The following is a 115343-nucleotide window of genomic DNA, read 5'->3' on the forward strand; positions in this document are numbered from 1 at the left end:
ATGGAATGAAGATGTGGCAGGAGATGATCGATGATTTTTATCAGCCCTTTCATAAAAATGTAAAATCTACTATGGAAAATGCGCAACGGGTTACAGGCGAACGGGAATTAGGTACCGATCCGAAAAGCGGCCGTAAGGTAATTGTACGCATGGGCCGGTATGGACCCATGGTACAGATCGGAGCTACAAATGATGAAGAAAAGCCAAAGTATGCTAAGCTGCGAAGCGGGATGAGCCTGGAAAGCATTACCCTTCCCGAGGCACTCGATCTGTTTCAACTGCCAAGGACAATAGGTGAGCATGAAGGCACAGAGGTTGTAGCAAATGAAGGCCGATTCGGTCCGTACGTACTTCATAACAAAAAGTTTTACTCTTTAAAAAAGGACCAGGATCCGATGACTATAACCATAGAGGAAGCCATTCCTCTTATCCAGGCAAAGGCATCTAATTTAATTAAGGAATTTAAAGAGAGCGGCGTGCAGATTTTAGAGGGAAAATACGGGCCTTATATAAAGAGCGGAAAGTTAAATGCAAAGGCTCCTGCGGGCAAGGAACCAAAGAATTTAACACTGGATGAATGCATGGAAGCTCTGGAAAAAGCTAAGGATGCTCCGAAGAGAGGGTTTACGAAATTTAAAAAAAGGAGTTAGTCGTTTGAGAATACTGAGCATTTATTTTATTTGAAAACTTTTTTGGGAGAAATAAAATAATAAACTTGAAGGAAAAGGTACCAAAAAGTGAATTAAGTGCACTCATTACACTGCTTGACGATCCGGATGAGGAAATTTATCGCCACGTAACCGATCGCATCATTTCATTTGGCACCTACGTGATTCCAACCCTGGAGGATGCGTGGGAAAAAACATTCGACCCCAACCTCCATTACCGTCTTGAAGAATTGATTCATTTAATACAATTTGAGACGCTGCTGCGGGATATTACAAAATGGTCAAAAAAAAAGAAGCCCGATTTATTGCAGGGAGCCTTGCTTGTTTCCAAATACCAGTACCCGGATGTTAATGTTTCAAAAATCCAAAAGCAGATCGACCGGCTCATGCAGGATATCTGGCTGGAAATGAATTATCATCTCACCCCCCTGGAGCAGGTGAATGTCTTTAATCATGTAGTCTACACATTGAATCGTTTTGGCGGGAATACCAGCAACATTCACGATCCGCAAAACAACTATATAAACGTGCTGCTCGATTCCAAAAAAGGAAACCCGGTTTCACTTGGAATTTTATACCTGGTTCTTGCAGAAAAGATAAAGATGCCTGTATATGGTGTCAATCTACCGCAGCACTTTGTATTGTCGTTTCACAAAGACCTCATTGACCCCGATGATTCTGAGCAGAAAATAAAAAGCGGCATTCTATTTTATATCAATCCGTTTAACAAAGGGATTATTTTCTCTCGTGATGATATTACACTGTATTTAAAAAAGCTCATCGTTGCCGCAAAGGCTGCACATTATGTCCCTTGTTCTAATAAGGAAATTATTGTAACCCTTATTAATTCATTGATCCATTCCTACGAATTAGCAGGACTGGCGGAAAAAGTGAGGGAACTGGGAAGGCTGAAGGAAGTGCTTACATAACTAAAAAAGAAGTCTTTGCTGTTTTATTCCATCACAACTTTTTTTGTATCACCTGGTTATTGTTTTAATTAGCAGAAAATAAATCCGTAAGCCAATTTTGCTGTCACGAATTTGCGCAGCTACAGCATTGTCGAATTAAAAACATTACTTTTTATATCTCATTTTCTTAGAAGAAAGTAATCAAAGAATCGCGATTGCTGAATGGCTCCGCCCAGCAATCGCAGGCTCGCGCCCAACATTTTTCTGCCGTAGCTTCTTCCGTTGAGCCTGTAGCGTTGGCGATGAAGCTGCAGTATCAGAACTTCACGTTTAAAAAGTTTCTACAGCTAGGCCATGTCATAGAAATCAACGGCAAAAAAAATTAAGTTAGGATTTAATGAATTTTGTCGAATAATAGCGATAATAGTCAAAAAATTGAACAAGATAAATTCCTGGTGAGAATTCTGAAACATCAATTTCAGTTTTTTTATCACTTGTTAATAACGATTTGACCAACTTTCCCTTGGAGTTATAAATTTGACATCTTGCTATATACACAGGAAGGTCTATATGCAACGTTTCTGTAGTTGGATTTGGATACACATTAGGAGAATCATTTTTTTGAATTATCGAGATTCCCAGAGGAATATGCATCTCAGAAAAAATGAGTGAAAAATCTGTTCCTAAATAACTTTGAGGACCCTGCGTATCACCAACAAAAGTAAAGCTGTCAATAAAAAAACCATTTGGACAACAACCTATGGGATCTTCAGGAACAAAAACTAAGGGATAACTACTAGGGCAGTTATTATAATGGGGATCAAAATCACCGCAACGAACATCAATTTGAAACAAAGGATATGGCAACCTATCAGTGACCGGTATAGTCAATAATATAGAATCGTAAAAAAGATTTTTGTCCCATTTGATTGTCAATGGTAACCGAGCATAGATAGGCGAAATACCACCTGCTGGTAAACCACTTACCACTCTTACCTTTTGAGCTAAAGTGCGATTTTTATAAAAAAACATATTAAAAACTGATGTGTCGACAGGTTTTAGAACTTCACCATAAATAGTATCGCGGCCGTTTCCATAATCAAAATTATCGGCCCCTGGTTGATAACAATAATAGATGGTGTCCTTGAAGCCATCACCATCCTCAAACCAGAAAGGAAATACCCAAGCTGGTTGTATTTGAGCATCAGGTACCGCGTAAACCTGAGCTAATAAATTTTTCACAAGAAATATAAAAGAGAATAGGAAAATTGTGTTTTTCATATCTTAAATTTTGTTGAAAATACACATGCATTTTCTGCATATAGAAATCAACGGCAAAAAATACGAGTTAAAGAAATTTTTTCATAAGGTTAGGTTTATATTGATAAGATAAGGACTAGATGAGTAAGTGTATTTCACTGGTAAACCACCTTTCTGCTGTATTGCTGATTGCAGGTTTTCAGGCGGATGAAATAAATGCCTTTTGGAATAGCAACATCAAAGGTGATTAATGTGTTGAGCATTCCATCATTTATTACAGCTTGCTTGATTAATACCAGCTGACCGAGGCTGTTGAACACCTGTATGGTTGCCTGATCAGTGCTGGTGATGTAGGTGGTTAGAAGGTGGAGTTGAAAGGTGCCGGTGGTGATGGTGGGGGAAATAGTGAATTCAGCTGGTAAATCCTCTTCTTGATTTAAACGTCTTGTCAGGTTCTCATCAATTGAAAGATCATTCGGTTTTAATCTAACAATCCAGTAGTCCGGTAATCCCTGTGTGGTGGTATGGTAACCAGTAACATCACCATCGTTGGAACTGGTACTGCCTGCAACTATTAATCCTCCGTACTTATCCTGTTCAACATCATAAGCATATTCGTAAGCACCACCACCTAAACAACTTTGTGACTGCAATTGAAGAGATGAATCAAGGCTTACTATCCAAAAGTCAGTGGGATTGGTAATTTTTGACGTATGCAAACCGATGACGTCACCATCTTCAGAAAAAGAATACCCTCCCACTACAATTCCACCGTGACGGGTAGCGGTTGAGCAATAAGCCAAATCGTCTCCTGATCCACCTAATGAAACTTGTTGCAGCAAATTACCACTGCCATCTATTTTAATGACCCAGTAATCATATCCGCCATAATTGACTGAAACATCGCCATCGTTGGAGGTTGAATAGCCAGAAACTACAAATTCTCCGGTTTTAATTTGAGCTACAGAAGTAGGATAATCAATACCCTTTCCACCATAAGATTTTTCCCAAATAATATTTCCAGATATATCGAGTCGTACAACCCAATAGTCCAATTCTGGATCTTTTGTGGAACCATGATGCCCTGTAACCTGGCCATCACTAGAATTTGAATAAGCAACAAATATATATCCGCCTTTATCGAGTTCTTTAATAGATAAAGTACCGTCAGACTCACTTCCTCCATAAGATTTTTCCCATTGTATTTTTCCAGCAAAGTCTAACTTAACAATCCAACCATCCGAATTACCATGGTTTCCTGTAATGTCGCCATTTGAGGAAGCGGAACTGCCAACCGCAATATAACCTCCGTCTGAAGTTTGGTATACCTTATACAGAACCTCTTCCCCAGTTCCTCCAAAACAATGCTCCCATTCAAGTGTACCTAACGAATCGATTTTTACAATCCAGTAATCGTGTAAAATACTCGACTTATCTCCATGGTAACCGGTAACGTCTCCATTATTATGGGTGTTGGAATAGCCACTAATAATATAACCTCCATCGGCACACTGGCGAATCGACTGAGCATTATCATCACCTGTGCCTCCGTAGCTTTTTTCCCAATTAATGTGTCCATTACTGGTGAGCTTCACAATCCAGTAGTCATTTCCACCATGATTTCCTGTTACATCGCCATCGTTACTGCTTGCAAAGCCTGCAACAATATAACCACCGTCATTTGTACGGGTGGCAGATTTTGCTGCATCCTCAGTATAGCCACCTAAGGCATTCTGCCATTTAATGGCAAAGCTTTGAGCGTGTGACGTAAAAATCGATGCTGCAAAAAGAGTTAACGGGAGTAATAATAATTTTTTCATAAGGTGGATTTGTATTGGTAAGATACTGATTAACTGTTCAATGCACTTCACTGGTAAACCACCTTTCCGCTGTATTGCTGATTGCCTGTTTTCAGACGGATGAAATAAATTCCTTTTGGAACAGCAGCATCAAGGGTAATTGCCATGTTGAGCATTCCATCATTTACTACAACCTGCTTGCTTAGTACCAGCTGGCCGATGCTGTTGAACACCTGGATGGTTGCCTGATCGGTGTTGGTGTTTGTGGTTTGAAGATTGAGTTGAAAGGTACCCGTGGTGATGGTGGGGGAAATGGACAGAAAACTTTCTGTATTGCTTAAAGTTTTTCCTGCGCTAAAAATCATTTTATTTTCTACTAAAACATTAGAATCTATTACTGAAGGTTCCAGGCGAACCACCCAAAAATCATCCTGGCCACGATTTTTAGTTACATCGCCATCCGAAGAAGTTGTTCCGCCGCATACAACAAAACCGCCATCAAAGGTCTGCTGAATACAGGTAGCTTCTTCATAATCGCTACCTCCTAGTGTAATGCTTTGCTCAATAGTACCACGGTTATTAAGCTTTACCACCCAGATGTCATCCTTCCCATGTAAATCGTTTACCTGTCCGTCGTCACTATACGTAGATATTGCAACAATGTAACCCCCATCACGAACTTGCTTTACTGAATTTCCTTTATCATCTTTGGATCCACCTAAATTTTTTTGCCATTGTAGGTTACCTACACTATCGAGTTTCGTAATCCACGCATCCTTTTCACCTTTATTATTACCAATGTCCCCTCCTATGGAATTACTAAATCCTGCCACTATAAATCCCCCATCTAAAGTAGGCTCGGCATCATAAGCAACGTCCTCATTTGCTCCTCCTAAAGCGTTTTCCCACAATAATTTCCCGCTCGAATCAATCCTTAAAACCCATTCATCAGTGTAATTGTTTGAAGTATTATGATGATCGAGAACATCTCCATCTAAAGAAGCTGTAACTCCCGAAATAATATATCCATTACTAAATGCTGTTTGTATTGAATAACCAACTTCACTAAAGGTACCTCCATAGCATCTTTGCCATTGAATATTTCCACTTGAATCAACTTTAACGATCCAAATGTCATCTTCTCCATTATTTCCTGTTACATCACCGTCAACTGATGATGTTGAGCCTGCAAAAGTATATCCTCCATCATTCGTATTGACTATCCCATAGGCAATATCTATAGAAGAACCGCCATATGTCTTTGACCATATTATATTTCCTTCAAAATCTAATTTACAAAGCCACGCATCCCAAGATCCATGGTTTTCATGTATATCTCCATCATTTGAAATACTATAGCCGCATGCAATGTATCCACCGGTTGCAAGGGGTTTGATTGAAGTAATTTCATCATAATCTGATCCGCCTAGCGCTTTTTGCCATATTAACTTTCCTCTTTTAGTAGTTCTAATAACCCATGCATCATCGCCTCCATGATAACCAGAAACCTGTTTGTCTTTTGAAGCAGTATAGCCGCAGACGATAAAGCCGCTGTCAGAAGTTTGCTCGATACGATTTGCAACCTCGGTTTTTGAGCCACCATAAGTTTTCTGCCATTTTATTTTGAAATTTTGTTGTGCATTACAAAACGAGGCTTTAAAAAATAAGAGTATCAAAAGAAGGTAGATTGATTTCATAAGTAGGTTTTTAATAAAGATGATTGTAATGGTAAGATAAAGATTAGAACGTTGACGTAGCTTCTTCCTGTGGCTATGAATATACCGTTACCATTTCAGCCTTTATAATTGAATATCGCAACTCGCTATTTTCAATTACGGATTATCGCAACTCTCTAAATTGGTTAATGAATAATCAGATTCAATACTTCGGTTCTTAAGTTCTTCCCAATATTTTTATATTAGAGAAAAAATCCGTCATGGTTCGTCTATCCATTTTCTTTTCGGTGGTTATTTTGATTATATCAGCCTGTAAACAGGATAGGACTGCGGAATATAAGACTGCGGTTTCCAATCAAAACTGCTGCAACTATTTTGAGCTGCCCGATTCGCTTTCTAAGAATGCAAATGTCCGCATGATCACAATAGATGGAAAATATAAAGTATGGACAAAGCAGTTTGGCAATGGCCCTATTAAAGTATTGCTTTTACATGGAGGCCCGGCTATGACACATGAATATATGGAGTGCTTTGAAAGCTTTTTCCCGAAGGCTGGCATTGAATTTTTTGAATACGATCAATTGGGATCCTATTATTCCGATCAGCCGGATGACAGCAGCTTGTGGACCACTGAAAGGTTTGTAGAAGAGGTAGAACAGGTAAGAAAAGCACTTGGTCTTGACAACACTAATTTTTATCTGCTGGGAAATTCATGGGGAGGCATACTTGCAATGGAATATGCATTAAAATATCAGAATAATCTGAAAGGGTTGATCGTATCAAATATGACTGCAAGCATTCCGAGATACGAGCAATACAATACCACTCTCAGAAGCCAGATGAGAAAACCATTGCTCGATTCATTGGAATCTTTCGAAAGAAAGGGCGACGTTAATAACCCTGCTTATACCAGCCTGGTAGAAACCAATTATTACAATGAGCACATCTGCCGGATAGTACCGTGGCCGGATCCGGTGCAGCGCAGCTTTAAGCATGTGAACTCTGTGATCTATGTGATGATGCAGGGACCCAGCGAATTTAAAACCGGTGGCCGCTTATTGCACTGGGATCGCTGGAACGATCTGAAGAATATCCATGTGCCTACGCTGATGATCGGTGGAAAATACGATACCATGAATCCTGCTGATATGGAAGCGCAAAGTAAGCTGGTTCAGCATGGGAGATATTTATATTGTCCTAACGGAAGTCACCTTTCCATGTGGGATGACCAGGAGCATTACTATCCTGGCATTATTCAGTTTTTAAATGACGTGCAAAGCGGTAATTTTAAGTAGCAGATATTATCACAGTAAATGTGAATATGCCAATCAGGGGTTTGAGATTTGTCTCCTTTTCAGCACCTGGTAATCGAGGTAATAAATAAATTTAACAGAAACGCCATTGGTTTGCGGGGTGCTGAAGGTCTTAGTGAAATTGTTATAATAATTATCTGCTCCTTTATCATCTGATTGGAAAATATTGTTTTTCCAGATCACATTTAAAAAGCTTCCGGGTGCACATTCCCAGGCAAATACAGCATCGATATTGAATACATTAAAATTAATGTCGTAGTCACCTGTAAAATCGGTAGTCCCTAATGAGCCGTTTTCATTTAAATGATAAAACTTTGTCCAGTTTACACGGCTCCAGTAATAGCGTGCCCTGAATGTAAATATCATTTTAGGATTAAAGGCATAATCGGCAGAGAGGGTGTTGGAGACAGTTGATGTGTTCCGTGCACCAAAAATAATGTTGCTGTTGTCCATATCTACATAACTCTTGGTACCCAGATCCCGGCTTACATACAATGAATAAGAAAGCTGAACATGATCGTTAAGGGTCCATTTAGGATTCAATGAGAGATCCACAAAGGGGTTATCAGGCCCTGCGCCATCACCATATCCAAGATTTCCATTTAAGGACAATTTTTTCCTGTAATCGGTTCCTAAAAAGAAATTCAGATAAGCATATGGATTCGAATAATACCTTCTTCCGGCCACGCGCGGCTCGTAATAGTCATAATACCAGAATGGCTTGGTATAGATGGAAATTTGAGCCTGGTAAAAATTTTTAAACTGGCAAGAGAATCCGCTGTTTCCTTCCCATTCCTGGTACTGCAAAGGCACTACCTGTGTTTTGAAATTTATGCTCGTCCAGAAATTAATGCTGCTAAAATGCCCTTTTTTCAATTCCTGGTTATAGTAGTTGAAGCCTGCGCCATTAGTCATCTGGTTACTGTAGTATAGAATGCCCAGGTCGTTTTGATTATAGTTTGGAGTTATCACTTCATGCCATACCCATTCTGTAAACTTGCCTTTAATGTCATTCAGGTTTACATTATAATATCCTCCATTGGTATTTCCATTTGCACCATCGAAGCGGGCGCTGAAATTTGCAAACCCTGCTAACTTCCAGGCATTTTCTTTATCCCGAAAGTCGAAGTGGCTGGATGTAACATTGGCATCAGGTGCCGATCCGCTCCGCCATACATTGGTGTTTTCCAGGCTTATTTTTGAATTATGTTTTAAAGATTGATCCAAAACAAATACATTATAATTTGTTACTGTGGCGGTTTGAATTTTCCGGGTTGTACCTGTTTCATCATTCTTTATTTCAGCATAAGAGGGCCGGGAAACAGCATTTAGTATTCCAATGCCAAGGCCATCATCAGTTCTCCCCGAAAACTTGGTTGCATTATATAGTTTTGAATCAGATGGATTTTTTATTATTGTTTCATTGTCCTGTGCCAGGTTAAATACATCAAAACGGTATATAGGTTGTCCGCCAATTCTTCTCGAATAAAATACCTGGGGTGAATTATTATTACCGTTTACATTATCCTGGTTAAACAATTCGGTTCCTTCAGTAAAGAAAGGTCGCTTTTCATTGAATTTAGTTTCGAAGGGCGAAATATTGAGCACTATATTATCACTTTGCACCTGGCCGAAATCAGGTATTAAAGTGGCATCGAGTGTAAAGCTTTCGTTGATACCGTATTTAACATCGACACCTCCGCCAAATAATTTATCGGTTACGTATTCCGGGGGATCATAGCTTGTGGGTGAAACCTGGAATCCCGCCGTTAAATATGGAGAAAAGGATAGCCGTAAAGGCGGATGAATATTTTCGAGACCAATTAACTTTCCCCATTGATTTATGCGGCCTGCCACTTTAGGATCAATCGGGCTCCAGGTGCTTAGTTCCCCATTACGTATAATTTCCCGTCCAAATTGAATACCCCAGTTCTGTAAAGACTTTGATGGAAACCGAATTGCAGAATAAGGAATTTTTATTTCACAAACCCATCCGTCTTTTTTAATAGAAACTGCACTTTGCCATACTGCATCCCAACTATCGTCATGGTCATTGGAAGGGGATCCTTTTTCATCATACTGAACACCTGCAGCCGTCACTAAAAACCGATATCCGTTTATGCCATCGTCATAGGTATCAAAGCCCACTACAAAATGATCTGCCAATGCATCTGCATTATCGCGTTGAGATAATTGATGCTTAATTTTACCGGGTGTTGAATCGTACATATAAGAGCCAATATAAATGGCCACATCATCATATATTATTTTGGTCTCAGTTCGCTGACTTGCTGACTTGCCATACTCTGGTGTTGCTGTAATAAAATTGGAAGCTATAGGCACATTTTGCCAGCAGACTTCATCTAAAGCACCATCAATCTTAGGGGGAGAATTTACTCTGGTAGCTTCGATAGTAGGTTTTTGTCCAAAAACAGCTGTGATTTCAATAAAAAATAAAAGGATAATGGTAAAGGTAACTTTCATGGTTACTGAACGGCAAGATAGGAAATCAAGTATTGAATTATTTTAATAAAAGAAACTAAGTCGTCTGTAAAAAAATTGTATGGAAAGGTCAATTAAAAATTTTTTAGACCAAAAAGAACTGCATATAGACAAATAAATTTTATTTGAATCCTTTAAAAATTTTCGGGGATTATTAAGATACTAATAGAATAGTTGACAGAAATATTAAAAAGAAGTTTTTAGCTCCAATGTTTTTATTCTATAAGATAGTTTTTTTTCATCCTTAAATTATTGGATGCTATTTCCACTGCTACTATTACAATGAAAAGGAGCACAATGGAAAAAATCCACCCGGTTATCAATTGTTTAATAAGAGAACTCTCTCTTTCTTCCACAATACGAAGCGATCTTCCTGCAACAACAAATCCGTTGAATGCTCCCTGGACATGCAGGATTTCAAGAGCGCTTCTTACTTCCTTACGTGGTTGCCAGGTAATCCTGTCTTCAGCATTTTGTTTAGTGTAATCCAGGACACCATCAGGCATTGTTGGAATTTTTCCATCGAGCACACCATCTGATGCAATACTTTTTCCAGTCTCATCGAATAGGATCAGATATGGGTTTAAGCTTTGTGAAATTTCAGTCATTTTCGCCGAAACCAGAGTTTGCGGTTTAGCGCCATTTTTAAGTGCAAATGCTGCATCTTCTGCCATTTGTATTTGAGGGTCATTGGCATTGCTCCTGTAAGTCTGTTGAACGGTTACGTAGATAAGCAAACATACTGCTGAGATAATAGCTGCTGTCGGTATCCAAAACTTTAAAACAGGGATTATGGTTTTCATGATGAACGGGTTTAAGTTTATATTTTATTTTTCAAGATGAGTCTATAGTTTTCCATACAGAAATTAGCCTTAAATGCGTTCGACCGTTTCTGATCCGGTATTAGGAGTATTCAGGATGTTTATTAATGATCTCTTTTTTAAAAGCGGTAGTTGAATGGGTTTCTCATATTTCATAGTTATTTGTCATTGAGAGTACTTTGAAATACAAAGTAAGATAAAAATATTCAGAAAAAAAAACAATTATCATAAAAATCTATATTAGAGTGTTTAGAGTTTTAACGGTAAGCAGCTATTGATAGAAATGATGGCTGCAATTTATCAGATTATTTAAGCCTGATATCCGTTATAGGCTTTCCTGTGCAGCCACTTGGAAAAGCAATATTGAGCCAGTTGGAAACGGTAGGAGCAATATCTGAAATTACTACCGACGCGGCAGAGCTTCCATGCGGAACCTTCCAACCATAAAAAATTAATGGCACATGGTTGTCATAAGAATAGATGGTACCGTGAGAACTGCCTTTCATGGAAGTCCAGTCTACCCATCCCGGTGAAACCGAAAATAAAATATCACCCGAACGGCCATGCTGGTATCCATTCATGATCAGTTGCTCCACATAATCTGAGCAATCATTTAAGATCGGATATTCGGGAACTGTAACACACAGCACCTCTTTTTTATTTAGTAAATATTCCTTCACCTTAACAGCTATTTCTTCGCAGGATTTTTTACTTTCTGCGATAAAATCATAATCCAGATACACCTGCTGAACAGTTACATCTGAAACCCAACTTCCGCGGCCATAAAAATTCGATATATAATTATTGATAGAATCTTTCCACTGATCAGACTGGACCAGCCCGCCTTCCAACTTATTATCTTCTGCAAATTGAGGATTAATGGCTACGCCATGATCAGCTGTAAGAAAAATTAATACATTGTTCAAGCCAACATACGAATCAAGAAATTTAAAAAGATCCTGCAGGTCTCTGTCAAGACGCAGGTAGCAATCTTCCGTTTCCAGTGAATTAGGTCCGAATTTATGGCCTATCAAGTCAGTAGAAGAAAAGCTGATACACAAAAAATCAGTAGCATTTTGTTTTCCCAATTGCTCACTTTTAATGGCGTTTATAGCAATATCCTTTGTCATGGTATTAGCAAATGGAGTGAATGGCAAAATGCTGTAGTCATGCTTGCCTAAATGATGGGGAAAGATGGGCAGTGTTTCATTAGAGAGAGGATCTTCATATATAACAGAATCACCGGTACATTGTTTATATCTATCACGCTGCAACAATAAGCCCCAGGTTTGATTGAGATATTGGTTAGTTCCATCACGCCTGTTATAATCACTAAGCCAATCCGGTAAACTTTTTTTATACCAGGTGCTGGTAATCCATTTCCCTGTCTTTGCATCGTACCAGTAAGCACCATCTGCCATATGGCCTGCTGGCATTATAGCTGCACGATCTTTAAGCGCTATTCCAATTACCCGCGATTGTTTGCTGGCTAACTTCAATTCATCAGTCATGGTAGAAGATCTTAACAAATACGGAGACATAGATTGAGTTTGTATCTCTAAGCCAGTTGTAAATGTTCCCGAGTCCGAAGCGCAATAGATTTCTTTTTTGCTTAAGCGGTCGTACCAGATATTATCCACAATTCCATGTATGGATGGAGTAGCTCCGGTATAAATAGTGCTATGGCCAGGGCCTGTTGTTGTAAGGAAATAATTATACCGGGCATCCTGGCATAAAAAACCATCATTCACCAGCCTTTTAAAACCACCATCACTGTACAAATCCCAGAAACGGAATAAAAAATCATAGCGCATTTGATCCACCACAATACCCACCACTAATTTTGGTTTTGCAGGGATGGAAGAGGATGATTTTTGCGCGAAAGCAGGACTGCTGATAAGAAACATCCCAATAAACAGTAATAGCTTTTTCATTTGCGGGTATATTATTCTTTTTTTTCAGCTGATTCTTCAGATGCTATTTACTGAAAGAAGAACAAATATCAGAGAAGATTTTTTATATGAAAGAACTAAATGGCTTGAAACGAAATCAAAATCCGAACTTCTGATCAGTTTTAATTATAACCTTCGTGAATTCCGGCACAAAATTATCTTTACTTAATTATTCAAAATACCGGGCACTAACCGGTTGTAGCTATAGCAATTAACCATGTTTTTATGCTGAAAAATCTTTTCCTCTTTTTGCCTGCCATACTTATTCTGTGTTGTGAATCCTTTACGATTACAAATAGAAGCGTAAAAAAACCTGTTTTGCAGAAAGATTATTTAGTATTTCAAGATAGCGCTCTCCAGTCCGGGGCATTAGCAAATACCACAGCGAGTGGAATTACCATAACGGTAAATTCCTCGGCTTCAGGGTCGGTGAACAACTATATTTTTGGAATGATGACGGAGAATTACCTGGAGAAATGGAATACACATGAAGCGCAATTTGTAAAACTTGTCAATAATTTAGGCATTACCCATTTTCAATATCCGGGAGGGAGTATCAGTTACTGGTGGCATTATGATCCCAATGGAGCAGGCTATGGAATAAAAGAGAGTGAATACACAGGGTTTCGCCATGGTAAGAGTGGTGCGGCGAATGAAAATTTTCTGAATAAGTTTATTGATATGTGTAAAGCAACAAATGCAAACGCCATATTCGTAGCAAATTTTCTTACCGGAAATCCTGATGAGCTGGACGGAGCTATTGACCAGACTCAGCGCAGTGGAGTAAAAGTGGTTGAGGTAATTTTAGGTGTTGAATTGCATATTCCTGCTGTGCAGGATAAAATATCGCTGCAACAATATTTAGATCGGGCTCAAAAATATATTGCCATGCTGCGCAGTAAATATCCTTCGATAAAAATTTATGCGGACGGTGCACCTGTGCATAGAGCAGCGAATAATCAATATTTTCAGCAGTGGAATAGTGCTGTTTCAAAGTTGCAGGGAATTGATGGTATGGTTCAATATCAGTGGTGGTGGCCTTCTTACGGAGGTGTATCACAACAAGATCAGTTCAGCCATGGGCTGGATGATTTGAAGAGCTTTATGTCGCAGCTGGATAATGTGAACGCCGCCTTAGGAAGCTATTCCAACCACTGGGTAATTGATCAATGGGGTATTAAGGAAGAGGCAAAACCGGTATATGGCGGAACCATGTTACAGATGCTGCATTTGGTTTGGTATCCTTTGTATGTTACAGACTATAATTATCACCATCCGGGATTCTATCAAACCGTAGAGTACATGAAGCTTGGCAGCAATTACGTTCAGGACCTAATAAAGCTGAATAATAATAAAAATCAGGGAGCAGGATATCATCTGAATCCTGCCTATTATGCGGTGAAATTTGCATCAGTAATTAAAGATTCAAAATATGCTCCGGCAACAGTAAATGGCTCAAAAGATATAAAAGCATATTATTTTGAAAAAAATAACAGGAAGTACCTGTTCGTAATTAATCTAACTGCTGATGCTGCAAATTTACCAGGGGTAACGGTGAATGGGAATTTATTAAATGCAACACTGGTACAGGCTTATTGGTCAGACAAGTTATCAAGTGATGTTTCAGGCATTAATTCAAGTACCGGAGGAAGCCTGATTAATCCCTATTCAGTTTCTTACTATGAACTGAAATAAGAATATAGCAAAGTCTGTAATTGGCAGAGGTGCGCTATGTGAAAGGATGGAGGTTTTTACATCACGGCCAAATAGTTGCACCATAATTCCTGCTATTTCTCCAACACTTCATCAACCAAAATTCTGCCGCAATGCTCACAAACCAGAATTTTTTTATGCTGACGAATTTCCATTTGTGTCTGAGGAGGAATGGCATTGAAACATCCGCCACATGAATTACGCTGAACAGTAACTACCGCTAGTCCATTCTTATAAGAAGTGCGGATACGATTGTATGCATGAAACAACCGGTCTTCAATTTTTGACTGTTGCTCCTTTGATTTCTTCAATAAAGATTTTTCTTCAATGTCCGTATCTTCTACAATACGCTCCAGCTCATTCTTTTTGTTTTTTAATTCCTTCTCTTTATCCTTTATATTTTTTTCAGAAATTTCAAGCAGTTCCTTTTTCTGATCCATTTCATCCATTGCTTCACGAATCCTCTTTTCTGCTAACTGAATATCGAGCTTTTGCAATTCAATTTCCTTGCTCAGAGCATCGAATTCACGGTTATTCTTTACGTTATTTTGTTGTTTCTGATATTTTTTGATAAGAGTTTCAGATTCTTTAATGCTGTTCTTACGAGTAGCTATCGCATCATCCATTTGCTTTAATTCATCTTCTATTTTCCCAATGCGTGTTTTTAGACCGGTTAATTCATCCTCAAGATCCTTCACTTCCATAGGAAGTTCACCCTTAAGAATTTGAATATGATCAATTTTAGAATCTACTTTCTGAAGTTTATAAAGCGCTCTTAACTTTTCTTCAATGGTACTGTCAGTAGCTCTGGGAGCTTCTTTTACTTTGGTCATTAGTAATATTTTATGGGATTTGTGTTAACGGACGTTATACGAAACGCAAAATTAGGAAAATTTTGCCGTAAAACATCTGCAAATATCTCTTGTGTAAATTGCTCGCTCTCATAATGACCTATGTCAGCGATAATTATTTTGTTTTCCGCATCAAAAAACTGATGGTATTTAAAATCAGCAGTAATAAAAATATCAGCATTGTTTGCAATAGCGTGTTTTAGTAAAAAACTGCCGGCACCTCCACACACAGCAACCCGTGATATGGTGCCTTGAATATTAATCCGCTTAACCGGAGCAGTATGGCGGATTATTTTCAGGTCCATTTTTTCTTTAAGAAATGCTAAAAAATCCACGAATTCCATCTCCTTTTCTAATACTCCAACCATTCCTGCGCCTGCATGTTCCCATTCATTACCTAAAATCACCAGATCATAAGCCACCTCTTCGTAGGGATGCGATTGTTTTAGTGCAGCCACTACATTCTTTGTTAACCATTCTGGGAAAACCACTTCAATTTTTGTTTCCATTTCCCGGTGACGAATTCCTTTTTCACCTGCGAACGGATCGGTACGCTCATTTCCTCTAAAACTTCCATATCCTTCCATGTTAAAACTGCATTCATCATAGTTACCTATGCTACCCGCCCCAGCCTGGAATAAAGCGTCTCTAACCGCTGAAGCATAATTTTCGGGTACAAAAGTGAACAGCTTTACCAATTGATTTTTTAGAGGAAGAAGTATTTGTGTACTATGCAGGCCTAACCGTTCACAGATTCTAGCATTTACGCCATTCCTCATATTATCGAGGTTGGTATGCGCAGCATAAATGGCAATTTTATTTTCGATTGCCTTTATGATAACGCGCTCGATGTATGAGGTGCCGGTAATCTTCTTTAATCCCGAAAATATTATTGGATGGTGAGCAATTACCAGGTTACATTGTGCAGCGATTGCTTCATCCATAACCTCTTCGGTGCAATCAAGGCATAGTAAAGCTGAAGAAATTTCTGAATCCGGACTTCCTGCGATAAGGCCAGCATTATCGTAGCTTTCCTGCAATGCAGGCGGAGCAAACTTTTCCAGGCAAGTTATAATTTCCTTAAGTTTCACTGCTATCAATTTTAAAGTAAATTTTGCAGAACGGATTGAGTTTTTTTGGCATAAGAAGATACTATATTAAACACTAATTTCTCGTCATTCAACAAGATTATTTCACTTGTAAACCTTTATGAATTTATTAGCCCGCATACTGCTATCTCCCTTTGCTTTGTTGTATGGCACAGGAGTTTGGTGTTATAATAAATTATTTGACTGGAATATCCGGAAAAGTGTCTCATTTGATTTACCTGTTATTTCCGTCGGAAATCTTTCAGCAGGAGGCAGCGGAAAAACCCCGCATGTTGAATATTTAGTTGGGTTATTGCTTAACCACTATGAAGTCGGAGTTCTGAGCCGTGGATACAAAAGAAGAACGAAGGGATTTCTATTGGCAGAAAAAAATTCTTTACCGCAGGATGTGGGTGATGAACCATTACAAATTAAACTGAAGTATCCGGAAGCCATTGTAGCTGTTTGTGAAGAACGCGTAACCGGTATATCGAATATGCTTTCTGTTTTTCAGGATCTGCAGATTATTATTCTCGATGATGCTTTTCAGCACAGGCAGGTAAAGTCTTTTTTATCCATCTTATTGACGCCATATTCAAAACCGTATAATGAAGATCATTTACTTCCTTTAGGCAGATTGCGGGAATTTAAAAAAGGTGCGGACCGCGCAGACATTATCGTAGTCACAAAATGCCCTTTAAATCTGCCGCTGGAAAAAAAAGAAAATTGTAAAAAGGATTTACAAATTAAGGAACACCAAAAATTATTTTTCTCCACCTATAAATACGGCACACCATATAAACTTTTTAATCCAGCAGAAAAGCTTCAGCCGGAACAGATAGATTTGGTACTGTTGTTTTGCGGTATAGCAGGTACAGAATTTTTGGTAGCCGAGCTTCAAACGAAATTTAAGGAAGTAATATTAATTCGCTTTCCGGACCATCATCAGTATACGTACAGCGATTTGAAAAATATAGGAAAGCGATATCACTCTATTAGCTCTTTAAGCAAGATAATATTAACTACAGAGAAGGATTCCTCTCGTTTAATTAATTTTAAAGAGATGCTTTTAGATACTGGACTGTTAATATATTGCCAGCCAATAATGGTGCAACTGTCAGATGATGAAGAAAATGAATTCAATGACCTTATTTATTCCTCGGTAGCAAATTTTTTACCTGGACAGTATGAATAATTTGTTTACTCAATTACAGGAGGCGGTTGCTTATATACAGCAAAACACTGAAATAAAACCAGTATGCGGATTGGTCCTTGGTTCAGGTTTAGGAAATATTATTGATGAAATGGAAATTTCGGAAGCATTAAGCTACAGTGAAATTCCTCATTTTCCTGTCAGTACGGTAAAAGGGCATTCTGGAAAACTACTGTTTGGTGAATGGCATGGTCTGCCAATGGTGGTAATGCAGGGTAGGTTTCATTATTATGAGGGATATACCCTTGAGCAGGTAACCTTTCCCATCCGGGTGATTAAATTATTAGGTGCTGATATATTGCTTCTGACGAATGCTTCGGGAGGATTGAATCCGGAGATAAAAACGGGGGAATTAATGGTGGTAACAGATCATATTAATTTGAATTCAAATAATCCGCTAAGGGGAATCAACATAGACGAATTGGGTCCGCGTTTTCCTGATCAGCATGCTGTATACGATAAGGTATTACAGGATAAGGCAATTGAAATTGCCGTTTCCAACAAAATTATTTGCCATGCCGGAATTTACGTTGGCGTAACCGGACCAACCTTTGAATCACCTGCTGAATACAGGTATATGCGTATCATAGGAGGAGATGCGGTAGGAATGTCTACTGTTCCTGAAGCCATAGTTGCAAATCATGCGAACATGCGGGTTTTTTGTCTTTCAGTAATTTGTGATGAAGGCAATCCTGCAATGCCCACATCCGTTACTCATGATGAAGTAATAACAATTGCAAAAAGGGCAGAAGGGAAGATGGCAGTAATTCTTAAAAACCTCATTCAATCTATTTAAGTATTCTAATTGGGCTATCTCTTTTATATCAGCTTAAAATACTCAATTTGAATGGCGCACCAGATAAATTAATGTACGTTGGATATTGATAAGCGAATAAGAGAGAAAACCAGCAAATTTTTCAGGTTTTACCATTGTAAGCCTTTCCCGAATATTGCAGGCTCAGGAAAAGCAGTGTGCTATGTTCATGGTGCCTTCCTTTTTTTACTTACTTTTTTTAATACAAGCATCAGCTCAGCTCAGCATAAAAACACCGATACTACGGCTTACTATAATTCACAATGGACTAAATATAGTTTACTGAATAATCCGGATGAAGCAATTAATATCGATACCACGCTTACATACCTGTACAGATACAACCCGGCAGAGTTTCCCTTTGGCTTCATGCACCTTGGTAACTTGGGTGCTGCCGCAAGACAGTTATATTTTTTTACTCCGCTACATACTGATTTTGATATTGGTTTTCATCAATTTGATATTTATAGAAAAGAGGAAGGTGATATTAAATTTTTCGACACAAAGCGACCTTATACTTTAGTTAATTATCACCAGGGAAGTGCAAAAGAGATTAAGGGTCAGTTAATTCATGCTCAGAATATCATTCCGCAATGGAGTGCAGGATTAGAATTAAATGCATATAAATCGACCGGGCTTTACCATCATCAGCAAAATAATGGTGCAAATTTCAATTTCTCTACGCAGTATAGCTCTAAAAATAATTTCTATAAAATAATGGCAGCCTTCCTGCTTAATAACTTAAAATCACAGGAAAATGGAGGGGTAGCCACACCGGATGTTTTTAATGATTCTTTAATTATTGACAAGTCAATTGCAGATGTTTACCTGGATAGTGCCTATAATCGATGGAAAGACCTGTCAGTCGTGGTCCAGAATTCTTTTGGATTAGGTATATTAAACCATCAAATTAAAGATTCCACTATAGATAAAACTACAGAGAACCGCTTCCAGTTGTTTCATAAATTTTCATGGGAAAAACGAAGCTTTTTTTTTATTGATGACAAGATTGATAATGCGTTCTTTGAAAATATTTTCATCGATTCCATTAAAACAAGGGATACGCTTCGTTACAATCGCTCTCTGAATGAAATACGTTTTCGTATCCGTAATTCAGATTCAGTTTCGTGGCTAAAGAATTTTACGGGAGAGGTTTACTTTCAGCATGAGTTCTATTTTATCAATTCCAAATTACCTTCTGATCACTTTCAAAGTGGCATTTTAGGGGTAAGCTTAAATACAAGGCAGATCAATACTCTATCACGCAGCTTGCCTTTGACTTTTGCCGTTCAGGGAGAATATAATTTTATAGGCTACAATAAAGGAGATTATTTTGTAGATATCCAGGCGGGCTACCGTTTTAATAATAGTGCTGGTTTTGGATTTGAATTTTCTGATGGTCGAAATCATCCCTCGTATATACAGCAGCATTATTTATCCAACCATTTTCAATGGCTGAATGAGTTCGTTCCGGTAATTTCTTCATCTGCCTCCGTATATTTTACAGATATTAAATGGAACCTTGAGCTAGTGGCTAAAATTTACAGAACTCAGAATTATATTTCATGGAATAGTTGCGCTATACCTGTACAATTGAACAGCAGTTTTTCAGGTTATTCACTTTTTGTTCAAAAAAATATAAAGTGGGGTGTAATACATTTTGATAACGAATTGTTGTACCAGCAATTTAATAATGATACAATAATCTCGCTTCCTTGGTTTATTTCGCGGCACAGTCTTTATTATGAAGACAGGCTTTTTAAAGGTGCTTTATCTCTTAAAACCGGCCTTGATGTCCGGTATAATTCAAATTACTATGGTGCAGGTTATGAGCCTGCAACAGGTCAGTTTTATAATCAGCATATAAATTACTTAAGCTTTTACCCTGTTGCGGATTTATTTGCAGAAATAAAGATCAGATCAGTGCGTGCGTATTTGATGTTTCAGAATATTAATCAGGGTATATTAAGCAACGGATACTATTCTGCAATCCATTATCCAATGCCTGACCGTAGTTTTAAATTTGGAATCAGCTGGACATTCTGGAATTGATAAATATCCTCGCAGCGTATTAAAAATCTTCCATGTCAGATTCCCCTTCCAGCACACCCATATAAGTACATGTGGATGGTTGTTGCTTATTAATTACACGGAAGAGCAAGTAGTAAGATCCATCGAAATCAGCAGTAAAGAAAAAATTAATGATGTTTTTTTCGAGGCCGCTTACGTTGTATTCGTAATCTAGCTGGTCACCAAGTGCATCTTTAATTTCAATTGCAGTTGCATCCACATTGGGATCTGTAACGAGAAAAAATACATATTCAATACCACCGGTAAGCTCTAATTTTTTTCTGAATGTTTGTGTGGATGTTAAGCGGTCGCTCCATTCATGTTTTAATTCATACTCGCCGAAGCTGCGCGTGTCCTTCAACATTTCCAGCTGCTTTTCTGTTGCGGTGTTAATACATTTCATTTCTTTTTGCTGGGCATAAGCCGCATTGCAAAAACACAAAAATAAAAGCAAAGTAAAAAAGAAGTTAGTGTGTTTCACGGATTAAAAACTGATTGAAGATAAGCAGAGGCTTCAGGTTTTTTGTTTCTTTTTACGTGCAGCAGGAAAAAGTACGTTATTAAGAATAAGGCGATATCCCGGAGAATTGGGATGCAGGGCCAGGTCAGTAGGCGGATCCCCCACCTGGTGCTGGTAATCTTCCGGATCATGACCGCCATAAAATGTCCAGGTTCCATTACCGTATTCACCATGCACGTAGCGTGCTTCACCTGCAGCTTTATTTTCACCCATTATCAGATCAGTGGATTTCAAAACCTCGTTGCGAAAAGAAGTGGTTTGACCCATAAATCCTTTTACAATTTGCGTGTGGTCCTGGCACAGCATAGTAGGCACAGGATCCCATTTTGCTGAAAATTCAAATAGTGTAAAATAATCCTGATCCATAGGAACATGCCGGAAAGTAGTGGCATCAATATTAGAAAATTCATATTCCATAGAATTGGGAATCAGCGTAAAATTCTGAAAAGCAAAGCATTTTGAAAAGTCCAATTTCTGCTGAGCCTTGGGATCAGGAGGATCACCATCGTACATCCAATCACAGATATCTACCCCATCAGCCGCTAAAGCTATATCATATGAATCAGTTGCCGAACACATGGCAAACATAAATCCACCACCTGCAACATAGTCCCTGATTTTCTGAGCAACCATCAACTTCAATTGTGAAACCTTTTTAAAACCCCACCTTGCTGCTATTTCTTCATTGTCTTTTACATCGCGGATATACCATGCCGCATTTCCGTACTGGGCATAAAACTTTCCGTATTGGCCAGTAAAATCCTCATGATGCAAATGAAGCCAGTCGTAAAGCGGTAACTTTCCCTGCAGTACATCATCGTCATAAATGATATCATAAGGTATTTCTGCATAGGTAAGCACCAAGGTAACAGCATCATCCCAGGGTTCCTTATTTTTTGGAGAATACACCGCTATTTTTGGTGCTTTTTCCAGCTTTACGATATCTTCATTTACTTCAGGGCTTGCAATTTGGGATAAGATATTATTATATGTTGCATCGGGCATAACTTCATAAGTAATTCCGCGGACAACACATTCATTTTCTGCTTCTGCAAAATAAGGAAAAGCAAAGCTTCCACCCCTGTAATTTATCATCCAGTCCACCTTTAAATTTTTAGAAAGAATCCAATAAGCCATACCATAAGACTTCAGATGATTTGCCTGCTTTTGATCCATAGGAATAAACAGCATCGATGCAAAAACCGGTGAATACACAATGCAAAAAATGGAGATGGAAAGTATTTTTTTCATCACTAAAAATTATTGATACAGTTAACGGTTATTAATGGTTGGAATTATGCTTAAAAAATTGAAAATTACTGCGGAGTTTTAACTGGCTGCAAATTCGCTGTGATAATATGCAGAATATTTTCATACGGAATTATTTCCATCGTATCTGTTTCACCCTGAGGTCCAAAATCTGAGATTTTCAAATTTTGCAGATAACTATGAAACTTCTGGCGGTTTAATTCTACTTTTTGAAACTGATTTATTATTTGACGCAATCTTTTAATAAATAAGGTTGTTCGCGGTGCTGTTTTTACAGATAAATATCTTGATGAAAAGATGCGCAAAGATTCCATATTCTTATCCAGACGATCATCATCTTTCCGATTCATTAAATATAAAATCTGTGCAATTAAAATTGCCGGGTAAAATCCAGCCTTATCCTTACTGTAGATGGGCACTTCATTCAAAAATTTTAAGATTTTAAACTCTATTTTAGCATCCGGACTTACATAATTTAAATAAGCCTGGAAGATCTTCCACTTCTCCAGTTTTTCTGCAGACAAGTATTGATAGCGCGGATGCGCCGTTACAGCACCATAGATAGAGGTGGCCTGCTTAAATTCCATTCCATGCAGGGCCAGCAGAAAATAATTTTCCATCACTATAAACCAGTTGTTACTTCCCTGAGAGTAATACTTTAAAGCATCTTCAGCATACTGCAAACCATTTTTATACTCTCTTAAAAAAAGACAGCAAACCATCTTGAGCAAGGCAATTTCACCCTCACGCGAGTCAAGGTGAAAATTCGGATGTTTCTTCTGGAAAATTTCAAATCGATTGCATAGTGTAAGTGTTTTTCTGTAATCGCGGATGATCTGATAATACTGCAGGCCGATGCGGTAATGTATTAATTGCACGTGGAAAGTATGGTAATGCTTTGCAAATTCCTTGCTTTGATTATAATATTCCCTGGCCTTCGCAGCAAATTCGGGTTTAAACGTTTTGCTTCGTGCGAACTGAATCAGTAGCGACTCATACATGAATTCAGCTCTGCCTTCAGCTTTTAATACATTCTGCGCTTTTTTCATAATGAGATCAAATCGCTGAAAATCTTTTTTCAGTCCCATCATGCCCGAGTGATGGCGCAGCATTTTGGCGTTTAAAAAAACAAGCTCATTCAGATCAAATTTAATTGATTGAGTGAGGGTAGATTTAGCCATGCTTATTGCACTTGTTCGGGCGCCATGAGTAAGCAAAATTTTAGCGCTGAAATAATTCCGGTTACACGTATAGACTGCCTGTTGATAAGGTGATACTGTTGTTTTTCGATAGTTCAGAAAAAAAAGAGAATTAATGAGGCGCTCTTTAAGCCTGCTTTTGAGCATCAGGTATTTTTTGTCTCCCGGGGAAGTTTGATATATAGAACGGGCCGCTTCCTCATCTGATGAAAACGTGCCATCATAGATGCCCTGAAAAAGTTTATGGTACAGATTATTGTTATCTTCTGTTATTTTTTCATCTATTAGGTCAACTTTTCCTAAACGTTGTTTTGTTACCAACGTTACCATTTCTTTAAAAACTTTCATCTTTTTAAGGTTGATTTAATGTTCTTTACGGGCTAATTAACAAAATATTCTAACAAAGTATTGATTAAAGATACTGGAAGCTGTGTTACTTTCGGCATTAAATTGTACGTCTTATCTGAAAGCGAGAGAAATATCTTTGCATCAGATTCAAATTGGTACTGGAAGTATGCACACATATTTTATTTAAATAAACAGCCCTATTAAGGGACATTACTATTTGTTATAAAGGAAAATCCAAAACGATTTAACAAATTTTTATTTTTTGTTACTAAATGAGTATTTTATCTTGAAAAATTAGTAGGAGAAATAACATAACGTTGAAACACAAGCTGAAAGCGGGTTTCATATTTATAAAAAAAATAATAATAAAATAATTTGTAGGATGATTTTACCCCTTTTCATACATTAAAGATGCTGGAAACACTACAATTAAGATGGGGTGCTACTTTTGACACTATACAAAATACGTACAGAACATCTAATAAATGATATTTATAAATTTGTAGATTCTGGTAAATTAATGATAATTGTTTGAAATTCATAGGAAAAATTAAGTAAGCTGGTATTGTGATTATGACATGATTAATATTAATGGAATGTTACCAATAGTTGGTTTTTGTACATAAGGAAGGGTAGTCAGGGGTTTATTTTTGGTTTAGTAAGAAATTAATAAACTAAAAAAATAACGTCATGGCAAGTATTATATACCAAATCGTTCTCGCTTTTCAATTACTCTATGGACCTGGTAACTATACCCAGCAAGCAACCATAACTTATACTGACCACGGTTACCATTGCGATAATGGAATAGTTATAATTGACACTGACGAATTATAAATTATAGGAGTCATGCAGTGGCATAATGGTGATAAATTTTCACTGGTATTCAAACTGTTTAAATTAATGACAATGAATCTTCAAAGGAATCTCCAGGATTTGGTTTGGGAAAAGGCAGCAAGAATACCAGGTATGGATCCAGGGCTATTCAGAGCTGATGAAGAGGGAAGCATGATCCGTAAGACTGATTTTAATAGCGAGATTTCAATTTATGGGTGGTGCTATTTTCATCTGAAACCCGTATGGGAAGGTGGTAATGATGATCTTTGGAATATAAAGCCCCTGAATTACGTAAATAAATTATTAAATATAGCAGGCTGTTTCAATTCCCTTAACGAAGAAAATTTTATCTGGGATTAAGTACTGCGATTTATGCAATGGGTTTGAAAGGGTGATGTTTTTCCCAATCCTTGCCTGTGTTTTTGTTAAAAAAATCTGTTAATATACGAACCAGATATTTTGTAAACCGGGTTCGTATTTTATAGTAACTTTCAAAATAAATTGGCCTTCCTCCAATAATCGCTTTTGCTTCACGAGCGGTTCTTCCTAATTCAAGTTCTTTTTTTCCTTCCGATATTGCATCTGCTATGGCATCAAACATTATATTAAAATAGAGCCAGTGTTCTGCGTTTTGGCCATAATCGAATCCTATATAATGCAATTCCCAACTACTTTCATAAAGAATATTTGAACTAAAAGCTATTAAAGCGTCTTCCTTAAAATACCCAAAGACCTTGAATTGGTTTTGATAGGCGAGTTTCATTTCAATAAAATAATTTTTGCTGGCAATAACCATCCGGATTGGTTGTTTCTGCACTACCTGCAGATAAAGTTTTTCTATACGTGCACTGTAATGAATAATTTCATCCAATGATAATTCTGTCCTTTTTACATCCCGTAATTTCGCGCGGGAACGCCGCGCACGTTGTGCGTATTTATGCCGCAATGAGGATATATAATCTTCAAAACTTTTCCAATGCAGATTTATATCCATTTTCATAGTTAAATCATTGTTCCAGTGCTGAAAGCCATATTTATATAACTCATTACCCAGTTCACCTACTGTATCCTTAATAAGAATGATGTGTGCCTTAGGCTTGAAAGACTTAAGGTATTTATTGCAAATCATTGCGATTTCTTTGGTTGATACTGATGGGTTCCAGTAAGCTCCCGGAAAGTCAACACGGAACAGGTTGCCAAGTGTAAGTATAATACGCTCCCTACCAATAATAACCTTCTCCAACTGGTGAAGAATGGGTTGATTACTGAAGGGTGATAAATAATGCTTTGAATTAAAATGCACTATCTGCAAATAGAATACAGCAATTAGCGGCACATCACCACCAGATATATTCTCATAAATAAAAGCATACCGGAATTCAAGATCGCGTGGCACTGATTTTTCCAAGAAAAGTAAATGGCTGGATTGCAGAGGATGATCTTTAGGAAGAAATTGATCCCACTCCTTGTACCGGTCAGTTAAGGATCCATATTCCTGACAGTAAAAACACGAAGAACCATTGCTCCCGGATTCTATATTAGGAAATAACCTTTTAACTTGAGAATTTGTAGCAATGTTCATTCAGATATCCGGAACATTATTGATAGACTTAAATATGGACGTTCTTTTCACAAGGTTATTTTCAGAATCATCTGTTTTCTTCAAATACAGCTGCACCTTCGAGTTGCTGGTACCAGTCAATTCCATATTTTCTGATCAATGCTTCCTTTACAAATTTATAAATCGGGATACCTAACTCCCTTCCGTTTTCACATGCCGGAGAGCAGATATCCCATCTGTCATAATTCACTGCCTCATAATTTTCATATTTTTTTATGCGAACAGGATAAAGATGACATGAAACAGGTTTTTTAAATGCAATTTTTCCCTCATAATATGCCCTTTCAATTGCACATTTCGCGATCCCTTTATCAAGGAAAACATAAGCACATTCTTTTACTCCATCCACCAGTGGTGTAACAAGATCGCCCTCGCTGTCAATAATCCACTTCCCAAATTTTTCAATAGAATTGATACCTTCCTTTGACATGAATGGTTTTACCTGGTCAAAAACTTGCTCCAGCACTTCGGTTTCATCCAGTTCGAGAGGAGCTCCGGAGTCACCGGACACACAGCAGGCTCCTTTGCATTTATCCAGTGCACAGGCAAATTGCTTTCCAATCAGCTCATCTGAAATGATTGTCTTTTCTATAATTATCATCTAAAAAAAATCAATCTTATTAAAGGCTAAAATAGAATATATCAACCATATCATAATGCCTGAAAACTTACAGTGCAGGAAATTTATATCATTCTATTATCTTCTGCTGAGCCACTATATTTGCGTGCATCATGGCTGAGCAAAAAGATCGTTTTAAAGAAATTATTTCTCATTGTAAAGAGTACGGGTATATTTTTCCATCCAGTGAAATTTATGACGGATTAAGTGCTGTATATGATTATGGTCAATATGGCGTAGAGTTAAAAAGAAATATCCGTGAATACTGGTGGCGTTCTATGGTGCAGCTGAATGAAAATATTGTCGGTATTGATGCTGCTATTTTCATGCATCCAACCGTATGGAAGGCAAGCGGACACGTGGATGCTTTTAACGATCCCCTGGTGGACAATAAAGATTCTAAAAAAAGATATCGCGCTGATACACTTCTGGAAGACCATATTGGAAAAATTGAGGCAAAAACTGAAAAAGAAATACAGAAGGCACAAAGCCGCTTTGGTGAAAAGTTTGATGAACAGGTTTATCGCGCTACCAATCCGAGATTAATAGAGTACGCTAAGAACGTAAGCCAGATTAATAAACGAATGAAGAGGGCACTGGAGCTGAATGATATGGATGAGATGAAGCAGCTCATTATAGATTGCGAAATTGCAGACCCGGTCAGTGGCACGCGTAACTGGACCGATGTTCGGCAATTTAATCTCATGTTTTCAACGCAGGTTGGCTCCATAGCCGAAGATTCCCATACTGTTTATTTAAGACCTGAAACTGCACAAGGTATTTTTGTAAATTTTTTGAATGTTCAGAAGACGGGAAGAATGAAAATACCATTTGGAATTGCGCAAACAGGAAAAGCATTCCGGAATGAAATAGTGGCCCGTCAGTTTATTTTCAGGATGCGTGAGTTCGAACAAATGGAAATGCAATTTTTTATTAAGCCCGGAACAGAAGCAGATTGGTATGAATACTGGAAACAAAACCGTTTAAGGTGGCACCATGCAATTGGATTTCCAGCTATGAAGTACAGGTTCCATGATCATTTAAAACTGGCACACTATGCAAAGGCAGCCTGCGATATTGAATTTGAATTTCCATTCGGGTATAAAGAACTGGAAGGAATTCATTCCCGCGGGGATTTCGATTTGAGCCAGCATGAGAAATTCTCTGGAAAAAAGATTCAGTACTTTGACTCCGAAACCAATGAAGCTTATACTCCTTATGTGGTGGAGACTTCAGTTGGCCTCGACAGGATGTTTCTGGCAGTGGTTTCTGCATCTTACACCGAAGAACAGGTGCCTACTGCAAATGAAGGGGAGGAGGCAATGAGGGTAGTTTTGAAGATCCCCTCCTTCCTGGCTCCGGTTAAAGTAGCGGTGCTACCACTTGTTAAGAAGGATGATTTGCCGGAAAAAGCATTGAATATTTTTCATAATTTGAAAGCTTATCATAGTTGCCATTATGAAGAGAAAGATTCTATTGGGCGCAGGTACCGCCGAATGGATGCTATTGGAACTCCATATTGTATTACCGTTGACCATCAAACTCTGGAAGATAGTACAGTTACTATTCGTGAACGCGATACTATGAAGCAGGATCGCATACCCGTAAGTGGCGTACATACTATAGTGAATGAGCGGGTTAAGTGGCCTTAATAAAAAAAATTTATTGTTAGATAATTAGAGCATGCAACGGTTAAACCTTAAAGAAACTGAAGAACGTTATTAAAGAAATAAGCTCATTAAATGAAAACTTTCCTGATCACTTTTTTCATTTATTTCCAATGTTATTTTTCTGTGGCTCAGGTTAATTATTTCATTTACAAAGTGGTTAATCAGATGCATCTTGAAGGTGACCGTGGATGGGATTACCTTTCCATAGATACAAAAACGCATCTGTTATATATCTCTCATGGCACTATGGTTCAGGTACTGGATGTAAATAGTGGAAAACTAGTGGGTACCATTACTAATACAAATGGTGTTCACGGAATTGCTTTGGCACCAACTATAAATAAGGGATTTATCAGTAACGGACAGGATTCATCCGTAACCGTTTTTGATTTACAAACTTTAAAGACTATTACAAAAGTGCCGGTTACCGGGCGAAATCCGGATGCAATTCTCTATGATCCTTTTACATCTAAGGTGTTTGTTTTTAATGGCAGAAGCAATAATGCTACTGTATTGAATGGCAATTCAAATGAGGTAATTGCAACCATTCCGCTATCTGGCAAGCCCGAATTTTCGGTAAGCGATGGTAAAGGAAAAATCTATGTGAATATCGAAGATAAGAGCATGGTGGATGAAATCAACCCGGTCACAATGAAGGTAGAGAAAGAATGGTCCGTAGCTCCCGGAGTAGAACCAAGCGGTCTTGCACTGGATAATATAAACCATCGGTTATTCAGTGTTTGTGATAATGGATTAATGGTTATAGTAGATGCTGAAGATGGGCACGTCATCTCCACTGTTCCCATTGGAGACAGGGTTGACGGAGCAGCCTTTGACCCTTTGCTGCGACGTGCTTTTAGCTCCAATGGTGATGGCACACTTACGGTAGTGCAGGAAAAAGATGCAAATACTTTTAAGGTGCTTGAAAATATTATAACGCAAAAAGGTGCACGTACTGTAACGGTTGATACCATTACTCACCATCTTTATCTCCCTACGGCAGAATTTGGCGTTACGCCGGAACCAACAAATGACAATCCACATCCGAGACCTTCCATTAAGCCCGGTAGTTTTGTAGTGCTGGACGTTATGCCAGATAGTAAATAGGTTTTAGCTGGAACCGTAAGAATGAAATAAAAAACCTTCAACTATTGCTGCGGCTTTTTGCAAGGCTTCCGATAAACCATTATTTAAAATGATTTTATCGAAGTAAGCTGCATATTCCATTTCATACAGAGCTTTATTAATTCTCTCATGAATCTTTTCCTTAGACTCTGTTGCTCTGCCTTCAAGTCTTTTTTTTAAAATATTTATATCTGGAGGCTTAATAAAGATAGTGAGTGAATTTGTTCCGAATTTTTTCTTCAGATTTATTGCTCCTTTTACGTCCACATCAAATAATACCACCTTACCGGAGATCCATATGGTTTCCACTTCACTTTTTAATGTCCCGTAGAATGTATTATTATAAACCTCTTCCCATTCTATAAAATCACCATTTTTAATTTTTTCTCTGAATTCTTCACGCGTCATAAAATAGTAATCACGACCCTCTGTTTCGTCAATTCGCTTTGGCCGGGTAGTAGCGGAAACTGAGAATTCAAGCAATGGATATTCTGCCAATAGGTGCTTAGCGATAGTTGTTTTTCCTGCTCCTGAAGGAGCAGTAATTATAATCAGTTTTCCGATCATAAAACGAAAGCCAGTGAATATAAAAACTTAGTGACCATGCCACTCTTGAAACAGAATGTGTCATCTGCGATATCCATCATTTCTATGAAAAATATCCGTTTTATTTTCCCTGAATTTTACTTGTTCTGTTTTTTAAAAGCGAAACAACAATAGCAGCAGTTAAAACTAAAACTATCACCAGTAAAGACCAGTGGGTTGAAATACGTATATCGAATATTTCCAAAAGCATTTTTGCACCAACAAAAATTAATACAACTGAAATCCCTTCCTGTAAATAATCGAATTTATCTGCAAATCCTTTCAATAAAAAGAACATGGCCCGCAATCCCATAACGGCAAAAATATTAGATGTGATAATCACCAATCTATCCTGCGAAATAGCAAATACAGCCGGAATAGAATCAATAGCAAATACTAAGTCTGTAGATGCAATCAGTATTATTACAACAAAAAGTACCGTATAATATTTTTTTCCATTTTCGTATATTGTAAAATTTCCTTCTCCTTCATGCTTCACCATTGGAAAATAGCGGTGCAGGAACTTATAAATAATATTTTTATCGGGGTTAAATTTTTGATCACTTCCTGAAAGCAGAATTTTAATGCCACTGTAAATTAGCACACCTCCCAGAAAGTACAGTATCCAGTGAAAATTATTTACCATCTCAATACCTGCAAGAATAAAAATTAATCTAAAAATTACTGCGCAGATAATTCCGTAAAACAGGACTTTGTGATAGTATAAATCTGAAATATTGAAATAGTTTAAAATCAGTATAAACACAAACAAATTATCTGCAGAGAGGGAATATTCCATAAGATAAGCGGAATAATATTGCAGGCCTTTTTCAGTATCGCGGTAATGAGAAATCAGGAATCCATAAGCAATGGCCAGGCTGATCCAGCATACTGTTTGTACCGATGCGCTTTTTAAGCTCATAGGCTTAAAAGATCGTTGCAGGACGCCTGCATCTAGTAGAAGAGAAAAAATCAGTGTAATGCCAAATATGATGTACAATACGCCGGCATCACCAAAATGCTGAATAAGGTTTGACATGAACCGTCAGTTTTTTGTGGCGTACAGGAAAAACCGGGTGGTTTTAAATAAACGATTAAAATGCTGGGTTTGAATAATCACAAAATCCTGACCATTGTTTACTGTTGCGAAAAAGTGATCCACATCGTACAATAGTTCATTTCCCTTTGCATCAAATTGTTCACTAGTGCTGTTTCTTGGCATGTGGTATATAACCGTTGAATGGGGCTGGTAATTGCGGTCAGTAACCGTGATATTACAGAATGGGGTAGACTGCAGAATGCTGTCGCGTTTCGGAAGATCGTTTACAAAAGCTTCGGCATTCACAAATGAGTATGATTGTAGATAAGCTCTAACAGCCCGCTTGTTAATTGATTCCGAAGTCAGAGGTTTTCCGTTATTGCCGGTAATTAAAAAGGAATCGGGCCCCGCAACGGTAATAGCAAAGGAGCTATCTTTTAGCTCAGGATAATTTACAGAGACAGTAAGTATTTGATTCAAGTCAAAATCATATATTTTCCCGCTCCTGATCTCTTCTGTATTGGTTGAATATCTCGTATTTACTACTCCCTGAAATGCAGGTATAGCTGTTACATAGGGATTTTTTGCTCCCGCCATCATCATATAAGTTCCGTCCGAACTAAGATTGGGCCCGCCTATATAATATGATTTCAGCATAGTGCCATTTCTATCAAAAATCTCCACCTTTTTATTATCGCTTGCCATTTGCTTCACAACTGTATTTTGCTGCGATAATGAAACCGGGTAGCTAATTGTAATGTTATGAATAGTACTTAAAAGGGAATTCATATAATCTGACCTTACCGGATATTTCTGATTAACTATCCATCCACTGTTTTGCCGTTGCAATATCACTTTGTTTCCGCGCATGTCGGCAATAAAAATTTTTTCAACCACGGATGTGTCATTTAAGGCAAACTTGCCTTCACCTTCTTTTAAGGTTCCCGATGGTTTATTTACTACTAATACATACGCTGTAAATCCAAGAGCAAGAAAAATTAACAGGTATAGTTGGGTTCTCTTCATATCAATTATAGATCAGGAAACCAGTAAGTGTATAAACGGTTACCTTAAAGTTCTTCTTAAAGATTAAAGTTGCAAGTCAGGATTATTATGATCGGGCGTATTTTCGTCTCCTGATAAAATTAAAGATTAATCCAAACACACTAATTAATGCTACCGGAAGTATCGTATTGGTTAGCTGCCATTGCACTTTTTGTTCTCTTACTTTCGAAGTATCCAACAACCTGAGAGTTACTGTTTTTATCCTTGTATTTATATGCTGTGTATAACCACACAGATAATCGATACAATTCAAAAGAAAAGTTTTATTGTCAAAATATTCGCCGGTATAGCGATCATATCCAAGGGGCATCGGAGTACCTTCTTTATTCACTTCATTTGTACCAATATCTCCATCTGAAATTACGATCATTTTAGTGGGTTCACTGGTAGATTTGAAAGGTTTTTTTAAAGAATCGTCCATGAGTTTAAGCGCCTCGGGAGTAAAGCGGTTAATGAATATACTCGGAAATATACCTTCCAGCAAGACTGCAGAAGGTAAATTTTTCCTGTTGTATTTTTTGGGATCAGGACGATTTTTTAAATCTGCAAAATCAACCAGCCATGGAGTAAATACATTTCTGCTATTTCCTGATGAATGCAGTAATACTGTTTTTTTTATACCCTTTGCTGCTACCGTATCAATGCTGCTCACAAACCTGGCTGATATTCCATTTGTATTTTGAACGATCAGGTGATTATTATCCGGGGTGAAAACCGGGAAATAGAAACATGGAAATAGTTTAAAGTTCGGCTTTTGACTTTCATAATTTACTAAAAGAGGAACGGGATTACATTGTAAATCCATTATAAGATCAGGGTTAATCCGCACACCATATCTGAATAACTGGTCATCAAGATTTAGTGGAAAGTCAAGGGTTATAAAAGAAGATTTATGCATAAGTGAATCGATGTCTGCATTTAAGGGCTCAATCATCCACAAAACCTTACCGCCTTGCATTATGTACTGATCCAATTTATATTTATCCTTTTCGGAAAATTTTTGAGTGGGTTTGGCAATAATTACGGTTGTAAATTCAGAAGAAATATTTACTGTGGCTGCTAAATCAATCCATTGCCACTGGTAAAACCCGGATATGGAATTTAAAAGATCACCAAGCCTGGAATCTTTAATTTCTCCATGACCCTGTATAAATCCAATTTTTGTCAACTGGATAAGGGAAAGCTTTTGTATGCCTTGAGAAAAATTATGTTCAAGGTGGGCGATAGAATTGTTTAATGAGGTTTGAGCTCCTTCATTTGGATTCGTTTCTAGAAGTTGTACCGGTGTTTCTTTCCCATTGAAATATATAATAGCCCCGGGTACCACAATTTTTTCTGAATACTGATCTCCCGCATTTTGTTGAACATTCGTTGGCATCAGTCCTTTCCTGGAAAAATCTTTTAAAACTGCCGTTATTTCGCTTTCTGATTTTCCATATACAGGATCTATAAATTGGTATTGGATTCTATTACCTCCATAGGCTTTAAATTCATCCAGTAACTCCATTGTTGCGGTGCTTAAGCGCTGAAACCCGGGAGGCATTTCGCCTTTCAGGTACACTTTTACAAATACCACATCCTTCAGATCATTTAATAATTTTATAGAGGAATCGCTTAATGTAAATCGCTTATCTGCAGTAAGGTCTATACGTTTAAAGAAGGAGGACAATAAAATATTCAGCAGTATTATAATGCCAATTAAAATAAATAGTTGAGCAAATGCTTGTTGCTTATGAGACCGCCTGGAGACCAATTTAAAATTTGAATAAAGTTTAAAAAAATCAATGACATGTAATAAATAACTGTTCTGAAATCATCACCATTTCCGACTTTGAAGTGAAGTTATGGTGCACAGTATAAAGATGAGGGTGATTGAAAAAAAATATAGCACATCCCTGGAATCCACTACTCCGCGGCTTATAGACTGATAATGGGTTTCAATGCCAAGGGATTGAATAACGGTATCTGCCGATCCCCCGAACAATCCTAAAGCTCCAACTGCATTAAAAGAAGCATATAAGAGAAAAGAAAAAAAAGCAGCAAGAATAAATGCTACAATTTGATTACCGGTTAATGAAGAAGCAAATAATCCAATAGAAACAAAAGAAGTACTCAGCAAAATTAATGCAATGTAAGAGCCCCAGGTTGCACCCAAATCAAGATTTCCTTTTGTGGCGCCCAACACGTAAATACTATAAAAATATATTAAGGTAGGTAAAAGTGAAAAAATTACCAGGGTGCTTGCTGCCCAAAATTTACCGAGAATAATTTGTATTTCACTGATTGGTTTAGTGACTAAAATTTCAAGAGTTCCTGTTTTTATTTCTTCGGAAAACATTCGCATTGTGATAGCAGGTATAAGAAGAATAAAAACTATGGGTGCGTTATCAAAAAGAATATCAAGGTTAGCATAGCCAAAGTCAAGTACATTGTCAGGGAAAACCCACATTATTAGTCCCATAAGAATCAGGAAAACACCAATGGAGATATAACCGATTAACGAGCTGAAAAAAGAAGTGAGTTCCTTTTTAAAAATGGCAAACATTTAATTTTCTTTTGTTATCTCCCTGAAAACATCTTCCAGTGACGATTTTTCCTCTACCAGAGAAGTGATTATTAACTGATTATTTACGGCAAATTGAAATACCTTTTCCTGCAATTCCATATCCCCTGTAAGTTTCCATTTTCCTGAATTCAGGTTTTCTATACCTGATACGCCGGAAATTCCCTTCAGCTGATCTTGGGAAGCATTTTGTTTAAATGATACAATAACAGTTGTTTCATTCCTGGTCTGTAATGACAATTCAGTCAGTTTATTATCTGCCACAATTTTGCCTTGATGAATAATTATAATCCGGTTGCAAATCGCCTCCACTTCCTGCATAATATGCGTTGACAGCATTACTGTTTTTTCCTTACCCAATTCTTTAATAAGCTCCCTTACATCCACCAGCTGATTTGGGTCAAGACCTGAGGTAGGTTCATCCATTATCAGCACTTTAGGATCATGCAGTAACGCCTGTGCTAATCCTACCCGTTGCCGGAAACCCTTTGAGAGAGAATGAATTTTTTTATGCTTCTCTTTCGCCAGGCCGGTGAGGTGAACCATTTCCCTTATCCGTTTCTCACGATTATGGTTTAGCCCATTCAATTTGGCGGAGAACTGTAAATACTCAATAACAAACATGTCAGTATATAACGGGTTATTCTCCGGTAAGTATCCAATGTTTCTGCGCGCCTGAATAGATTGTATTTCCACATCATAATCGCAAACAACTGCCTTCCCTGAAGTTGGTGGAATAAATCCTGCAAGAATTTTCATGGTGGTTGACTTACCGGCACCATTAGGGCCAAGAAAACCTAGAACGTCGCCAGGCTGTACCTGAAGCGAAATGCTATCAATGGCTTTTTGTTTGCCATATATTTTAGATAAGCCGGAGATAACGATTGACACCTTTATTATTTAAAAGTATAGTTCAGTCAGAAGGAGGAAAATAAAGGATGCTATAAAGATTAAAGGTGAGTTAATTGCGAAAATATATATTTGATTGTTAAAGCACATTATAGACCACTGATAATTGAGCTCATACAGTAACCTTAGTATTATTTAACCGAAACTATTTTTACGTCAGTTTTTTCTTTCATTACTCCTATTGGCTCTGCAAATGCTTCCATGCCGTTTTCTTTTAAAATCTTTATAAAAGAGTTGCATGCTTTTTCATTAATTGCAACTAAAAGTCCTCCATTAGTTTGGGGATCACAAAGTGTAACTAACCGTTCACCATCAATTCCTTCCGCCGAAGCTTCATAATTATTCCAGTTACGAAAGGTGTTATCCGGAGCTACAAATTTTTTTGCCAGTTCTTTCACCCCCTCGATCAATTTAATTTTTTCATAGTTGATCTCAGCAGATAAACCGCTTCCTATGCATATTTCATTAAGATGACCCAGCAATCCAAAGCCGGTAACATCGGTCATTGCATTTACTTCTGAAATAGTTCCTAACTGTTCCCCGATGTTATTCAATGCGCACATCAGCTCTATTGCGGGCTGAAAGCTTTCGGCAGAGATTAAGTTTCTTTTTAAAGCAGTAGAAAGAATTCCTGTTCCTAAGGGTTTTGTAAGAAAAAGAAGATCACCTGTCTGTGCTGTATTATTCCTCTTTATATTTTTTTTCTCAACAAGACCTGTTACTGAATATCCAAAAAATGGCTCCGGATTTTCGATCGTGTGACCGCCTGCAATAGGGACCTTCGCTTGCGCGCAAATGTAAGTTCCACCTGCCAGAACCTCTTTTGCTACATTTAAAGGAAGTTTTTCAATGGGCCATCCTAATAATGCAAGTGCCAAAATAGGTTTTCCACCCATCGCATATACGTCACTCAATGCATTGGCTGCGGCAACACGGCCAAAATCGTAGGCGGCGTCTACAATAGGCATAAAAAAATCTGCGGTGCTTACCAGGCATTGGTTATTTTCCAATTCGTAAATAGCAGCATCATCCGAGGTTTCATTGCCCACCAATAAGTTGGGAAATAAATTATGTCCCCCGGCACTTTCCAGCATTTGGCTAAGGATTGCAGGAGCTATTTTGCTGCCACAGCCGGCTGCATGACTATATTGTGTAAGCTTAACAATAGTTTCCTGCATAGAGAAATAGAATCGGGTTCGTTTTAATTTTTAAAAAGCAGCATCCATATTAAAATCTAAATCTGGTGTAAAAATTTTAACTTCATATAATTCAATATGAGGTCTGCATTTTCAGCAGCATTTGTCGATTTGGAGAAAATTCTAAAAACTTTTCCGGGATCTCTTTGTGAAGTCGCTTTATCGTACATTTTATCGTAATAGCTTAGCAAAACAAAAAATGCATTTTCCAGCTTTCCCTCTTCAAAAAACTGAAGTACAGATTTCGTATTTAAGCCACCTAATTTTTTTTGAATGCGAATCGTTGACGCTTTCAGCAATTGAACATCGAACTGACCGTAAACTTCAACTATATTTTTTAGTCGCTCTTCAAATGGAACATCTAAATATATAACATCAGCATTTCTCATTTGTGTCCACAAAGGATTGGGAATATTTATAAATCCTATTCGTTGACTTTCATCCTCAATCCATATAGGCTTTAAAGGATTGAGTTTTTGCAATTGGAAGCATAATTGATTTTCAAACTGCTCCTGTGTAGGTGATGCAGGTTCTCCAAGATCTCCAAAGGCGGAGCCTTTGTGGTTGGCCATCGCTTCAAGGTCAAGAGTTTGTTGTCCTGCTCTTTTCAATACTTGCAGAACCTTTGTTTTTGCAGAACCGGTTTTTCCACCTACTACCAAAAACGACTTTGGAACGGAATAGGAGTTCAACACATAATTGCGGAACGATTTGTAACCATTATTAAGGGTGCAAACTTTGTAGCCGAAGAGATCCAGCATCCAGCTTACTACACCGCTTCGCATACCTCCGCGCCAGCAATACGCATATAAATTTTTTCCAGTTGTAAGCTCTGTGAGGTCAGCGATGATTTGCTGCATGTTTTTGCCGAAATAATTTAGGCCTTCCAGCATAGCTTTTTCGCGGCTCATGTTTTTGTAGATGGTACCCACCCGTTTTCTTTCCTCATCAGAAAATAATGGAATATTGACTGCACCCGGAATATGGCCATGAGCATATTCTGATGGAGAACGAACATCAGTAATCAGGTGATTTTCTGATTGAATTAAAAAATTTTCAATGGTGAGTTTATTAACCAGGCGATAATATTGAACGGCTATTGATATTATTTTATATCTGTAAAGCAACCATCTTTATAATATGTTATTAATGTTGAAGATGATAATGCTCTGCAACCTGCGAAGACATATTTTTAATCCGGGTAGGAAAATATTCTTCTGCAGAAATAAATCCTGTATAAATATTAAGCTTTGTCTCAATCTCTTCTATAATGCTTACCTGATTTTCCCTGAATGCCGTAGCGGCGATGATAGCACAGGCCCGTGCATCAGATGCGGCACTGTGGTGGTTAAGCTCGATGCCTAAAATTTTAGAAAGTGATTTTAATCCGTAACGCTGATAATCCTTCCATACCTTTTTTGCAACATTGATGCTACATGTGAAATGAATAGGGTTAAAGGGAATATTGTAGTGAAGCAATAAATTCCTGAGTACCGATAAATCGAATCCTGCATTATGTGCTATGATCAGCCTTCCGCAAAAACAATCAGAAATCTTTTCCCAGATATCTTTGAAATCAGGTGCTTCCTTCACATGATCCGCTCCAATTCCATGCAACCGGGTATTAAAGGGACTAAAACGCAAATCGGGTGGACGAATCAAAAAAGACTGTGTTTCGGTTACAATATAGTTGCTTACCAAAGCTATACCTATTTCACATGCACTTATTGAAAGTTCATTAGCAGTTTCAAAATCAATAGCGACAAAGTCCAACGTTGTAATTTTATAAAGAGTAGTAAATTCTTCCACTGCGGAGGGAGTACTTTAATTTACGACTACCCCTGAAAGAAAAATAACTTGCTTTAGTTAGTTTAATGGCTAAGTTCGAAAAAATTAATTAAGATTAACGGTATTCTGCTGAAACCATGTTTTAATTTCCCCTGTTAGCCGATTTTACTTCCATCCGTAATCTTAAAGGAGGGCATTACAAAACACAGTTGTCCAGTTTTATCTTCGGCCATTAAAATCATTCCATTCGATTCAATCCCCCGTATTCTCCGGGGTGCAAGGTTTGTTAACACACATACTTGCTGTCCCACTATTTCTTCCGGCTTATAAAACTCCGCAATGCCAGACACTATAGTTCGAATTTCTTCGCCTAAATTAATTTTAAGCTGCAGCAGCTTATCGGCTTTTGCAACCTTTTCTGCCTTTTCAATAGTTCCTACCTTTAACTCTAAATTTGAAAAATCGTCATAAGAAATCTCTTTTTTTACAGGTATGGTTTCTCCCTTGAGACTTTTTACTTCACTATCCGTTTTTACATTGGATTTATTATGAAGTTTTAATATCTGCTTTGATATATCCTCATCTTCAATTTTTTTAAAGAGAAGTTTGCCATCTCCTAACTTGGTCACTGTATTTATTGGAGACTTTTCAAGTTCATCCAGTCTCAGGGGATTCAAATTAAGAATAGAAAATATTTTTTTAGATGTAAATGGCAGGAAGGGCTGAGAAAGCGTGGCTAAATAGGTAGTTAACTGAAGTGCCAGATTAAGAATTGTAGACACCCTTCGGTTGTTAGACTGCTCTTCATCATTTTCGGTAAATAATTTCCACGGCTCATTTTCTGCCAGATATTTATTGCCTAAACGGGCTAAGTTCATCAACTCTCCAAGCGCTTCACGGAACTGATAATTCTCTATATGTGATCCTATTTTTTCGGGGAAGGATTTTAATTGAATTAAAAATTTGTTATCTGCTTCAGTAAGTTCATATTGTTTTGGTACTTCGGTAGGGAAATATTTGACTGATAGAAACCATATGCGGTTCACAAAATTGCCGAGGATAGCGACCAGCTCGCTATTAATTCTTGTTTGGTAATCTTTCCACGAAAAATCGCTGTCTGACGTTTCTGGTAAAATTGAGGTAAGCACATAACGCAATTCATCCTGCTTGTCCGGAAAATCTTCAAGATATTCGTGGAGCCACACTGCCCAGTTACGGGATGTTGAAAGTTTCTGACCCTCCAGGTTTAAAAATTCATTTGCAGGCACGTTTTCAGGAATGATATAAGTCCCTTCTGCATGAAGGATGGCGGGAAAAATGATACAATGAAAAACGATATTGTCTTTGCCTATAAAATGAATAAGCTTTGTATCTGTATTTTTCCAATATGGTACCCAGTCTTTTCCCGACTTCTCCGACCATTCTTTTGCAGCGGAGATGTAACCAATAGGTGCATCGAACCAGACGTATAAAACTTTCCCTTCTGTGTTTGGCAAAGGCACCTTTACACCCCATTCAAGATCGCGAGTCATAGCCCTGGGCTGCAAACCACCATCGAGCCAGGATTTGCATTGACCGTATACATTTGTTTTCCAATCCTCCTTATGATTTTCCAATATAAAATTGCGCAACCATGGCTCATAATTTTGGAGCGGCAAATACCAATGCGTTGTTTCCTTCATAATAGGCGGCTTACCGCTGAGCACGGAAACGGGATCTTTTAAATCCTTTAGTGATAAGCTGGTACCGCACCGCTCACATTGATCACCATACGCTTTTTCATAACCGCAATTCGGACAAGTTCCCTGGATATAGCGATCTGCTAAAAACATCTTTTCTTCTTCATCATAATATTGAAGAGAGGTTTCTTCAGTAAAAACATCTTTATTAAAAAGATTTAAAAAAAATTCCTGCGCAGTCTTGTGATGTATTGAGTTGGATGTACGTGAATAAATGTCGAATGAAATATCGAATTTTTCAAAGCTTTCCTTCATCAGGCTGTGATATTTATCAACAAACTCCTGGGGAGATATTCCTTCTTTCCTTGCCCCGAGCGTAATTGGGACGCCGTGTTCATCACTTCCACAAATAAAAAGTACATCATCACCTTTCAGCCTTCTGTATCTCACGTAAATATCTGCAGGTAAATATGCCCCTGCCAGATGCCCCAAATGAATGCCCCCGTTAGCATAAGGTAGCGCTGCCGTTACTGTATATCGTTTTGGTATTGAGTTCATAACACGCGAAAATTATAATAATTAATGAGTTGGTGAAGATGCTTAATTTTGATTGAATGACAGAACAGATCTGTCTGTGTAGTCTAACGGTAAGAATGAGGTGTTAAATTGAAATAATACAATCATATCTTGATATTAATGTGTTTGTGAAATTTTTTTGATATAATATGGAATATCCGCCATCTCTCCGGGCTCATGACAAAGTAGCGATTGTTGCAACAGCAAGAAAAATTTCCACAGAAGAGATTCAGCCTGCGATTGAGATGATGGAAGGTTGGGGCTTAGAAGTGATTGTGGGAAAATCGGTGAATGCTGAATATTTTCAATTTGCGGGAGATGATGAATTACGAATAAATGATTTTCAGGAAATGCTGGATGATGAAACTATAAAAGCGATCCTTTTTGCCCGTGGTGGATACGGGACTGTGAGACTTATTGATGAAATTGATTGGAGGAATTTTTTAAAACACCCGAAATGGCTCTGCGGATTTAGTGATATTACAGTCATTCATTCTCATCTTTCAGCCCTGTATAATTTTGCTTCTATTCATTCATTAATGGCATTAAACTTTGAAACCGCGTCAGAAGGATCGATTGAATCACTTAAAGAAGTATTATTTGGAGAGAAAATTCATTACACCATTGAGGGAAATGATTTAAATCGCCGCGGAGAAGCAAATGGCATATTGTGCGGTGGGAACCTCTCTGTTCTTTATTCATTAAATGGCACAGCTTCGGATATTTCCACTGAAGGAAAAATCCTTTTTATTGAAGATATTGACGAGCATCTTTATCACGTAGACAGGATGATGGTAAACTTAAAACGTTCCGGCAAACTGGAACATCTTTCAGCCTTAATAGCGGGTACTTTTACAGGGATGAAAAATAAAGACGAAAATAACCGTTTTGGAAAATCGGCATATGAGATTATTGCTGAGCATACAGAAGAATTCGATTATCCGGTTTGCTTCGGATTTCCTGCAGGTCATGAGGCTGATAACCGGACCTTAGTAATGGGTGCCGGGTGGGAATTAAAAATAAGCGAGAGCGTGAAGTTGATACAAGTTTGATTTCAGATATATAGATCTTTCATGCAATCATTTACTTTTTTCATAGCTTGCTTTTAGAACCCTGATGATATGATCGGTAACTTCACTTTCATCATATAACACTATTTTATGCGTGATCTTCTCACTTCCTAAATTTTTAACAGGCATAAACTCTTTGCTTCTAGCGGTCTTTACTGCTGCGTGCGGAACGCCTATTACCAGGCCATTTTTTGTCGTTTTTAAAATGGCAAACTGATACTGATGAAATAATGATAAATAGGTTTTATTTGTGGTTACAGTATATGGACCCCACTTTTTTACTTCTGTAATAATTTTATCAAAAACTGCTTTTTGAAAATCCTTTTCACCTTCAAAATGTTTCCTTAACTCATCATTGTCAGAATATTCAGAAGAACCATTACATATTAATGCAGATATCTGTTTCGCCTGCTCACTACCTAATGCATGTTTTATTTTCAACCATTCTATTTGACCTTTACGATCTTTAAGACCAGATTTTTTTAAAATATCTGTCCATTGCTGGAAATTTTTTCCGGTTTTTTTTTCAAGTGTGTTCAGAATATTCTGCGATCTTTTAATCGGTGTTTTTGCCATAATAATTGATGCAAATAGAAGAAAGGATAAGTTAGTTGTAAAAATTGGAAGTAAAAAGAGAATTATTTTATGGAATCACCATTTAAGATTCAAGTATCCGTAGGTTTATTACTGTTACCAAAACCCAAAATTCAAGACTGGCTCGGAAGTTCATGAACAGCAAATTGTAATATAAATATTTATATAATAATAAAATTAGGGAATGAGATATATTTTAATAATATCATTTAATTTTCTTTTCTTCTATACGTACTCACAGGCACAGGAAGGAGTATATAAAAAATACCGCTGTACCGTTAAAAAACTTCCTGTAATAATGGATTTAGTTCTGATTGATTCAACTGTGTCTGGGTTTTATAATGATGGTAAAAGTGACCAGCTTATTATGTTGGAGGGGACCCTGCATGCCGGTCAGCTAATTTTAAAAGAAGTTTCTAAATCAGGACCAGCGGGAATTCTCTTCCTTTGACGGGGTATGGCAAGATTCGTCAGGCAAAAATTCTTATACTTTCAAATTTGCTTCCTTCCTGCCCGCCGGTTCAGTTCCTTTGAACTTGGTAAAGAGATTTCTATTATGAATGGAAAAAAAATACTAAGCAGCAGTTATTGGGTTGTAAAGCAACTTATATCTCCTGCTATGTTTCCGACGGACTGGATAAAATAGTGCAGAAAAATATAAATGCAGTGCTTATCGATGTGGATATAAGTGGGAATGAAGCCAACAATTTGCTTACAAATCTTGCCCTGGATGCCATGAGTGATGAATTCGATAATTATACTGACGACTATACGGAATCTTTCACTGATTCTATTTCGCCGGAGCAACAAAAATTTATGGATGAAAGTCCTCAAATGTATAACTGGAGTACATTAACTCAGACTCAAGTACTTTTTAATGAAAATTATATTCTTTCCCTGAGGAAATTGAATTATGAATATACCGGAGGTGCGCACGGCAACTCATCATTCGTAAATCTGGTATTTAATCTTCATACAGGGTATCCGCTAAAGCTGGACGATATATTGAAACCTTCTGAAATTAATCAAATAAGTCAACTTGAGAATGGCCAGCTTCGTAAAGATTATAATATTCAGGCAGGTCATGCGCTGACTGATGCTGGGTTTTTGATTGATAAAGTAGAAAGCAACAATAATTTTTTTATCACTAAAAGCGGACTCGGGTTCACCTACAATCCATATGAAATAGCGCCTTATGTTTTTGGATCTGTTAATGTGATTATCCCCTGGAACCAACTACAACCACTTATAAACCCTAATGGGCCATTAGCATGGGCGATTAAAAAATAACCTCATTTGCAAGCTTTAAATTTATAAAAAAGAAGCTTTTGCATTTACGGTAGATGCAAACATGAAATGGAGGATTAGCAGCAATGAAGCTAATTCCAGGATTATTTTAAACCATTAAAAAAAGATGTACGAGACCGTATGCAGCATAACTTACATTTCAAGCATTACGCCGATCTCTTCTGCCACCGAGTCCACCCCGGGCAGCATCGCTTTTTCAAGTCCCATATTGAGCGCCAAAGCGGGCAATGGCAATGAGCCGATGGCTTTAACAGGAGAATCCAGATATCGAAAACATTCGTACGAAATTTTGCCTGCTAATGCTTGTGCAAATGAATTTTGAATTTGTTCTTCAGTCAGCACAATGCACTTTCCGTGTCTTTTCACTGATTCATAAATCAATTTTTCATCTAAAGGATTTAGTGTGCGCAGGTCAACTATTTCTACTGAGCCAGGGAATTTTTTCGATGCATTTTTTGCCCAATAAACACCCATACCATAGGTGATGATGCAGAGGGAATTTCCATTTTCAATTTCTTCCGGCAAAGCATTTTGTACTATATTTCCTTTGCCTAAAGGAACTATATAATCTTCATCAGGCTCAATGGTTTTAGCATCTTCAGTACCGGGATTTTTACTCCAGTACAGTCCTTTATGTTCAAACATGATCACCGGGTTGGGGTCAAGGAATGCTGCCTTTAGCAAACCTTTTAAATCGGCAGCATTGGAGGGATACACCACTTTTATTCCGCGAACGGCCAGGATGCTTGATTCATGGCAGCCAGAGTGGTAAGGCCCGCCGCCGCCATAAGCGCCAATTGGAATCCGGATCAGGGATTGAACCGGAAATTTACCCATGGTAAGGTAACAGGACTTCGACAGCTCCGTTACCAATTGATTTATAGCAGGCCATTGGTAATCTGCAAACTGAATTTCGACAATGGGTTTCACGCCCACAGCACTTAGCCCCGCAGTTGAGCCAACAATGTATGCCTCCTGTATGGCAGTATTGAATACGCGGTCGTCCCCATATTTATCAGCTAATGTTGCAGCCTCACGAAATACACCACCTAACCTTCTTCCTACATCCTGGCCGAAAAAAATAGACTCTGGAAATTTTTTAAGGATCTCATCTACCGCGTGCAACGCAGCATCCACCATCACCACTTTTAGACCGCTTGCCGGAATCCGGATTCCTTTTTCCTCTGTACACGGTGTCGGTGCAAATTCATGTTCCATAACCGTGGAAGGATCAGGTTCTTTCGCATTTACAGCACGTTCAAAATCTCTTGCAATTTTTTCCTTTGCTCTTATTTCGATCTCACTAAGAATTTCTTCAGGAATATCCTGTTGCAAAATGTACTCGCGCAGCTTTGGAAGCGGATCGTCAAGCTCATGTTTTTTAATATCATCCGGAGTCCGGTACATCTCTTTCCGCACTCCTGAAGTGTGGTGGTTCAGCAGACAAACTTTAGCGTGAATCAGTATTGGCTTCCGTTCTTCGCGAACCATCTGAAGTGCTTGCTGAACACATTCATAAGAGGCTACAAAGTCACCTCCATCTACCCGGGTTCGTTGCATGCCTTTAAAGCCTGCCGCATATTCATACGCGTCCATAGTACGCATCTCTTCTGCAGAAACAGAAATGCTCCAGCAGTTGTCCTGCACCAGATAGATAATGGGCAGTTGCTTTAAAACAGCAAATTGAAAGGCCTCCGCTACTTCTCCTTCAGTAACTGATCCATCGCCCATAGAGCATATTATAACCGGACGATCTGAGCATTGTAAAAGCCCTTTTTTTTCAAGGTATTGAATCCCCTGGGCCGCTCCCGTAGAAGGGATGGCTTGCATGCCTGTTGCGCTGGAGTGGTGGATGATGGTTGGTTTTATACCATCGGTTTTAAAAGAAGGGTGTGAATAATATTCTCTGCCACCTGAAAAGGGGTCATCACGTTTGGCAATCAGCTGAAGCATCAGTTCATACGGTTCGAATCCCAATGCAAGCAAAACACTTTCATCCCGGTAATAACCGGTAAAATAGTCGTGAGGTTTCAACTGTAGTCCTAATGCTAATTGGATGGCTTCATGACCGCGAGAAGTGGAATGGACGTATTTGCAAATCTGACGATTCTCATCGTAGGTGTGCGCCATGTATTTTACATAATTCATCAGGGTATAAGCACGTAATAATAACTGTTGATCCACTTCGCCACTTTTTAGTAGTGCGCAAAAATAACAACGTACCCGATAAGCACAAGAAACTACCGGTAGTTAGTTAATTATTGCCTGAAGAGGATTTCAGGTTAATTTTGACTGCAATGAATTTGTACTATAAAATCTATAAGCCTTATGGTATGCTGTCGCAGTTTACGCCGGAGGCTGGTCATGAAAGCCTGGCTTCTCTGCTTTCATTTCAAAGAGATGTTTATCCTGTTGGACGGCTCGATTATGATACAGAGGGCTTGTTGTTGCTTACAAATGATAAAAGAGTGAATAATGCATTACTGAATCCTGAGCATAAACATTCTAAAATTTATTGGGTGCAGGTGGAAGGAGAACCTGGCGACAACGCATTGGCACTTTTAGGCAAGGGTCTTACAATAAATATTAAAGGAGTATTGCATCAAACACAACCTGCCACGGTGAATAGCATAAAAGCTCCTTCATTTATAATGGAAAGAATACCGCCGGTAAATTATAAAAAACATCCGGTTACTTCGTGGATAGAATTAAAGATTACTGAAGGAAAAAATCACCAGGTACGAAAGATGACTGCAAAGGCTGGCCATCCCACATTAAGATTAATAAGGTATGCAATAGAAGAAATTAATATTGAAAAGATGGAAACTGGTGATGTAATTAAAATAGAAAGGGATGAATTCTATCAGAAATTAAATCTGCAGAACTTAAGGCGGCGTTTTTAATTTCAGCAAATAATGTAACTGCGTTTTGGACGCCATACTTAAGCAAATGGTAAAAAACAGGGCATACTCAACGTCCCCTACTTCACATCGAATTCCAGGAGACTTTCATCCTCTATAAAACATTCTATGTGGTCGTGAGTTGCTACTGCACCCACGCCTTCCGGTGTACCTGTAAAGATAAGATCCCCTTTTAGCAGTGTAAAAAATTGTGAAGCGTAGCTGATAATTTTTTCATAAGAAAACAGCATGTCTTTCGTATTTCCATTTTGGGCGAGCTGTTTGTTTTTATACATGCAAAAATTTAAATCATTCAAGGTTTCGAATTGAGAAGACGGAAGAAAATCCCCCACACATGCAGATCCGTCAAATGCTTTGGCAATTTCCCATGGCCATCCTTTTGATTTTAATTCACCCTGAAGATCCCTTGCGGTAAAATCTATCCCAACGGTAACGGCATCCACGTATTTGCCAGCAAATTTTTCCTGAATATTCTTCCCGTTTTTTGATATCCGTAATACAATTTCAGTCTCATAATGCACTTCATGTGAAAACGCAGGGAGAAAAAAAGGCAGTTTTTTGCGTTTTAATGCAGTATCTGGTTTCATGAAAATAACAGGCTTATCAGGAAGTGCGTTTTGCAGCTCTTTTGCATGCTCAGCATAGTTACGCGCAACACAAATGATCTTCATAAAATAAAGTTAGCCATCTGGTGTACTCAGGGAGCCGGAACTTCTTCCAAAGATTTATAAACCGGTTTCCCAAGTGACAGGATCAGATCACGTTCCCGGTTTGCTCCTGGTGATTCTTTTAACAGCAATAGCGAATCACAACTTTCCACAACTGCCATAGAAATATCCATAATCAATTTATATTCGTCATCAACTTCAGATTTTTCTAAAACAGGCAAAGCAGCGTTCACACCTATAAGCGGAATATGCCCCATTTCATAAAGTGCGACTGCCGCTTCATTCATCGCATCAAGATTTTCCTGGCGTTCTTTTCCTGTGGGAGCTGAGTATGGACCAGCAATTGCAATTTTCATAGCGTTTATAGTTAAAAATTAATTGTTAAATCATTTAAATCAATTTGCCAGGAATACGGTAGATATCACCTGAAACATCTGATCAATCCTCTCCGGGTTTACTCCCGGCTTTGTTATATATATTCATTGTCCTCTCTAATCCAATGGTCACTATGCTTTTTGTGGCCTCGGCTGCCGTTTTTATTTTTTGAGGCAGCACTGTTTTCTCTTCAATAGTCCATTTTCCTAAAACATAATCAATTTTTCGGCCTCTTGGAAAGTTTCCTTCAATACCAAATCGAAGACGCGGATATTCGGTGGTGCCAAGAGCCTCCTGAATTGAAGTCAGCCCATTGTGGTTCCCATCGCTTCCCTTGCTCCGAATGCGCAAATTTCCGAATGGAATTGCAATATCATCTACAATTATCAGGATATTTTGTTTAGATATTTCTAATCTGTCCATCCAGTATTTAACTGCTTTCCCGCTTAAATTCATAAATGTGGCAGGTTTGATCAGATGCATCTGCCGTCCTTTTATTTTAACTAATGTATACATAGCAAAACGTTCTGAAACAAAAGAAGCACCGGCTTCTTCCGCCAATGCCTCCACAATTTTAAAGCCTATGTTATGCCTGGTTTCAACATATTCCTCACCAACATTTCCAAGCCCTGCAATCAGATACTTCACAATCGAAAGGAAAGGTGAATAATTAAGATGATTGAAGACTATTATTTTTTCTTTGCTTCTTTTTTAGCGCCACCTTTTTCGGCAGCCGGAGCAGGTGCGGCACCCGCAGCGGGGGCAGCAAGAGTTCCGGCAGCAGGTGTTGCCGCGGCAACAGGAGCAGCAGCTACAGGAGTTTCTTCCTTAACCTGACGTGGAACAAATACAGACACAATCGGAATATGCGGCGCATTTAAAAATTCAACACCATCCATCTTCATTTCGCTTATTCTGATCGACTTTCCGAGCTCCAGATGATCAATCTTTACCGTAATGTGTTCCATAAGATCTTTAGGGTAGAGACGCACCTTTAATTTCTTTACCCGCTGATTTATTTTGCCACCCTCTTTTGTACCAACGGGCGTTCCTTCTAATGTAATGGGCAGCTGAACGGTCAGCTTTTTATGCTCATTTAATTCAAGAAAGTCAATATGCTGAATCTCATCTGTTAGCGGATCAAACTGAATTTCCTGCATTACGGCGGTAGATTCTTTGCCATCCAGTTTAATAGTGGCAGTATAGAATTCGGGGGTGTAAACCAGATCTTTAAAAGCAGTTGCAGGTGCACAGAAGCTGACATTTTTTTCACCCCCGGAGATGCTGCAGAGTATCTGTCCGCTTTTTCTTAAACTCTTAATTTCAGCCTTCCCGGAAGTATTTCGTATTTGTCCTTCAATCGTGATTGTCTTCATTCTAAAAAAATTTAAATCAATTATTAATAAACAATGAGGTAATGGATTTGTGCTGGTACATATTCTGTATGGCAGTCGCAAATAATTCAGCCACGCTTAGTACTTTAATTTTTGAGGAGGGATGCTTTAGTGGAACGGTATTACAAACTACTACTTCACTCAATGAAGAATTTTCTATAGTTTCATAAGCGTTTCCTGATAACACCGGATGTGTAATTAAAGCGCGAACGCTTAATGCGCCTTTGGCAAGCAGAAGATCCGATGCATTTGATAAAGTATTTCCAGTGTCAATAATATCATCCACAATTATAACATTTCTACCGGTTACATCACCTATAACTGTCATTGCTGAAACCTCATTAGGGCGCTTCCGGTATTTATCGCAGATAACCATTTCTTTATTGAAATACAGCGCATATGCCCGCGCACGGTTTACCCCGCCCACATCCGGTGCTGCAAAGGTTACATCATGTAAATCCAATGACTTAAGAAAGGGAATAAATGTGGTTGAGCTTTCAAGGTGATCTACGGGAATATCAAAAAAACCTTGTATCTGCGGTGCATGCAAATCCATTGTCATCATACGATTGGCACCTGCTGCTGTAATCAGATTGGCTATAAGTTTAGAGGCAATGGGAACCCTCGGTTTATCCTTTCGGTCTTGCCTGCCGTAACCGAAGTAAGGAATAACTGCAGTTATATATTCAGCTGAAGCACGGCGCGCTGAATCAATCAGGAGCAGCAGTTCAAACAAATTATCGGCAGGGGCAATAGTAGACTGAATCAGAAAGACATAATCACCGCGTATAGATTCCAATATTACAGGACATATTTCGCCATCACTGAAATGACGCACTTCTATCTTACCTAATTCGGTGCCATAGGCTTCCGCAATCTCTGTGGCAAGATATTGTGAATTTGTACCTGAAAAAATACGAACCTGGGATTCCATTTAGATTTAGGGAGCGCAAATATAGTGGAAATAATAGTTTACGGTAATAATATACGTTCAATTATCATAGCAGGTAAACACTTAAACAATTAATTCAGCTCCTTATCATTTGCCGGCATATCATCAGAATCCAGACAGTCGTAGTTGACCTGCCTGGGCTCGAACCAGGAGACTTCTGAACCAAAATCAGACGTGTTACCAATTACACCACAGGTCAGTAGGGAGCAGCAAAAGTAATTGCAGAATTTCAATTTACAAATTGTAAATAATACAATTCCCTATAAGGATTAAAACAATATTGTTCAGTCTTTACTGTTGTTCTTACCTGCTTGCTGTCTTTTGTTTACTGAATTGCTATTTTTGCCTGTTTTTTAAAAATTTATAGATGCCTCCCTTTAAAACAATTAACAATATTTCCGGCTGGATTGTATTCATATGTGCTACCGTTGTTTATTTACTCACTGCCGAACCTACAGGAAGTTTCTGGGACTGTGGTGAATTTATTAGTTGTGCTACAAAGCTCCAGGTAGCTCACTCTCCGGGAGCACCTCTGTTTATTATGGTCGCTCACTTATTCACGTTGCTTACCGGCAATCCTGAGAACAAGGCAGTTATGGTTAATTATTATTCAGGAATAATGAGCGGATTTACCATACTGTTTCTCTTTTGGACCATAACTATTTTTGCAAGAAAAATTATTGGTAAAAGAGAAGCAGATTTAACTCTTCCTGAAGTTATTGCCGTTATAGGCTCAGGGTTAATCGGTGCTTTCGCTTACACTTTTTCTGACTCATTTTGGTTTTCTGCTGTGGAAGGTGAAGTTTATGCTTCTTCTGCTTTCTTCACTGCACTGGTTTTTTGGGCCATGCTTAAATGGGAAGCCGTTGCCGATGAACCGTATGCCGACCGATGGATACTTTTTATTGGCTATATGATAGGACTCTCTATTGGAATCCATTTACTCAATCTGCTTACCATACCAGCCCTTGTATTTATTTATTACTTTAAAAAGTTTAAGCCAAGCACCTGGGGAATGGTAAAGGCATTGGTGATCGGTTCAGCAATTCTCGGCTTCGTTCAGTATGGAATTATTCCCCAGATACCTAATTTTTCTGAGAAGTTTGATATCCTTTTTGTAAATAGTTTTGGATTACCGTTCAACAGCGGCACACTTTTCTTTTTTATTCTGCTCAGCGGATTAATATTATTTGGCATCTATTATTCTTACCGGAAATCAAATTATTACCTAAATACCGCTGTGCTGACGGTACTTTTAATTTGTATCGGGTATTCTTCTTATGTAATGGTGGTGATACGGGCCAGTGCAAATCCTTCTATAAATATGGGATCTCCAAGCGATCCGCCGGCGCTCCTTTCTTATCTTAACCGGGAGCAATATGGAAATAGTCCATTAATGTATGGCCAGGTTTTTACTGCACAGGCCACTGATATCGACAGGGCAAATGGAGAAGCGCATTATTATCCGGACGAAAAGAGCCATAAATATATTGTGCTCGATCACAAGCCTGTCATTAAATACGCTGATCAGGATAAGATGCTTTTTCCGCGCGTTTGGGATAATGATGATCCGCAGCATATTCACTTTTACCAGCGATGGCTCAATTTAAAAGAAGGGCAAAAACCCACTATGGGTGACAATCTGAAATTTTTCTTCACCTACCAGGTAGGTTTCATGTATTGGCGATATCTTATGTGGAATTTTGCAGGAAGACAGAATGATCTACAGGGAAATGGTGAAATTAACCATGGAAACTGGATCAGCGGACTGCCCTTTTTTGATAATGCCCGGCTTGGAGATCAAACCAATCTGCCGGAGTCTATGAAAGATAATAAGGGAAGGAATAAATTTTTTATGTTGCCTTTCATATTGGGGCTAATTGGAGCAATATACCAGTTCAACAAAAATAAAAATGATGGATGGGTAGTGCTGCTTTTATTCTTTTTTACCGGCCTTGCCATTGTCATTTATCTTAACCAGGTACCCTTACAGCCACGTGAACGGGATTATTCTTATGCAGGATCTACCTATGCATATGCGGTATGGATAGGTTTGGGAGTGCTTGCTATTTACAATTATTTACAGAAGAAAATTTCAGCCCGCAATGCTGCATTAACAGCTACGCTGGTATGTGCCATTGTTCCATTTGTAATGGGTGAGCAGGGATGGGATGATCATGATCGCTCTCATCTCTACACCGCTCGTGACTTTGGCAGAAACTATCTTGAATCATGTGCACCAAATGCAATACTGTTTACACAGGGTGATAACGATACATACCCATTGTGGTATGCTCAGGAAGTGGAGGGAATTCGTAACGATATTAGGATAGTCAATTTAAGTCTTCTTGGAGTAGATTGGTATATTGATAATCTGAGAAGAAAAGTAAATCATAGCGACCCGGTCATAATTTCGGTTGACAGTGCATCGTATCGCGGTTCCACGCGCGATTACATGAGATTTTATGATAATAAAGCGATCAATCAAAATCAATATTACTCCCTCAGCTCCGTGCTGGATTTTATGTTCAGCAGTGATAAGAAAAATATGCTCGATTATGGAGATATGACTATCAATTACCTGCCTGCAAAAAATCTTTATATACCGGTTAATAAGCAGGAGATGGTTGCAGATAAGGTGGTGCAGCTATCAGATACCTCAAATATTGTTTCCCGCCTGGAGTGGAAATTAAGCAAATCGGCGATCCTCAAGAATGATTTGATGGTGCTTGAAATTATTCGTTCAAACCTTTGGAAACGTCCCATATATTTTGCCATTTCAGTGGACCCTGATTCCTATATGGGTTTAAACGATTATCTCCAGCAGGAAGGATTGACATACAGGTTAGTACCTGTTAAAGCTAAAAATTCTGATGCAGCCACATTTGGCCTGGCAGGATTTGTTCAGCCAGACCTCATGTATAACAACGTTATGAATAAATTTTCCTGGGGAGGTGTAGATAAATATAATGTGTATTTGGATGAAACTGTTTTGCGTATGGTAACTAACCTCAGAACTAATTTCCTTCGTCTTTCCGACGCTCTGATGGCAGAAGGTAAAAAAGATTCAGCCATTGCCGTTTTAGATAAATGCCAGAAAGTATTGCCTGAAAGAAATGTCCCCATTTCTTATATAAATGTTGCAATTGCAAGGGACTATTATGACCTGGGGGAGAAAGAGAAAGGTCAGGTAATGGCGAAGAGATTGCTGGATACTTACACTGATAATCTAAAATATTTTGCTTCACTGGACCCGGATAGTAAGCAAGCCTATACACGTGATATGAATGAAGGAGTAGCTGCCATTAATCAGGTCGCGGAAATGGCGCAAAGCCATGGAGATTCAACACTCAGTAAGCAAGCCCAGGAAACATTTCAAAAATATGTAAGCCTGTATACGCAGCCCAATCAATAGTTTATAATTATGTGTACCGATGTTGGATGAAAAACAGGCCATCAATTAGATTGGGTGGAAAAGAAATATTCAGGCAGCAGTTTACGGGCAAATATTATTCATGGCATTCATCCTGTTGAAGAAGCATTGAATTCTGGCAGAACAATTGAAAAAATTTTTATTGCCAAAGATATCCGGAAGGCGGGTTTTATCGATTTTCTTAAAAAAGCACGGGAAAAATATATTCCCATTCAATTTGTTCCTGTAGAAAAATTAAACCGCCTTGCAGGTAATAACCATCAGGGAGTTGCTTGTATTATTGCTCTTATCCAATATTATCAAACGCAGGATATTATAGCTCAGAGTTATGAAAAGGGTCAGTCTCCATTATTGCTGCTTGCAGACAGGGTAACGGATGTTAGAAATTTTGGGGCTATTGCACGAACCGCTTATGCCGCAGGCGTGCAGGGAATAATTATTCCTGAAGCAGAATCAGCTGCAATAAATGCAGAGGCTATGAAATCATCAGCAGGTGCGCTCAACAATATTCCCGTTTGCCGTGAAAAGAATTTATTAACCATCCTGAAGCAATTAAAATTAATTGGGATCCAAACTATAGCCTCTGATGTGAAAGGATCTAAGTATATTTTTGATTGTAACCTTCAAATTCCAACAGCGATTATTGTAGGCTCCGAAGGAGAAGGGATTGCACCTGAGCTGTTACGTATCGCTGATGAAATAGTAAAGATCCCTATGGCTAATAACTTTAATTCCTACAACGTATCAGTAGCTACCGGAATGATGCTTTACGAAGCCATGAAGCAACGAATGGAGCATTAAGGGAATATCGGAACGGATTTTTTTCATTCCGTAAAATCTTCTAATATTTGCGCCCATTATGCCTATAGATGAATCAGACAAAACCAACTCTGTAACCGGGTTAGATACTATTGCAACTCCCACAGTAGACATACCCGTATACAGTGATGTTCCAGCCATCACCTTAGTTCCTCTCACCAAGCAGTATCTTAAAGAAGTAAAGCAGTATGTACCTGACGGAAGCCGCTATTACTTTTCAGATGGCGTGTCGGAGGTAGAAGTAAAAGTTATAAGCGATGAAATTATCAGGATAAGAATGGCTCCCCAGGGTGAATTTCTCGAAGAATTTTCATATGCTATTGAAGAGCGCAAACACCATACATCGCGTATTGAATTATCAGAAACTTCAGAGTATTATGCAGTGTCTACCAATGTTGTGGCATGCAAAATCAAAAAAAAGGATTTTACTATCTCATTTGTTGATCTTCAGGATATGGTGATCAATGAAGATTCACAGCCGATGCATTGGGAAGAGAACACTGAGTTTGGCGGGTATTACGTTTATTGTTCAAAAAAATATCAGCAGAATGAGCATTTCTTTGGATTAGGTGATAAGGCAGATGACCTGGACCTGTTAGGAAAAAGATTTGTGATGTGGGGAACCGACGCCTATGCCTTTATGCGCAATAGTGATCCGCTCTATAAAAATATTCCTTTCTATATCGGAATACACAAAAATGTCAGCTACGGAATCTTCTTTGATAACACATTTCGTTCTTCCTTCGATTTTGCAAAAGAAAATCCATCTGCTGTAAGCTTTTGGGCAGATGGTGGCGAGCTCCAGTACTATTATATTCATGGACCTAATATGATGGATGTAGTAAAACGGTATACGGCATTAACCGGTTCTCATCCTTTGCCTCCATTATGGGCTTTAGGCTTTCATCAGTGCCGATGGAGCTATTATCCGGAAGCACGTGTACGCGAGATTGCAGAAACGTTCCGCGCAAAGAAGATTCCATGTGATGTCATCTATCTAGACATTGATTATATGGATGGATACCGTTGTTTTACATGGAATAAAAAATATTTCCCAAATCCTAAAAAAATGATGCAGGATTTGCAATTACAGGGATTTAAAACAGTAGTTATTATCGACCCTGGAATAATGGTGGACGAAAACTACTGGGTTTTTAAAGAAGGAAGGGACAACAAATATTTTTGCAGGAGGTGCGATGATTATTTTATGGAAGGGCAGGTATGGCCCGGAAGGTGCCAGTTTCCTGATTTTACCAATCCGAAAGTTAGAGACTGGTGGGGAGGCTTATTTAAAGAATTGGTAGACCAGGGTATAGCAGGGGTATGGAATGATATGAATGAACCTGCCGTGTTCGGTCAGGGAACTTTCCCTTTAGATGTCCGTCACAATTACGATGGTTATCGCGGTTCCCACCGTAAAGCCCATAATATATATGGAATGCAGATGGTTCGCGCAACTTATGAAGGGTTAAAAAAGCTTCAGAAGAATAAGCGTCCCTTTACCATTACAAGGTCAGGCTATTCAGGTGTCCAGCGTTATTCATCTACGTGGACGGGTGATAACACTGCTTCATGGGATCATCTTAAGCTTGCCGTTCAAATGCTTCAAAGGTTAAGTGTATCAGGCATATCTTTTTCCGGATCTGATATTGGCGGATTTACCAAAGATTCTGATAGTGAATTATATGTAAGATGGATACAGGTGGGCGTATTTTCTCCGCTAATGCGCGTGCATAGTGCGGGAGATACCAGCAACCGCGAACCCTGGTCCTTTGGTCTTAAGGTTGAAAAAATTGTTAAAAAGTTTATAGAACTCAGGTATCAGCTGATGCCTTATATATATTCCGTATTCTGGGAAAATCACCGTTATTTCTTTCCCATGCTCCGCCCATTGTCCATGGTAGAACAGGAAAATACAGATAATTACCAGCGGGATGATGAATTCACTATAGGTGACAAAATTCTGATTGCACCAATCTTACATCAAGGCCTTAACTCACGAAAAGTATATCTGCCCCAGGGTATTTGGTACAACTTCTGGGATTTTACGGTACATCAGGGAGGACAATCCTATGAAGTACAAGCTCCGCTTGATTCTATGCCAATTTTTATAAAGGCTGGCTCAATAATTCCTGAATATCCTGTTATGCAGTATACCGGAGCAGAGGAGATTGATGAAATGCTTTTAAATGCATATTATGCTCCTTACCTCGTAAACTCCTTTATGTTCGAGGACTATGGAGATACTTTTGGCCATGAGCAAAATATTTATGCGGAGAAAAAGTTTGAAATGACAACGTCCACGCGGTCTGTAACAGTGAAGCAGGAAATGGAAGGATTATTTACACCCCGGTATGATTTTTACCGCTTAAAATTCTATGGGATTCCTTTTCATGTAAGCAGTGTTTATATTGATGGAAAGCAAATTTCAGGAGTAAAAAAGATTTCAAGAAAAAATATCCTTGTCTTTCGTGTTCCAAAGAATTTCAAACGGCTTGAAATACTGGGTTAACGCTTTAATCTGATATTCCACTGCGAAGCTATAAGCAATATCTTTATTGCATCTTCTCTTTCCAGGTCACGAAACTACTCATACATCGTAGTTAAAACAGGCGCTGATGTAGTCATTTGATGCTTTTAAAATCTGCACTCACTGAAGAAGAGGATATTGAGATTTCCCGACAACCAGGGTTGCTGTAGCATTATTTTATTCCTTGTTCGTCCTGATTAATATAACTGTTAAATTTGAAGTCAAATCAAACAATAATGTCCGCAGAACAAGTTTCGGATACTAAGGATGATCAGAATACAGGACTAAGCGCGCGGGCTCAACGCAACCAGCGCTCTATACGGGAAGATGGCACCTTTAATATTGAGAACAAGGGCATGCCTTTGTTTCGTCCTGATGATATTTATCTGGGGTTGCTCACTATGCCATGGTGGAAGTTTAGCCTCATTGTAATAAGTTTTTATGTAATACTTAATTCTCTTTTCGCTGCTATTTATTATGCAATAGGTATAGACCATCTTACCAATATCGAAGGAACCACCCAGTGGGAAAAGCTTCTGGAGGCATTTTTTTTCAGCGCGCAATCCTTAACTACTGTTGGGTATGGAAGAGTAGCTCCTGTGGGGATTACCACGAGCTCAGTCGCAGCTATAGAATCGCTCCTGGGATTACTTGGTTTTGCTCTTGCCACAGGCTTGCTGTTTGGGCGCTTCTCTAAAGCAACTGCAAAAATTGTCCACAGTACTAACATGTTAATTTCTCCATTTAAAGAAGGGACAGGATTGATGTTTCGCATTGCTAACATGCGTGAAACACAATTAGTTGAGGTGGAAGTAATAGTAACACTTTCTAAAATTACAGTTGAAAAGGGGAGAGAGGTGCGGCGATTTTACCAACTGAATCTGGAGCGGAATAAGATTACTATGTTCCCTATGGCGTGGACCGTTGTTCACCCGATTGATGAAACCAGCCTGCTCTACGGCCTTACCCACGAGGAGATTAAATATGATGATATGGAGTTCCTTATTTATTTTAAGGGATATGATGAAACCTTTTCACAAAATGTACACCATCGCATCTCTTATCGTGCAGATGATATTGTATGGGGCGCCAGGTTTATAGTCAACTATGAATTGCAATCCAATGGACCTACTATTCATTACCTGAACAAAGTAAGTGATTATGAATTAACGGATTTGCCTGTAATTTCTATTGAAAATGAAAAAGACAGAAAACAGCTGGTTCAATAAATATATCATATAGACTTAAAATCATGCTGTAGAACAGACACCTGTTTCTCGTAATTTTTATGTTTATAAAACTGTAACCTTTTAGCTTTTAAACGTTATATCATTACGTTCAACTTGAATTATCCATGAAAAAAGTCTCTCTGTTTTTTGGTTCCTTATTTTTTTTATTAAGTGCTAAAGCACAAATTATTCCCACTTGGAGCAATGAAGTTGCCAGCATTATATATGATAATTGCAGCTCTTGCCATCACGTGGGTGGAATTGGCCCTTTTTCTCTGATGTCTTATGAAGATGCAGTGAATAACGCTTTTGGTATTCAATCGCAAACTGCCGCGCGACTGATGCCGCCCTGGAAACCTGATCCGAATTATCGTCATTTTAAAGATGAACGGATTCTTTCTGATTCCGATATCAATACGCTGTCAAGCTGGGTGAATGGTGGAACTCTTTCAGGAGATTTAACAATAGCTCCTGCGCCCCCTGTTTTTAATAGTGGTTCTCAAATGGTAGCAATTGATGAGTCTATTCAATGGCCACAATGGACGGTTACTACTGATGTCGACCAATATCGCACATTCGTGATTCACTCTGATTATGAGCAGGATACTTACCTGAATCAAATTGAATACCTGCCTGGAAACGGCTCCGTTGTTCATCACATGGTACTTTTCTACGACGAGAAAGCTACTTCATGGAATACGGATCAGAATGATCCTCTGCCGGGATACGAAAGCTATGGATTGGGCCCCACCAGTTATTCAGCAGTAATTATTGGTGCATGGGCACCCGGTTCCGGTATTTTTGAATTGCCTTCCAATATGGGAATCCGAATTCCTGCAGGAGCTGATATCGGTTTGGAAATTCACTACTCACCTGGTGCAAATGGACTAACGGACAGTTCTGTTGTAAATTTTAAATTCAGCATTGCAGCCGCTCCGCGTGAAGTTTATGTGGATGCTGCTTTAAATCATCTCATCAATTTAACTGATGGTCCGTTATATATTCCTGCCAATACCGTGAAATCATTCCATGAGAAATTGAAGATAACAGGCGGTGATCTATCTCTTGTTTCCGTTTTTCCACATATGCATAAAGTGGGTACCGAAATTCATTCCTGGGCTGTAAGCGCAAATAATGATACTACAAACCTTGTTTCTATTCCTCAATGGAGCTTTCATTGGCAGGGATTTTATGAATACCAGAAATTAATTCACATTACAAACTTGTCCACTTTATGGGGCGAGGCCACTTATGACAATACCATAAATAATCCGGACAATCCAAGCAATCCACCGCAGGATGTAGTTTCTGGAGAGCATACCACGGATGAAATGATGATTATCTTTTATGCATATCTCGCCTATCAGCCTGGTGATGAAAATATTATTCTTGACAGTTCCTCGATAACTTCTGTTTCAGATCATCCAATAAATCCCGGACTGTCTGTGCAAACCTTTCCAAATCCTTTAATAGAACAGCTATTTATTCATTTGCAGCTATCAAAGAGTAGTAATCTTCATTTTAAAATATTTAATATGGCCGGAGCAATTGCAAAAACATGGGATGAATATCATGTTTCTCCAGGCTTGTACTCTTCTGCAGTAACTGTTAATAATTTATTGCCGGGAATTTATTTTCTGGAAATAATCAGTAATGAGGGAACAGTGGTCCAAAAAATTATAAAGCAGTAAGTTGTTATCAATTATAAATTGTATTAATCCGTTCCAGGCCCTGGAACGGATTTTTATTTGAAAGAATAACAGTAATCTTCAGTCAAAGCTTTTGATCTTGTAAGGTCTCAAAGCACTATCTTTGCTACCCTTAAAATCTGTCCTTACAATTGATGGAAGAAACCTATCGGGAAACGCTCACTATTGAACCTTTGGCTTTGCGGGATAGGTTAAGCTTAAAAGCGTCTGATGAAAACCGCCAGGGTGAAGTATACCCGGAATACAGTGAAGAGATGAAGGCTACTCCGTTGCATCGAAAATTTTATATAGAAAGTTATGGCTGCCAGATGAATTTCAGTGATTCGGAAATTGTAGCTTCTATTTTAATGAAGGACAATTTTATTCCGGTTGAAAAATTTCCGGATGCTGATTTAATCCTTATTAATACATGTGCAATACGGGAGAGTGCGGAGCAAAAAATAAGGCAGCGGCTTACTGAATTCAGTAAAGTAAAAAAGAAAAATCCCGATGCATTGATAGGTGTGCTGGGCTGCATGGCAGAAAGGTTGAAATCCAGGCTGCTGGAAGAAGAAAAGATCGTTGACCTTGTTGTAGGTCCGGATGCTTACCGCGATCTTCCATCGCTGATTGCCAGGGCCGAGGACGGACAGAAAATGGTGAATGTTTTACTATCGCGCGAAGAAACTTATGCAGACATTAGTCCTGTACGGTTAAGCAGCAATGGAATTTGCGCATTTATTTCAATAATGCGTGGCTGCAATAATATGTGCTCTTTTTGTGTAGTGCCCCTTACCCGGGGGCGGGAAAGAAGCAGGGATCCTTATTCGATTGTTAAAGAAGCAGAGAACCTTTTTGACCAGGGTTTTCGGGAAGTAACATTACTGGGTCAAAATGTGGATTCTTATTCGTGGAAAAATGAGGTAACAAACGAATCGGTAACCTTCGCGCAGCTATTAATGAAAGTAGCATTAATACATTCTGATTTAAGAGTTCGCTTTTCTACTTCTCATCCCAAGGATATTACTGCTGAAGTTATTTTAGCTATAAATAAGTGTCCTAATATCTGCAGCTATATCCATCTTCCGCTCCAGTCAGGAAGTTCCGCTGTTTTACAACGCATGAATCGTACTTATACAAGGGAATGGTATATCAATAAAGTAGATACGATCCGTTCTTTAATTCCGGGTTGCGGAATTTCGACAGATATAATCGCCGGTTTTTGCGGCGAAACGGAAGAAGAACATTTTGAAACTTTAGAGGTAATGGATTACGTGCAATTTGACATGGGGTATATGTTTAAATATTCTGAAAGGCCCGGTACTCCAGCTGCCAGAAAGATGAAAGATGATATACCTGAACAAACAAAAAATTTTCGACTGCAGCAGATCGTTGATTTACAACACCGCATTCAGGTAATTAATAATTCCAGGGAAGTGGGTAAACAGGTAAGGGTTTTAGCGGAAGGATATTCAAAAAGATCAAAAGAACATTTATTCGGCAGAAGCTCAGAAAATAAAGTAGTTGTTTTTCCCGAAGGAGGTTTTAAAAAAGGCGATTATGTAAACGTTAAAATTCTTGGCTATACTTCTGCTACTTTAATGGGGGAAGCAATTTAGTTACCGGTTTTGTTATAATATTTATAAACCACTGTGAAAAACGAATTCAGGTTAAGTAAATGGAATTACAAAGTATAAAGCAGCGATTCGGAATTATTGGTAATTCGGAGGGTTTACATCATGCGCTTACTGTAGCAATACAAGTTGCGCCAACTGATCTAACAGTTTTAATAAATGGTGAAAGCGGGGTAGGAAAAGAAATATTTTCAACGATCATTCATCAGTTAAGCCCAAGAAAACATAACCCGTTTATTGCTGTAAACTGCGGGGCGATTCCTGAAGGCACAATTGATTCTGAATTATTTGGCCATGAAAAAGGATCGTTTACAGGAGCTCATGAAGCCCGCAAGGGATACTTTGAAACAGTAAATGGTGGCACTATATTCCTGGATGAAGCAGGCGAGCTCCCCCTTGGCACTCAGGCGCGCCTTCTGAGAGTATTGGAATCTCAGGAATATATACGGGTTGGATCATCTAAAATTCAAAAAACAGATGTAAGAGTTATTGGCGCAACCAATGTTAATTTGCTTGATCGCATTCATCAGGGCCGATTTCGGGAAGATCTTTACTACAGGCTGAATACTGTGCCTATTACAGTCCCGCCTTTAAGAGAACGTAAAGAAGACATTCCCCTTCTCTTCAGAAGATTTTCTATCGACTTTGCAGAAAAATACAGAACTACACCCATTCAGCTCGATGAGGAAGCTAAAATCTTACTGGTTAATTACAGCTGGCCCGGCAATGTTCGTGAATTAAAAAATATGGCCGAACAAGTTTCTGTTCTGGCAAAAAATAAACTGGTTACGGCAGATGAATTAATCACTTTTGTTCCCAATTCAAAACAATCTAACCTGCCAATGATAGCAGGTATTAATGGTGCTGAAATTTCAGAAAGGGAAATTTTATACAAGGTGCTTTTTGATATGAGGAACGATATAAACGATTTGAAAAAGATTGTATATGGATTAATTCCCGGTGAACAGTTGCAACACACTACCTCTATAAAATCTTCTGATGGTTATCCTGAATCGCGAAACTATCTGCCTGATCAGCCCATTGTAATCGATACCAAGAATACTACACCAATAGAAGTGGAGGAATCTTTATCTATTTCCGATAAAGAAAAAGAACTGATTCAGCGGGCTTTAAAAAAACACCGGAGCAAGCGAAAAGATGCAGCCAGGGATCTCGGTATTTCCGAAAGGACCCTTTACAGAAAAATTAAAGAATATAAAATAGCAGAATAACTAAATGGCGAATGAGTACTGTTGATGATCAGATTGATAATATTTAGTTTAAATTATGGTTTAGTTTATGAGATAAATCGAAATGAAATTTATAAAATATTGCTTTCTTATTATTACTTTTTGTGCATGTACCAGCTGCGGTGTATATTCTCTTACCGGTGCCTCTATTGATCCGGATGTAAAAACATTTACGGTTCATTATATAGCAAACCAGGCACAGATTGTAATCCCTACTTTAAGTCAGTCTTTTACTGAAGCACTAAAAAATAAACTGTCAACAGGAACCAATTTAAAAATGGTGGAGAGCAGCGGAGATCTTGAGTTTCAGGGTGCTATTACTCAATACAATATCTCGCCAGCTGCAGCTGTAGCCAATGAAACGGCTGCGCTTAACCGGATCACGATATCAGTAAGTATTGAATTTATTAACCATAAAAATGAAAAACAATCATGGACATCAACGTTTTCTCGATATGCTGATTATAGCAGCAGCCAGGACCTTGCTTCTGTGCAGGTGCAACTGATTGATGATATTAATAGTCAGTTGGTAGACGATATCTTTAACAAGGCTGTCGTAAACTGGTAATATGGATGCAACCATGCTGCTTTCCCTTTTAAAAGATCCATCGGTGCTTAAAAGTACAGATGTAAAGGCTTTGGAAGAGCTGGTAATCCAATTTCCCTATTTTCAAACTGCGCACTTACTGCTGCTTAAAAAATATCAAATTGAAAATCATCCGGATTTTGAAAAACAGCTGAATATAACTGCTTTATATGCTGTTGACAGATCAAAATTATTTGATTGGGTACAAAAAAACGTCGACATTTCCGATGCGCCATACAGTGACCTTTTTTTAGAAAATGAACTGTTTTTACTCAATGAATCCGGAACAGTTGTAGAACTAAGCCCTGGGTTTATTCCGGATGATGAAAAGGAAGAATTGGTGGAAGAAAACGATCCCGAAATACAATCTGTTAGTACTATAGAAGAAGAATTCATCTTAAGGTATGCAGACCCGGATTTGAAGGAAAAGCAGGCAGATAAATCTTTTAATATGGAATCTGCTGCGCAACTAAAAGATGAAAACTATCCTGATAGGAATGAAGCGTTTCAAAAAACGACTTCATCTAAAATATCGGAAGATAAATGGAGCAGGGAAGAAGTGCAGGACTTAAAAGAAGATTTATTGATTACCAGTCAGAACGGAAGTGCCTCAGAGTTTTTTCCTATGGAAATAGAGGAGCAAAATTTAGTTGAAGATATTACTGAAATTAACCGGGAGTCAGATGCGGTTATAAGGCTTGAATCAGTAACCACGGAAGTGCCTGATAAAGCGAAAAATATCACTTTAGGTAAAGTTGAAGAAGGCTTCAGAATTAATAAGCAGGTACAATCTCCGGGACAATTTCTTCCTCAAAAATCATATACATTTCAGGAATGGTTAACATTTTTTAGGCATGAGGATTATAAAGGAACTAATAAAAATATTCCTCAAGTAAAAGGTGGGAGTGAAGAAAAAGAGATTACCATCACGCCGTTACACACACTTGGTAAACCGGATAAATTATATTTAGGTGGCATTCAGTCTGAACTGGAGACAATAGATAAAATAGTTTCTGTACTTAAGCCTCATGAAGCTTTAAAATCTGAAAAAAAGCTTTCTCCGGAAGATCTCGCGCAAAAGAGCCTGGAGCTTGATGAAGAAATGATTAGCGAAACGCTTGCTGAAATTTATGGCAAGCAAGGTAAATATGATAAAGCTATCCGTATGTATGCACGCCTGAGTTTGAAATTTCCTGAAAAATTATCGTTCTTTGCAGCCCGCATCAAAGAATTGAAGCGCAACCAGCAATCTGGTTAGTACAGAAAGCTGCGGGTCAACAATGATTGCTTCAAATGCTATTGATGAAATTTAAAAAATCAACATGTATTCCCTTATCACTATTCTTATTGTAATTGCCTGTGTTTTACTCATTTTAGTTGTTTTAATTCAGAATCCAAAAGGGGGGGGGCTTTCTCAGACATTTGGAGGTATATCCAATCAATTTCTAGGGGTAAAACGAACAACAGATTTTCTGGAAAAAGCAACCTGGGGTTTTGTTATAGGTATATCGCTTCTTAGTTTGATAACTTTTGCTTTTGTGGGAAGTGGCCCTGTAGTTAACACAGGTCCTAAATCAGAACTGGAGAATGCAACCCCCGCCCCACCTCCTATAAAAAATCTACCTTCAGCGCCTGCAACGCAGTCGCCTCTTGATTCTACGAGAAAATAATTCTACAGGAATTTTTTATGCTGCTATTGTATAGATATACCGTACGAGAGATCTTTTAGCAACAGGCAAAAGAGTTTCATTTAAAGGATAAACATTTTTCGATTCAATTACAAAAGCTGCAGGGTTTGTCGAATTTTTAAATTCACGGATCAATTGAAACTTTATCGATTCGAAGGTATTGCTGATGCTGCGTGAATAGTGACCGATAAACTGGGTTTTAATTCCCCTGAATTTCTCAGTTACATTTTCAAATAGGGTAATTTCATAGCTATAAACCTGTGTGTCACTTGATTTCGATTGTGTCAGCATCATATAACCATTTTCCGGGTTAAGTGAAACAATACCTACCGGAAAAATCATGAGGTTTTCTTCTACAGACTGATAAATTTCCTTACCGTTTTCAAGAAAGTGATGAATTCGGGGCACTGCAAAATCAATTATAGATTCTACCTCCTTTAAATAATCTTCATCAGCAATCAGCTTTTCAAATTCAATTTTAAAATTTTCTAAATCCATTTTGGTAATGTGCTTTGGAAAAAGCTGCGAAGTATATGTTTTATTTTTTTTTATGGTAACCAGGTTATTATAGTGCAATACCAGGTCTGATAGTACCGGGTATAATTTTTTTTCATCGAAGTCACGACTTACTTCCTGTAAATATGCCAGCAAAATATACTTCTTATATTCAAAATCAATCGTTCCCTGAGTAAGCCAGTCGGAACTTAGTTTTTTCATTTTCGCAGAATTATTTCACTACTATGTTACAAAAATTTTAAGAAATGGTAACCTGTCAGAATATGCTTAATAGTTGAAACATTCCTATATCGGAAAATAATAGTATTTCTCTATGGCCTCTTCTTATCAGATTAATGGTTTATATAAAGTCCTCCCCTAACAACTTGCTAAATGTTATTTGTTGGTATGTAATGACTGTTAAGAAGAGGTTATCCCAAAATGTCAATTATTAAAAAGTATCTGAATAATGAAATACTGTCATAATGGTTACCTTTGCCGCCCGAAACATTTTCTTTATATGCCTAATCTGTCATGAAAATGCACGTGGCATGACAATCGCAATGGGCAAGAGTCTTCAGAAAAGCGATTTATAACCTAAAATCAAAAAATAAATTATGTCAAAAGTAAATTTGAAACCGTTGGCTGACCGTGTCTTAGTACAGCCTGCAGATGCCGAAGAAAAAACAAAGGGCGGCATTATTATTCCGGACACTGCAAAAGAAAAACCTATGAAAGGTACCGTAATGGCCGTAGGTGGTGGTAAAAAAGATGAACCAATGACGGTGAAGGCCGGAGATACGGTATTATATGGCAAATACGCCGGAACTGAAATCACCATTGAAGGTCAGGAATATTTGATTATGCGTGAGAGCGATATTTTCGCAATAATATAATCATTATGCCTTTAAATGCAGACTACAGTATAATAGCATTACTCCCCTTGAATACAAAACTTTAAAATCTTTAAACATGTCAAAACTAATAAATTACACTACAGATGCCCGGGATCGCCTGAAAAAAGGAGTTGATTCATTGGCCGATGCAGTAAAGGTTACACTTGGTCCTAAAGGACGCAATGTTGTGATTGAAAAAAAATATGGTGCACCCCTGATCACAAAGGATGGTGTAACTGTAGCAAAAGAAATCGAGCTGGAAGACCCTATTGAAAATATGGGTGCCCAAATGGTGAAGGAAGTTGCTTCCAAAACTGCTGATGTAGCAGGCGATGGGACTACTACTGCAACGGTACTTGCCCAGGCAATGATTACTGCAGGATTGAAAAATGTAGCTGCCGGCGCCAATCCTATGGATTTGAAACGTGGTATGGATAAGGCATCAATTGCAGTTATTGAGCATTTAAAAAGTCAGTCACAGCAGGTCGGTAACGACAATAATAAGATTGAAGCTGTGGCAACCATTTCTGCAAACAATGATTCAGAGATCGGAAAATTGATTGCGGAAGCAATGACGAAAGTTAAAAAAGAAGGTGTTATAACTGTTGAAGAAGCCCGTGGAACAGAGACTACTGTAGAAGTGGTGGAAGGAATGCAGTTCGACAGGGGTTATCTTTCTCCTTATTTCGTTACCAATCCCGATAAGATGGAAGCGGACATGGAACGTCCTTACATTTTAATTTATGAGAAGAAAATTTCTTCTATGAAAGACCTGCTACCAATTCTTGAGAAAGTAGCACAAGGTGGTGGTCCGATGTTAATTATTGCTGAAGACCTGGAAGGAGAAGCACTGGCAACTTTAGTGGTAAACAAGATTCGCGGTACTTTAAAAGTAGTAGCTGTAAAAGCTCCTGGTTTTGGAGATCGCCGAAAAGAAATGCTGGAAGATATTGCAGTATTGACAGGCGGAACGGTTATCAGTGAAGACCGTGGCTATAAACTTGAAAATGCAACACTTGCATATCTGGGTAAAGCAGAAAAAATTATTGTAGACAAGGATAATACCACCATAGTAAATGGCTCAGGTGAAAAGAAAGACATAACAGCCAGGGTAAATCAGATAAAAGCTCAGATTGAAACTACTACAAGCGATTATGATAAAGAAAAACTGCAGGAACGTTTGGCAAAGCTGAGTGGTGGTGTTGCAGTGCTCCACGTAGGTGCCGCAAGTGAAGTTGAAATGAAAGAAAAGAAAGCCCGTGTTGATGATGCATTGCATGCGACCCGCGCCGCTGTTGAAGAAGGTATTGTAGCCGGTGGTGGAGTAGCATATATCCGTGCACTTAAAGCACTTGAAAATGTAAACTTTATTAATGATGATGAAGAAACAGGAGTAAACATTGTACGTCGTGCTCTCGAAGAACCTCTTCGTCAAATAGCGATCAATGCCGGACAGGAAGGCAGCATCATTGTTCAAAAAGTAAAGGAAGGAACAGATGATTATGGCTTTAATGCCCGTACTGAAGTATATGAGAATCTGCTTGCTGCAGGAGTAATTGATCCTACCAAGGTTACACGCGTAGCCCTTGAAAATGCAGTGTCAATTGCTTCTATGCTGTTAACTACAGAATGTGTAATTGTAGAGAAGCCGAAAGAAGAAAGGGCACCGGCAATGCCTCCTGGCGGAATGGGTGGAATGGATTACTAAATACAGTATGAATTAACAGTATTCAACCCTTCCCCAACCGGGAAGGGTTGTTTATTTATTGATTCTTTGGTAAACAAGCTCTTACTTTATTCGTCCTGATTAGCATGAACCTGCTTGCCAAAATTTTAGTCACGGGGCTATCCGTAATTATTACCTCGTATCTTCTTCCGGGAGTATCCGTTGATGGAATGATATCGGCTATTGCAGTAGCTGCGGTGCTTATGCTAATTAATACCGTTGTAAAACCTGTTATGGTAATTCTTACCCTTCCGGTAACTATTATTACCATGGGTTTATTTTTGCTTATTATAAATGCCTTATGCATCTTGCTTGCAAGCAGGATGATTGCTGGCTTCAGAGTAGACGGTTTTTGGTGGGCGCTTATATTTTCGCTGATTCTTTCCTTGATTAATTCTATTTTAGAGTCTTTCGCGAAAAGAGATTAAACTGTCTTTTTTTATTCCTGGTAAATTATTTTCTTCGGAAGAAATATCTTTGTAATTCACTGATGGAAAATTTTATTGTATCTGCGAGGAAATACCGCCCTTCACGATTTGAAGATGTAATAGGCCAACCCCAGGTTACCAATACCCTGAAGAATGCTTTGCGAACTAATCAACTGGCCCAGGCTTTTTTATTCTGTGGCCCCCGGGGCGTGGGTAAAACTACCTGTGCAAGAATCCTGGCCAAAGCAGTAAACTGCGAAAATTTAACCATAGATTTTGAGCCGTGTAATGAATGTGCGGCATGTGAAGCATTCAATAATAATCAGTCTTTTAACATTCATGAATTAGACGCAGCTTCCAATAATTCAGTAGAAGATATTCGTTCTTTAATAGACCAGATCCGGTTTGCTCCTCAAACGGGTAAGAAAAAAATCTATATTATTGATGAGGTGCACATGCTTTCCTCTTCGGCATTTAATGCTTTTTTAAAGACCCTGGAAGAACCACCTTCGTATGCAATTTTTATTTTAGCCACCACGGAGAAACATAAAATTATTCCAACGATTCTTTCACGCTGCCAGATTTTCGATTTTAACCGTATCCAGACAGATGATATTGTAACGCACCTTTCAATCGTTGCTAAAAAAGAAAATATTAAAGCGGAAAAAGATGCTTTGCATTTGATTGCGCGGAAAGCCGAAGGTGCATTACGGGATGCCCTTTCAATGTTTGACCGTATCAGCATTTTTGCCAATGGCCAGATTCAGTATAGTGAAGTAATTGAAAACCTTAATATCCTGGACTACGATTATTTCTTCCGTATTACAGATTTCTTTCTTTCAGAAGATTCATCTTCCGCCTTGCTAACCTTTAACCAGATTCTTCAAAAAGGTTTTGATGGTGAGAATTTTCTAACCGGGCTGGCTGACCATTTCCGTAATCTCTTAGTAGCTAAGGACTCGAATACCATTGAGCTGATGGATTTTTCTGAAAATATTAGGCAAAGGTATTTACAACAAGCCGGCTATACTTCTATGGGATTTTTACTTTCCGGACTGAGCATTATTACGGAACAGGAAATCCAGTATCGTACAAGTAAAAACCGAAGGCTGTGTGTGGAAATGGCAATTTTGAAATTATGTTTTTTACCTAGTGCAATTCAGCTCTCAAAGGACCGGTCCGTAGAAGTAAAAAAAAAGTCTCAACCTGATATAGAAAAGCCAAAGCCGGAAATGGTCACAAATCAGCAGGTAAACGAATTTCCTGTTCAAAACCAACAGCTTCCTAAAAACGAAGTGCCAATACCGCGGGAAGTTTTAAAACAACAGAATGGTAATTCAATAAAGCTTTCGTCTCTCAGTGATTTGAAAAAAGAGATTCAAAAAAATGAAAGCGAGGAGAAAGACATACCGCAGGTAGAAATTGTATATGAAGAAATAGATCATTATGCTTTTCAACAGGTTTGGAAAAGTTATCTTCAAAAATTAGACGGAGATAAAAAGATTCCGGTTGTAAAAATTTTAGAAACCTTTCCCCCTGAAATCAAAGAAAAGAAAACCATACTGATTGCTGTGGGTAACACTACGTTCTACAACCATCTTAATTCCGAACGTGAGGAAATGAGTTATTTTTTAAAAAAGGAATTGGGAAAGAAATCCATTGACCTTATAATCCGGGTTGATAAAACTAAATCGAAAGCCGAAACGAATTGGAAGCCTTATCAGGCAATTGATAAGTTTAATCATATGGTTAAAAAAAATCCAAAATTAAAGGACTTTAAAGACCGGTTAAAGCTGGATTTAGACTTTTAGGCTTTATTGATAAATAGAGATAAATTTATCGTACAAAAACAATTATAGATGGCCGAAGTAATTCGCATGCCTAAGATGAGCGACACCATGACAGAAGGGGTGATTGTTTCCTGGCATAAAAAAACAGGGGATAAGGTGAAGTCCGGTGATCTGCTCGCAGAAATCGAAACAGATAAAGCAGTTATGGAATTTGAAAGCTACCAGGAAGGAACGTTGCTTTATATAGGTGCTGAGAAAGGAGCCACTATAAAGGTAGATGACGTAATAGCTGTTTTAGGAAAGGAGGGAGAAGATTACAAGGCTGCTTTAAATAATGAAAAAAAGCCTGACGAACAAAATGGAAAATTAAGCGAAGAACAGGCCCCCGAAAAAATGCCTGAGGCGCAAAAATCTGCGCAGGAAACTATAATAGAAAAAGCTCCTGCATCAATACCACCTTCCACCTCTAACAAGGAAATTTCAAGTAACAATAACCAGCAACAGCCAAAGGAACCTGAAGTAATAAATTCCGATGCTGTAAATGGTGAACGAATAAAGGCATCTCCGCTCGCAAAAAAAATTGCAGGTGATGAGGGCATTTCGCTTGAGAAATTAAAAGGCAGTGGCGACGAAGGACGGATCATTAAGCGCGATATTGAAAAGTATCTATCGCAGGCTGCTGGCGGGAAGCAACCTCAGGAAACTTCGTTAAATGCAGATGTTGAGAGCTATGAGGAAGTTCCGCTTTCTCAAATGAGAAAAACTATTGCACGGCGTCTTGTGGAAAGCAAATTCAGTGCACCGCATTTTTACCTGACAACAGAAATAAACATGGACCGCTGTACAGAATCGCGCGCCGCCTTAAATGCAGTAAATCCTGAAAAGAAAATTTCTTTCAATGATATTATCATAAAAGCAGTTGCTCTTGCTTTGAAAAAACACCCACAGGTAAATTCGAGTTGGTTGGGGGATAGAATCCGGTACAATCATCATGTAAATATTGGGATGGCAGTGGCTGTTGAAGAAGGCTTGCTGGTTCCGGTTATAAAGTTTGCAGATCTGAAACTGTTATCTCAAATCAGCGAAGAAGCCAAAGCTTTTGCCGCCCGGGCAAAAGAAAAAAAATTGCAACCGGAGGAAATGCAGGGCAATACATTTACCATTTCTAATCTGGGCATGATGGATATTGACAACTTCACAGCAATCATTAATCCGCCGGATGCATGCATTCTTGCCATTGGAAAAATTAAGAAAGTTCCGGCTGTATTAAATGACCAGGTTAAAATAGTAAACATGCTTAAAGTTACTATGTCATGCGATCACCGTGTAGTAGATGGTGCGAGGGGTGCACGTTTTCTTGAGACAGTAAAATCATTCCTGGAAAATCCTCTGAGTATGTTATATTGAGCTATGGTAATTGACTTATCTTTTCAGAATGTAGTTTAGTTCTAATGGAATCAAAAGCTACGGTTGTTTTAGGTGCCTCTGCAAACCCTTCCCGATATTCTTTTCTGGCAGTAAATCGCCTTTTAAAGCATGGCCATAAGGTAATTCCCATCGGTATCAGAGAGGGGAATATTTCGGGAATTTCAATTCTTATTAATACCCCGGATCTGAAAGATATTGATACTATTACTTTATACCTGAACCCGCAACGTCAAAAACAGTATTATGACTATATTCTTTCGCTAAAGCCGAAAAGAATAATTTTTAACCCGGGTACAGAAAATGATGAGCTGATATCGTTAGCAGAAAGCCACGGAATTAAACCTATTGAAGGCTGTACTTTGGTGATGTTGGCTACAGGTGAATTTTAATAAGTACTGTTAAATGTATTATTGAAAGCGCTCTAATTCTGAAAAGAAAAAGTTTCCTTCAATGATTGCATTTTCATCGGAATCTGACCCATGCACCGCGTTCCGCTCTACCGATTCAGCATATTTTCTTCTTATAGTTCCTGCTGAAGCATTCGCAGGATTCGTAGCCCCAATCAATATCCTGAAGTCTTCAACCGCATTTTCCTTTTCCAGTATGGCAGCTACAACCGTTCCGGAAATCATGAACTTAATCAGGTCTTTATAAAATGGCCTCTCATAATGAACAGCATAAAACTTTTCTGCCTGGGTGGTAATAATACGGGTGAACTTTAGAGCAATGATCTTAAATCCGCCATCTGTAATTGCCTGAATGATATTACCAATATTATTATTGGCAACTGCATCGGGCTTTATAATGGTAAAAGTTCTGTTTCCTGTCATAAAAAATATTGTTTGTAAATGTATTTCTGGTATTTAATTTACTTCCTTAAACGCCATAAGCTTTAGTAATGCATCTATATTAAATCAGAATTACAGAAGCGGCAAAAGTATATAAACAATGTTGTTACTTCCCAGTGTTAAATTATTTTTGATAGTGCAGGGAAAAGCTGACCTTCGCCAACCGTTTTTTAAATGACTTCTATCAGCGAATTAAAGGAGCTCCTTTCTTCTCCCAAAAAAATTGTAATAACGACTCACCAGCGGCCAGATGGCGATGCCATAGGTTCTTCATTGGGGCTATACCATTATTTAAAATTAAAAAAACATGATGTAACGGTAATCACTCCTAACGATTATCCTGAATTTTTAAAATGGCTTCCGGGTGATGAATATGTGATGAATTATGAGAAGCAAACCTTGCAGGCCCAGCAATTAGTAACAGAAGCGAATATTATTTTTTGTCTTGATTTCAATAAGCTGTACCGCCTTGAGGAGTTAGGAAAGTTCATTGAACTTTCCGCATCAGTTAAGGTACTGATAGATCACCATTTGGATCCGGATGATTTTGCTGAATTTATATTTTCCAATATTAAGGCCTGTTCAACCTGCGAGCTCGTCTATGCATTTATATTGGAAATGGATGATAAAAGTTTAATTACAAAAGATATAGCGAGCTGCCTTTATACAGGCATCCTGACTGATACGGACCGGTTTAGAATACCCACCACTTCCGCTTATGTTCACCGTGTTTCGGCGGAATTATTAGAATATGGAATCGACCATACAAAAATTTATGAGGAAGTCTATGAGACTTTTTCGGAAAACAGATTGCGCTTCTTTGGCTATTGTATTCGTGAAAAACTAAAAATTATTCCGGCATTCAAAACAGGAATTATTTCTTTGGAAACCGCGGATCTGAGAAAGTTCAATATACAGTCAGGAGATACAGAAGGCCTGGTAAATTACCCTCTTTGGATAAAGGACATTCAGCTTTCTGTACTTATCATTCAACGCCCGGGCGAGGTGCGGCTGTCTTTCCGCTCTAAAGGAGATTTTTCGGTTAATGATTTAGCAAGAAATAATTTTGAAGGCGGTGGCCACAGAAATGCAGCAGGCGGTAAGTCACAACTTTCAGTGGCTCAGACCCAGGAAAAATTAATTGCTATCTTAGCGGCCTTTAAAAATGACCTAAACAAGTTATCCGAATGAAAAAAGGTAGTGTTGTTTTAGTACTTTTCTTTTTATCTCTGGTGTTCTTTTTTTATTCCTGCAAGAAAAATGATCAATATCAGCAAAGCCCTAATGGTTTACAATACCGCATTATAACGGATGCAAAGAAGCCAAAGGCAAAGCAGGGTGAAATTGCACAATACTCCGCAGTGTGGCGGAATGCTAAAGATTCGATCATTTTAAACACTTCCGCAAGCAACGCCCCACAGTACGGCGAAGTGTATAAGCCTAAGTTTAAAGGAGATCCTATTGAGTTATTAAACATGATGGGCCCGGGAGATAGCGGATCGTGCAGGGTTTCGGTAGATACGATGTTTAAGGGATATCCTCTGCCACCATTTTTGAAACACGGAGATATTATTACGCTTGACCTTAAGATGATGAGCCTTATTTCAAAAGAAGATTATAAAAAAATGGCAGAATCTAAAATGAATGAGGAGTATAATAATGAAATTCAGCAAATACAAGCTTATATAGCTCAAAATAATCTGAAGGCTACCAGTGACTCTTTAGGTATTTTTTATGTGATTGATGACCCTGGTAAAGGTAAACAGCCAAAAGAAGGGAGTAATGTCACCGTAAACTACACCGGCAAATTAATGAGCAACGGACAGGAGTTCGATTCCTCCCTAAAACCCGGCAAGCAGCCTTTACAAGTTGTACTAGGAAATCACCAGGTCATTACTGGTTGGGATTTTGGATTAAGGTATTTTAAAGAAGGAAGTAAAGGCAAGCTTATTCTTCCCTCCCGCCTTGGTTATGGAGAAAGAGGTAATGGAAAAATACCTCCTAATTCCATTTTAGTATTCGATATTCAAATGCTCTCTGTTAAATAAATATGACTACTGATCATGAATAGAAAGCAAGTATTCGCAATGCTTCTGATGTCCGGCATCGTTTTTAATTCTTTTGCACAAAACGTTACAGAAGGCTTTTCAAAATCTCCTCACGGCTTATTGTATAAAATTATTATTGATGCCCATAAGCCAAAAGCAAATGTGGGGGACATTATTAAACTGAATCTTTTGTACAGCACGCAAAATGATTCCGTTCTATTCTCAACATTCGACCAGGGAATCGGTCCGGTACAATTTAATGTGAGTGATCCTACTTTTAGTGGCGATCCCATGGAAGGTTTTGCAATGCTTGGCCAAGGTGACAGTGCTGTATTCCTCATGTCAACGGATTCTGCTTATAAGAACCAGGATGAGATGCCACCTTTTGCTAAAAAGGGACAGTATATTAAAATTAGTGTGAATGTTCTATCCTTAATGGGAAAAGAAGAATACGATAAAAAACAAAAAGAAGAAGCTGCTATGCAAACTGAACTTGAAGTAAAAACGATTGAAGATTATCTGGCAAAAAATAACCTGAAGGCTCAAAAGGATCCCTCAGGAATTTATTATATCGTTACAAAACAAGGTGAGGGCCCACGGGTACAAAGCGGCCAGACCGTAACTGTGAACTATACCGGAAAACTAATGGATGGAACAGTATTTGACTCTTCCCTTAAGCCAGGCAGGCACCCCTATGATGTTACCATTGGAGTTAGCCAGGTAATCAAAGGATGGCATATAGGAATAGCCTTATTGAATGTAGGGAGTAAAGGAACCATAATAATACCTTCTGCTTTGGGTTACGGATCGCGGGGTTCAGGCAGTCAAATACCACCTAACAGTATCCTGATATTTGATATTGATGTTCTTGCAGCAAAATAAGTGGTAGTGAACACTTCAAACAGATTGATGAATGTGAGCTCATCTACTCACCTTTCCTGTGATCTTTCCTCAGTGAACAAAAATTAATTTTTCTGTAATAGATTCGCTGTTGTTCTTAAATTGTACATAGTAAATACCATTTTCAATAAAAGTTAAAGAAACCTTAAGAATAGAAGCTGCATTGATAGAAATAGGTTTTGTATAGATCATCTGCGCTGATAAATTATAAACATTCAAAACGCCTTTAAATGGTGATTTTGGTGATAGGTTTTCAACCGTAAAACTTCCTTCCGCGGCATTAGGTAACATTTTTAATTGTGGTTGTTCCGGATTCTCCGGATACGAAATGCCGGTGGTTAAATTACATTCTTCCTGTGTAAGTAACCGTGTATCAAAATGGTTGTAGAAAAATTTACTGCTTAGCATTAATACTGTATCCATCTGTGGTGATTCATTTGGTATGCCATGACCGAATCCGAAAAAGGGATGCAGGTTGGATTCTATACTGTAGCGCATAGCTGCCTGATGAATATCATAACTTCCGTATAAATAAATTTGATTTGAATTGTAACCGCTGTGATAAGGCACGGTGGAATCTGCAGTACCATGAAAAAGATATTGTGGAATATCATTATTTTTCATCCAGCTGGTATCGTTAATTCCTCCCCAGCAATTCACGATCGCCGTTAAGTGAGAAGAGTATCCCAGGTTGCCACTTCCTTCGTCTATAAGGCCAAGCTTTTGTTCATCTATAATGGGGTTAGCTTCCTCCGGATCCCAGTAAGCGCAGGTTAATGCTGTAGCACCACCTGCAGAGATGCCAGTCATAAAAATGGCTGAAGTATCCACACAATAGTCCTGGGCATATCTCCTGAAATAGCGAATTGCGGCCTTTGCATCCTGTGTTGCTTCATAAGCTTCTTCGTAATTATCAGCTGTAGTAGACGCATCTTCAACACCAAGGCGATAATCAATAGACGCTACTACCCAGCCGCGTGGTGCAAAGTATTGTGCAAAAACGGGTATATCCGCAGGCCCTCCTTTACTTCCTGAAGTAAAACCCCCGCCATGTACATAAATCAAAACGGGGCGTTGATAATCAGTAGAGGCACTCGGTTCATAAATATCCAGCAAAAGCTTTTCCTGAACGTCTTTTTGAAAGTTATAAGCAGATCCGTATTGTATATCCGGAATGCGGTGATAAGCATATATGGAATCAAGGAATAGTCCGGGAATCTGAGCCCTGGAATCATTTATAAAAACAGATAAAATAAAAAAAAGTAAAAAGGTTACTTTCAACGTTGCATGATTATGGAATAATAATAATTTTTTGCTTGAATGCCTGATCCTTATTTTTCAATTCAGCAAAATAAATTCCTGCTTCAAGAGAATTAATATTTATAGAAATTGACGATGAAGCTCCTATAGTAACTATCCGTGAATAAACTACCTGGCCGGATAAGCTGTAAAGTAAAAATGTTCCTGTAAACTCATTTAATGACGACCCATTATTGACTGTAAGGTCTCCTGATGAAATAGTTGGACGAATAGTAATACCACTTTGTTCAGGAACAGGGCTACTGCGTGAGCAAATTGTTTGCGAAAGTACGCTCTGTGGCAGATGAGCGTATAAAAAGTCATTGCTTAAAATCAACAAAGTGTCAAACTGGGGAGAGTCATCCGGTATTCCATGGCCGAAACCATAAAAGGGATGTAAATAAGATTCCATTCCGTAACGCAAGGCAGCTTCATGAATATCGTAGCTTCCGTAGATATATATGTTATTATTATTATACCCGGAAGTATAAGGCACTGTGGGATCGTTTGTTCCATGAAAAAGATATTGCGGTACATTATTGTTGTTTAACCACGAAGTATCATTAACCCCGCCCCAGCAACTCACTACAGCTCTTACTTTTGATGAGTAACCACTGTTATCATTTGTTTCCAGCAATCCTAATTTAGTTACGTCCACAAATTTACCAGCCTCCTCCTGATCCCAATATGCAGTTTCGAGCGTCAGAGAACCTCCAGCCGAAGCACCTGTCATAAAAATAGCCGAGGTATCTATACAATATTCATCAGCATGGGCCCGTAAAAACCGAACGGCTGCTTTGGCATCCTGTGTCGCTTCATATACCTCTTCAAAGTTATCAGTCGTTGATCTTACATTTTCTATACCCAACCGGTAATTGATTGAAACTGTAACCCATCCACGCTGTGCAAAATAACTGCAAACATCAGGTACCTTATTGTAATTATACTTATCCCCTGCAGTAAAACCTCCAGGATGTGCGTATACAAGCACCGGCCGAAGGTAAGATGTCACATTATCAGGTTCATACATATCTAATAATAAATTTTCCTGCTTGCTGTACTGATAATTATAAGCAGAGCTGTACTGAATATCCCCGGTTCTGCGGTAATTACTGTAAACAGGATTATGAAAAAGCCCCTCGATTTGAGAAAAAGCAAACTGAGAAAAGAAAAGAAGACTTAAAAAAGAGGGGAAAAAGAAACGTAACAAATTCACTGTTATTATTTGCTCTTATGGAGCAAAAACAGTTCCAATGAAAATTACTTAGTGGCAGGTAGCATTTTACTCCAGGAAAATATTTAATATTATTAAAGCATGTTTATTGAACAGTATCCAATGCACAGGTTAATAAGTGCCGAAGGAGAGACTCGAACTCTCATGCCCTTGCGGGCACTGCGCCCTGAACACAGCGTGTCTACCAATTTCACCACTTCGGCGGGAGCGCAAAATAACATCAAAATCACTAATCTCAATAGGAGTTCAAATTATATGATTATTACTAATGTGAATTAAAATGAAATTGTTTTCTCCCGGAATATACTTATGCTGAAACATTGAATTCCCGCAAGGTTTGATTCAGTGAAGTTTTTTTATCGGTGCTTTCTTTACGTTTTCCTATTATCAGGGCACAGTTTACATTATAATCGCCGGCAGGAAATTTTTTTACATAAGCTCCTGGAATTACAACACTTCTGGCTGGCACTTTTCCACGAAATTCTATCGGATCGTTACCTGATACATCAATAATTTTTGTGCTTTGTGTAAGCACTACATTTGCACCCAAAACTGCTTCTTCTTCCACGATAACTCCCTCCACTACAATACATCGGGATCCAATAAAACAGTTGTCTTCTATTATAACAGGGTTTGCCTGAACAGGTTCTAATACACCACCTATTCCAACCCCTCCGCTAAGGTGAACATTCTTGCCAATTTGTGCACAGGAACCTACAGTTGCCCATGTATCCACGAGTGTACCTTCATCCACAAAAGCTCCAATATTTATATAGGATGGCATCAGGATTACATCTTTAGCTATGTAGGATCCATAGCGTGCAATACAGGTCGGTACTGCCCGAACTCCGGACTCTTTATAATTTTTCTTTATTGGAATTTTATCATAAAAATTCATAAATCCTGCTTCATATTCTTTCATCGGCATAATAGAAAAATACATTAATACTCCTTTCTTAATCCAATCATTTGTGCACCATTCTCCCAACCTCTTTTCTGCAATACGAACGGTTCCTGAATCAAGTTTGCTGATCAGGATTTCTATAGCTTCCCGGTATAATTTTTCCTTCAACAATTCGCGCTTATTCCAGGCTTCCTCTATTAATTTTTTTATTTCATCCATCATAACTTTAATTTATGTTGTCAAAATAATCCAGATTACGCAGAATCTGGAAAATCAAATAATTAAACTGGTGCTTTAAAAAATTTTGTCAGCATGAAAAATAAATTATTGCTGTTTTTTGTCCTTGTTTCGTGCAAGCATGACGATTTACAACGGGTTATTAGTTTTTACAATTCCGAAGGGAAAATGCCACGTGAAGTGTACAGCGTAATATCGGATAGCCCTAATGTAAAGCAAGGCGTTTATTTATTGTATGCCGAAGATGGAAAGCTAAAGGAAAAAAGAACATACAGCAGCAACAGGATTGTAGACACCCTGTATCAATATTACCCATCAGGTAAATTTAGTGAACGAGCACTTTACCGTAATGGATTGCCAAATGGTTTTCGAAACGTCTATTTTGAAAATGGTGAAATGATGGTAGAAGAGCAATATCGCGATGGCTTATTAAACGGGAATTATACGTCTTATTATGAAAATCGTAAATCTAAGCAACAAGGACAATATGTAAATGGCAACAGGGAAGGCCTCTGGAAATTTTATTATGCAACAAGTGAATTAAATGAAGAAATTAATTTTAAAAACAATGAAGCAGATGGATCTTATAAATCTTACTATAAAATGGGTAAAGTAAAAGTTATCGGATCTTATGAAAAGGGTTTAAAATCCGGAGAGTGGAAAACGTTCTATGAAAATGGTAACCTAATGGAAGATTTGAATTATTAAGGGAAAGGTGAACCTGGTTCTTTCGAGACTACTCTATATACCATTTTATCCATAAAGGCCGGAAAAAATTTATTTAGTAAAACAGTAATTTTCCCTTGAGATGTTAATATTAAAGTGCGGGTCTCTTTCTGAATGCCTTTTACTATTTCATTAGCAACCTCATCAGCACTCATTAACTTATTTTCATCCAAAGGTGTTTCACCTTGCTCTTTTCCTTCTTTGTTTAAAGCACTAAGACGGATGTTGGAAGAAGTATAACCAGGACAAACTATAAGCACGTGAATTCCTTTTTTGAGTGTCTCAATTCTCAATGATTCCAGGAATCCCTGCATCGCAAATTTTGAAGCGGAATAACCAGCTCGGCCTGGTAATCCTTTGAAACCTGCAATGGAAGAAACCCCTGCTATGCTTCCTTTATTTTTCAATATTTCTGTAAGCGCATATTTGGTGCAATAGACTGTTCCCCAAAAATTGGTATCCATCAATTCTCGAATTACTATTAAATCGAGATCTGCAAATAATGCCCTCATAGATATACCTGCATTATTAATGAGCACATCTATTCTCCCAAATTCTTCAACTGTTTTTTCTATAAGATTTTTGCAATCATTTTCTCTGCTTACATCAGTTTTACAAAAAGAAGCAATTCCACCTGCAGATTTTATTTCATCGCACACCTTCTTCAGTTTGCTATCGTCACGTGCAGCTAACATTACAGCAGCATTTTTTTTTGCGAATGAAAAAGCACAGGATTTTCCAATTCCAGATGAGGCCCCTGTAATAATTACTACTTTATTTGTTAAGTCTTTCATTGCAAAACCGTATTATAATTACCTGTATGCATTCATTTAAAATAGGTGTGTTTTTGCCAAAAAGTATTACAGTCTAAAAGTAATAATCCGGTTATCTAATTGAGGTACTATTAATTCGTTCCCATAATTTCGCGGTAATGAAGTCATTATTTATAATTGGTTTATTTTTCCTGCCGCTTTATCTTTTTGCCCAAACAGAACTGGAATCAGGGGGAATTTATGACACTGTGAAGGTTATTGATCCGCTTCATTCTAATTCCATGCAACTTAGTATTTATGGTCATTACACAAGAGATCTCAGGCGTATAGGCAATATTGTAAATGGGAAAAGGGAAGGCTCCTGGCGTACTTATTATCAAAATGGATTGCTTAGCAGCCTTCAGCAATTTCATGAAGATATATTAAACGGGGTGTTTTTAATTTTTGAGCCGGGTGCACAGCTGGCCCGCGAAGATTTCTATGAAAATGGAATACTTGAAGGGATCAGCCATGCATTTCATGGCGGGGTTATGACTTCCATTGAACCATACAAAAACGGACAACTCAATGGGTGGCGAAAAATATTCGTTAATGGAATCATTTCAGAAGAAGGAAATTGGAAAATGGGCATACGGGATAGTATAAGCAGATGGTACTCTGTAATCGGGAAAGTTTCTATAGAGTATTACTATACAAATGGAACATTAAATGGAAGCTCAATATCCTATTATGAAAATGGCCAGGTAAAATCATCAGGTAACTTTTTAAACAGTTATCAAAATGGTTATTGGAAAGAATTTTATGCTTCAGGAAAATTAAGTGAAGAGGGAGATTATAGTTCCGGAAAAAAGAATGGCACCTGGAGTTTTTTTAGTGAAGAGGGAATTTTGCAAAAAACAGAACAATATAGAAACGGAGATGTAGTTAAGAAAACCCGGGTAAAAAAATAATCTTGAGTGCATAAATCGATAATACTCTATGAAACAATTCTTTGTTCTTATTATTTTTTGCTTTCCGCTTTATCTGCTTGCTCAAAACAATGAGGAAACTGGTTATTCAGATACCATTCGTGTTCATGATCCGGAACATTATAATATAGAACACTTAAAAATATATAGTGTAACAGGAAAGATTGCACGCTCAGGAGATTTGCTTAATGGAAAAAAAGAAGGGATTTGGCGGGAATACTATGAAAACGGCTTTTTGAGCAGAGTGCTGCTATACCATGAGGATGTTTTAAACGGTATTACTCTCATGTTTCAAACAAGCGGAATGCTAATGCGCGAAGCAGATTTCAGCAGGGGCAAGCTGAATGGAATTTTACATGAATACACTGATAACTATTTGTCTTTAGAGGAGAATTACATAAATGGAGTTTTAAACGGGTGGAGAAGAGTTTATAAAAACAGCGTTATTGCAGAAGAGGGTGGATGGAAAATGGGAAAACGGGACAGCATTAACAGATGGTACTATGAAGATGGAAAGGAATCTGTTGAATATAATTATACGAACGGGATGATAGAAGGGGCATCAAAATCTTTTTTTGAAAGCGGGCAATTGAAAGCGGAAGGTACTTTCAGGAATAATTATGAAGAAGGGTTGTGGAAAGAATATTTAGAATCCGGAAAGGAAAATTCGGAAGGCCTTTATAAGGCAGGAAAAAAAAATGGCAAATGGAAAATTTTTAATGAAGACGGAAGACTTCAGAAAATGATTGAATATCTCGATGGAAAAGTTGTTAAGGAGACTGCAGTAAAGAAATAAAATGCAGTAAAGCTTTAGCATGCTTATTCATTGTACTTCAGAATTTCATTAATAGAACAATTAATCATAAAGATTTAAACCCGCGGTTTATCGTAGTCCGTCTTCCGCTATACAATCACTTTGAATAGAATATCTACTTTTGCTTTTTAAACCACAGTCTGTTGCATGGCTAACATCCTTATTATTGATGATGAAAAAAGTATACGTCGTACGTTGCGTGAAATTCTTGAATATGAAGGATATAAAGTGGAGGAAGCCAACGATGGAATTGAGGGTTTGAATATGATTAAGGATATAAGCTTTGATGCCATCCTGTTAGATATAAAAATGCCTAAAATGGATGGCATGGAAGTACTGGATAAAATTCAGGCCCAGAATATAGATGTCCCTGTCATTATGGTATCAGGTCATGGTACCATTGATACTGCCGTAGAGGCGGTGAAAAAAGGCGCATATGATTTTGTTGCCAAGCCAATGGATTTAAACCGACTATTGATTTCTTTACGGAATGCTTTAGAGAAAGCTTCTCTGGTAACAGAAACGAAAGTATTAAAACGTAAAGTTTCCAAAACGCGTGAGATCCTCGGAAATTCACCTGCGATAGAGAAAATAAAAGAGAAGATAAATAAAGTGGCGCCTACGGATGCACGGGTTCTTATTACCGGTGATAATGGGACCGGAAAAGAATTGGTTGCGAGATGGATCCATGAAAAAAGTAACCGTGCAGACGGCCCTTTGGTTGAGGTGAATTGTGCGGCAATTCCTTCAGAATTGATAGAAAGTGAATTATTTGGTCATGAAAAGGGAGCGTTTACCTCGGCTATTAAACAGCGTATAGGCAAATTTGAGCAGGCACATGGTGGCACGCTGTTTCTTGATGAAATTGGAGATATGAGTTTAAGCGCACAAGCGAAGGTACTTCGTGCTTTGCAGGAAGGTAAGGTAACACGCGTTGGTGGCGATAAAGAAATATCAGTGGATGTGCGAGTAATTGCGGCTACCAATAAGGACCTCACCCGCGAAATCGACCGTAATAATTTCAGGATGGACCTCTATCATCGCTTAGGTGTTATCATTATTCATGTACCTACACTTAATGAGCGGAAAGAAGATATTGCAATTCTTGCTGAAAAATTTGTTATAGAAATTTGTGAAGATTATGGAATTCCAAAAAAGATAATAACTCCGCGTGCAATCCAGGAATTACAGAATATTAACTGGACGGGTAATATTCGTGAGCTGCACAATGTACTCGAGAGATTAGTGATACTTAGTGAAAACAAAATTACGGAACAGGAAGTGCTGACTTACGGAGTTGCGAATGTAATTAGAGATCCAATGGAAGCATTTTTCAATCGCTTTGATAAATTTGTTGATTTTAAAGATGAGATGGAGAAAATGTATATAGAAAACAAGCTGAAGATAAATAATTGGAATGTGTCTAAAACGGCTGATGAAATTGACGTGCAGCGCAGTCATTTATACAGTAAAATGGAAAAGTTTGGTTTGAAAAGGGAAGAAACCCACAATATGTAACGCTATTAAATTCCAATAAAAAATCCGCAGGGAATAACCCTGCGGATTTTTGCATACTCATCGCTGCTATTCTATTACCATCTTGACAATTTTCTTTGTAACAGTTGATTTTAGTTCCGCGAAATAGATGCCTTTAGGAAGGCTGGTTAAGTTTAAGTCTAATTGCTGTTCACCTTGTATTAATTGCTGACTGGAACTTATTACTCCTTTTCCACTCAAATCATAAATGGTGAATGTTACCTGCTCACTTCTCGGTGCATCAATAGTTAGGTGAACGATTCCATTGCTCGGATTTGGATACAGATCAAAAGTTGTTTCAGCCTGACTTAATAGCGATTCTTTCGCCGGCAGAGTGGTAAATTTTTTCGATGCTGTCCATGGAGAAACATCGCCATTGTTGCAATGGCTTTTTACCTCGTATTCATATTTAGTTGAAGAGGCAAGGTTCGTAAGTTTAATATTCGTGTTACTGGTGGACACCGTTTTCCACTTTTGATTTCCTGTTTTGCGGTACTGCACATCGTAACTAAGTGCATTTGTAGCAGGTTGCCAGCTTATTTTGGCGGTGGTGCTGGTAATGTTTGTCGCTTTTACATCGCTCGCCGTTGGACGCGCGCATGGATCCCACGTAAATCGGTGGGAACGGTAAATAGGATCCGTTTGGGCAAGCTCCATTTCCCAGACTATTTTATTTTGTGCATCCACTTCAGTGATATTTGGATCGTCAGGAGTGGTAATTAAGCCCCAGCAGATAAAAGTATTGCCATTGCTGAGGCGCTGTACACTGCCCATGGCGCTCGCATAGATAAAGCCTGAACTAACGGGACGGCTGTAATTCCATACCAGCGTTGCTTTTTTATTTATCTCGTCCAGGCTGTATTCTTTTGCAAAGGATTGCGCGGGCACGTGATAATTTCCATTGTCAAAAACGGTCAGATGTCCGTTAGCTATTATGCGCGCATCATGCTGGAAACTAAACCCGCCCTGCGGATCATTCTTAATAGTAAACTGATTGTTTGCACCCCCAAGCCGCCAGATAAAATTGCCCGTATTTTTATCAATTTTTGAAATTTCATCAAGGTGCCTGGCAGAAACTACAAGATTTCCATCGCTCAATACCTCAATAGAATTCATATGAATTGCATCTATATAGCAGTTCGACAGACTGATATGCTGTGCATCGGTAATGTTGTAGTGATCCCAGCTTCTCCATTGAAACAAAACATTATTCTTCTCATCTAACTCCTGAATGATTGCACCTACAACTGTGGCATTGGGACAATAGTTGGGGTCGTACACGGTCATGTCTACAATTTCTGGATCATAGGCAAGCATGTACCTCGTTCCATTTGAAAAAATCTGGAATTCGTGAACGTCCGCCTTATAACCGTTTTTCATTTGGTAGTTGGCAACCTTATTATAATTCGAATCAAGCATGTCGAATACGGAATCCAGGCGGTTATATACAGTCATGTATCCATTATGGTTGAGATCAAAATTGTTAAAATCGACTGTGTCAAATTTACCGTATACAGAGTCACCATTGTTCTTAATAATGCATATATGGCTGCTCATGTTATCTATTAATTGAAAGTCATGAAAAAATATTTGCCCGGATGCAGGATTTGTATTTACCAGTATACTAAAGTCCGGCAATCCCGGAGGGGAAGCTGTCCGGTTGCTTTTGTTGATAGCACCAAATTCCTGTGCATAAGCTTCTTGCATCTGTCGAGCTATCAGCTGTTTTACTTCTGGTGACCGTGGCTGCCGTATTTCAAAATGGAATGACGTGCCGTGCAATGTTGCTCCTGCCGAAGTTGTAATGCCATCTGCTATTTGTACAGTTACGGTTTCACCTTCAATAAAAGGAACATCAGGCTGAAGTAAAATACTTTTATCAGCCTCGGCTAATTTCACCATTACATTATGAAGTCCGCTGATGGATCCTGTTACATGAAATAATGTTTTTGAATTAAGGAGGGAACGATTAAGGGTATTTCCATTTCGTAATATTATGCCGGTGGCCGGATCATGATAAAGAGAACCCGGAACCGGAGAGATATATGCAAACTGCGCCTGCAGAGCTACTGTGGTAATAAAAAAAATACAGGCTGATAGCAGTGCAATACGGTTGAAAAAATTGTTCATTATTAAAAATTTAAGGTGAAAAAGATACATAATTGTCACTCTGGCTGAGTTTAGAGAATGACAATAATTTTTTTATGAGGTTTAATTACTCAGAGAAAGTGAGCTCAAAATTCGGATAAATGTCTTTTCCAAACAAAAAAAAGTCCTTTGATGCAACCTGAATATTGCCTTTTTATAAATTTTAAACTGCTGTAGTAACGGCCGTTTTTGGATTCCGGGGCCATTGGATTTCCCCGATTGAATATTTTTCTCCTTCTATTGCGACATCAGTATTGCTGAAAATACTTTGTGCTTCTTTACATATCCCGTTCAATTCGGTATATTTTGCAGAAAAGTGACCTATCAATAACCTTTTCACATTTGCTTTCCTTGCAATTAATGCGGCCTGAAACGCAGTTGAATGAAAAGTTAAAGCTGCACGTTCAACCGATTCTTCCATAAAAGTAGCTTCATGGTAAAGTAGATCGGCATTGCTTATTTGAGGTATGATATCTTCATTTGATTTAGTATCCGAGCAAAATGCATAGGAACGCGGCAAAGGTGGATCAGCAGTTACTTCCTGGTTTAATATTGAAAGTCCATTGATGGTAATATCATATCCTTTTTTTAAATCGGGAATCATCGAATATGGAATCTCGTACTCCTCCATTTTGTCAGCAAGAATTTTTCTGCCTGACTTCTTTTCACGAAAGAGAAAGCCGCAGCAGGGAATCCGATGCTTCATAGGAATAGTGGTTACGGAAATTTCATCAGAATCAAAAATTAAATTCTCGCCGTAGCTGATTTCGTGTGAAATTAATTCATATGAAAGATGAGTATCGGAATATTGAAAATTAAGATCAATCACTTCTTTTAATCCTTTTGGTCCGTAAATGTGCAACGGTTCAGGCCGTTTTAATAAATGATAAGAAGTGAGAAGGCCGATTAATCCGTAATAATGATCACCATGGAGGTGACTGATAAAAATGTGGTTGATTTTACTTCGTTTGATTTTATAGGTACTTAGCTGCATTTGCGTACCTTCTCCGCAATCAATAAGATAATATTTTTCGTTGTGGTTAAGTACCTGGGAAGTTGGGTGACGGCCATGTGAAGGAATAGCAGAATTGCTTCCTAAAACGGTAATCTCAAACTTACAGGAGTTCATTGCGTTTTTTGTTGAGGCTTTATAATATCCAATGTCATGGTAGGGTAATTATTTCCTTATGCTTCAATTCCGTCACTTAAGTCGCGCTCTATTTCTTCCATTAATACAAGGTCTTTCGCTTCCTGAAGAGACGGAACAATATGAAGAATAGTGTCTAACTGAGATATCTTTATCAGCCGCATTACTTGTTCTGAAACACTCGATAATACAAGAGTTCCTTTTGCATTATTACATAACCTGTTGGTGATCAGAATCGAGCTTAATCCGCTGGAGTCAACAAATTTTATAGGGCCCATATCAAAAATTATATTTCTGATCCCTTCTGCATTTAATAATATCATCTCCGATTTCAGCAATGGTGCAACCTGTGCGTTCAATTTTTCTTCATCCAGGGTGAATACACTGAACTTTTCCTGTTTATCAATTCCGAACTTCATAACCCTTCTTATTGTTTTGTTTGCAAAATAATTAAAAATTAATCTATAAGCAGTGCAGCCGGTTAAAAGAGAGAAGTAAGCTCAAAGAATCACTGAAGTAAGCTCAAAGAATCATTGAAGTGACTAATGGTATAATCGAACTTTTTTATTACATTTTCATTTAAATCTATTTTAGCAGACATTAGACATATTTTTGTTGAAAACAAATCCACTGCGCCGTCAAATTTGTAAATAACTTTAATCTTGTTAATTTAACCCACTGTAGCCTGCCATATTGTTCATGAAACATTCTTGGTTCGTGCTTTGTTAAACTATATACATGGAAGCAAAATTTTCACCTAAGGTAAAAGAAGTCATCACCTATAGCAGAGAGGAAGCTTTGAGGCTGGGTCATGATTTTATTGGAACAGAGCATCTGTTGCTGGGGCTTATTCGTGAGGGAGAGGGACTTGCAATCAAAGTGTTAAAATCGATGGATGTCGATATTATTCTTCTTCGCAAGGCAATAGAAGATTCAATACGCGACAGGGCCATTCACAACCATAATGTAAATGTGAATAATCTGCCACTTACCAAACAGGCAGAAAAAGTTTTAAAGATTACTATACTTGAAGCAAAAGTGCTGAAGTCAGATACTATTGGCACTGAACATTTAATTCTTTCTATACTGAAAAACAAAGATAATGTAGTTTCAGAGGTGCTTTCCCGGTTTGAGCTCGATTATGATGCCTTTAAATCAGAGCTTGATTTTTTACAGCAGGAAATCAAGTCAGAAACGCCTCATGAGCATCAGGAAGAAGATGATAGCTTTGAAGAGGAAAAATCACGCGGAGGAAGCACTACCCGCAAAGCTCCGGCAGCAAAATCGAGGACGCCGGTTCTGGATAATTTCGGAAGAGATATAACCAAACAGGCGGAAGAGGGAACGCTGGATCCTATTGTTGGGCGCGATATTGAAATTGAGCGGGTCTCTCAAATCTTAAGCAGGAGAAAAAAGAATAACCCCATTCTTATTGGTGAGCCGGGTGTAGGTAAAACAGCAATTGTAGAAGGCCTTGCTTTAAGGATACATCAGCGCAAAGTTTCGCGTGTCTTATTTGATAAGAGAATCGTAATGCTCGATTTGGCGGCCCTGGTAGCAGGTACTAAATACCGTGGCCAGTTTGAAGAGCGCATGAAAGCGATAATGAATGAATTGGAGAAGAACCGCGATGTAATACTGTTCATCGATGAGATTCATACCATTGTAGGTGCAGGCGGCGCCACTGGTTCCCTGGATGCATCTAACATATTTAAACCAGCCCTTGCGCGCGGTGAGCTGCAGTGCATCGGCGCTTCCACATTGGACGAATACCGTCAGTATATTGAAAAGGATGGTGCACTCGATCGTCGCTTTCAAAAAGTACTGATTGATCCGCCTTCAGCTGAAGAAACGATCATTATTCTTAACAACATTAAAAGCAAATACGAAGACTTCCATAATGTATCTTATGTGGGCGATGCCATTGATGCCTGCGTTAAGCTGAGTAACCGCTATATAACGGATCGTCTATTACCCGATAAGGCTATTGATGTAATGGATGAGGTTGGCGCGAAGGTTCACTTAAAAAATATTCATGTTCCTCAAAGCATCCTGGATCTCGAAAAGAAAATAGAAGATATTAAGGTTGAAAAAAACAGGGTGGTAAAAAGTCAGCGGTATGAGGAAGCTGCTAAATTGCGTGATACAGAAAAGAAATTGATAGAAGAACTGGAGCATGCCAAGAACATGTGGGAGGAAGAAACCAAAGTAAAAAGATATCCTGTTACAGAAGAAGATATAGCTGAAGTGGTAGCTATGATGACGGGTATTCCGGTAAAGCGTGTTGCCCAGAGTGAAAGCCATAAATTATTGAATATGGCAGATGAGCTTAAAGGCAGCGTGGTTGGTCAGCAGGAAGCCATTCTTAAAATCACGAAAGCTATTCAGCGAAACCGTGCCGGCCTCAAAGATCCCAAAAAGCCAATTGGCTCATTTGTGTTCCTCGGACCAACGGGTGTAGGTAAAACAGAGCTGGCTAAAGTGCTGGCACGCTATCTTTTCGATAGTGAAGATGCTTTGGTTCGCATTGATATGAGTGAGTATATGGAAAAATTTTCCGTGTCCAGATTGATTGGTGCTCCTCCAGGATATGTGGGATATGAAGAAGGCGGTCAGCTTACTGAAAAGGTCCGGCGCAAACCTTACTGTGTCATTCTTCTCGATGAAATTGAAAAAGCGCACCCCGATGTTTACGGCATTTTGTTACAGGTGCTTGATGATGGAATTTTAACAGATGGCTTAGGTAGAAAAGTGGATTTCAAAAATTCACTGATCATCATGACTTCCAACATTGGTGCCCGCCAGTTGAAGGATTTCGGACAGGGAATTGGATTTGCGACGGCTACCAAAGAAGACCAGGCTGATACCCATTCGAAAGTAGTGATTGAGAATGCGCTTAAGCGTACCTTCTCTCCTGAATTTCTGAATCGTATTGACGACGTGGTAATATTTAATTCTCTTACTAAAGAACATATCTTCCAGATTATAGATATCATGCTGAAAGATGTTTATAAACGTATGACTAGCCTCGGTTACAAGCTTGATATCTCCGATAAAGCAAAGGAATTTATTGCGGAACGTGGCTATGATTCTAAGTATGGTGCAAGGCCATTACTGCGTGCAATTCAAAAATACCTGGAAGATCCATTGGCGGAAGAATTGCTTAATTCTGCGATGAAGCCCGGCGATACAATAGTAGTAGATTTAGATCCTGCAGATAGTGAAAAATTAAAGACCATAGTATCTCTGCCTAAAGAAGAGAAGATGGACGCGTAGCAGATAAATAAATAAAATTAAGTTTAGAGAGCCCTTCAAAGAGGGCTTTTTTTTTAGGACATTAGTTTAAATAAGCACTTTATCATGCAATATTGAAATGCATACTTAACCGCTAAATCACAAATCAGCATATACAGGGTTAGAGTTTTTAGATAAAATGCTTGGAATTCAGTCTAAGAATTAAAGTAATATTTTGATCGCGGTAAAGGAATTCCTATTTTTCAAAAAATACACCATGCCTAAAATAATTGTTCCCGGCGGCAGGGTTGCAGGTAAACACTGCCGCACGCATGCAGCAAAATGGGGAAGCCGGTCAGATCAACATCAGTGGCACTACCCATGATCTGGTAAAGCATCGCTTCCGTTCTGTTCCTCGAGGGCGAATTGAAGTGAAAAACAAGGGATTGATAGAAATGTATTTGTTGAGGGAAAAAAATAAAACTGATAAAAGAACACTAGCAATTATTGATAAATTTTACTACGAATGACAGACTATATTTCGGCAGAACAGTTTATCCTCAGCAAGCTGAAAAAGGAATTACCCCAAAACCTAACTTACCATGGGTTGCTTCATGTATATGATGTGCTTGAGGCGGCAATGAGGATAGCTGGGGCAGAGAAAGTTACTGAGGAAGAGCGGAATTTAATTCGCATTGCCGTGGTCATTCATGACTCAGGATTTATAACACTTTACCGGGGGCATGAGGAAAAGGGATGCGATCTGGCGCGCCAGATCTTGCCGCAATACGGATTTAGCGGGCAACAGATTGAGACTATTAATGGAATGATAATGGCAACACGCCTTCCACAGCAGCCTCACGCAAAATTAGAGCGAATTATAGCAGATGCCGATTTAGATTATTTGGGAAGAGAAGATTTTTATACTATAGGTAATACGCTCTTTTCAGAATTTATAGAATATGGTTTCGTAAAAAATGAGCGTGAATGGAATGAACTTCAGCTGAAATTTCTGCGAAACCATCATTACCATACCTCTTATTGTAAAAAGCTGCGGGAAGGTGAAAAGCAGCAGCGCATTCTGGAAATTGAAAAACTGCTGAATGATTAAGTTGACGGAAGCGCTTGGCCCATCTCAAACAACTTCTGATTTATAGCACGGATTCTTCTGCACAAAATTTTTAAAATACCCTGCACCACCTCTGGCCGCGATTCAAAAAGGTCATACATTGGTTCCTGGTCAAGCTTTAGTAAAAAACAATCTGTGGCTGCAGTGGCCGTGGCTGATCGTGTTTCAGGATCCAGTAAGGAAAGCTCACCAAAAAATTCCTTTTCATTAAATGTAGTTAATGTTTGCCCACCCTTGTGTATCCTTACTGAACCACGGAAGATAATGTACATACAGTTGCCAATATCCCCTTCTTTAAATATAATAAAACCGGAAAGTACTTCCACCTCTTCAACCAGATGTGCGATCTCAGCCAGAATGGTCTCCGGAGTGTCGGCAAAAATGGAAAGTGATTTAAGCACAATTACTTTCTCAATTAAAAGGAGCTTTGGCGTTTGCATTATTTTTTTGAAAAGTGTGTTTAAGTTGGTTGCAGTTATGACATTGCTCTTGCATCCAAAGCAAAGTTGGCTATTTCCCTGAGTAATGCATTCACAGAAAACCTTAATGGTTCCAATAGATAAACATCTACCGGTGCTTTCTTTTTTACCATAGAATATATTACACAGGCTTTGGTCCATGAGGCATAATCATGAGACTTATCGCGTAATATATCGTCATAAATAAGCGATACGGAGAGATAAGGTTCCCGGAAGCTTTTTTTCAGTTCTGCACATATAAGCCCTATATCTTTCTGCTCGTAAAGGCAAATAAAGGGATGAGAAAACTCCTTAACCGTTATCTGATCAATAAGCTCCAATGCATTCGCAATACTTTCACGAGTGTTTACCTTAAGTCCTGTTTTTGCCCTCTGGATTTTGTCACCATCGTAAAGCAATGTAAATACCGATAGCAGTTGATCACGAAGTGAAGCCAGTTCAAGGTGCAACGCGTTTATCAGTAATTCACTTTCGCTTTGCTGCTTCAGAAATAATATTTTAAAGGGTAATTGTACTGCAGCTTCAAGATAATTCCGTGCAATGTTTTCATACTTATTCTGCAGCGCATGGTTGACATGAAATCTGGAAAGATGCAGTGCATGTAATATCTGGCTTTGACACAATGGTAACTGATCGATCATAAGATCAAGTATACGATGCGATTCAGACCCGCCGTTCATACCAATGATATTAATAAGCTTACCTGCAGATTCATTCCTCGGATTGTTAAGAATAAAATTTGCGATAACAGGAACCGCAGCGATTCCGCATGCTTCAAGCATTTTAAAAACAAGGGTTTTATTTTTTCCTGCGAAACTTTTAAGAATAGTTTCTGCAATCTCAGGACTTTTCATCCTGCGTGCAGACTGCAAAGCAGTTCGAACCACCTCATCATTTGGATCATTGAGAAGATTCAGTATTAAAGGTTGCAGCGTTTTATTATTTATTTCACCAAGAATTTCTGCTGCACATTTCCTGTTTATTGGATTTAGAGAAGAAGCAAGCCGACGGAGTTTTTTTTCAGCCTCATCAAGTTGCAATGGAAATCTTCCATTGATAATTCCGCTTATGGCCGCACAGATAATTTGGGGATCTTCATGATGAAGATACGGGCTAAAATCAATAATAGATTCTATGTGCGAAAGCATTCTAACGGCAGCGGCCTTAATACCGGGATCCGCATCTTCCCTAAAGAGATAATGAAGATGATTGTTTGCTTCCTGTTTTGAAATTTCTGCTATAGCGTTTATCGCCTCATGTTTTACTATCGGACTGGAATGCTTCAATCCGATAACAATTAAATCACTTTTGTTTGCGAGATGCTGATTCTTAATTAACCTTAAAACAAAGGCCGCATCACTTTCATCATTACCAGCAACCTTTTCTCGCAATACTTCAAAAGATTCTGCATCGCTAAGCTGGATGTCACGCTCATTTACGGAACGGTTACGGATAGCAGCGCTTAGTGTGAGGATATAGTTTTTATCAGCACTAAAAATCCAGATTATCCATAGCGAAATCATTACAAGTATTATCGCGCTGAGGATACGAAAATTGAGATTGTTATCGAAATGATAAAGTACATAAAGCAACACTCCAATAATAAAAAAGGCGACCGGATCCATAATCCCTTTCATAATCGTGTGACCCTGCAGTCGCTGGTGAAGTGAAAGCGGCTGGAGGGTGGCCAGCAGTACAGGAGACTGTATGGCAGAGCGCAAAACCTCGATTATGATTGCCATGGTACCAAACAGATAAAAAAGAACATTGTCATTTCCAAAGAAAGAAATAACTGCTATAATTGCAACTATAACAGGGGTGATCAGGAGAGAACGAATGATTCCATACTGGTTAACAATACGGTTACTGAAAAGAACCTTGATAATAAGTGTGATTGCGGTGCTTGCTGCAAGAAACCACGCAATAAATTCAGCAAGCGAGCTGTCAGTTTCAAATCGCTTTTTAACATATCCATAGAAAACAAAATTGACTATGAGAAAGCAGCAAAGGGTGAAAAAAGAAATGATAGCCACCTGCCTTATTAATTTGTTTCCCATAATCAGGTTATAGAATTCTTTTGCCGAATTGGAGGATGTTGTATGCACTGTATGCGGAACATGTAATGTGTGTAACTCCGTTTGAAAAATATCCAGGGAAATTAAACGGTGAAAAAAAAGGAGTGAAAGAAGCGATGCCCCTGAAGCTATCCACAATAATTCCTGACTACCGATCTGGTGCACTAAAGCTGCTGCCACAAATCCAATAAATTTAGCCGGGATATCCCCAGCACTTACAATGGCAAATAACCTTCTGCTTTGACGTACATCAAATAAACGGGAAGCAAGGCCCCAGAATTCCAGGTTATTTAAAAGGTACAGCACATAAAACCAGGCAAGCATCACGTAATAAAACCATCCAGATTCATTGCCTGAAATGAATAGCATAAAAAGGAATATGCTCAGGGCATTGAAAACTAATACGCCGAGGGTAATATGTTTTACTGACAACATATTTTCCAGTTTATTGTATAACCAGCCGAAAAACCAGAGCAGAAAAGAGGTGAGAATAAAGACTTTCGAAAGCTCTGAAATTGGCAGCTCTGCCTGTTTGAGATAATTTATAAACAGCGGGAAAGATGATGTTAAAAATAGTGCAATGGAAGCTCCCTGAAAAAATTCGAAGGCAAACATGCGGGTTACCAATACCCATTCTTCATCCCGAATGAGCAGCAATCGTTTAAAAGCAGCAGGGACTTGCAACGGTATATAGTTTAGATTCCCTCCACGAAAGTAATAAATACGGTAACCTGCTTTTGCAGAGATAGGAAAATAATGTAATTTATGGTTCTGCAATTTCCAGCTATCGCATTAACCGCATCGGTTACTGTAAACGTTTGGAAATCCTATTTCTCTTCCATATTCCTGAACATCTCCAGAATCTTTTCACTTACTCCCGTATTGGAGTAACCCCCATCATGAAAAAGATTTTGCATGGTTATCTTTTTGGAAAGATCTGAAAACATGAACACACAATAGTTAGCGCACTCTTCTGCAGTGGCATTACCGAGAGGAGACATTGCTTCAGCATAATTAAAAAAAATATCAAAACCGGCTACACCTGAGCCTGCAGTAGTATATGTGGGGGACTGGGAAATAGTATTGATTCTAACTTTTTTCTTTATGCCATAGTGATATCCCCAGCTTCGGGAAACAGATTCGAGCAACGCTTTTGCATCTGCCATGTCATTATAATTAGGAAATACGCGCTGTGCAGCCATATATGTAAGAGCAACTATAGATCCCCAATCACAAATTGCATCAAGCTGGTAAGCAGTCTGAATTATTTTATGAAAAGAGGAGGCGGAAATATCCAGAGTTTTTGCAAGAAACTCATAATTCAAATCAGTGTACGGTTTGTTCTTTCGCACATTGGGCGACATTCCGATGGAGTGCAAAACAAAATCTATTGGTCCTCCATGAATTTCGATCGTTTTCTGAAAAAGTTTTTGAAGGTCGTCAGTGCTCGTTGCATCGGCAGCAATCACTTCAGCATTCGTCGCCTTTGCAAGCTCTGTAATCTTCCCCATGCGCATAGCAATGGGAGCATTCGAAAGCGTTATGGATGCACCTTCCTCAAAACAGTGCATTGCTACCTTCCAGGCAATTGACTGTTCATCTAAAGCGCCGAAGATTAATCCTTTTTTCCCTTTCAGTAAGTTATATGCCATTTAATCTTGTTTTGACAAATGTAATTTATGAAATCGGATTGCTGAAACATTGGATCTATCAAGGTAATCAACAACCTCAATCAGGCTTTAATTAAGCAATTCTTTTGCGCTTTCCAGGGCGGCTGCGGTAACTTTTTCACCGCTTATCATTTGTGCAATAGCTTTTACCTTTTCCTGGGCGTTGAGTTCTTTAACACGGGTATAGGTTCGTCCTTCCAAAAGCTCTTTATATATAAAATAATGCATATTTCCCTTTGCAGCAAGTTGGGGGAGGTGCGTAATACATATTACCTGGTGTTTTGAGCTGAGTTGTTTAAGGATTCTTGAAACCTTCATTGCCGTTTCTCCTGAAATACCTGAATCAATTTCATCAAAAATAAGAGTGGGTAAGGAGGTAGAAGCTGCAATAAGCGATTTAAAACAAAGCATTAAACGTGATAATTCACCACCTGACGCAATTTTTCGGATCTCGTGAAATTCGCTGCCTTTATTTGATGCAAACAGGAATTGAAAATGATCGAGCCCAAGAGAAGTCATCTGATTTTCACTGAGCATCCTGTGATTAATTTTAATTTGTGCGTGAGGCATACCTACTTCTTTCAGCATACTGTTCACAGTCTGTTCTACCCGTGTAACTTCTTTCAGACGGGCAGCGGAAATTTTTTGCGATACTTCAATTAAATGCTTTTTTTCTGATGTTATTTTTAATTCCAGGCTTTTTAGTTCTTCAGTCTGCAGGTGTATCGATTCAATCTTAGTTCTTAAGTTGTTTGCAATTTCTAAAAGATCTGAAACCGAATTTACATGATGTTTTTTCTCGAGCCTGTAAATCGAATCAAGCCGCTGCTGTATTTCCTTAAGTCGTACCGGATCCATTTGCAATTCCATCTGCCTTTCATCGAGTTCGGAAGCAATATCATCGAGCTCAATCCGGCAGCTGTCCAGCCGGTCAAGTAACTGGTCTGCCTGTGCGGAATATTTTTTTATACTATTCAGAAGGCTTGAAACATCTTTTAATTGTTTTATTATAGAGATCTCTCTGTCTGCAAGCAATTGACTGGCAGATGAAAACTGCTGTTTGATCTCTTCAGCATGTTCCAATTGCTTTTGTTCTTCTTCGAGAAGAACCTGATCGTCTACTTTCAGAGATACTGATGAAAATTCTTTAAGCTGGAAATTTAAATAGTCCAGTTCTTTATTTTCACGGATGTTTTGCTCATCAAGCTCTTTCCACCTTCTTAAATGAGCCTGGTAATCCTGGAACAGACGTGTAAAATTTTTTACAGCATCTCCCTGTTTTGACAATGAATCAAGTAATAGTAATGGGAAAAGTGAAGAATTCAATTCCTGGGATTGATGTTGGCTGTGCATATCAACCAGCTGGTCGCCCAGTTCTTTCATGACAGAAAGGTTTACCGGAGTATCGTTAATAAAAGCACGTGATTTTCCGGAAGCAGAAACTTCCCGCCTGAAAATAAGCCGTGCATCTTCATCCAAATCATATTGCTTAAAGAAGCCACTTAAATTTAAGCGGCTTGCATCAAAATAACCTTCTACCACACATTTTTTTTCACGGTCAAAAAGTACACTCTGATCTGCCCGTTCTCCAAGTACAAGTGACAAAGCCTCCATAACAATTGATTTGCCTGCACCCGTTTCCCCGGTAATTACGGATAACTCTTCTGAAAAAAATAGCTCCAAACGTTCGATGATCGCGTAATTTTGAATGAGGAGTTTCAAGAGCATAAATCAAAATTAGGTAGCAGAACCCGATTTAAACAAGTATAGATAAAGAATTAACAATTAGGACGAATTTTTATGCACGATCAGCCATAATTTAAGTAATCTGCATTATAGATAGTAACAAGTCTTTACAGCGTTGAGGCCATATTTAATTCTTAGATAAAGTTTTAATGAAAGTTCAATATGTAAATGGATTGATATCATCTAATAGTTCAAGCTTTTGATAGTTCAAGCTTTAAAATTGGGAATTAGAAAAAATATATTCTTTATTATACTTCTAATGCTGGGCGGAAGCAAGGTGCAGTCGCAAAATCTCGTTCCAAATTTCAGCTTCGAGAATTATTTTCATTGTCCAAAAGGATTTAATTCTATGGATACTTCTGCAGTTATATTTCCATCCGTAGATCGGTGGTATAATCCAAATAATGGTACTGCCGATTATTTTAATGTTTGTGGAGATGAGCTTGACAGTATTCCTTTAAATGTTAATGGATTTCAATATCCCCATAGCGGCAATGCTTATTGCGGTATCATCTGTTATTCGTCAGAGATTAAAAATTACCGGGAATATCTGCAGGTAAAGCTTCTTAGTGCTTTGGAGGGCGGAAGAATCTATTGCGTACAGTTTTATGTTTCTAACGCAGGTGCACGGATTTTGAATGAAGCTTCGGGCCTCTTATATTATAAATCTTATGCTATCAATTCTTTAGGGATGAATATATCACAGGGAAGGCCAGTAAATTATAATATAGGAGATAATATTCTAAGAATTTCGCCGCAGATAGTCAATGATAAAGATAGCATACTCGAAGACACACTAAACTGGACATTGGTATCCGGTCTGTACTTTGCGAAAGGGGGTGAACAGTATCTTACTATCGGCAACTTTATTAGTGACGATAACCTTAATAAAAAAATAATTGCAGAAGGAAACGGACATGAAATATATTCCTTATCCTATTATTTTATCGATGATGTTTTTGTAGTACCGACAGACATCATTTTCAAAGATATAGGACCCGATACAAGCCTTTGCAAAGGAGATTCAATGTTGCTTAATATCACCAATCCCCTGGCAACAGGTTATTTGTGGCAAGACGGAATTACTAATCCTATTTATAATGTCCATGAATCAGGCGAATATCTTGCAAAAATATTTTTTGGCGATTGCGGCAGCATTTCGGATTCTTTGAAAATTAACTTTGTTTCTCAACCGCAAATATTTTTAGGAACCGATACCTCCATTTGTGAATCAACTGCATTAAACCTTAAAGCTTCCGTTGAAGGCAATGCGCAGTATCAGTGGCAGGATGGATCCGGCAGTAACTTTTTCACTGCTTCTGCCAGCGGTACCTACTGGCTAAATGCAACGAATGAATGCGGAAATGATCAGGATACCATCCACCTTGATTTTATTAATTGTAATTGCAGAGCGGTGGTTCCTAATGTTTTTACTCCTAATGGAGATGGTGTGAATGATTTTATGAAGCCTGTTATGGAATGCAATGAACTGACTTCCTATAATTTGAAAATTTTTAACCGCTGGGGTGAATTGGTTTTCGAGACCAATAATGTAAGCGACGGGTGGAATGGAAGGTATAAAAGTCAACCTGCAGAAACAGGCACTTATATATATTTGATCAACTACAGTGGTATGATAGAAAGCCGCTCTCTTTCGAAAACTAAAAGTGGAAATTTTATTTTGATGAGATGATTACTTTCATCCATAACCTTTGCAGCATTCCTCTATGTTACGGATTACTGCGTGAGTATTTTTTCCAGGTCTGAAAGTATATTCATGTAATAAATGGCAGCATCATAAGGAGAATTAAATGGCGAAAAATATTTATGTACATCACCATCCGACCAGAATTTTGTACTCATATAATAAAAATGATCTGATGTTTGCAGCTTTCCCCAAACTTTCAGCAGGTCTGCATCCTGAGTTTGCTTTACCGCATTTTCCAAAGCATAAATTCTGTTAAAAGCTTCCTTTTGCATTTCATTTTCATTCCAGGCTGAAATATCCCTGTCCGCATCAGCCCATGAAGTATAGTCAGGAACATCGTAAATGTCCCGCACAGGATATAATTCCAATACTTCGGAAGCGGTTCTGAAATGAAAGTCAGGATGCTTTAAAATCAATGGCGGTAAATTGCTAATAAAATTGAAGATGCCTGTTTCTTTCCATTGATGCTCGCCAAAAGTTTCATAGTCCATAAATAAATTTATAGTTTCAGCGGCGCCTGCATGCTTATGGATCCAGTTTGTAAACTTCTCTGCGGTAAGCGGCCAGTGTTCCCATCCGCTGTTCGAGAACCTGAAAGCAATGTCATCGCTCAGCCTGTAATTTTTCAGTAACAATCCAAAATTCTCTTTGCCCGGAACTGCAAAAACCTGGTTTGGTGAACGACCGTTCAGCCATTTATCTGCACCTTCACACAGCATGCCTCTGTATCCAAGGCCCGCTATGTGATCAGCAATATCATTGTTGAAAATAAGTTCTGTATTTCTGAATATGGTTGGTTCTGCACTAAACAATTCTTTTACTTTATCATGGTGCATTTGTACCTGCCGGTCGAATTCATTTTTAGAAAAGATATAACTGAGAGAATGATAATAAGTTTCTTCTAAAATTTCAACGTATCCGGATGCCACCAATGCCTGAAACGATTCCAGCACATCCGGGCGGTATAATTGCAATTGTTCCAGTACTACACCTGAAAAAGAATAAGTCAGCTTGAATTTACCCTTGTACAGCGAAAGTAATTCCAGAAACTTTTTATTGGCAGGCAAATAACATTTTTCTGAAACCTGATTTAAAATAGCAATATTCTGTTCGTAATTTTCATAGAAGTGATCATTGCCAATATGTGTAAAGCTGTATTCCCTTAAGCGAAAAGGTTGATGGACCTGGAAGTATATACATACTGCTGTGCCTGAATTATTTTCAACTTTTTTTATAGCACCTTCTCCCTGATTTTCTGTCCTTATCCCACCGGTTTGCAAATACTTTTTACCAGGTATAAAACTTGCACTTTTTTCTTCCAGGTTATCAACTTTCTCTTTTTTGTCAGCGGGTCGTGTAATTTCATTATTGGTTACTATGGCATCTGATTTATTTTCCGGATTAAACAAAGGCAGTGACTGATCGCTCTTCCTTGCCGGTTTATTATTTTTTTTATTATTCATTTTCAATCAGCTATACAACATCAACCTGAGGCACCATTCGCTTGTAAGACTTAAGCACTTCCCGTGCTGAATTATCCCAGCTTATGTTCCTGATATCATTTGCAGTAAGGCGAACCATAGTGTCGCGCAATCCGGCATAATTTAATACACCGTATAAATAATCAGACAGCTTATTGGTATCCCAGCAATCTGCCTTTAAAACATTAAATAGAACTTCGTTTACCCCGGATTGTTTTGAAATAACACAGGGCACATTAAATTGAGCAGCTTCCAATGCAGATAGTCCAAATGGTTCGGAGACAGAGGGCATAAAATAAGCATCTGCAGAAGCGAGCAGCTCTTCAATTTTCTGCCGGTTAATGAACCCCGTAAAGACAACTGCATCATTTAATCCTGCATTTGCCACCTTTATTTTTAAATCTTCTGCCAAATCTCCTGATCCGGCTATATAGAATTTTACATTAGTCATCCGGCGGCTAAGTTTTACTATAGTTTCGAACAAAAATTCCGGACCTTTTTGCCGTGTAATTCGCCCCAGAAATAAAACCCATTTTTGACCATCTGTCCGCTGTATTTTATACACATGGGCCGCTTCAATAGCATTATAGACCGGTGAAATTTTATCAGGATTTATGCCATAATAATTAATAATAGAGTGCTTGGTATACTCGCTCACCGGCAATATATGATCAGCAGCTTCAAGGCCATTTTTTTCAATAAAGTACACCTGGTTTCGTACATCCGGATTTGCACGGTCTGTTTCCAGGGAATGAACGTGAACCAATAAAGGTTTTCCTGTTTTTTCTTTAAGTTTTATGCCGGCAGGATAGGTGATCCAGTCGTGTGCATGTATCAGATCAAAGTCAATTGTATCCGCTAGTTTTTCAACCACTTCAGCATAAGCCTGCACTTTGCGAATAACATTTATTCCGTAAGAATCAGATTCATTAAAAAGCGATATAGCTTCAAAGCCGCTGATATCGTAACTATAGTAAGGTACCCGAAGCTCCGCCAGTTGGTTATTTAGTTCATGTGTTAAAAATTCAGTAGCTAAAAAAGTACGGTAGTCGGCTAAAAAAAGCTCATTCCCAATAGGGTCAAAAGTAAAATGGTTGAGACCAAGAATATTTACTTTTCTCATCTTAAAATTCAAATCGCTTTTCGGAAGAATAATTTTAAGATCCGTAAAGCCTGCAAGTGCTTTTGCAAGACCGTAACAGGCCGGACCCAATCCACCAGTAACTATTGGAGGAAATTCCCAGCCAAGCATCAATACCCTGATCTTACCATAATCCACAAAAAGTGATTTATAATTTTGTGAGTCTCGTAAACCTACAGGATTGTAACGAAATATAAAAAGTCTTCAAAAGGCTTGTGTAATTTTATAGCGAATCTAAACAGGCGTAGAAGTAGCTGGTGGTTCTGATTTGAAGCCCTCGCTTAATTTTTTATTGGCTGCTTTTAGCTGTTGATTTTTTTTCCATATAGCGGGAAGTTCGGCAAATATCCCGGAAATAAAACCTGCTAAAAATATCAGGAAAACGGTGAGTGCCTGGGATTGATAAAAATGCCAGATAAGAAAATTTATAGCCACTGTGGCTGTATTCTGGATGGCAAAAATAAGAGAAACAATAAGGATGAAAATGGTAACAAGGTAAATACGGTTCATGGCAAAAAATTGTACTGCAAAATACGAATTAGATAAAATCTCTGCAGCTTTATTCTTGTTAAAAGTTCTTATATATTTACAGATGATATAGTTCTGTAACCCTTTCAACATCTATGTTGCATTTAACAGATTCTTTTAGATAAATTTAATTGAGCCAAGACTAAACAAAAGATAGCAAATAATAACAAAAGTATTTTTGGACAACACCATACAGAAACCTTTTTTATAGCCTTTCATAGACTTGCCCAATTACTGCAATGCAGAGCTGTATTTTATAAATTCAATTGATTTATATTCGGGGAATTGCGTTCGTGGAATTTTTCCAAATTTCAAGCGGAAAAATATAAAATACAGAAATTGTTAACTTTTACGGTGATTTGGACTGTTTCTGCTCTATTTTAGATACCGCGAACACCTAAAATTATAAATAGAATATTATTTTTACCAACAGCGATTATCTGCCCTAAGCACCTCAGAGTAAAATTAGCCCCCATGAAACACCATGTACTCCTATTGCTATTAATAAGTGTCTTTAATTTTATCGTAATTCAAGAATCATTTGCAGCCTGCAATCCGGGAATAGCCACTAATCTTAAGCTTTCTGATAAAAAGAGCTGTTCCATAAAATTATCGTGGAGTCCTTCCACAGGTCAGGTAAATTACTATAAAGTAAAATACAGAGTTACAGGTACTACCGGCTGGAACTCTGCTAAAAAGGTTGACCTTGACTTATCTTATACCTTTACCGATCTTAATCCCTCTACTTCATACGATTTTGCTGTAACGGCCTATTGCAAAGATGGTACGTCAGGTGAAAATGCAATAAAAACAGGATCTACCACTTCGTGCACCATTCCGGAGACAACCACATTAAATGTCTTTAATAATCATTCCGCCATCATCAGCTGGAGTGGCTGTCCCTCATCTTTTAATCAGTTGCGCTATAGAAAAGCATCGTCCTCCACCTGGTTCTATGTTTCCACAGGGTCTTTGCAAACGGTTACCTTGACTACGCTCAGCACAAATACTGCGTATGTATATCAGTTAGTGGCATGTAAAGATACCGCTGATAATTGGTCAAAGATTGACTCATTTACTACCACCGTAGCAAGGCCTAATATTTTATTTATTATACTTGATGATTCGAGGTACGACAGTTTTAGTTCCAATGGTGGTCCTTCCTGGTTTCATACTTCCAATATGGATCGTATAAGTAAAGAAGGAGCCAATTTTAAAGTAAGCTGTGTTGTTTTTTCCTTTTGCGTTCCCAGCCGTGCATCCATTGTAACAGGACTGTACCCTCATAAGAATGGAGCAGTTTCCAATACTTCAGATATTACTCCCGGCTTGCCTACTACCGCTACCATTTTAGACAGTGCCGGCTATTACACCGGGTGGATTGGTAAATATCATATCGATGTGAGTCCTCAGCCCGGATATGATTATTGGTTGGGTACAAAGGTGAACAGCGGTACGGATGAATTCAATAACCTGCAATACAATTATAATGGAACGCTAAAAACTATTAACGGACATGATACCAAAACAGTAACGGATTCTTCAGCTGTTTTTGTAGACCGGCATTATACCCAAAACTTTTTTCTTACAGTAGCATATCATGGACCGCATAATCCTTTTATTCCGCAACCGCAGTATTCTGGCATCTATGCCGACGATCCAATGCCGGTTCCTCCGAACACTGCTCCTTATACCGTAAACTATCCGTCATTTTTATATAAGCAGCTTCCTCCTACATGGTATATTGCTCCTTCTGATATTCCACCGCTTTATGAAGGGTATTTTGAAATGTTAGCAGGTATCGATGAAGGCATAGGTGAAATTCTTCAGAAACTTACCGATTACGACATACTTGATAATACACTGGTGATTTTTACAAGTGATAATGGCTATATTTTTGGAGAACATGGCTTATTTAATAAGCGCCTTGCCTACGATCCTTCAATTCGTGTTCCACTCTTTGTGAGGTATCCTGCTTGGTATAGTGCCAATACAGTTATCAATAACCAGATAGCTTTAAATGTGGATTTTGCGCCTACCATACTGGCTGCAGCAGGAATTAAAACTCCTTACAATTTTGACGGGGCGTCTCTTAAAGATCTTTCTGACGGTTTAGTAAACAGGCAATATATTTATTATGAATACATTTATTCATCTGCAGTAGTAAAATTACCCTATATAAGAGCTGTTCGTTCCTTAAATGACATGTATATCAGCTATGGATGCAATAGCCAAACGGAAGAGTTCTTCGACCTTACAATCGATCCGCTAGAAAACACCAATCAGATAAATAAATCATCGTACTCTTCATTAATAAATACTTTCAGAAATCAGCTTGCTACTTTCGAAACTACCCTTCATGATAACTATCTTACCCCTATCTCTACATGTTCCCTTTTAAACCCCCAGAAAAATGAAGAGGTGAATTATACAGACAGTGATTTAGATATTGATCCATCTCAGCTTATAGTATATCCTGTGCCTGCTACAAAGGAAATAGACTATTACTTTATTTCCAGATCCGATGATGCTAATGCAAAGCTGGTTTTGACTAATTTATATGGAGAGGTCGTGCAACAACAGCCACTAAATGTTGCTCATGGTGAAAACGCTGGTAACCTGAACCTGAACCCGAATTTAACTTCCGGGCTTTATTATCTGACAGTAAATTGCGCATCAGCAAGGTTAACCAGCCGTATAGTGATTAACCCGGAATAAAAAGTTTTATAAAGTGTATTTACTTTCTGAGTTGTATAGCAAGTGCTACCGCATCAGGTACATTTTGCCTATTCCCTTTTTGAAATATGAATCCGTGCTGCTTCCATAATGATCTAAGGATTTACCGTTAAGTATGGCCGTTACCCTGTAAAAATAGAGCCCATTTGCGAGCTTATCACCATATTGGTCAGTGCCATTCCAGGTGTAATCAGTAATGTTGTTTCCGATATGAATATGACCAAGCTCATTCATAAAAATCTCTTTCACCACTCTTCCGGTAATGGTCATGATTTCAATCTTTAATGATTGTGGAACGATGCTTCCGGTCAATGTAAAAACAAATTGGGTAGAAGTGGAAAAAGGGTTGGGGTAATTAAGCACGTTAGAAATCATAGCAGCATTTATAACCTCGAAAGAAATTTTATAGGAATTAGATCCTGAAGCATTACCGCTACGATCGAATCCCTGTACCACTAACTGGTATTTTCCATCAACCGGAAATGACTTTAGTACAGAGATCCGGGCCGTATTGTTTTTAGCAAGCTGGTCCTGGTTAGCTGGAAAAAATATAGCACTGGTATTGTCAAAAGTTACGGCGTGGTTAGAACCGTCAGGATAGATGAAGTAAAGCTTGAAAAGTGAAGTGTCGTTCAATGCGAGGAATTTATTTTCATCCTTAAGCATAATTTCTATATCCGGCTTTGCTGAAATCAGGTCACCATCCAGAATATGCATACCATCAAAGGTTACATCAAGCAAAGGGTTCTCCCGATCCCGCGAAAGAGAATACTTCACTACTCCAAAATTATTGAAATGCGTTTGTTCAGGCTGATCATTGTCAGGATTGGCTTCTGCATATAAATAATTCAGACCTGCATAGCAATCACAGCCCGTATCAAATGAATAGGAAACATGAATAGTATCATTTGCCGGCAAGGGCTTATATCTTTTATAAAAGAGGTGTTTTGCATTGCTGATATCGGTTATCTCATACTTCATAAGCAAGCTGTCCATATTCCATGGTGATAAATTTTCAACCGCGACGGTTAAATTCTGCGGAATAAACTGTTGAGCTGTATCCTTAAAACTAAAGTACGCAGAAGGGTTCAATGCAGCTTCCGGCACAGGCTGATAGTACACCTGCCATTCATCGAGCTGAACTGGAGTTCTTTGGGAAGTATCGAGAGTATTTAAACGCAATTTCAAAAATGGATATAACAGGGAATTGATAGCCGTAAGCACCGTGTCGTTTGCAATAATGTTATTGGACAAAATAGTTTCAATTCCTTCGGAATTTACGCCAATAAGCTGCAGTGAAATGTGATCCTTTCCATTTTCAAGCTCATGAGCTTTCCAGTGTAAAGATGACCATGATTTCGCCGGCCCAATTAACGGTGATTCAATTGAACCCTGGTCCCAGTGGCCGGTAATAACAAAGCTTGGATTCAGAATGGAAGTAAAAGTATCCCCCACAACTTCATATACAGGATAGCGAAAATCATTTTTCTTTAGAAAAAAAACATACGGTACAATACTGTCTATAGAAGTAATTTTAGTAAGCCCCAGCTTTGTAAAAGCATTCAACATCGTTGCATCCCAGTTCCTGATATTAGCATCATTAATAGTCATCATCAGAATGTAATCACCATTAGGAATGGTATCTAAAAAATGAATCACATCAAGATTTTCTGCAGACAGTGTATTGTATAAAAACATATTACGTGGATTGGGCTTGCATTGGATGCTTCCGTATAAACCCGTGGTACCACCGAGGTTCGGATTCATCCATTGTATACCGGTAGCAGAATCAATAACTGCAAACAAGACAGATGTTCCATACCCCCCGCAGTCCCATCTTGCCATCAGCACACCGTTTATATAATAAGCGGGCTGATCAAGGGATAGCGGCCCTCCAATCCAGGTAGTGACTCCGTCGAATGCACTAACTGTTTTTACATCACTCACGAAACTAAAAACCCTATTGCTTCCGAGTTGAACATTTACCAGGGGATCCTTTAAAAATTGAAAATAATGAGACTGGCTCCATCCTGTTGCGCTACCGTTGATGTGTGTGAATGAAGAAGTGTGCCAGCTTAAATGATTCCCATATAAAGTATCTAAGCTGGTACGCCAGTAGTAAACAACACTATCTTGTAATAGGGTGGCGGGGGCCCACTTAATTACGCCACCCTTTTGAGAAATCTTAATAGTGTGCAGTTGCAGGCTATTAAAATTTTCTGTTGTATCAATTTGGATAACATACTGCTTTATTCCCGCAAAGGGGTTAACGGTAGAGGCCTTTAAAATAACTCCTTGCGAGTTTACAATGGAATATTCATAGGGATAAACGGGAAGAATATCATCAGTGAGTATTAGAAGAGGTACTGTTATTTCATTGTTTATTTCCGAGAGTTCTTCAATTTCTCCTGTAGCAGAAATGCTGTCCCCGGCATCCACCTTAATGTCGAATTGGTTTATACCAAGTGAAAGGGAGGATTCCGTTTTAACCATTAGTGAAACGGTATCTGTGTAATACGGTGCTTTGATCCTATAGTGATATAAAAATTCTTCATCACCATTTGATAATTTCCTGTGTACATCTATGTAGATAGAATCGTTTATTGCTTCGCCGATATTTGTAATTATAATCTTAAGGTGAAAGGAATCTAGGCCGGCCGAAATAGTGGGTGGGTCAAAACTTACTGACTGGGCCTCTATTACATAATCAGGCTTTGCATGAGTATTTAATTTTAGAGAGGGATCACAATCAAGCAGCATTTGTTCAGCTACGGCTTTATCTGTGGAAGAGGTTGATTGCGCAGCGATATTCTGGATAGTTCCAGCAATCACGGTGCCCACCGATTTATTGTAATTTTTAACAGAAAGATTCTGGTAAAAATTGGTACTGTACAGATCTAGACTCGTAGAAAGAGAAAATTGAGAAGGAGCAAGAAATCCAATTGCCGCTTTCCCTTCCTCAAAAATAAAGTTCTCACTTATGCCGTGTGTACTCGTAAAAAGGTTTCCAATAAGACAACCATTCGTAAGCATAAAGGGATACTTGCCATAGTTATCGTATTGATCCGGCTTATCGAGGTTAAAGTCAAATGAGTTATAGGAAGAATGGCCAAAAAACGTGATCATGGAAACACCGCTTTTCAGGATAGAATCCACATAGGTAGAAGTAACATATTGTATAGGGGAACTGCTGGATTTAAAAAATGAAAATACGTGACCGCCGTATAAGGTATCTTGTATAATCAATTTGTATTTATTGAGGAAGTATTCGTAAACCGATTGCTCTGCAGCATTCAAACCTCCGGCAAGATGTACCACATTTTTCATCCACGCCATATTTTCTATGGTCTGAAAAGGAATGGATTGGGCGCTCATAAAAAGCTTTGCCTTATCTAAATAAATCCGGATTTCATTTGCGCTAAGGCATGAAATTCTGCCAATTGGAATACGGGGTACGGGTGAAGCATTCGTAGCAGTTAACAAATTATCAGAGCCAGGATTTCCAAAAGTGGGAACATAGCAAAGCGACCGGTTGACAGAGTTGCTCCAAATACTGGTGTATTCTATTCCCTTTCCAATTAAAAAAAGGTGACGCTCATCAGGCGGCCATTTGCTTAAAATGTAATCCGCAAAATTTCTTATTGCGAGTGGATGAAGCCGGATTCCATAAGCAAATTGATCATAGAGCTGATTCACATCAACCACAATGGACTTATAACCATAAGAATTTTTAAAATCACGGTAGTCATTAATATAGTTATGTCCTGTTCCGTCATTAAAAAAAAATGGATGTGTGATGATGATAAAATTGCCCTGATTAAGAGGAATTGAAAAGTCAGTGAACTGAACAGAAAACAGGGAGTCCACTTTTTTTATAACTTCCGAAGTATCTTCTGATATTAATAATAGTTGCCGCTCCGATATAGAAGCCGGCAGAACAAATTTTTCCGTATCGTTTTGTACGATAGCTTCCATTCTCAGATGATTGGTGAAATCAAATAAAACAGGCTCCGCACCACGTTCATCGAAATTTACAATCTCAATATATTTATTCGATGGTCCACCATTGACATTAAAAAGAAAGGAGGAACTATTGCCGGCATTAAATTGCCTTGGATATTTCAATTCCTGCCAGGCGACAGAGTTGTAATCTGTAACCTCAGTGGAGGCTGCATTGGAATAAGTAACCGCCGTATTATCTGTGAGCCAGCTATTGGAAGGCAACGAAGCCTTTATCTCCTGGGTAACAAATCCAAACGAATTCCCTGTGTAAAGCGTGTTCCCATTTATAGAAATGCTGAGTACGTGGTTTGTCAGTCCTGCAGCCACCGCATATGCATTGAAAACCGCTGGCGGGCCTGCAACGTAGAGATAGGGGGTGCTTAGTGCATAGCTTATCTGGCTCTTGTTAAATGCTGCATCCGTATAACCTTCCGTAGTGTTAAAATCTGATTCGTAAACGGCTTGCCCTGTGTATGTTGTAGGGCCGATGCCGTAATTTGCCGGGGCTCGGTCTCTGCCAAAAGTATCACCGGAAATGTACCAGCAATAAGATTCTTTCTGTGGATGGTTTAACAGGTTATCAGCAATGGTATCGAACCGAAGATGATTCGGCTGACTGTTCCATGTTAGATAATAGCACGCAGTATCGTTAAACATGCTCAGGCGCTCATTTGCCTGCCAGCTTTTGTCAAGATAAAGACTAGAATCAAGTGAACCATCGTTATGTCGGGCATAAAATTCTATGTAGTCATTCGTTGCGAATGCGCCTTCAGCGGTGGCATAAACAGGGATTTCGGCGCCACGGCTAAAAATTTGAAATTCGTTTCCGGTTATCGTGGTAAGCGGTACACCAAACTTTACAAGCGTTTCATAATCCAGGTGATAAAAACCATCATTAATGATCTTGAATTTGAAATAAGATTGCTGAAAGCTGATCCATTCATTGCCTGTTAGCTGGGCAAAGGCATCTAAAGAAAATATTAAAAGTGCAACGCTAAGTACAATCTTTTTCATCTGCCATAACCAGCTTTGGGTTTATCAGCTACGCCAAACCTTATTGAAAATACGTGTGAGTATAGGGAGCCTGAAAGGTCACCTAAATTAGTAAGCGCATAATCTATATCAACTGTTTTTATCCTCAAACCTATACCTATATTAGGCTGAACGGTAAGCGCCTTAGAGCTGTCTATATTTCTAACCCGTTGAAAATTCCCGACTCCGGCACGTAGATAGATGGTTTTCCCGTAACCGGCTTCCAGGCCAATATGAGGATCAAAGGAAAAAGGCTTCGCACTGATGAGCACGTTTCTTTTTCCATCGGTGGTTACATCCACATCAATTTCAGGCAGTAATGATATTTTATTCGTCTTGCCAAATTCAAAGTTATATGCCGCTCCAAGAATAATTTTCGGTGCCGTGAGCTCAATAGAATTTCCAGGGATAATATTATTTGTCTCAGAAAAAATGGTTTGTTCCTGGTCGGTAAAATCAAAGTTCCATGCATTAAAGGTTGTGGTGATGTCTTTCCCCAGGGCGCCAAACCTCCAATTTTTTAACTGGTACTGGGCACCAATATCGATGCCTACGCCCCATGAATGTGCAAAGCTTCCGGCGGTGCGATGTATAATTTTAAGGGTGCCACCTGCTCTTAATCCTTCAATCGGCAATGATTGTGCATAGGAAAATAGAGCTGCATAATCGGCAACTGAAAAGGTGGTTACATTATTATAATTGATACTGCCATCCGGTTCAATCAGAAATAAAGTGTTAGGGATGTCATCCACTCCAAAGCGAATCAGGGAGAGCGCCATTACGCGATTCTTATCCTGGAGTGGAAGTGCCACGGATGCATAATCATATTTGGCGATGCCGGCAAAATATTCGGAATGCATCAGCCCCACTTCAAATTTCTTATCCATCAGCGATAATCCGGCAGGATTCCAGAAACCGGCCGTAACATCGCTCACCGTCGCCACTTGCGCGCCCGACATACCTAAAGCACGCGCACCCACACCAATACTCAGGAATTCATTACTGTACTTATAGAATTGAGCAAACGCTGAAGAACCAAAGCATACTGCAATTGCAAAAGGTAAAAATATTTTTTTCATTAAAGTATATCCGTGAGAGATATGAAACGCAGCCCTTATACGTGTATTGTAAAAGTAAAAATTAATAATGGAATGGAAATGTTGAAAACGCTTTAGAATTTATAATAAAGCGCAATTACCTGGTGCCTAAACTCTGCAATAAGATTTCGTGAAATTCGAAAGCATTGACGACATTAATTGGAGGAAAAGAGTGTTTTTTAAGAATATCAAAGTGTTTATCGTGTGTAATCAGGTAATCGGCTGCAGCTGAAATTGCACAATCGGCAAACTTATTATCATCAATATCATGCTCTATTAGATTCCATCGGAAAAATGGTTCATGATGTACCACATTGGAGGCTTCACTAAGAATAAGTAAAAAGGTGGCTACAGCTGAATCATCATAGCGGAAACGGATTTGCTCTTCAAATTCCAGCTATATATCATTACTCACTATTAAAATGAAATCTCCGGAAATTAAGCTCTTATATAGCCAGTGTAAATTACTTCGGGGACTAATTGTAACCATCATTACGTTGGTATCAATAACAATAGATATCATTGTTTTGGATCACTGAGCCAACTATCAAAATCTTTTTCAGTATAGCCTTTTTTATCACTTATATTCCCGATTTTTTTTGTAAATTTTTCTGATAAATGTCGCACCAAAAGCGACTTAATGTCATATAATTCCTGTTCGCTCAAGGGTTGCGAAAAAAGTTTAAGAATCTCTAACTGTGTTTTATTCAATGGGGTTTTGAAATCATTCATACTTAATATTTAATACAAAAGTAAAAGCAATTTTTAAAAAAACTGAATTTCTGGTTTTAGTAAAATCTATAACCTAAGCATTTGTTGTGTTTGTCTGATTGAATAATTACAATAGCAGGACTATACAAATGCGATAAACCGGTCCTTTATCTTTACTAAAAATTTTAAAAATGAATTTTATCGAAGAATTGAAATGGCGGGGATTGCTGTTTGATACTACTCCCGATACGGAACATCACCTGAATTCAGGTTCCCGGTCAGGTTATATTGGATTCGATCCTTCGGCACCTTCACTCCATATCGGTAACCTGATGCAGATCATGCTGCTGGTTCATTTTCAGCGGTCAGGCCATAAGCCGATAGCTTTGGTAGGAGGTGCTACGGGGATGATCGGCGATCCATCCGGTAAATCGGAGGAACGGAAATTATTAAGTGAAGAAAAAATCCGTGAGTATGAAGTTAAAATTAAAGAGCAGCTAAGCCGGTTCCTGGATTTTGGACAAAAATCAAACAGCGCTTCCATTGAAAATAATTACGAGTGGTATAAAAATATGAATGTGCTGGAATTCCTGCGCGACGTGGGAAAATACCTTACGGTAAATTATATGATGGCAAAGGATTCGGTAAAGAACCGATTGGAAACGGGAATTTCATTTACTGAATTTTCATACCAGCTGCTGCAGGGTTACGATTTCTTCTGGCTGAACCAGAACAGGAATTGTACACTGCAGATGGGTGGTTCCGATCAATGGGGAAATATTGTTGCAGGAATAGAGCTTACCAGGAAAAAATCCGGCAATGAATTATTTGCAGTCACCAGTCCGCTTGTGACACGTGCCGATGGAAAAAAATTCGGTAAAACAGAAGAAGGCACTATCTGGCTCGATAAGACCATGACATCACCCTATAAGTTTTACCAGTTCTGGCTAAACATCGGCGATGAGGAGGCCACAAAGTACATACGGTACTTTTCTTTATTCGAAGAAGAAGAAGTGCAGGAGCTGGAAAAAAACCATGTTGCTTCACCTCACCTGCGCCTGCTTCAGCAGGTACTTGCAAAAGATATTACCATCCGCGTCCATTCAGAAGATGATTATCAGCAGGCGCTGCAGGCTTCTAAGATCCTGTTCGGACAAGCAACAGCGGAAGAGCTCCGATCACTGAGCAATCGTGATTTTGAGGAAATTTTTGAAGGCGTTCCAACCACAAAATTAAGCAGATCGGATTTTGATAATGGAATGGAGGTGATGAAATTATTGGTGGATGAAACTCATTTTTTTCCTACAAGAAGTGATGCTCGCCGCACCATTCAGGGCAATGGAGCCGGAATCAACAAGCAGCAAATTACCCTTGACCAGGTAGTGAACGCAGATCAGCTCATTAACAATCGCTACCTGCTGTTGCAAAAAGGAAAGAAGAATTATTTCCTGGTGATTGCAGAATGATATCCATTTGAAAATAATAATTGGTGATCAAATGCAAATGGATTTTTCAACCTTCATCGAAAGACTAACGATACAGCTCAGTCATTCGCTTCCGGGTGAAGAAGTCCAGCTAATTATGGCGCCGGAGACTCGACTTCGGTACCGGGAATATTATTCTTCCATTCCAAATCCAAAAAAAAGCGGTGTGCTCATCTGCATCTATCCTAAAAAAGGTATTGCGCATACCGTACTGATGCTGCGGCCTGACAAGCAGGGTATACACAGTGGTCAGGTTAGCTTCCCTGGCGGAAGGCAAGATAAGCAGGACACGGATCTGGAGGCAACGGCTTTGCGTGAAGCAAATGAAGAGATTGGCATTCAAAAAAATGACGTGGTTATCATTGGGAAGCTCACGCCTTTACTAATTCCTGTAAGCAGTTTCCATGTGGAGCCTTTCATTGGCTACCTTAATTACGCCCCGGTATTTAGTTTAAATAAAGCCGAAGTGATGGATGTTATTGAAATGGAAGTGCAGGAATTGCTGGAAGAGAGAATGGTGCTTCGGGATGAATTTTTATCTGGAACCGGCTTGAAGATAAACGCTCCGTATTATCTGGTTGCAGGCCACAAGGTATGGGGCGCAACGGCAATGATGCTTCGGGAGCTGGAAGAGCTGTTGAGGGCGGTTTACAATTTAGATTAAGCTGTCAGTTGTCAGCAATCAGCAAAATAACCTTCCATGCCAAGTCATGGTATTTATTAAGTATTTAAACTTATCTCTGAACAAGTAAAAAACCGGCTGCGCTATTGAATTAAGTCAATGGCACAGCCGGCTAAAATGAGATAATTATTCCTTAACCCACTTCGAAGTGATCTGTGTAGCACCTATTGTAATGCGAATGAAATAAAGTCCTTTCGTAATTGAAGAAGTTGGCAGTGTCCATTCATTATTGCCTTCATTGGAAATAATATTCTTTTCCATTACTACCTGTCCCATATAATTTAAAATTTGAATAGCGGAAACCTGATCAGCCGAGTTTGTTTGTGTCCAATGTGCTGTTACGGCATCAGTTCCGGGATTTGGGAACAGGATAAAGGATTCTATAGTATTTGCCGAAAGATCCTGCATCCTTGCTGCTGCAGTAGTGAAAGTTTTGGTAGCCGTTAAGCCGGAAGTTTTTGTTCCTTTTTTATTGCACCACGTTTGAATGCGCCATTCATATTTCTTGTCCGATAATAGATTTGTTAGTGTGTACGTAGTTGCTGGAGAAGATACTTTTACATTCTTCCAGTTTGCAGCCCCTTTCTTGCGGTATTCCACATAATACTTAACAGCGCCGGTTGAGGCATTCCAGTTCAATGTAGCAGACGTTGCAGTAATATCTGTAG

95 protein-coding genes and 2 tRNA genes (2 of these 97 cut by a window edge) are annotated in these 115343 nt (G+C 38.5%); 45 read left to right on the plus strand and 52 right to left on the minus strand.

The genetic code is table 11. The features are described 5' to 3' along the window. Together topA and H0W62_03100 are read left to right on the plus strand one after the other, a co-directional pair. Nucleotides 1-650, plus strand: the 3' end of a protein-coding gene (topA, locus tag H0W62_03095; protein MBA3647529.1) for a type I DNA topoisomerase. It extends 1705 nt beyond the left edge of the window; the window shows 650 of its 2355 coding nt (coding positions 1706-2355); the start codon falls outside the window, past its left edge; it ends in the stop codon at nucleotides 648-650. Between the two features lie 65 nt (nucleotides 651-715). After that, a complete protein-coding gene (locus tag H0W62_03100) occupies nucleotides 716-1597 on the plus strand; it encodes a hypothetical protein (GenBank protein MBA3647530.1) in 882 nt (293 codons plus the stop codon). Nucleotides 1598-1963: 366 nt separating this feature from the next. Here the strand turns inward: H0W62_03100 and H0W62_03105 are convergent, their stop codons facing one another. The 3 genes from H0W62_03105 to H0W62_03115 form a co-directional block, all read right to left on the minus strand. Beyond that, nucleotides 1964-2857 (minus strand): T9SS type A sorting domain-containing protein, encoded by an 894-nt coding sequence (locus H0W62_03105; GenBank protein MBA3647531.1) that lies wholly within the window; start codon nucleotides 2855-2857, stop codon nucleotides 1964-1966. Nucleotides 2858-2991: 134 nt separating this feature from the next. After that, complete coding sequence (locus tag H0W62_03110) at nucleotides 2992-4656, minus strand: T9SS type A sorting domain-containing protein (protein ID MBA3647532.1); 1665 nt, start codon at nucleotides 4654-4656, stop codon at nucleotides 2992-2994. Between the two features lie 47 nt (nucleotides 4657-4703). After that, on the minus strand, nucleotides 4704-6332 hold the full coding sequence (locus H0W62_03115) for a T9SS type A sorting domain-containing protein (GenBank protein ID MBA3647533.1): 1629 nt from the start codon (nucleotides 6330-6332) through the stop codon (nucleotides 4704-4706). 239 nt (nucleotides 6333-6571) lie between these two features. Here H0W62_03115 and H0W62_03120 point away from each other — a divergent pair, with 239 nt between their 5' ends. Beyond that, on the plus strand, nucleotides 6572-7606 hold the full coding sequence (locus H0W62_03120; protein MBA3647534.1) for a proline iminopeptidase-family hydrolase: 1035 nt from the start codon (nucleotides 6572-6574) through the stop codon (nucleotides 7604-7606). Nucleotides 7607-7639: 33 nt separating this feature from the next. Here H0W62_03120 and H0W62_03125 read toward each other — a convergent pair whose 3' ends face one another. From H0W62_03125 to H0W62_03135, 3 genes are all read right to left on the minus strand, one after another. Beyond that, the gene (locus tag H0W62_03125) at nucleotides 7640-10108 is read right to left on the minus strand and encodes a carbohydrate binding family 9 domain-containing protein (GenBank protein ID MBA3647535.1); all 2469 of its coding nucleotides are present in this window, start codon (nucleotides 10106-10108) and stop codon (nucleotides 7640-7642) included. 233 nt (nucleotides 10109-10341) lie between these two features. After that, entirely contained in the window at nucleotides 10342-10929 is a 588-nt protein-coding gene (locus tag H0W62_03130; GenBank protein ID MBA3647536.1) for a hypothetical protein, read from the minus strand. Nucleotides 10930-11252: 323 nt separating this feature from the next. Beyond that, a complete protein-coding gene (locus H0W62_03135) occupies nucleotides 11253-12881 on the minus strand; it encodes an alkaline phosphatase family protein (GenBank protein ID MBA3647537.1) in 1629 nt (542 codons plus the stop codon). Nucleotides 12882-13124: 243 nt separating this feature from the next. On the opposite strand from H0W62_03135, the gene H0W62_03140 reads away from it, so the two are divergent. Then, nucleotides 13125-14594, plus strand: a complete 1470-nt coding sequence (locus H0W62_03140; GenBank protein ID MBA3647538.1) for a hypothetical protein — start codon at nucleotides 13125-13127, stop codon at nucleotides 14592-14594. A 92-nt stretch (nucleotides 14595-14686) separates the two neighbouring features. Here the strand turns inward: H0W62_03140 and H0W62_03145 are convergent, their stop codons facing one another. After that, nucleotides 14687-15445, minus strand: a complete 759-nt coding sequence (locus tag H0W62_03145) for a hypothetical protein (GenBank protein ID MBA3647539.1) — start codon at nucleotides 15443-15445, stop codon at nucleotides 14687-14689. Beyond that, nucleotides 15445-16554 carry a Nif3-like dinuclear metal center hexameric protein gene (locus H0W62_03150; GenBank protein ID MBA3647540.1) on the minus strand — a complete coding sequence of 370 codons (1110 nt, stop codon included), beginning with the start codon at nucleotides 16552-16554 and terminating at the stop codon, nucleotides 15445-15447. The genes H0W62_03145 and H0W62_03150 overlap by 1 nt, the downstream gene beginning before the upstream one ends. Before the next feature lie 118 nt (nucleotides 16555-16672). Between H0W62_03150 and lpxK the strand changes: the two genes are divergently transcribed. The 3 genes from lpxK to H0W62_03165 all read left to right on the plus strand — a co-directional run bounded on the left by lpxK (nucleotide 16673) and on the right by H0W62_03165 (nucleotide 20630). Further along, a complete protein-coding gene (gene lpxK / locus H0W62_03155; protein MBA3647541.1) occupies nucleotides 16673-17746 on the plus strand; it encodes a tetraacyldisaccharide 4'-kinase in 1074 nt (357 codons plus the stop codon). Nucleotide 17747: 1 nt separating this feature from the next. Then, the gene (locus H0W62_03160; protein MBA3647542.1) at nucleotides 17748-18560 is read left to right on the plus strand and encodes a purine-nucleoside phosphorylase; all 813 of its coding nucleotides are present in this window, start codon (nucleotides 17748-17750) and stop codon (nucleotides 18558-18560) included. A 78-nt stretch (nucleotides 18561-18638) separates the two neighbouring features. Continuing rightward, a complete protein-coding gene (locus tag H0W62_03165) occupies nucleotides 18639-20630 on the plus strand; it encodes a hypothetical protein (protein ID MBA3647543.1) in 1992 nt (663 codons plus the stop codon). Nucleotides 20631-20649: 19 nt separating this feature from the next. On the opposite strand, the gene H0W62_03170 is transcribed toward H0W62_03165, so the two are convergent. The 3 genes from H0W62_03170 to H0W62_03180 all read right to left on the minus strand — a co-directional run bounded on the left by H0W62_03170 (nucleotide 20650) and on the right by H0W62_03180 (nucleotide 23984). After that, nucleotides 20650-21051, minus strand: a complete 402-nt coding sequence (locus tag H0W62_03170) for a hypothetical protein (GenBank protein MBA3647544.1) — start codon at nucleotides 21049-21051, stop codon at nucleotides 20650-20652. Between the two features lie 111 nt (nucleotides 21052-21162). Then, entirely contained in the window at nucleotides 21163-22419 is a 1257-nt protein-coding gene (locus H0W62_03175) for an asparagine synthetase B (GenBank protein MBA3647545.1), read from the minus strand. 65 nt (nucleotides 22420-22484) lie between these two features. Next, complete coding sequence (locus H0W62_03180) at nucleotides 22485-23984, minus strand: hypothetical protein (protein MBA3647546.1); 1500 nt, start codon at nucleotides 23982-23984, stop codon at nucleotides 22485-22487. Nucleotides 23985-24674: 690 nt separating this feature from the next. Between H0W62_03180 and H0W62_03185 the strand changes: the two genes are divergently transcribed. After that, on the plus strand, nucleotides 24675-24821 hold the full coding sequence (locus H0W62_03185; GenBank protein ID MBA3647547.1) for a hypothetical protein: 147 nt from the start codon (nucleotides 24675-24677) through the stop codon (nucleotides 24819-24821). Between the two features lie 72 nt (nucleotides 24822-24893). After that, the gene (locus tag H0W62_03190) at nucleotides 24894-25181 is read left to right on the plus strand and encodes a hypothetical protein (GenBank protein ID MBA3647548.1); all 288 of its coding nucleotides are present in this window, start codon (nucleotides 24894-24896) and stop codon (nucleotides 25179-25181) included. Between the two features lie 10 nt (nucleotides 25182-25191). Here H0W62_03190 and H0W62_03195 read toward each other — a convergent pair whose 3' ends face one another. After that, nucleotides 25192-26403, minus strand: coding sequence for a hypothetical protein (locus tag H0W62_03195; GenBank protein ID MBA3647549.1), 1212 nt, complete (start codon nucleotides 26401-26403; stop codon nucleotides 25192-25194). Nucleotides 26404-26470: 67 nt separating this feature from the next. After that, nucleotides 26471-27043: a DUF3109 family protein gene (locus tag H0W62_03200; GenBank protein ID MBA3647550.1), complete on the minus strand. Its 573-nt coding sequence runs from the start codon at nucleotides 27041-27043 to the stop codon at nucleotides 26471-26473. A 131-nt stretch (nucleotides 27044-27174) separates the two neighbouring features. Here H0W62_03200 and H0W62_03205 point away from each other — a divergent pair, with 131 nt between their 5' ends. Together H0W62_03205 and H0W62_03210 are read left to right on the plus strand one after the other, a co-directional pair. Beyond that, nucleotides 27175-28713, plus strand: a complete 1539-nt coding sequence (locus tag H0W62_03205; protein MBA3647551.1) for a glycine--tRNA ligase — start codon at nucleotides 27175-27177, stop codon at nucleotides 28711-28713. A gap of 90 nt (nucleotides 28714-28803) precedes the next feature. Continuing rightward, nucleotides 28804-29838, plus strand: a complete 1035-nt coding sequence (locus tag H0W62_03210) for a YncE family protein (protein MBA3647552.1) — start codon at nucleotides 28804-28806, stop codon at nucleotides 29836-29838. Nucleotides 29839-29841: 3 nt separating this feature from the next. On the opposite strand, the gene gmk is transcribed toward H0W62_03210, so the two are convergent. The 10 genes from gmk to metG form a co-directional block, all read right to left on the minus strand. Next, the gene (gene gmk, locus H0W62_03215) at nucleotides 29842-30423 is read right to left on the minus strand and encodes a guanylate kinase (GenBank protein MBA3647553.1); all 582 of its coding nucleotides are present in this window, start codon (nucleotides 30421-30423) and stop codon (nucleotides 29842-29844) included. 100 nt (nucleotides 30424-30523) lie between these two features. Then, nucleotides 30524-31480, minus strand: coding sequence for a TerC/Alx family metal homeostasis membrane protein (locus H0W62_03220; protein ID MBA3647554.1), 957 nt, complete (start codon nucleotides 31478-31480; stop codon nucleotides 30524-30526). A 6-nt stretch (nucleotides 31481-31486) separates the two neighbouring features. Continuing rightward, on the minus strand, nucleotides 31487-32506 hold the full coding sequence (locus H0W62_03225) for a DUF4340 domain-containing protein (GenBank protein MBA3647555.1): 1020 nt from the start codon (nucleotides 32504-32506) through the stop codon (nucleotides 31487-31489). An 85-nt stretch (nucleotides 32507-32591) separates the two neighbouring features. After that, nucleotides 32592-34298, minus strand: coding sequence for a gliding motility-associated ABC transporter substrate-binding protein GldG (gene gldG / locus H0W62_03230; GenBank protein MBA3647556.1), 1707 nt, complete (start codon nucleotides 34296-34298; stop codon nucleotides 32592-32594). 63 nt (nucleotides 34299-34361) lie between these two features. Beyond that, nucleotides 34362-35090, minus strand: coding sequence for a gliding motility-associated ABC transporter permease subunit GldF (gene gldF, locus H0W62_03235; GenBank protein MBA3647557.1), 729 nt, complete (start codon nucleotides 35088-35090; stop codon nucleotides 34362-34364). After that, nucleotides 35091-35999: a gliding motility-associated ABC transporter ATP-binding subunit GldA gene (gene gldA, locus H0W62_03240; GenBank protein ID MBA3647558.1), complete on the minus strand. Its 909-nt coding sequence runs from the start codon at nucleotides 35997-35999 to the stop codon at nucleotides 35091-35093. A gap of 149 nt (nucleotides 36000-36148) precedes the next feature. Then, nucleotides 36149-37195 carry a selenide, water dikinase SelD gene (gene selD / locus H0W62_03245; GenBank protein MBA3647559.1) on the minus strand — a complete coding sequence of 349 codons (1047 nt, stop codon included), beginning with the start codon at nucleotides 37193-37195 and terminating at the stop codon, nucleotides 36149-36151. A gap of 56 nt (nucleotides 37196-37251) precedes the next feature. Beyond that, nucleotides 37252-38340 carry a tRNA 2-selenouridine(34) synthase MnmH gene (mnmH, locus tag H0W62_03250; GenBank protein ID MBA3647560.1) on the minus strand — a complete coding sequence of 363 codons (1089 nt, stop codon included), beginning with the start codon at nucleotides 38338-38340 and terminating at the stop codon, nucleotides 37252-37254. Nucleotides 38341-38359: 19 nt separating this feature from the next. After that, complete coding sequence (locus H0W62_03255) at nucleotides 38360-39022, minus strand: 3'-5' exonuclease (protein ID MBA3647561.1); 663 nt, start codon at nucleotides 39020-39022, stop codon at nucleotides 38360-38362. Between the two features lie 134 nt (nucleotides 39023-39156). Further along, entirely contained in the window at nucleotides 39157-41238 is a 2082-nt protein-coding gene (gene metG, locus H0W62_03260) for a methionine--tRNA ligase (protein MBA3647562.1), read from the minus strand. A 167-nt stretch (nucleotides 41239-41405) separates the two neighbouring features. On the opposite strand from metG, the gene H0W62_03265 reads away from it, so the two are divergent. Next, complete coding sequence (locus tag H0W62_03265) at nucleotides 41406-42308, plus strand: LD-carboxypeptidase (GenBank protein ID MBA3647563.1); 903 nt, start codon at nucleotides 41406-41408, stop codon at nucleotides 42306-42308. A 27-nt stretch (nucleotides 42309-42335) separates the two neighbouring features. On the opposite strand, the gene H0W62_03270 is transcribed toward H0W62_03265, so the two are convergent. Beyond that, nucleotides 42336-42902, minus strand: coding sequence for a DUF4287 domain-containing protein (locus H0W62_03270; GenBank protein MBA3647564.1), 567 nt, complete (start codon nucleotides 42900-42902; stop codon nucleotides 42336-42338). Between the two features lie 202 nt (nucleotides 42903-43104). On the opposite strand from H0W62_03270, the gene H0W62_03275 reads away from it, so the two are divergent. Next, a complete protein-coding gene (locus H0W62_03275; protein MBA3647565.1) occupies nucleotides 43105-43371 on the plus strand; it encodes a hypothetical protein in 267 nt (88 codons plus the stop codon). 137 nt (nucleotides 43372-43508) lie between these two features. After that, nucleotides 43509-44210 (plus strand): DUF3298 and DUF4163 domain-containing protein, encoded by a 702-nt coding sequence (locus H0W62_03280; GenBank protein MBA3647566.1) that lies wholly within the window; start codon nucleotides 43509-43511, stop codon nucleotides 44208-44210. A 150-nt stretch (nucleotides 44211-44360) separates the two neighbouring features. Here the strand turns inward: H0W62_03280 and H0W62_03285 are convergent, their stop codons facing one another. Then, nucleotides 44361-46376 (minus strand): tungsten formylmethanofuran dehydrogenase, encoded by a 2016-nt coding sequence (locus H0W62_03285; protein ID MBA3647567.1) that lies wholly within the window; start codon nucleotides 46374-46376, stop codon nucleotides 44361-44363. 149 nt (nucleotides 46377-46525) lie between these two features. On the opposite strand from H0W62_03285, the gene H0W62_03290 reads away from it, so the two are divergent. Further along, nucleotides 46526-47131, plus strand: a complete 606-nt coding sequence (locus tag H0W62_03290; GenBank protein ID MBA3647568.1) for a pseudouridine synthase — start codon at nucleotides 46526-46528, stop codon at nucleotides 47129-47131. Between the two features lie 77 nt (nucleotides 47132-47208). Here the strand turns inward: H0W62_03290 and H0W62_03295 are convergent, their stop codons facing one another. The 6 genes from H0W62_03295 to H0W62_03320 all read right to left on the minus strand — a co-directional run bounded on the left by H0W62_03295 (nucleotide 47209) and on the right by H0W62_03320 (nucleotide 50737). Further along, nucleotides 47209-47820 (minus strand): fumarylacetoacetate hydrolase family protein, encoded by a 612-nt coding sequence (locus H0W62_03295; GenBank protein ID MBA3647569.1) that lies wholly within the window; start codon nucleotides 47818-47820, stop codon nucleotides 47209-47211. Between the two features lie 26 nt (nucleotides 47821-47846). Beyond that, nucleotides 47847-48173 (minus strand): DUF4406 domain-containing protein, encoded by a 327-nt coding sequence (locus tag H0W62_03300; protein MBA3647570.1) that lies wholly within the window; start codon nucleotides 48171-48173, stop codon nucleotides 47847-47849. An 82-nt stretch (nucleotides 48174-48255) separates the two neighbouring features. Then, a complete protein-coding gene (locus tag H0W62_03305) occupies nucleotides 48256-48840 on the minus strand; it encodes an aminoacyl-tRNA hydrolase (GenBank protein ID MBA3647571.1) in 585 nt (194 codons plus the stop codon). Nucleotides 48841-48881: 41 nt separating this feature from the next. After that, a complete protein-coding gene (locus H0W62_03310; GenBank protein MBA3647572.1) occupies nucleotides 48882-49568 on the minus strand; it encodes a 50S ribosomal protein L25 in 687 nt (228 codons plus the stop codon). 16 nt (nucleotides 49569-49584) lie between these two features. After that, a complete protein-coding gene (locus H0W62_03315; protein MBA3647573.1) occupies nucleotides 49585-50520 on the minus strand; it encodes a ribose-phosphate pyrophosphokinase in 936 nt (311 codons plus the stop codon). 144 nt (nucleotides 50521-50664) lie between these two features. After that, nucleotides 50665-50737: transfer RNA gene (locus tag H0W62_03320), tRNA-Gln, on the minus strand. Nucleotides 50738-50905: 168 nt separating this feature from the next. Between H0W62_03320 and H0W62_03325 the strand changes: the two genes are divergently transcribed. The 10 genes from H0W62_03325 to secG all read left to right on the plus strand — a co-directional run bounded on the left by H0W62_03325 (nucleotide 50906) and on the right by secG (nucleotide 65377). Next, nucleotides 50906-53953, plus strand: a complete 3048-nt coding sequence (locus tag H0W62_03325) for a DUF2723 domain-containing protein (protein MBA3647574.1) — start codon at nucleotides 50906-50908, stop codon at nucleotides 53951-53953. 54 nt (nucleotides 53954-54007) lie between these two features. Beyond that, nucleotides 54008-54772, plus strand: a complete 765-nt coding sequence (gene rlmB / locus H0W62_03330) for a 23S rRNA (guanosine(2251)-2'-O)-methyltransferase RlmB (GenBank protein MBA3647575.1) — start codon at nucleotides 54008-54010, stop codon at nucleotides 54770-54772. Between the two features lie 58 nt (nucleotides 54773-54830). Beyond that, nucleotides 54831-57302: a glycoside hydrolase family 31 protein gene (locus tag H0W62_03335; protein ID MBA3647576.1), complete on the plus strand. Its 2472-nt coding sequence runs from the start codon at nucleotides 54831-54833 to the stop codon at nucleotides 57300-57302. A 254-nt stretch (nucleotides 57303-57556) separates the two neighbouring features. Next, nucleotides 57557-58549: a hypothetical protein gene (locus H0W62_03340; protein MBA3647577.1), complete on the plus strand. Its 993-nt coding sequence runs from the start codon at nucleotides 57557-57559 to the stop codon at nucleotides 58547-58549. A gap of 125 nt (nucleotides 58550-58674) precedes the next feature. Then, a complete protein-coding gene (locus H0W62_03345) occupies nucleotides 58675-60240 on the plus strand; it encodes a T9SS type A sorting domain-containing protein (GenBank protein ID MBA3647578.1) in 1566 nt (521 codons plus the stop codon). Nucleotides 60241-60392: 152 nt separating this feature from the next. Further along, nucleotides 60393-61856: a tRNA (N6-isopentenyl adenosine(37)-C2)-methylthiotransferase MiaB gene (miaB, locus tag H0W62_03350; GenBank protein ID MBA3647579.1), complete on the plus strand. Its 1464-nt coding sequence runs from the start codon at nucleotides 60393-60395 to the stop codon at nucleotides 61854-61856. A gap of 59 nt (nucleotides 61857-61915) precedes the next feature. Beyond that, on the plus strand, nucleotides 61916-63103 hold the full coding sequence (locus tag H0W62_03355) for a sigma-54-dependent Fis family transcriptional regulator (protein ID MBA3647580.1): 1188 nt from the start codon (nucleotides 61916-61918) through the stop codon (nucleotides 63101-63103). An 82-nt stretch (nucleotides 63104-63185) separates the two neighbouring features. Next, on the plus strand, nucleotides 63186-63689 hold the full coding sequence (locus H0W62_03360) for an LptE family protein (GenBank protein ID MBA3647581.1): 504 nt from the start codon (nucleotides 63186-63188) through the stop codon (nucleotides 63687-63689). 1 nt (nucleotide 63690) lies between these two features. Further along, complete coding sequence (locus H0W62_03365; protein MBA3647582.1) at nucleotides 63691-64965, plus strand: tetratricopeptide repeat-containing protein; 1275 nt, start codon at nucleotides 63691-63693, stop codon at nucleotides 64963-64965. A gap of 64 nt (nucleotides 64966-65029) precedes the next feature. Next, complete coding sequence (gene secG / locus H0W62_03370) at nucleotides 65030-65377, plus strand: preprotein translocase subunit SecG (GenBank protein ID MBA3647583.1); 348 nt, start codon at nucleotides 65030-65032, stop codon at nucleotides 65375-65377. 15 nt (nucleotides 65378-65392) lie between these two features. Here the strand turns inward: secG and H0W62_03375 are convergent, their stop codons facing one another. Then, nucleotides 65393-66112: a hypothetical protein gene (locus tag H0W62_03375; protein ID MBA3647584.1), complete on the minus strand. Its 720-nt coding sequence runs from the start codon at nucleotides 66110-66112 to the stop codon at nucleotides 65393-65395. A 395-nt stretch (nucleotides 66113-66507) separates the two neighbouring features. Here H0W62_03375 and H0W62_03380 point away from each other — a divergent pair, with 395 nt between their 5' ends. The 6 genes from H0W62_03380 (at nucleotide 66508) to H0W62_03405 (ending at nucleotide 72547) form a co-directional block, all read left to right on the plus strand. Next, a complete protein-coding gene (locus tag H0W62_03380) occupies nucleotides 66508-66786 on the plus strand; it encodes a co-chaperone GroES (GenBank protein MBA3647585.1) in 279 nt (92 codons plus the stop codon). A 76-nt stretch (nucleotides 66787-66862) separates the two neighbouring features. Further along, nucleotides 66863-68494: a chaperonin GroEL gene (groL, locus tag H0W62_03385; protein ID MBA3647586.1), complete on the plus strand. Its 1632-nt coding sequence runs from the start codon at nucleotides 66863-66865 to the stop codon at nucleotides 68492-68494. A gap of 104 nt (nucleotides 68495-68598) precedes the next feature. After that, the gene (locus H0W62_03390; protein MBA3647587.1) at nucleotides 68599-68940 is read left to right on the plus strand and encodes a phage holin family protein; all 342 of its coding nucleotides are present in this window, start codon (nucleotides 68599-68601) and stop codon (nucleotides 68938-68940) included. A gap of 62 nt (nucleotides 68941-69002) precedes the next feature. After that, nucleotides 69003-70751: a DNA polymerase III subunit gamma/tau gene (gene dnaX, locus H0W62_03395; GenBank protein ID MBA3647588.1), complete on the plus strand. Its 1749-nt coding sequence runs from the start codon at nucleotides 69003-69005 to the stop codon at nucleotides 70749-70751. Between the two features lie 48 nt (nucleotides 70752-70799). Further along, nucleotides 70800-72137, plus strand: a complete 1338-nt coding sequence (locus H0W62_03400; GenBank protein ID MBA3647589.1) for a pyruvate dehydrogenase complex dihydrolipoamide acetyltransferase — start codon at nucleotides 70800-70802, stop codon at nucleotides 72135-72137. Between the two features lie 44 nt (nucleotides 72138-72181). Then, nucleotides 72182-72547: a CoA-binding protein gene (locus tag H0W62_03405; GenBank protein ID MBA3647590.1), complete on the plus strand. Its 366-nt coding sequence runs from the start codon at nucleotides 72182-72184 to the stop codon at nucleotides 72545-72547. An 18-nt stretch (nucleotides 72548-72565) separates the two neighbouring features. On the opposite strand, the gene H0W62_03410 is transcribed toward H0W62_03405, so the two are convergent. Then, nucleotides 72566-72988, minus strand: coding sequence for a nucleoside-diphosphate kinase (locus H0W62_03410; protein ID MBA3647591.1), 423 nt, complete (start codon nucleotides 72986-72988; stop codon nucleotides 72566-72568). 192 nt (nucleotides 72989-73180) lie between these two features. Here H0W62_03410 and H0W62_03415 point away from each other — a divergent pair, with 192 nt between their 5' ends. From H0W62_03415 to H0W62_03425, 3 genes are read left to right on the plus strand one after another with little or no spacing between them, the layout of a single operon-like run. After that, nucleotides 73181-74197, plus strand: coding sequence for a bifunctional oligoribonuclease/PAP phosphatase NrnA (locus tag H0W62_03415; GenBank protein MBA3647592.1), 1017 nt, complete (start codon nucleotides 73181-73183; stop codon nucleotides 74195-74197). After that, complete coding sequence (locus H0W62_03420; GenBank protein ID MBA3647593.1) at nucleotides 74194-75054, plus strand: FKBP-type peptidyl-prolyl cis-trans isomerase; 861 nt, start codon at nucleotides 74194-74196, stop codon at nucleotides 75052-75054. Before H0W62_03415 ends, H0W62_03420 begins: the two co-directional genes overlap by 4 nt. Before the next feature lie 15 nt (nucleotides 75055-75069). Further along, a complete protein-coding gene (locus tag H0W62_03425) occupies nucleotides 75070-75936 on the plus strand; it encodes an FKBP-type peptidyl-prolyl cis-trans isomerase (protein MBA3647594.1) in 867 nt (288 codons plus the stop codon). Between the two features lie 69 nt (nucleotides 75937-76005). On the opposite strand, the gene H0W62_03430 is transcribed toward H0W62_03425, so the two are convergent. From H0W62_03430 to H0W62_03445, 4 genes are all read right to left on the minus strand, one after another. After that, entirely contained in the window at nucleotides 76006-77235 is a 1230-nt protein-coding gene (locus H0W62_03430; protein MBA3647595.1) for a carboxylesterase family protein, read from the minus strand. Nucleotides 77236-77245: 10 nt separating this feature from the next. Next, nucleotides 77246-78469 (minus strand): carboxylesterase family protein, encoded by a 1224-nt coding sequence (locus H0W62_03435; protein MBA3647596.1) that lies wholly within the window; start codon nucleotides 78467-78469, stop codon nucleotides 77246-77248. A 137-nt stretch (nucleotides 78470-78606) separates the two neighbouring features. Further along, nucleotides 78607-78690, minus strand: a tRNA-Leu gene (locus H0W62_03440). A 104-nt stretch (nucleotides 78691-78794) separates the two neighbouring features. Beyond that, nucleotides 78795-79610 (minus strand): 2,3,4,5-tetrahydropyridine-2,6-dicarboxylate N-succinyltransferase, encoded by an 816-nt coding sequence (locus H0W62_03445; protein ID MBA3647597.1) that lies wholly within the window; start codon nucleotides 79608-79610, stop codon nucleotides 78795-78797. Nucleotides 79611-79703: 93 nt separating this feature from the next. Here H0W62_03445 and H0W62_03450 point away from each other — a divergent pair, with 93 nt between their 5' ends. After that, nucleotides 79704-80336 (plus strand): toxin-antitoxin system YwqK family antitoxin, encoded by a 633-nt coding sequence (locus tag H0W62_03450; protein MBA3647598.1) that lies wholly within the window; start codon nucleotides 79704-79706, stop codon nucleotides 80334-80336. Here H0W62_03450 and H0W62_03455 read toward each other — a convergent pair. Continuing rightward, a complete protein-coding gene (locus H0W62_03455; GenBank protein MBA3647599.1) occupies nucleotides 80333-81148 on the minus strand; it encodes an SDR family oxidoreductase in 816 nt (271 codons plus the stop codon). The genes H0W62_03450 and H0W62_03455 overlap by 4 nt on opposite strands. 137 nt (nucleotides 81149-81285) lie before the next feature. On the opposite strand from H0W62_03455, the gene H0W62_03460 reads away from it, so the two are divergent. From H0W62_03460 to H0W62_03470, 3 genes are all read left to right on the plus strand, one after another. Further along, complete coding sequence (locus tag H0W62_03460; protein ID MBA3647600.1) at nucleotides 81286-82077, plus strand: toxin-antitoxin system YwqK family antitoxin; 792 nt, start codon at nucleotides 81286-81288, stop codon at nucleotides 82075-82077. A 28-nt stretch (nucleotides 82078-82105) separates the two neighbouring features. Beyond that, nucleotides 82106-82891: a toxin-antitoxin system YwqK family antitoxin gene (locus H0W62_03465; GenBank protein ID MBA3647601.1), complete on the plus strand. Its 786-nt coding sequence runs from the start codon at nucleotides 82106-82108 to the stop codon at nucleotides 82889-82891. A 165-nt stretch (nucleotides 82892-83056) separates the two neighbouring features. Then, nucleotides 83057-84427 carry a sigma-54-dependent Fis family transcriptional regulator gene (locus H0W62_03470; GenBank protein MBA3647602.1) on the plus strand — a complete coding sequence of 457 codons (1371 nt, stop codon included), beginning with the start codon at nucleotides 83057-83059 and terminating at the stop codon, nucleotides 84425-84427. Between the two features lie 66 nt (nucleotides 84428-84493). On the opposite strand, the gene H0W62_03475 is transcribed toward H0W62_03470, so the two are convergent. From H0W62_03475 to H0W62_03485, 3 genes are all read right to left on the minus strand, one after another. Beyond that, nucleotides 84494-86575: an aryl-sulfate sulfotransferase gene (locus H0W62_03475; protein MBA3647603.1), complete on the minus strand. Its 2082-nt coding sequence runs from the start codon at nucleotides 86573-86575 to the stop codon at nucleotides 84494-84496. A gap of 181 nt (nucleotides 86576-86756) precedes the next feature. Next, nucleotides 86757-87722 (minus strand): ribonuclease Z, encoded by a 966-nt coding sequence (locus H0W62_03480; GenBank protein MBA3647604.1) that lies wholly within the window; start codon nucleotides 87720-87722, stop codon nucleotides 86757-86759. A gap of 56 nt (nucleotides 87723-87778) precedes the next feature. Then, nucleotides 87779-88159, minus strand: a complete 381-nt coding sequence (locus H0W62_03485) for an STAS domain-containing protein (GenBank protein ID MBA3647605.1) — start codon at nucleotides 88157-88159, stop codon at nucleotides 87779-87781. A gap of 319 nt (nucleotides 88160-88478) precedes the next feature. Here H0W62_03485 and H0W62_03490 point away from each other — a divergent pair, with 319 nt between their 5' ends. The 3 genes from H0W62_03490 to H0W62_03500 all read left to right on the plus strand — a co-directional run bounded on the left by H0W62_03490 (nucleotide 88479) and on the right by H0W62_03500 (nucleotide 92085). Further along, complete coding sequence (locus H0W62_03490) at nucleotides 88479-91016, plus strand: ATP-dependent Clp protease ATP-binding subunit (GenBank protein ID MBA3647606.1); 2538 nt, start codon at nucleotides 88479-88481, stop codon at nucleotides 91014-91016. A 248-nt stretch (nucleotides 91017-91264) separates the two neighbouring features. Next, a complete protein-coding gene (locus H0W62_03495; GenBank protein ID MBA3647607.1) occupies nucleotides 91265-91504 on the plus strand; it encodes a hypothetical protein in 240 nt (79 codons plus the stop codon). Then, nucleotides 91501-92085, plus strand: a complete 585-nt coding sequence (locus H0W62_03500) for an HD domain-containing protein (GenBank protein ID MBA3647608.1) — start codon at nucleotides 91501-91503, stop codon at nucleotides 92083-92085. The genes H0W62_03495 and H0W62_03500 overlap by 4 nt, the downstream gene beginning before the upstream one ends. On the opposite strand, the gene H0W62_03505 is transcribed toward H0W62_03500, so the two are convergent. From H0W62_03505 to recN, 4 genes are all read right to left on the minus strand, one after another. Next, the gene (locus H0W62_03505) at nucleotides 92082-92543 is read right to left on the minus strand and encodes a Crp/Fnr family transcriptional regulator (GenBank protein ID MBA3647609.1); all 462 of its coding nucleotides are present in this window, start codon (nucleotides 92541-92543) and stop codon (nucleotides 92082-92084) included. The two genes, H0W62_03500 and H0W62_03505, sit on opposite strands and share 4 nt — an antisense overlap. 35 nt (nucleotides 92544-92578) lie before the next feature. Then, nucleotides 92579-95341 (minus strand): HEAT repeat domain-containing protein, encoded by a 2763-nt coding sequence (locus H0W62_03510; protein MBA3647610.1) that lies wholly within the window; start codon nucleotides 95339-95341, stop codon nucleotides 92579-92581. A gap of 143 nt (nucleotides 95342-95484) precedes the next feature. Then, nucleotides 95485-96309, minus strand: a complete 825-nt coding sequence (locus H0W62_03515; protein ID MBA3647611.1) for an SDR family oxidoreductase — start codon at nucleotides 96307-96309, stop codon at nucleotides 95485-95487. 87 nt (nucleotides 96310-96396) lie between these two features. Next, complete coding sequence (gene recN, locus H0W62_03520) at nucleotides 96397-98055, minus strand: DNA repair protein RecN (GenBank protein ID MBA3647612.1); 1659 nt, start codon at nucleotides 98053-98055, stop codon at nucleotides 96397-96399. A 277-nt stretch (nucleotides 98056-98332) separates the two neighbouring features. On the opposite strand from recN, the gene H0W62_03525 reads away from it, so the two are divergent. After that, on the plus strand, nucleotides 98333-99766 hold the full coding sequence (locus tag H0W62_03525; protein MBA3647613.1) for a gliding motility-associated C-terminal domain-containing protein: 1434 nt from the start codon (nucleotides 98333-98335) through the stop codon (nucleotides 99764-99766). Nucleotides 99767-99810: 44 nt separating this feature from the next. Here the strand turns inward: H0W62_03525 and H0W62_03530 are convergent, their stop codons facing one another. The 3 genes from H0W62_03530 to H0W62_03540 form a co-directional block, all read right to left on the minus strand. Further along, nucleotides 99811-101244 carry an alpha-amylase gene (locus tag H0W62_03530; GenBank protein MBA3647614.1) on the minus strand — a complete coding sequence of 478 codons (1434 nt, stop codon included), beginning with the start codon at nucleotides 101242-101244 and terminating at the stop codon, nucleotides 99811-99813. Nucleotides 101245-101254: 10 nt separating this feature from the next. Continuing rightward, nucleotides 101255-102541, minus strand: coding sequence for a glycosyltransferase family 4 protein (locus tag H0W62_03535; protein MBA3647615.1), 1287 nt, complete (start codon nucleotides 102539-102541; stop codon nucleotides 101255-101257). 96 nt (nucleotides 102542-102637) lie between these two features. Beyond that, nucleotides 102638-102913 (minus strand): LapA family protein, encoded by a 276-nt coding sequence (locus H0W62_03540; protein ID MBA3647616.1) that lies wholly within the window; start codon nucleotides 102911-102913, stop codon nucleotides 102638-102640. Nucleotides 102914-103405: 492 nt separating this feature from the next. On the opposite strand from H0W62_03540, the gene H0W62_03545 reads away from it, so the two are divergent. Continuing rightward, complete coding sequence (locus H0W62_03545) at nucleotides 103406-105649, plus strand: sulfatase-like hydrolase/transferase (GenBank protein MBA3647617.1); 2244 nt, start codon at nucleotides 103406-103408, stop codon at nucleotides 105647-105649. A 45-nt stretch (nucleotides 105650-105694) separates the two neighbouring features. Here the strand turns inward: H0W62_03545 and H0W62_03550 are convergent, their stop codons facing one another. The 3 genes from H0W62_03550 to H0W62_03560 form a co-directional block, all read right to left on the minus strand. Then, complete coding sequence (locus H0W62_03550; GenBank protein ID MBA3647618.1) at nucleotides 105695-110683, minus strand: hypothetical protein; 4989 nt, start codon at nucleotides 110681-110683, stop codon at nucleotides 105695-105697. Continuing rightward, nucleotides 110680-111780, minus strand: coding sequence for a PorV/PorQ family protein (locus H0W62_03555; protein ID MBA3647619.1), 1101 nt, complete (start codon nucleotides 111778-111780; stop codon nucleotides 110680-110682). The genes H0W62_03550 and H0W62_03555 overlap by 4 nt, the downstream gene beginning before the upstream one ends. Before the next feature lie 537 nt (nucleotides 111781-112317). Next, nucleotides 112318-112530, minus strand: a complete 213-nt coding sequence (locus H0W62_03560; GenBank protein ID MBA3647620.1) for a hypothetical protein — start codon at nucleotides 112528-112530, stop codon at nucleotides 112318-112320. A gap of 170 nt (nucleotides 112531-112700) precedes the next feature. Between H0W62_03560 and H0W62_03565 the strand changes: the two genes are divergently transcribed. Both H0W62_03565 and H0W62_03570 read left to right on the plus strand, forming a co-directional pair. Next, the gene (locus tag H0W62_03565) at nucleotides 112701-113975 is read left to right on the plus strand and encodes a tyrosine--tRNA ligase (protein MBA3647621.1); all 1275 of its coding nucleotides are present in this window, start codon (nucleotides 112701-112703) and stop codon (nucleotides 113973-113975) included. A 7-nt stretch (nucleotides 113976-113982) separates the two neighbouring features. Beyond that, nucleotides 113983-114657 carry a CoA pyrophosphatase gene (locus tag H0W62_03570; GenBank protein MBA3647622.1) on the plus strand — a complete coding sequence of 225 codons (675 nt, stop codon included), beginning with the start codon at nucleotides 113983-113985 and terminating at the stop codon, nucleotides 114655-114657. A gap of 144 nt (nucleotides 114658-114801) precedes the next feature. Here the strand turns inward: H0W62_03570 and H0W62_03575 are convergent, their stop codons facing one another. Next, on the minus strand, nucleotides 114802-115343 hold the 3' end of the coding sequence (locus tag H0W62_03575; GenBank protein ID MBA3647623.1) for an aryl-sulfate sulfotransferase. 886 nt of this gene lie beyond the right edge of the window; 542 of the gene's 1428 nt are visible here — the last part of the coding sequence; its start codon lies off the right edge, out of view; it ends in the stop codon at nucleotides 114802-114804.

It is taken from the genome of Chitinophagales bacterium (genome assembly GCA_013816805.1).
Taxonomy (GTDB): domain Bacteria; phylum Bacteroidota; class Bacteroidia; order Chitinophagales; family UBA10324; genus MGR-bin340.

Excerpts from the sequence above, each read along its gene's own strand:
- secG (MBA3647583.1), top strand. The coding sequence starts at position 65,030 with ATGTATTCCCTTATCACTATTCTTATTGTAATTGCCTGTGTTTTACTC.
- H0W62_03475 (MBA3647603.1), bottom strand. The coding sequence starts at position 86,575 with ATGAACAATTTTTTCAACCGTATTGCACTGCTATCAGCCTGTATTTTT.
- H0W62_03470 (MBA3647602.1), top strand. The coding sequence starts at position 83,057 with ATGGCTAACATCCTTATTATTGATGATGAAAAAAGTATACGTCGTACG.
- H0W62_03175 (MBA3647545.1), bottom strand. The coding sequence starts at position 22,419 with ATGAAAAAAATACTTTCCATCTCCATTTTTTGCATTGTGTATTCACCG.
- H0W62_03285 (MBA3647567.1), bottom strand. The coding sequence starts at position 46,376 with ATGAATTATGTAAAATACATGGCGCACACCTACGATGAGAATCGTCAG.
- H0W62_03225 (MBA3647555.1), bottom strand. The coding sequence starts at position 32,506 with ATGAAGAGAACCCAACTATACCTGTTAATTTTTCTTGCTCTTGGATTT.
- lpxK (MBA3647541.1), top strand. The coding sequence starts at position 16,673 with ATGAATTTATTAGCCCGCATACTGCTATCTCCCTTTGCTTTGTTGTAT.
- H0W62_03185 (MBA3647547.1), top strand. The coding sequence starts at position 24,675 with ATGGCAAGTATTATATACCAAATCGTTCTCGCTTTTCAATTACTCTAT.
- H0W62_03390 (MBA3647587.1), top strand. The coding sequence starts at position 68,599 with ATGAACCTGCTTGCCAAAATTTTAGTCACGGGGCTATCCGTAATTATT.
- H0W62_03210 (MBA3647552.1), top strand. The coding sequence starts at position 28,804 with ATGAAAACTTTCCTGATCACTTTTTTCATTTATTTCCAATGTTATTTT.
- H0W62_03335 (MBA3647576.1), top strand. The coding sequence starts at position 54,831 with ATGCCTATAGATGAATCAGACAAAACCAACTCTGTAACCGGGTTAGAT.
- H0W62_03120 (MBA3647534.1), top strand. The coding sequence starts at position 6,572 with ATGGTTCGTCTATCCATTTTCTTTTCGGTGGTTATTTTGATTATATCA.
- H0W62_03455 (MBA3647599.1), bottom strand. The coding sequence starts at position 81,148 with ATGAAAGACTTAACAAATAAAGTAGTAATTATTACAGGGGCCTCATCT.
- miaB (MBA3647579.1), top strand. The coding sequence starts at position 60,393 with ATGGAAGAAACCTATCGGGAAACGCTCACTATTGAACCTTTGGCTTTG.
- H0W62_03220 (MBA3647554.1), bottom strand. The coding sequence starts at position 31,480 with ATGTCAAACCTTATTCAGCATTTTGGTGATGCCGGCGTATTGTACATC.
- H0W62_03145 (MBA3647539.1), bottom strand. The coding sequence starts at position 15,445 with ATGACCAAAGTAAAAGAAGCTCCCAGAGCTACTGACAGTACCATTGAA.
- H0W62_03135 (MBA3647537.1), bottom strand. The coding sequence starts at position 12,881 with ATGAAAAAGCTATTACTGTTTATTGGGATGTTTCTTATCAGCAGTCCT.
- H0W62_03340 (MBA3647577.1), top strand. The coding sequence starts at position 57,557 with ATGTCCGCAGAACAAGTTTCGGATACTAAGGATGATCAGAATACAGGA.
- H0W62_03180 (MBA3647546.1), bottom strand. The coding sequence starts at position 23,984 with ATGAAAGTTTTTAAAGAAATGGTAACGTTGGTAACAAAACAACGTTTA.
- H0W62_03380 (MBA3647585.1), top strand. The coding sequence starts at position 66,508 with ATGTCAAAAGTAAATTTGAAACCGTTGGCTGACCGTGTCTTAGTACAG.
- H0W62_03355 (MBA3647580.1), top strand. The coding sequence starts at position 61,916 with ATGGAATTACAAAGTATAAAGCAGCGATTCGGAATTATTGGTAATTCG.
- H0W62_03125 (MBA3647535.1), bottom strand. The coding sequence starts at position 10,108 with ATGAAAGTTACCTTTACCATTATCCTTTTATTTTTTATTGAAATCACA.
- H0W62_03105 (MBA3647531.1), bottom strand. The coding sequence starts at position 2,857 with ATGAAAAACACAATTTTCCTATTCTCTTTTATATTTCTTGTGAAAAAT.
- H0W62_03555 (MBA3647619.1), bottom strand. The coding sequence starts at position 111,780 with ATGAAAAAAATATTTTTACCTTTTGCAATTGCAGTATGCTTTGGTTCT.
- H0W62_03310 (MBA3647572.1), bottom strand. The coding sequence starts at position 49,568 with ATGAAGACAATCACGATTGAAGGACAAATACGAAATACTTCCGGGAAG.
- H0W62_03360 (MBA3647581.1), top strand. The coding sequence starts at position 63,186 with ATGAAATTTATAAAATATTGCTTTCTTATTATTACTTTTTGTGCATGT.
- H0W62_03540 (MBA3647616.1), bottom strand. The coding sequence starts at position 102,913 with ATGAACCGTATTTACCTTGTTACCATTTTCATCCTTATTGTTTCTCTT.
- H0W62_03410 (MBA3647591.1), bottom strand. The coding sequence starts at position 72,988 with ATGACAGGAAACAGAACTTTTACCATTATAAAGCCCGATGCAGTTGCC.
- H0W62_03290 (MBA3647568.1), top strand. The coding sequence starts at position 46,526 with ATGAATTTGTACTATAAAATCTATAAGCCTTATGGTATGCTGTCGCAG.
- H0W62_03300 (MBA3647570.1), bottom strand. The coding sequence starts at position 48,173 with ATGAAAATTGCAATTGCTGGTCCATACTCAGCTCCCACAGGAAAAGAA.
- H0W62_03275 (MBA3647565.1), top strand. The coding sequence starts at position 43,105 with ATGAGATATATTTTAATAATATCATTTAATTTTCTTTTCTTCTATACG.
- H0W62_03110 (MBA3647532.1), bottom strand. The coding sequence starts at position 4,656 with ATGAAAAAATTATTATTACTCCCGTTAACTCTTTTTGCAGCATCGATT.
- H0W62_03295 (MBA3647569.1), bottom strand. The coding sequence starts at position 47,820 with ATGAAGATCATTTGTGTTGCGCGTAACTATGCTGAGCATGCAAAAGAG.
- H0W62_03465 (MBA3647601.1), top strand. The coding sequence starts at position 82,106 with ATGAAACAATTCTTTGTTCTTATTATTTTTTGCTTTCCGCTTTATCTG.
- H0W62_03460 (MBA3647600.1), top strand. The coding sequence starts at position 81,286 with ATGAAGTCATTATTTATAATTGGTTTATTTTTCCTGCCGCTTTATCTT.
- gldF (MBA3647557.1), bottom strand. The coding sequence starts at position 35,090 with ATGTTTGCCATTTTTAAAAAGGAACTCACTTCTTTTTTCAGCTCGTTA.
- H0W62_03365 (MBA3647582.1), top strand. The coding sequence starts at position 63,691 with ATGGATGCAACCATGCTGCTTTCCCTTTTAAAAGATCCATCGGTGCTT.
- H0W62_03190 (MBA3647548.1), top strand. The coding sequence starts at position 24,894 with ATGAATCTTCAAAGGAATCTCCAGGATTTGGTTTGGGAAAAGGCAGCA.
- H0W62_03515 (MBA3647611.1), bottom strand. The coding sequence starts at position 96,309 with ATGGCATATAACTTACTGAAAGGGAAAAAAGGATTAATCTTCGGCGCT.
- H0W62_03420 (MBA3647593.1), top strand. The coding sequence starts at position 74,194 with ATGAAAAAAGGTAGTGTTGTTTTAGTACTTTTCTTTTTATCTCTGGTG.
- H0W62_03130 (MBA3647536.1), bottom strand. The coding sequence starts at position 10,929 with ATGAAAACCATAATCCCTGTTTTAAAGTTTTGGATACCGACAGCAGCT.
- H0W62_03425 (MBA3647594.1), top strand. The coding sequence starts at position 75,070 with ATGAATAGAAAGCAAGTATTCGCAATGCTTCTGATGTCCGGCATCGTT.
- H0W62_03485 (MBA3647605.1), bottom strand. The coding sequence starts at position 88,159 with ATGAAGTTCGGAATTGATAAACAGGAAAAGTTCAGTGTATTCACCCTG.
- H0W62_03565 (MBA3647621.1), top strand. The coding sequence starts at position 112,701 with ATGAATTTTATCGAAGAATTGAAATGGCGGGGATTGCTGTTTGATACT.
- H0W62_03525 (MBA3647613.1), top strand. The coding sequence starts at position 98,333 with ATGCTGGGCGGAAGCAAGGTGCAGTCGCAAAATCTCGTTCCAAATTTC.
- H0W62_03490 (MBA3647606.1), top strand. The coding sequence starts at position 88,479 with ATGGAAGCAAAATTTTCACCTAAGGTAAAAGAAGTCATCACCTATAGC.
- metG (MBA3647562.1), bottom strand. The coding sequence starts at position 41,238 with ATGAACTCAATACCAAAACGATATACAGTAACGGCAGCGCTACCTTAT.
- H0W62_03445 (MBA3647597.1), bottom strand. The coding sequence starts at position 79,610 with ATGGATGAAATAAAAAAATTAATAGAGGAAGCCTGGAATAAGCGCGAA.
- H0W62_03205 (MBA3647551.1), top strand. The coding sequence starts at position 27,175 with ATGGCTGAGCAAAAAGATCGTTTTAAAGAAATTATTTCTCATTGTAAA.
- H0W62_03345 (MBA3647578.1), top strand. The coding sequence starts at position 58,675 with ATGAAAAAAGTCTCTCTGTTTTTTGGTTCCTTATTTTTTTTATTAAGT.
- H0W62_03195 (MBA3647549.1), bottom strand. The coding sequence starts at position 26,403 with ATGAACATTGCTACAAATTCTCAAGTTAAAAGGTTATTTCCTAATATA.
- H0W62_03505 (MBA3647609.1), bottom strand. The coding sequence starts at position 92,543 with ATGCAAACGCCAAAGCTCCTTTTAATTGAGAAAGTAATTGTGCTTAAA.
- H0W62_03480 (MBA3647604.1), bottom strand. The coding sequence starts at position 87,722 with ATGAACTCCTGTAAGTTTGAGATTACCGTTTTAGGAAGCAATTCTGCT.
- H0W62_03270 (MBA3647564.1), bottom strand. The coding sequence starts at position 42,902 with ATGGCAAAAACACCGATTAAAAGATCGCAGAATATTCTGAACACACTT.
- H0W62_03550 (MBA3647618.1), bottom strand. The coding sequence starts at position 110,683 with ATGAAAAAGATTGTACTTAGCGTTGCACTTTTAATATTTTCTTTAGAT.
- H0W62_03450 (MBA3647598.1), top strand. The coding sequence starts at position 79,704 with ATGAAAAATAAATTATTGCTGTTTTTTGTCCTTGTTTCGTGCAAGCAT.
- gmk (MBA3647553.1), bottom strand. The coding sequence starts at position 30,423 with ATGATCGGAAAACTGATTATAATTACTGCTCCTTCAGGAGCAGGAAAA.
- H0W62_03530 (MBA3647614.1), bottom strand. The coding sequence starts at position 101,244 with ATGAATAATAAAAAAAATAATAAACCGGCAAGGAAGAGCGATCAGTCA.
- H0W62_03415 (MBA3647592.1), top strand. The coding sequence starts at position 73,181 with ATGACTTCTATCAGCGAATTAAAGGAGCTCCTTTCTTCTCCCAAAAAA.
- H0W62_03200 (MBA3647550.1), bottom strand. The coding sequence starts at position 27,043 with ATGATAATTATAGAAAAGACAATCATTTCAGATGAGCTGATTGGAAAG.
- H0W62_03325 (MBA3647574.1), top strand. The coding sequence starts at position 50,906 with ATGCCTCCCTTTAAAACAATTAACAATATTTCCGGCTGGATTGTATTC.
- selD (MBA3647559.1), bottom strand. The coding sequence starts at position 37,195 with ATGCAGGAAACTATTGTTAAGCTTACACAATATAGTCATGCAGCCGGC.
- H0W62_03500 (MBA3647608.1), top strand. The coding sequence starts at position 91,501 with ATGACAGACTATATTTCGGCAGAACAGTTTATCCTCAGCAAGCTGAAA.
- H0W62_03315 (MBA3647573.1), bottom strand. The coding sequence starts at position 50,520 with ATGGAATCCCAGGTTCGTATTTTTTCAGGTACAAATTCACAATATCTT.
- H0W62_03375 (MBA3647584.1), bottom strand. The coding sequence starts at position 66,112 with ATGAAAAAACTAAGTTCCGACTGGCTTACTCAGGGAACGATTGATTTT.
- recN (MBA3647612.1), bottom strand. The coding sequence starts at position 98,055 with ATGCTCTTGAAACTCCTCATTCAAAATTACGCGATCATCGAACGTTTG.
- H0W62_03545 (MBA3647617.1), top strand. The coding sequence starts at position 103,406 with ATGAAACACCATGTACTCCTATTGCTATTAATAAGTGTCTTTAATTTT.
- H0W62_03405 (MBA3647590.1), top strand. The coding sequence starts at position 72,182 with ATGGAATCAAAAGCTACGGTTGTTTTAGGTGCCTCTGCAAACCCTTCC.
- H0W62_03400 (MBA3647589.1), top strand. The coding sequence starts at position 70,800 with ATGGCCGAAGTAATTCGCATGCCTAAGATGAGCGACACCATGACAGAA.
- H0W62_03265 (MBA3647563.1), top strand. The coding sequence starts at position 41,406 with ATGGAATATCCGCCATCTCTCCGGGCTCATGACAAAGTAGCGATTGTT.
- H0W62_03170 (MBA3647544.1), bottom strand. The coding sequence starts at position 21,051 with ATGAAATGTATTAACACCGCAACAGAAAAGCAGCTGGAAATGTTGAAG.
- H0W62_03115 (MBA3647533.1), bottom strand. The coding sequence starts at position 6,332 with ATGAAATCAATCTACCTTCTTTTGATACTCTTATTTTTTAAAGCCTCG.
- H0W62_03140 (MBA3647538.1), top strand. The coding sequence starts at position 13,125 with ATGCTGAAAAATCTTTTCCTCTTTTTGCCTGCCATACTTATTCTGTGT.
- dnaX (MBA3647588.1), top strand. The coding sequence starts at position 69,003 with ATGGAAAATTTTATTGTATCTGCGAGGAAATACCGCCCTTCACGATTT.
- groL (MBA3647586.1), top strand. The coding sequence starts at position 66,863 with ATGTCAAAACTAATAAATTACACTACAGATGCCCGGGATCGCCTGAAA.
- H0W62_03560 (MBA3647620.1), bottom strand. The coding sequence starts at position 112,530 with ATGAATGATTTCAAAACCCCATTGAATAAAACACAGTTAGAGATTCTT.